Below are 88,662 nucleotides of genomic sequence, written 5' to 3' on the forward strand. Positions count from 1 at the left end.
GACCGGCGGGGCGCCGCCGCGCCGCCGGCCCAGGCCATGGACCACGCCGCAATGGGGCACCGCGCCGCCGGCCACGCCGCCGTGGGCCACGGTCCGCAGCCGGCGACGCAAGGCGGCGCGCACGGGCCCGGCACGCCGGCCACCACCACCGCGGGCGGGATGGAGGCGCACGCCGCCCTCGGCCACGGGACAAAGGTGGACACCGTCGCCCACGACACCGGCGCGCCGCCCGGCGCCAAGGTGCTGTCCTACCGCGACCTGCGCCCGCTGCGCGCCGACCCGGAGTGGCGCCCCTACGACCGCATGATCGAGGTGCGCCTCACCGGCAACATGGAGCGCTACATCTGGTCGATGAACGGCAACGAGTTCTGGCGGGCGCAGCCGATCGTGGCGCGCTACGGCGAGCGGCTGCGCATCCGCTTCATCAACGAGACCATGATGAACCACCCCATGCACATGCACGGCATGTGGATGGTGCCCGACCTCGGCCACGGCGCCTTCAACCCGCGCAAGCACGTGGTGAACATCAAGCCGGCCACGGTGCAGGAGGTGGACGTCATCGTGGACGCGGAGGGCGACTGGGCCTTCCACTGCCACCTGCTCTACCACATGGAATCCGGCATGATGCGGCTCTTCCGGGTAGAGGGCGGCCCGTCGACGGCCGGGACGGCGCCGACGCGGCGCCAAGCCGCCACCGCCACCGCGACCGCCGCGCCCGTCGCGCACAATCACTGAGCCGGGCGGATCGCGGGATGACGACCGGACGATTCGGGATCGCGGCGTCGGCGTTCGCGCTCGCCGCCGCCGCGTTCTCCTCCGCGGCTTCGGCGCAGCACCCCGTCGGGCACGCCCCGGCTGCAGAGGCCACGGTCGGCGGCCCCGCGGCCCCGGGCGTGCGCGCGCCCACGACGGAGGCGGTCGGGCAGCACGCCGGCCACTCGCCGATCTACTTCGGCGCGGTGCTGTTCGACCAGAACGAGCTGCGCAGCACCGGCCGCGGACACCCGATCTACGCCTTGGAAGGCTCCGCCTTCTACGGCACGGACTACCACCGCGTCTGGTTCAACACGCGCGTCGAGACCAACCGCGACCGGGGCGGGCTGGAGCGGGCGGAACTCCAGGCGCTCTACTCCCGCCTGGTCGCCTACTACTGGGACGTCCAGGCGGGCGTGCGGCACGACTTCCGCATCGACCCGCGCGAGGGCACGCCGGCGCGCACCTACGGCATGGTGGCGCTGCAAGGCCTGGCGCCGGGGTTCTTCGAGGTGCAGCTGCAGGCCTTCTTCGGCGAGGGCGGCGTCGCCCTCGCCCGCGCCGCGGCCTCCTACGACATCCTGATCACCAACCGCTTGGTGCTGCAGCCCGAGTTCGAGTTCAATTTCTCGTCCGGCTGGGACCGCGACGCGCTGATCGCGCCCGGCCTGTACCGGACGGAGATCGGGCTGCGGCTGCGCTACGAGATCACCCGCGAGTTCGCGCCCTACATCGGCTACTCCTTCGAGAGCCTCACCGGCGGCGCCACCGGCCTCACCCGCCGTCTCGGCGAGAAGCCGTCGCAGTCCACCGTCGTCGCCGGCATCCGGATCTTCTTCTGAGGGGAGCGCCATGCCGCGGCGCTCCCGGCGCGGTGTGGCCGCCTGGTCCCGCTGGAGCGGTGGGCCGCGCGCGACGCGCGCGAGCAGCGAACGCGCTTCGGCACCGTCGTGTCCGACGCGACGGACGGACGCATCCCCGCCGCGCGCGGGCGTGACAAAAGATTGCCGCGACCGGGACGGCCCTAGCGAATCCAATGCCTTGGAGAACCGCGCGGCGCGGTGCCCCGCGCGCGGCCGATCGTGTCGTTGTTCCGACATTGCGGCGTCCCCAAAGCTATCTCCACCACACCGCACGCTCCACGCCGTCGGCCGACGCTCTTGGCCGCCGGCGCGCACCGCGGAATGGCGACCGAGGACGAGGAGACACTCGCATGCACCCGCGTAGAAAACTGGCCGTCATCGTGGCCATTGCCGGCCTGGTCGGCACCGGCGGCGCGCTCGCGCAGCCGACATTGAGCACGCCGGGCGGCGGCACCGGCAACGCCGACATGGATCACAGCCGCATGGGCGGCGGCGCCCAAGGCCAACGCTCCACCGGTCCGGCGCCGACCTTGAACAACCCCAGCGGCGGCACCGGCAACGCCGACATGGACCACAGCCGCATGGGCGGCGGCCAAGGCGCAGGCAGCCCGGCGGGCGGGCGCATCACCGGCAACTCCGGCGAGGGCGGCCCGGAGGTCCAGCACGGCCACGCGCCGGTCCCGGAAACGCGTCCGGAAACGCGCCCGGGGCAGCGACGGTAGGCGATGCCGGCGGTAGTCGTCGGACGTGGTGCGTCGTGCCGGGGTTCGGCGACCGGCGGGGGCGGCGCGCCCACGCGCGCCGCTGTCGTCCTCTGTTCGGCGGTGTTCGTCCTGGCGGCCTGCGCGCGGGCGCCGGGCGGGCTCGAGCGGGCGACCGCGCCCGCGCACGCGACCGGCGACGTCCCGATCGCCGGTCCCGTCGTCGTCGGCGGCGCCGAAGCCCACGGGGGCCATGCCGGCCATGCGCAGGGGCGCGCCGCCGTGCGACCGCGAACCCGTTGAGCCGCGGGTGTCGTCCCGGACCGCGTCCCCGCTGCCCGTTCTGGTTCTGGCGGCGATGGCCCTCGCCGGTTGCGTCGGGGGCGGCGGCTTCGATCCGCGCGCCGGACCACCGGATGCCGTGCTCGAAGCGCCCGGCGACGCGCCGCGTCTCGCGGCCTGCCTGCTGGCCGCCTACGCGGGCGATCCCTTCCGCTTCCGGGTCGCGGAAGACGACGCGGGCGTCCGCATCACCGCGTTCGGCGCGCCGTCCGGCCGCGACCCCCGCCGGTCGAGGCCGAGGTTCTCGATCGAGGTCGGCCAGGCACGACAAGACCTGGTCCGCGTGACGCTGCGCAACGCCTGGACGCTGCTGGGCCCAGGGGCGGAGGTCGAGCGGCTGCGGACGCGCGTCGCCGGGTGCGGGCCGCGCGGAGCCGCGGCGAACATGTCGAAGTGTTGCCAGCGCCGCTCCGGAGCGCCCGGCCGCTTGCCGCGGGTCGAGCGCGTGGCCCATTCCTGATTCGATTCGCAACTGAGGTGACCATGTCCGATCTTTCCCGCCGCGGGTTCGGCCTCGCCGGCGCCGTCCTCGCCCTCGGCATCGCCGCGGCGGCCCCGGCGGCGGCGCACTCCGGCCTGCACGCCTCCGAACCCGCAGACGGCGCCGTGCTCCGCGCCCCGCCGCCGGCCGTCGCGCTCGCCTTCATGGAGCCGGTGCGGGTGACGAGCCTGCGGCTGCTGGACGAGGCGGGGCGCGAGCGGCCGCTGCGCCGAGAGGGCGAGCGCACCGCCGCGACCCGCGAAGTCCGCGCCGCGGTGCAGGGCGCGCTGCCGCCGGGCGCCTACAGGGTCGAGTGGCGCGGCGCCTCGGCCGACGGCCACGTGGGCGGTGGCGCCGTGGGCTTCCGGATCGTCGAACCGGCGCCGCGGTGATCCTCGCCGCCTTGCAGACGGGCGAGGCGGGGTACGCCGGCGCCGCGGTGGCGCTGCGCGCCGCCTACTACGCCGGCAGCCTGGGCGGGGCGGGCCTCGCCTTCTTCGCGCTGCTGTTCGGCGCCCGGCAGGAGGCGGTGGACGCGGCGCGGGTCCGGCGCTGGGCGGCGGGCGCCGCGCTGCTCGGCATCGGCGCCGGCGTCGGTGCGCTGGCGGCGCAGGTAGGGGTGCTGACGGGCGGCGAGACGCTCCTGGACGCCGACATCTGGGGCGTGGCGGTCGCGTCCCGGGCGGGCATTTCCTACGCCCTCGGCGGGGCCGGGCTGCTCCTGGTGGCCCTGCTCGCTTTCGGGCGGCGCTGGGCGGTCCCGGCCGCGCTGGGCGGCCTGCTGGCCTGCGCCAGCTACGCGGCCGTCGGCCACACCACCATGCTCGCGCCGCGGCCGGCGCTCGCGGCCCTGCTGACGGTCCACCTCGCGGTCGTCGCCTTCTGGATCGGCGGCCTGCCGCCGCTCGCCTGGGCTTCGCGCCGGGAGGGGCCCGCCGCGGCGCGGCTGGTGGAGGGTTGGGCCCGCGTCGCCGCCCTGGCCGTGCCGGTGCTGGTCGCGGCCGGGCTGCTCCTCGCTTGGCGCATCCTGGGCGGCGCGCGGCAGCTCTTCGCCTCCTGGTACGGCTGGGCGTTGCTGGCGAAGGTGATGCTCGTCGGCGCCCTGCTCGGCTTCGCCGCCTGGCACCGCTACCGCCTGACGCCGGCGCTGGCCGCCGGGGCGCCTGGGGCGGGGAGTCGGCTTTCCCGCTCCGTCACGGCCGAGGCGGTCGTGGCCTTGCTGGTGCTCTACGCGGTCGCCGAGATGGTCTCGACCTCGCCCGAGGATCTCGCCCACCGTCGTACGGGCTGATCCGGACTTCACGTCTCCAAAGCCCTGATTTCTGCCAGATGTCGCCCTCGCCCGTAGCGGGCGCGCCGCGCCCGTCCTGACCATGCCGGAGGGTGCGTGCGCCCCGCTTAGAGCGGCGTAGGACAAGGACAGAGCAGCGACGGCAACGGCAACGGCAACGGCAACGGCAACGGCAACGGCCAAGAAGCGCGGGTATCCGCTCATAGGCCACCCACCATTTCGCGGGACTTACAAGGCCTCAGTCCGCCATTAGGCAGAAAAATTCGAACGATCGCGCTGAGGAATTCAGCGCAGGGCGTCGTCGCGGTTCTGTGATGTTAAACCACGACGAAATGCCGAATTTGCGCGTTTTCGTCCTTTCGTCAGAAGTTAGCCTTTTCTAGCATCCCACCCGCCCCCCGAACCCCGGAGGGTCCGCCGGCAACCGCAAGTTGTCAGGGACCGCAACGATGACCGGGACTTTTACATGCCTGGGACCACAGTCTCGTTTGTGTCCGGCCTTTGTGCGTTTCCAGACGAGGCGCCTTCCGGCTACGTTCTGGCTGAGTCGGCTTGGGGCGAGGCGGTGCGGGCGCGGGAAGGCATCAGCGAGAGCGACCTCGGCAAGGCCGTCGCCGCCGGCGTCCAGGTGCGGCGCGTCGTGGTCGTCGAGGTGGCCGCCACTGCTGAACTCGCCCCGTTCCTGCTCCTCTCGGACAGGCCGGGCTGGCACCACATCGCGCTCCGCCGGTACGAAGGCCCAAAATCCTGGGGCGACTACCGCATCCTCCGGCGCGTCCTCGCGGGCTTCGGCTACCGCGGCATGCTGCGCGTCGTCCCGCAGGGCCACCCCTTCTTGTCGCGCATCGGCATCGAGTAGTCGCCCCCGCCTGACCGGGGCCGCCCGATGATCCCGGGCGGCGGCCCCATCGTGATGGTCGTCCATGGTGCCGTCGGGCCGGTGCTGGCGGTGACGCCGTGATGGTGGCCGCTCACTCCGCCTCGCCGCAGCCGCGCGACATCGCCGCCGCCCGCCGGGCCGCGATGCTGAAGCGCCTCTTGGGCGAACTCATCGGGGGCCTGGTGGCGCGGGACGGCCTCACGGACGTGGAGGCCAACAGCGACGGATCCGTGTGGGCCGCCCTCCTCGGCAGGCCGAAGGAGCGCGTCGGCTCCATCGCCCCGCAGGACGCGGAGAAGCTCATCTACGCGGTGGCCAAGGCCGCGAAGGAGGAGGTGGGCCGCCACAAGCCCGCCCTCGCCGCGGAGCTGGAGAGCGAGGCCGGCGACGGCACGGTGGTGCTGCGCTTCCAGGGCTTCCTCCCGCCCGTCTCCCGCGGGCCGTGCTTCATCGTCCGCAAGCCGCCCTCCGCCGTCTACGCGCTCGAAGACTACGTGGCGCAGGGGGTGATGCGGCCGGCGCAGCGCGAGCGGCTCGAGCTCGCGGTGGAGCGGCGCGAAAACGTCCTCATCTGCGGCGGCACCGGCGGCGGCAAGACCACCTTGATGAACGCCCTGCTGCGAAGCGTGGCGGCGCTCACCCCCGGGGACCGCGTGCTGTGCAGCGAGCGCACCCGCGAACTCCAGTGCCCGGTGCCGAACGCGGAGTACCTCCGCACCGGCGAGGGCTACACCACGCAGCAAAGCCTGCAGGACATCCTCCGCGCGAACCCCGACCGGATCATGGTCGGAGAGGTGCGCGGCGCGGAGGCGATGGACATGCTCATGGCCTGGAACACGGGCCACGACGGCGGCTTCTGCACGATCCACGCCAAGACATCCGCCCCCACCCCGCGCGCGGCCCTCATCAGGCTTGAGCAAGCCGCGTCGCTGGCCACCTCCATGCCGCTCCACCGGATCATCGGCGAGACGGTGGACCTCGTGGTGTGCATCCAGAAGAGCGCAGCCAATAAGGCGGGGCGGATGGTCTCCCACATCGCCGCCGTGAAGGGGTGGAGCGGCGCCGACTACGACATCCAACTGGAGGCACCGCCTTGACCGAGAGAACCTTTCGCCGCGCTGCGGCCGCGGCGGCGGCCGTGGCGGCGCTCGCGCTGCTGCTGGCGCCGGACGCGGCGCACGCCACCACCAGCGCCGGCCTCCCCTGGAGCTCCGGCATGAACACCCTCAGCACGGAGGCGCGCGGCGGCCTCGCCTTCATCTTCGTGGTGATGGGCTGCGTCGGCGGGCTGACCGAGTACCTCAACAACGGCCAGCTCTCCATGCTGCTGATGATCCTCGGGCGCGCCGGCATGGTGATCGGCGCGCTGGGGGGCATCGTCACCTTCGCCAGCCTCTTCGGCATGACGGCGGCGATCGTCTGACCGTGCGCGACGATGCGGCACAGGGGCGGATCGTCCGCTCCATCAACCAAGCCCTCACCCGGCCGGAGACGGTGGCCGGGGCGGAGAAGAAGCCGCTCGGCTTCGTGGTGGCGGGCGGCGTAATGTTCGCGTTCTTCACCTGGCTCTACCACAGCCCGCCCTCGCTCTTCGCCAGCGCGTTCCTGCTCTTCGTGGGCGTCCCGCAACTGCGCCGCATCGCCAAAGCCGACCCGCAGATGTTCGCGGTGTTCGCCGCCAACTGGTTTCTCCGGGCCTACTACGCGGCCCGCGCCGCGGCCCAAGACGCAGCGAAGGCGTGAGGCGCCGGTGAAGCTCGCATCCTTCATCCCCAAGGGGGCCGGCACCGCCTCGCTCTGCCCCTGGCAGCACGCCATGGGAGGCGAACCCGGCTCGCCCTCCTTCGTCACCGCCGGCGACGGGCGGATCATCGCGGGCTACTACGCGAGCCCGCCCGACGCCGCGTCGTCCTCGCCGGCGGAGCGGGAGGACACGGCCGCGGTGACGAACGCGGCCACCATGAATTTCGGCACCGGCACCGCGTGGTGGAACGACGTGGCGGTGGTGCCGGCCGCCGCCTACCCGGGGCCAGAGCTTTCGCACTTCCCCGACCCGATCTCCCGCATGGTGGACGAGGAGCGCCGCCGACAGTTCATGCTGGAGGGGGCGCATTTCGAGAATGAGCGCGCCTTCGTCGTGTGCTTCACCCCGTCCGCCGCCGCCGCCAGCCGCTTCGGGCAGATGATGTACCGCCGGCGCGGGCGCGATGACGACAACAGCCCGCAGGCTCTCGCGCTGCGCGCCTTCGAGCTCATGCTGCACCGCTTCGAGACCCGCGCCGGCGCCGCGCTCGGCCTGCGCCGGATGGCCTCCTACCGCCACACGGACATCATGGGGCGGGAGCACCGGCGTGACGAGCTGGTGAACTACCTGCACTATTGCCTGACCGGGAAGGCGCTGGAGCTCAACATCCCCGACGCCGCCATGCCGCTTTCCGGCGTGATCGGCGGCGCGGACTTCGAGCCCGGCCACACCCCGATCGTGGGCGACAGCTACGTGGCCTGCGTCGCCATCAACGGCTTCCCCGCGGAGGCGTGGCCCGGGATCCTCGACAGCGTCTCCACCTTGCAACTGCCGGGCGGCTACCGCTTCACGCAGCGCGCCATCCCCCGCGACGAGGTGGAGGCGGTGAAGGACATCGACGCGAAGCGGAAGTTCTGGCGACAGCGGCAGACCCCGTTCTTCGGCACGATCCTCGGACTGGGCGGCGGCTCCACAAACGCCGACGCGGTGAGGATGCACGCGCAGTGCGAAACCTCGCTCGCCCTGTCCAAGAGCAACCACGTCAAGCACCTCTGGTACTCCGCCACGGTGGTGCTGCGCTCGCGCGACCACCGCGAGCTGCACGGCATGGCCAAGGCGGTGGAGCAGGCCGTCGGCCGCTGCGGCTTCGGATCCCAGGTGGAGACGGAGAACGCGCCGGATTGCTTCCTCGGGACGCTCCCCGGGAACGTGGTCAACAACGTGCGCAAGCCGATGATCCACACCTTCAACGCCGCGGACCTCGCCCCGTCCTCCGGCGTCTGGACCGGCTCGCCCGTCAACCCGAACCCGCTCTACCCGCCCGGCTCGCCCGCGCTCATGCACGCGAGCACGGAGGGAGGGATCCCCTTCCGGTGGAACAACTGCGTCGGGGACAACGGCAACTTCGGGTTCTTCGGCCCTCCGGGCAGCGGCAAGACGACGCTCCTCAACGTCGCCTGCAAGCAGTTCCTCCGCTACCGCGGGGCCCGGGTGCGCTCCATCGACTTCAAGAGGGGCATGAAGGCGTCGTGCCTCGCCACCGGCGGGGCCTACCACGAGCTCGGCGCCGACCACAGCCCGGCGTTCTGCCCGTTCGAGCACCTGAAGACGGGCGCCGACCGGGCGCGGGCCCAGGAGTGGGCGGAAACCGTCTTCCACCTCCAGCACGGCAAGTCGCCTTCCCCCGACCAGCGCGCGGCCATCCACGGGATGGTCGAGATGCTGAAAACGGAGCCCGTCCGCTCCATCACCAACGCGCTCATGTTTTGCCACGACGCGGAGGTGGCGGCGGCCCTCGAGTTCTACGCCCTGGAGACGGGCCCCGGCGGGCGCCTGTTCGACGCGGAGAGCAGCGACGCGGCGGACACCCACTGGGACGCCTACGACATCACCGACATCCTCGGCTCCGGCGACAAGATCCTGCTCCCGGCCCTCATGTGCCTGGAGGACAGGTTCGACCGGATCGAGGACGGCCGCCCCATCCTCGAGACGATAGACGAGGCTTGGGCAGCCGTGGCGCACCCGCGCTGGCGCCCCCGGATCCGCCAGCGGTGGAAGACGAAGCGCAGCAAGGTGGTGTCCATCGGGATCGCCACGCAGAACCTCGCGGACATCGTCAACCGCGAGGCCGGCGACGGCGGGCTCCTCTCCATCCTGCTCGAGAGCGTGCCGACGCGCATCTACGGCGCGAACCCGGAAGCCCAGCTGGGCGGCACCGACGACGAGAAGGGCCCGGCCGATTTCTACAAGGCGTTCGGCGTCCGCCGGCAGGGCCGCGAGGTGATCCGCACGCTCGAGAAGGCCCGGGAATACTTCATCACCAGCCCGGAGGGGCGCCGCGCCGTCAACTTCGGCTTCGGGCCAGCCGCGCTCGCCTTCGCCGCCGCCACCGGCGAGGAGGAGGTGCGCCGCGTCGATGAGTACGTGGCCCGCTACGGCGACGACTGGAAGTGGCGTTGGCTCGAGAGGAAGGGGGTTGACCATGCGGCGCTTCTTCGCGGTTAGCCTCACCGCGGCGCTGGCGTGCACGCCGGTTTCGCCGCCGCGCCCGGCCCGTGCGCAGCTCGCCACCGTCTGCGTCAACTGCGCGGACAGGATCCAACAGCTCATCGGCCACGCGAAGGATCTGGAGCACCTCGCGGAGACGATCACCATGCGCGTGAACCAAGCGCAGATGCTCCAGAACCAGATCACCAACATGATCTCGCTCCCGGGCGCGATCTGGCACCAGATCGAAGGCAACTTCACCGCGACGCAAAACCTGTTCAGCCAGGGCATGCACCTGCGGAACAGCATCGGCTTCGCCAGCTCTCAGCTCAACAGCTACCGGGGTCTGCTCGGTCAGGTCATCAACATGAAGGACCAGTACGGCCGCTGGAGCGAGCAGGCCAACGACAACGTGGCCGCGTCCCTCCGCGGCTTCGGCCTCATGCGCGACCAGATGGCCGGCGACCGCGCCGTGGTGGACGTGATCCGCGCCCGCTCCTCCGGGGCGGAGGGCATGAAGCAGGCCCTGCAGGCGAACGTCGAAATGGGCGGCGCGATGGTGAACGAGCTGCACCGGCTCCGCGAGATCGCGCTGGAGGACGCCCGCCAGCACGCCAACGCCTTGGCCATTGAGGCGGAGCGCCGCGCCACCGAGGAGGCGTCGGACACGCAGTTCTACGGCACCCCGCCCCAGCCCGAAGCCGGCAACAAGAGGTATTGAGAATGCTCGCCAAGGTCATCGTGGTGGTGCTCGCGCTCGCCGGCGTCGGCGGGATCGGCGGCGGATCGGCCTACGTCGCCTACCGCCAGGGCGTGGAGGACGCGCGCGGGCTCTGTGTCCTCACCGCGTCCGAGATGGCGGCGCAGGTGGCTGCCGCCATGCCGAAGCCCGAGGGCAACGGCGATTTCTTCCGCGGCCCGCAGCAGCCCACCCGCGGCAACCGGCGCTATTGACGTGGAGCGGATCCGCCCGGCGCCGCTCTGGACCGTCCTCGCCCTCTACGCGGCCTCCGTGGCGCTCGCCGCGGCCCCGGCGCACGCGCAGGTGGTGGCGGGGATGGTCAACAGCATCCCCGACGCCTTCCAGAACGCCAGCGCCATGGAGCCGGCGCTCCGGACGGTGGCGCTCCAGCTCTTCGGCTTCCTGGTGGTGATGGAGCTCGCCTTCGCGCTCGGCATGCTCTGGATGGACGGGCAGGCCAGCACGCCCAACATCCTCGCGCTCTTCGTCAAGCAGGGCGTGCTCATCGGCCTGTTCGCCCTGTTCATCGAAGCGGGCCCTACGATCTGCCGCGAGATCTTCTTGTGGATGGTCCGCAATGCCAACGCGGCCGTCGCCGCCATGGGCGGCAGCGTGAACATGAGCCCCGGCGACATCATCGGCATCGGGGCGAACATGGTGCAGGTGATCTGGGACTCCATGAGCTGGAGCCCGAAGTCGCTGGTGCTCCTGCTCTGCGGCGCCATCGTCATCTGGACCTTCGCGGAGATCGTGGGGGAGATCATCCTCGTGACGATCCGCGGCTACCTGTTCGCCGCGTGGTCCGCCTTGATGATGGGCTTCGGCGGCAGCGCCTTCACCCGCGAAATCGCCATCGGCCAGCTCCGCCTCGCCTTCGCCATCGGCACGCAGCGGTTCATCCTCCAGTGCATCGTCGGCGTCGGAGAGATGCTGATGAACGGGTGGGCCGCGCAGATGCGCGCCGGCGCCATCGACTACCCGAAGTGCATCGGCATGGTGGCGGTGTCGCTGGTGCTCTGGCGGCTCGCCAAGACGCTGCCCAGCGAGGCCCACAGCCTCATCACCGGCGCCGCCACCGGCATGACGCGCGCCAGCCTCGCCGGCGCCGTGCGCGACGGGATTATGTCCGCCGCCAAGGCCGGAGTGGGCACCGCCGCGATGGGCGGCGGGATCGGCGCGGCCTTCGACCAGGCCAAGGCGCAGCTCGAGGCCACCTCCGGCAAGGGCGGCTCCGGCGGCGGCTCCAGCTACCCGGGCAGCAGCTTGGGCGGGCAGATCGCCAACGGCGCGAAGCTCGCCGCCATGACGGCGCGGAACATGGGCGAAGCCTACGCCTCCGACGTGGGCCGCCGCCTGTCCGGCGCCCCGGGCGCCTCCGCCGGCTTCCTCGGCGCCCGCATAGCCCGCCATTCCGGCGGTGCCGCCGCCTCCACCCGCGGCGACACCGCGGCGAGGAACGCCGCGCGCGCCGCCGAACCCGCCTACGACCCGTGAGGACGCGATGAAGCGCGACAGCACCATTCCCGCGGACGGCAGCGGCGACCCGAAGCCCCCCGGCGGCACCGGCGCGTGGGACTCCATCGTGGAGATGTCCCAGGCCAACAACCGCCGCGGCTTCATCGCCCTCATGGGCGGGATGGCCTTCGGCGCGGTGGGGGCCGGGGCGACGCTCTACCGCGTGGTGGTGCCGGGCCCGGCGCCGTTGCTGGCGGAGATGTGCCGCGGGGACGTGCTCGCGGTGCGCTCCCTCGACATGCCGGCCGGGCGCCCGGCACTCGAGGACATCGCGGAGGACTTGAAAGCGTGGGTCCGCGGCGCCCGTGAAGTCTCCTTCGATCGGGACTTCACCATCCGGCAGGCCCAGCGGACCTACAACATGACCCGCGGCGGCTCCCAGGCGGAGGTGGACCTCCAGGACCACCACCGCCGGCTCGATCCCGTGGGCACGGCCAAGACCAAGAGTGTCAGGGTGGAGCGGCAGACCGCCATGGCGGAGGGCGGCCGGGCGGACTCCAACGCTTGGCTGCTCGAGTGGCGCGAGCTGCACAAGGGCCGCGACGGGGTGCTCGTCTCGAGCACCGACTGGCGGTGCCGCACCACCTTCGTGCTCAACCCGCCGACTACCCGCGACGCGCTCGAGAAGAGCCCGCACGGCGTCTATGTGGAATCCTACCATTGGGAAGCCGTGCCCAGCCGCAACGCGCCCGCGCGCCCTGGCACGCAGGCCAACCGCGGGGGGAACGGTTGATGCGCCGCCCCGGGCTCTGCGCCGGCGCGTCCGCGCTGGCCCTCGCCCTCGTCTTTCCGGCCGGCGCGCAGGACGTGCCCGCCCTGCCCGGGGGCGCGACCACGACCACGACGGCCGCCGCCGGCGCGCAGGGCAACGGCGCCCCGCCGCAGGCCGCGATCCCCGGCACCATGCCCCCCGCTCTGCCCGCCATGTCGCCCGGCGCCCGGCTGGCGGCCCGCGCGGCGCGCGCGCTCGGCATGTCGTCGCGCTGGCGCTCGCGGAGCTGCGGCACCGCCATGGGCGCCGACGGCGTGCTGGAGGTGCAGCACGGCGCGTGCGAGCCCGTGCTGGTGTGCTCGCCCTTCCGGTGGTGCGTGGTGGCGCTCGAGCCCGGCGAGGGCCCGACCGACCTTCCCGACATCGGTGATCCGCGCTGGCAGTACCAGCTCCGGTGGGCCGTGGAGGGCATGCGCCGCGTCATGCACATCCGCTTCCGCCCGACCGACGCGGGGCTGGATTCCAACTTCGTCCTCAACACCAACCAGCGGTCCATCACGCTGCGGCTGCAATCGACGCAGCGCAGCTACATGCCGTTCCTGAAGCTGGGAAACCCCAACTTCGTGGCCCGGCAGCAATGGGCCCGCGCCGCGGCGCTGGAGTCCGTCGCCGGGGTGCGCGCGGGCGGGGGCGCGGCGTGCGACGGCATGCCCACCGTGCCCCCATCCGCCTACGCGATCGACGCGCCGCGCCGCTCCAGGCCGTGGGCCCCGGTGCAGGTTTACGGCGTCACGACCGCCAACGGCGCGCGCACCTGCATCGAGTTCCCGGCTGACATCGGGAGCGTCGATTTCCCCACGCTGGTGGTGCGCGACGCCGGAGGTGTCCACCAGCTCGTCACCTCCCGGCTCATCGGCCGGCGCATGGAGGTGGATGCGCTGGTCAACAGCATGGAGCTCGTGACCGGCGTGGGCCGGTCGCAGGTGTCCGTGTCCATCGCCCGGAAGGAATACCGTTGATGCGGCGCCAGCTGCTCGCCCTCGCCCTGCTCGCGCCCGCCGCGGCGGGGTGCGCCTCCCTCGGCGGCGGGCCGGAGATGCCCGGGAGCTTCGTGGCGGAGGGGATCGCGCCGGCCGACGCGCCGGCCATTTCCTCCACCGTCGCCTCTTTCGTCACCATGCGGGCCCCGCCGGGCCCGATCGCCCTGGACGCGCCGGAAGGCGACCCGGCGGACCTCGCGGAGAAGGTGGCCGCGGACCTCCGCGCTGCCGGGCACGCCGTCTCGCCCTCCGGCCGCAACCGCCTCTCCTACCGGGTGGAGGAGCACGCGCGCGGCGCCTACCTGGTGCGGATCGCGCTGGACGGCGAACGCGCCGCACGCATCCTCGCGCGCGGCCACGGCGGCAGGCTGGAGCCGGCCACCCCCTACACCGTCACGCTCGCGGAGGCGAAGTGATGGCGCCCGATCCGCAGCGCCTCGCCGCCGTCCCGGGCCGCCCCTCCCCCAAGCGGCTCGGGAAGCTGCCCATCTACATCGGCATCGGCGTCGTCACCGTCGTGGGCCTCGTCCCGCTCGGCTTCGTCATGCGCGAGATCATCCGCGACGCCCAGGTGAGCAGCGCCACCCGCCTGGACGCCGGCCCGGCCAGCCCAGGCGACGCCATCGCGGCGGAAGCCACCGGCTTCACCGCGGCGGAGGGCCCGCCTTTCATCGAGGCCGCGGCGAGCACGCCGGGGCCCGACACCAACCAGCGCAACACCGCCGCCGCCGGCGCCGGCTCCTCGCCGCAGCAGCCGCCGGACGTGCATGCTCAGGCCCGCCTGCGTGCATGGGAGAACTATTACCAGCAGCTCGCCCAGCTCCAGGACGATAGGCGCCGCGGCGCCGTGGAGGCGATGCGCGCCGATACCGCAGCCCTCGCCGCGCAGCGCCAGGGGCAGACCGGCGGCGGCGGGCAGCAGCAGGGCCAGCAACGGCCGGGCCAGCCCGGGCAGGCCGGGCAAGCCGGCCCGGGGCAGGAGACGCGGCCGGGCGATCTCTACCAGGGCCCGGTGAACGCCGCGGGCCTCTACCTTTCCACCTCGCCCATCCCGGCGCAGTCGCCATACGAGCTGAAGGGCGGCATCTCCCGCATCCCCTTCCGGCTCGATCAGGACATCTCCAGCGACGCGCAGGGGCAGTTCACCGCGACCGTGACCAAGCACGTCATGGATGAGATCAGCCCGGGGCGCGACCTCATCCTGATACCGCAAGGCGCCACGCTGCGCGGCGTCTACGAGGACCAGTTGGGCTACGGCAGCGAGCGCCTGCCCATCGCCATCACGTCGATCACCTACCCGGCCACCGGCAACCCGGCCTGCCCCGGCCGCGAGGAAATGCCGATCGGCTCCATGCCCGGCGCGGACGGTTCCGGGCGTTACGGCCTCCGCGACAAGGTGGACCGCCACTATGGGCGGCTCATCCTCAACGCAGCGATCATCGCGGCCGGGGGCGCGGCCACGCAGCTCGCGCAGCCCCGGGGCGGCAGCCGCGGCGGCTTCGACGTGGGCTCCATCCTCGCCGGGCAGGCCGCGCTCACTACGCAGCAGATCCTCGGGCAGACGGTGCAACGCGACCTCAACGTGAAGCCCACCTTCGAGGCGCGCGCGGGCCTGCCGGGCACGCTCCAGCTCACCAAGACGATCGGCTTCGACGCGCCGTGGATCCCGGGCCGCGGGTTCTGCGGCGCCGAACCCGGGGCGGTGATCCGGTGAACGGCGCGGCCCTTCCCGGCGCCGACGCCGCCGGCCCTCCCCCGCGCTCCGCCGGCCGCAAGCTGGCGGGGCTGCTCGCCACCACCGCGCTCACGGTGCTGGCCGTGAGCGTGCCGATCACCCAATGGATGGCGGGCCGGCTCGGGCACCACTCGAAGCTGGGGGAGCCGTGGTTCGACGGGTGGTACGCGCCCTGGAGCTGGATCCAGTGGCGCATGGCGGGCTGGCCCACGCCTGGCGCCGCCCGCACCTACGAGCTCCTGGACGGCGGCTTGATGATGGCCGTGTGCGCCCTCCCCATGCTCGCGGGGTGGGCGCTCTCGCAGAAGAAGAACAAGCCGCGGAAGCACGAGGGCGTGCATGGCACCGCCCGCCTCGCGCAGCGCGCCGACCTTGAGGCCGCGCGCCTGCTCCCGGCGCGGGCCGGGATCCTCTCCCGCCGGCAGCCGGAGGTGGCGGGCTGGTATCTGGCCGCCCACGAGGAGAAGGACGGCAGCTTGACCTACATCCGGCACGATGGGCCGGACCACTTGGGGGTGTTCGGCCCCCCTCGCTGCGGCAAGACCGCGGGCCCCGTGGTGATGAATTGCCTGTCCGGCGAGGCGGAATCGCTGGTGGTGTTCGACACCAAGGGCAGCATCTACCGCGACACCGCCGGCTGGCGGAAGAGCGCGGGCCAGAAGGTGCTCCGCTGGGATCTCATGGCGACCGAGAATCGCGTGCGGTGGAACCCGCTGCGCGAGGTGCGCCTTGGCACGATCCACGAGTATTCGGACGCCGCCACCATCATTGAGCACGTCGCGGACCCGTCCGGCGAGGGCCTGGACGGCGGGCGCGATCACTTCCCGCCGGTGGCGGCGGAGTTCCTCTCCGGCCTCACCCTCTTCGTGCTCTACGAACGCCGCGCCCGCGGCGAGTGGGCCTGCTTGGCGGACGTGCTCCGCGCGCTGGCGGACCCCGACCGCGAGCCGGTGAAGCTCTATAAGGCGATGGCGGAGAACCGCTGCGGGCCCGGCGGCGCGCGCCACGAGGAGATCGCCTCCGCCGGCGCCGCGCAGTTGAAGCGGCCGGACAAGGAGCGCGGCTCCGTCCACTCCACCGCCGGCCGGATGCTGCGGCTCTTCCGCGATCCGATCGTGGCGCGGAACACGGCCGCTTCGGACTTCTCCATCGCGGACATCATGGACGCGGAGGATCCCGTGTCCCTCTACGTGATCCCGCGCGAGGAGCACCGGCTGCGGCTGCGCCCGCTCACCCGCCTGTTCGTCAGCTTGATGGGCGGGCGGCTGGCCAGCGTGGAAACCGTGAAGGGCAGCAACCGCCCCCACCGCCACAGCCTGCGGTTCATCTACGACGAGTTCCCGGCCGATGGCGCGCAGGAATACTTCGTCTCCTTCATGGCCCGGTGCCCGGAGTACGGCATTCGCGTGATGGTGCTGGCGCAGGATTACCAGCAGATCACCAAGGAATACGGGCCGAACGAAACCGTCACCGGCGTCTGCACCATCAAGCTCGGTTACACGCCCGCCAACGGGAAGACGGCGGAGTGGATGTCGGAGTGGAGCGGCCGGGAGACGCGCATCACGGAGGACGTGTCGGAGAGCGGCAGCACCGGCGACGCGAAGCGCGGCTTCAACCGCGCATACCACACCGTCTCGCGCCAGCTCCTCACGCCCGACGAAGTGGAGCGCATCCCCACCCCGCAGAAGGACGGCGCGGGCCGGATTGTCTCGCCCGGCAAGGTGCTCATCAAGGTGGCGGGCATGCAGACCGCGCTCGAGACGCAGGCTTGCTACTTCTTCGATCCGGCCTTCAGCGCGCGCGCCGCGATCCCGGCGCCGCCGACAGACACCATGCGGAGGGCAGCATGAGCATGAAGAGCTGGTGGTTGCGCGGCACCGTCGCGCTGGCGGCTGCGGCCGGCGTGGCGGCGGCGGCGGGGGTGCGCGTCAACTGGACGCCAAGCCTGCCGGTGGGCCTCTACGCCAAGCGTGAGGCGCCGGAGGGCGCGACGCCGCGCCGTGGCGTCATCGTGGAGGCGTGCCTGCCCCCCGGCGCCGCGGCCTTCGCCCTGAAGCGCGGCTACGTGGGCCCCGGCCCCTGCCCCAGCGGCACCATGCCCTTGCTGAAGCCGGCCGCGGCCGTGCACGGCGACACCGTGGACATCGCGGAGGACGGCGTGCGGGTGAACGGCACGATGGTGGCGGGGCCGGGGCTCGAGCAGGACAGCCAGGGCCGCCCGCTGCCGCCGCTGGTGCCCGGAACCTACGCGGTGGTGCCGGGCACCGTCTGGATCCTGTCCGACCACGACCCGCGCAGTTTCGACAGCCGCTATTTCGGGCCGGTGCCGGTGGAGTCCGTCCGCGCCTCCGCGCGCCCGCTCCTGACCTTCGGCGGAGGTTGAACCATGGGGATGTTCGGCAGGCTGGTGGGGTGGTTCCAGGACCGCGGCGGGGTGCCGCCGATGGCGCCGGCGCAAGGGGCGTCGGACCCGGTGCGCGCCATGGGCGCTGCGGCGCCCATGGCGTGCGGCAACCACGCGGAGGCGGAGCGGTTCGATCCGCGCGACGACGACAAGTGGCCCCTCCCCTCGCGCCAGAATCTCCAGCGCGCGGAGATCGATTTCAAGGGGAAGCTCCTGGACGCGCGAATGGAGCATCGCCACGCCGGCATGCTCATGTCCGAGGAGCAGCGGGGCGCCATGCGCGAGATGGTGGAGCGCGACCCCGACATCGCGCCGGAGGACAAGAAGGATCTCGTCGCCCAGCTCTACCGCCATGCGCCGCCCCAGCAACCGGCACTTGAGCGGGAGCGGGTGGAACTGGAAGGGGTTTCCGCCCGCGTCGCCGCGCTGCACGCCGCCCTATCCGAAGGCGACCGCTTGTATGGGGATGCCGACAAGGCGGAGGCCGCGTTGATGGCCCTCCACGAAGATCGGGAGCTGCGCGAGGCGCTCGAGGCCCGGGGCATGACGCTTGGCGACGGGGGCGACTTCACGGGCGGTTCCTACGCCGACATGGCGGATCGGATGACGCTCAACTTCATGGAGCGCGCCGCTTCGGACGCGGCGCGCGGCGTGATCCGCGAAGAGGCGGAGGCGGAGGCGGAATACCTGGAGGCGGTGGACGATCGGGACGGCTGGCGCCACCCGGTAAGCGAGGCGACCAGGGATGCGCCCACCCCCATCATCGACGCTATCGTTCAGCGGGGCCTGGAGCGCCGGATCGCCGCGGTGCCGGAGCTCCCCACGGCGGAGCTCCTGTCCCAAGCGAACGCCTTCAGGGCGGAGGCCGCAGTGGAGGGCGGATGGGACAACTACTCCACGGCGGAGAGCCTGCGCAGCGCCGCCGACCGCTACCAGCTCGCCGCCGCGGTGCGCGATCCGGAGGCGCCGCAAGCCCCCGTCGCCCAGGCGCGCGAGGCCATCACCCTCCGGCTGCACGACAGGGCGGCGGACGTGCGGGACGATCAGGACGTGGGGGAGGCCACCCGCTTCGCGCGCATGGCCGCCGACCACGCCCTTGGCGAGATCGGCCGCGAGGAGATGGCCGCGGTGGTCGATGAGCTGGAGGCGACGGGGCGGCTCCACCAGGAAACCGCCACGGAGTTGAAGACGTGGCACCTCGAGCGTCAGGCGGAGCGCGACGAAGACGAGCACGAGCTGTGATCGATCTCCCGGCCATCTACCACGAGCTCCGCGAGGCGGTGCATCCGGAAACCATGGGCCGAGTGGTGCGCGTGGAGAGCGGCGGGCACGTCTTCGCGGTGAACGTGAACCGCCGGCCGGGGCAGTCCGCCCCGCCGGCGATCCGGCAGCCGCGGACCCTGGACGAAGCGGTCGCGCTCGCGCTGCACTGGATCGGGCAGGGCCATACCGTGGACATCGGCTTGGGGCAGGTGAACAGCATCCACTTCGCCACCATGGGCCTCACGGTGCGCCAGCTCTTCGATCCCCGCACCAACCTCCGCGCCTCCGCCTCCGTGCTGCAAGCCTGCTACGCCCGCGCCCGGCGAGCCGGCCTGGAGCACGGCGGCCGCGAGGCGATGACGGCCATGTTGTCGTGTTATAACACCGGCGACATGCAACGCGGAATCCAGAACGGCTATGTATCCAGATACGGGATGGTGCCCGCGCTCGCGCAGCCGATCCCGGCGCAGGCCCGGGTGTCCCGTCCGCGGGTGGTGGACCCGCGGGAGGCCGTCGCGGTGGCGCCGCCGGAGTGGCACGCCGCAGTGGCCATGACTACAGGAGGGTTGCCATGAAGCGCCTGTTGCTCCGCCTGCCTGCTCCCGTCGCGGCCCCGTTCATCGCGCTGGCCGTGCTCATCGGCGGGCTGCTCACCGCGCTGGCGGTGCTGGTGACGGTCGCCGCCGGCGCGGTGGCGTTTTTCGCGTTCTTCGCCACCGGCTTCAACCTCATCGGCTACTTCCTGCTTGGCGACGCGAACGCGCTGCGGGCCGCCGCCATCACCGGCGCCGCTTTCGTGGCCGCCTTCAGCCTGCCGGTGATGCTGGGTTCGCGCGTGTCCCGGGCCTTCCGCCTCGCCCGCAACGCCACGCACCCCAACACGCGCTCCGCCATCCGCCTCGAGTTCACCCGGTGAGCGCCGTGCGGCGTCGCCCGAGACGGCGCACCCAAGATCGCTGCTGTGCGGCCGATGGACAAGCGTGGAAGGGCACGCGCCAGGGCTGGCGGAAGGTGAAGCCCCGGCCCGCCCCGAAATCCTCGTAGCGTTAGAGCTCGAGGCCCTGCCCGGGGCGCTCCCGGCCTGGCGGCCGCCTCGGGAGCTCGCGAGCTTCCAGCAGTTCCTCCACCGCCTCGCGCACGGCCTCGAGGCCGCGGGCGACGCGCCAATCGTTCCAATCGGTGCCCTTGTCCGCCGCGGTGCGCTCCTCGATCTCCGGCGGCAGCAGCACCGTGGCGCCGACCTCATCGGCCACAGCCACCGCTTTCGTCAGCCCCTCGTTGGCCTGCTTGCGGTGCCCTTCGCGGAGCGGCAGGTGCGCGTCGTTGTCCGCCGCCACCATGAACTCCGCATCGGGGTGAAGCTCGCGATAAGCCTTTGCCACCGGCAGCAGGTTGCCGCTGTCCAGGCACATCACGGTGGCGATCCCGGTGGCCTTGTGGAAGCTTTTGGCGGCGGCGAGGCCCTCCGCGAACGCGACGGGCTTCCCATCTTCGATCTCCCCTAAGACGCAGTGCGCGCCGATTTTCACCGCGCCGAACACAGGGCGCTTGGACCCGTCCGCGCCGATCGTCTGCGCGTTCACCACCGGCCCGCCGGGCCGCAGGCGGAGCGGCACCACCAGCGCGCCTTCCGGCACCGGCTGGATGCCCCGTGGGCCCAACGCCATCCCGGCCGGCGCCACGCGCAGCCCCGCGGCGTCGATCCCCTTCGCCACCACGTAGGGGTGGAACAGGCCCGCCGGCTTGCTGGCCGCCCACAGCCTCCGCGCGTCGCGCGCGCCCACCTCCCGCCGACGCTCGTCCTCGCGCTCCCGCTCCGCAGCCTTCGTTGCCTGCTTTGCGGCGATGCGCGCCGCTTCCTCCGGCGAGAGGGGCGCATACTCGCCGCCAGCCTTCCACGTCCGCGTGGCGCCCGTGGAGTGGTCCCACATGGCGCCGGCCGGCACGACGCCGGCAAAGTGCGCCCGGTAGGCCCCGCGCTTCTCGTGCCCCTTGTCTTTCTTCATGTGGACATAGTGCCGCTGCCCGTCGAGCCGGATCCCGCCCTTGATGCGCGCCACGTCGATGCCGAAGCGGTCAAGCTCAACGCGGAGTTGCTCCGTCGCTTCCTGCTCCGTGATCTTCAGCCGCTTGGCCGGAAGCGAGGGGTTCGGAGCAACCATCCGCACCACCGACGGAACCGGGGCGGATGCCGGCTGCCGTTGGACAGGCAGCAGATCATTGAAGGCGGGCGCCACCGAAACTGGGACAGGAGGCGGACAGATGGCGGCGAGCTTGGCCATGATCGGGGCCCGCGCCTTCATGGCCGTCTCGAGGCGCGCGCCGAGTTGGCCCAGCAGTTCCGCCGCCTTCCCCTCCTCGATCGACCGCCGGAGGGTGGAGATCGCCTGCCCGGCCGCTTCCCGGGCCTCTTGCAGCCGCAGCACCCGCTGGAGCGTTTTCGCGCTCCGCTCCGTCTCCACCGCCACCGCGGCGAGCATGTCCGACGCCAGCTCCTTCAGAGGCGCTTTCGACAGATTGCGGGCCACGTTCGCCCAGCACGCCTCTTCGGTGATCTCCCCCGCCACGCCTTGCGGCCTGCGAGACGAAACCTCGAGCATCTCCGCGCCGCGGGAGCCGATCAGGAAGTGCTCCACGCGGTGGCGCGACGCCTGGACGTAGGCCTTGAACGCCTGCACCGCGGCGGACCCCGCGGGCATGGCGCTTATGTGCTCGTCGCTGGTGACGCCCTGCGCGGAATCGATGGTAAGGCAGTAGCCCAGCCCCAGCAGCATCCGACCGGTGCCGCGGTCGCGCAGCGCGTCCCACGACACGAAGGCCGCCTTCCCCGCCTCCGTCTCGAGGCGCAGCCCGCCGGAGCGTGGATCCTTCAGCACCTCGAGCACCCGCAGCACGGTGCCGTTGTCGCCCACGTGCGCGCTCTTCGGTTTGCCGTTCACCGCGAAGACGCCGCGCGTCTGCCTGTAGAGCCGCACCTTGTCGCCGGCCGCCACCGGGAAGGCCGACAGATTGCCGGCGCCATCCGACGCCAGGACGCCCAGCTCCTCCTGCGACACCGAGCCGCGGTCCTGCAGCCGCGCCCGGATCTCCCGCCCGATGTTCAGCGCGTCCGCGTTGGTGGGGGCTGTGACGGTGACGGTGTAGGAAAGATCATCCTTATTCACCTCCACCCTCTCGAGGTAGAGCGCCGCCACCCGCTCCACACACGCGCCGTAGCCGCCCGGCACCAGCTCCGCGCTCCGGTCCTCCCGCAGCGCGTTGACGGCGCAGGCGGTGTCCTCTTCTGTCCCCTTGCGGAAGAGCCCGGCGATCTCCTGCCCGCGCTCCGTGCGCTGCCGCACGGTGGAGAGGATCTCCGGAATGGCCTTGTCGCCCATCGCCCGGCGGAGGAGTTCGATCACCGGGCCGGCTTCGATGCTCTGGCACTGGCGATCGTCGCCGGTCATGTAGAGCTGGAAACCGATCCTCTCGCGCAGCCGCAGCAGGTGGAGGAGCTGGCGCGTGCCGATCTGCGAGAGCTCGTCGAGCACCACCACGCTGTCCGCGGTAAGCTTCGTGCGCCCGGCCTGCACGCCCTCGAGGAAGGGCTGGAAGGCCCGGCAGCGGAAGTGGTCGATCCCCGCCTCGTGCAGCGCGCGGGCCTGCCGCCACGCCTGCGCCGTGCCCCACACCTCCCGGCCCTGCGCCTTCGCCGCGGCCACCAGGGGCGGCAGGATGCGCGATGTCTTGCCCACGCCGGCGACGCCGATGAAGACACCGAGCGCGCCCCCTCGCCCCACCTCATCGATCAGCGCGCGCTGGCGCTCGCCGTGTTCGCTGTCGTAGGCGAGCCCGGTGGACTCCACCGCCGCCTGGATCCGCTCCGGCGTGAGCGCCCGCGAGGTGTCGCGCGCCGCCGCGGCGGCCAGCCGGACCACCTCTTCCTCTTGGTCCCGGTGAAGCTCCGTGGTGATCTTCACCCGGCCCTCGCCGGCGTCGCGGCACAGGAGCTTGGTTTCCTTCCCGTCCTGCTCCACCCCGCGTTTCACCATCGCCCGGGTGATGTCGGGGATATCGCCGGCGTCCGTCATGCCGCCGGCCGCGATCATCCCGCGCGCCGCGCACAGCCGCGCGTCGGAGCCCATCACCACCGCCCGCTTGCCGATCTCGCCGGAGAACTCCCGCCGGGTGACGCCGAAGCCGTGTTCCATGCGCGCGTCGCGTGTCCAGAGGGGGTTCGCCGGGCCGTAGGAGATCGCGGAGCGGTGCCGCCAGCGCAGCCGCTCCATCTGGACCTTCCACGCCTCCGCGTCCGCGAGATCGTCCCCCTTACCCTGCCGACCGGCCTGCGCGCGGCCCTTCAGCATCGCCACTTTGCGATCCGCGTCGAGCTTGTCCCAATCCAGGCCGTGCTCGCGCGCCATCTCCCTGGCCGAGGCCTCCGCGCCCTTCGTGCGCTTGGAGAACTCCTCGCAGACGTGCTCCGGGATGCAAGGCAAGGTGAGCAGCTTCGTGCGCCCGTCCAGCGCCGTGGCGACGCCGATGGCCTCGAGCTCCGCCGCCAGGAAGGATTGCCCCACCGCGCCGAACTCGTGGATCCGCCCGGCGAGCCGGTCGCGATTGACCGACACGAGCCGGCCGCTTTCCGTCCACATCAGGTTCAGCACGATGTTGTGGAAGTGGATTTGCGGATCGCCGCGCATCAGCCCGTCGCGCAGCACCTCCACGAGCTCCGTGTCCACCACGCCGGTGGCGGGATCCGGCCGGGTGATCGCCAGCGTGGGCCGCGAGGTGAAGTGCGGGACGGTGATGGTGGCGAGGTGCCCCCGCTCCTCCCCGCTCTTGTGCCCCTTACCGAACCCGGCCTTGGCGATCTCCTTTTCGATGTAGGCCAGGAACTTTAGGTTCGCGGTGACGCACGCCTGGAGGATCGAGTTGCGCTCCGCGTCCGTTTCCGCCGCCATCCAGGCGACGGAAACCGCCTTAGGCACGCTGAAGCAGAAATCCATGTAGGAGATGCGCTGCCGGGCCTCGCCGCCCTCCGCGGCCGCGTAGCTCCGGATCGCCCGCTGGTGGGCCTCGATCTCCTCGCCCTGCGCGGTGCGCCCGCCCAGGACGTTGGCCAGCTCCTCCGGCTTCACCAGGGCGCCGGCCTCGAGCCCCAGCGCCGCGGCGAGTTCCGGCCGCAGGTCCGCCCGCACGGTGGGCACGCTGCCCATGCCCAACGCGACGGCCTGCGCCGTCTGGAGGCCGGTGCCGCCCAGGTAGTAGGCCGCCAGGGAGAGTTGCTCGTTGGACAGTGTGCGCTGGAGCAGGTGCGAGGCCATGGCCGCCGCCGCGGCCTGCCCGCCCATCACGCCCGTGCGGTAGGTCATCATGGCCGGGGGGGCGTCTCCATCTCCGGCACCTCGATCTCCGGCCGCGGCCCGGCGCCCCCGCCGGAGGCGAGCTGCGCGGCCTGGATGGCGATGTCCTCCGCCAGCGCCGGCCAGCGTTCCACGCCCTCCGCCAATACCGCGAGGTGCCCGGTGTGCTTGCCGAGCTCATCCAGCATGCCCTGGAGGGTGCGGGACAGCTTGCCGCCGTCCTCCTTGTTCGCGGCGGTGGCCAGCCGGTTCACGGCTTCGCTGAGGGAGGCCACGGGGGCAGTGAGGCCGTTCACGGCCTGGACCACGTGGGCCGCCACCACCTCGAGGCTGGTGATGCGCTCGCCCTGACGTTTGAGCTCCGCCAACACCAGGTCGGCCTTGCGGTTGAGTTCCTCCAGCCGATCGTCGTCCGGCATCCGACCGTTCTGCCCTTCGCCCGATGACCCCGTGAGGGGTCACTTGGTCTGTAGCACTTCCTTCCGCTCCGCAGCCACGCAAAGGACCGGACAAACACGGGACTGTTAAAGGATAAAGAGCGGATGGAAGAAGGACAGAGGCGGGACAGTTGCGGTAGGATGCAGCTCTGAGGCCGTCCCGTTTCCGTTTGCCGGAGCTGGCTTCGCGCATCACAGAATGCGGGCACCGCCGGACAGAGGCGGGACGGACACGGGGCAGAGGCAGGATGGCGACGCTGGATGAGATCCTCGAGGCGATACCAAGACCGACCGAGGAGCCGCGTCCCGGGGCACATTCCCAGGTCTACGAGGCGCTGTGGGGGGCTTACGACACGCTCGTTCCCCACCTCGATCCTCCCAGGCGTCCTAACTGGCAGCACGTCGCTTCCAAGCTCGCGGCCCGGGGCATCCGCGACGGCGACCGCGAGAACCCGAAGCCACCCACGGGTGAGCGCACCCGGAAGGCGTGGTGGAAGGTGGGCCGCGACAAGGATGCCGTGGCGGCGGGAACGGCCACGCGCCGCCGCCGGCGCCGGGGCGCGGGCGCGGCGCGGGACACGATACCGGCCGCCGCCGCGGACGTGGTGCCGCCATCGCCTCCGCAGCAGCAGCGGCCGCCGAAGGATCCACCGAAGCCTTCCGAGGGGGAGGAGGGTGACGGCCTGACGTGGGCCGGGCCCGAGTAGGAGCGAGGAAAGGGGGATGCCGATGACTGAAAGGAAGGCGGGGAACCCGCCGGCGGCGGGACCGACCACCGAGACGCCTCCGCCGTTGTCGCTGGCGGAGCTGTTCACGCAGGAGATGGAGCGCGAGGAGGCGCCGGCGCGGGTGAGCCTGCCGCCGGCCACGAGCGCGGTGAAGCGCCGGGAGCGCACGAAGGAGATCCCCGACCTCACGGGGCTGGCGCCGTTCTGGATGCTCTTCGGGGGCGGCAACACCGGCAAGACCTTCCTCGGGCGGATCTTCGCCGGCGAGCTGCTCGAGCGGAAGACCGGGCGGTTCATCCTGGCGCCGATGGACCCGGGATTCCGGCTGCTCGCGGAGTTCGGGGTGCGGACGATGCAGCCGCCCTCGAGCGACCCGCGCGAGACGGCGGAGTGGCTCCGCGCGCTCTTCACGCAGGTGATGAAGCACCGGGCGCCGGGGGTGGGGGACACGGGCGGCGGCGAGACGGCGGCCACCGCCGTGATACGCGCGGCGCCCACCGTCTGGAAGGAGATGAAGGAGGCGGGCGTGGCCTTGGTCCCGGCCTACTTCTTCGCGCGGCCGGACGATCCGGTCATCCTCGAGGCGCACGCGGCGATGGGCTTCGCCCCCGAGGCCACCGCGCTGGTGCTCAACATGAACAGCGTGGACGGCGCCGGCGCGTTCGACGCGGTCCGGGCGCACCCGGCCTACAAGGCGGCGCTCGAGCGGGGCGCGGTGGAGATCGTCATCCCCCGCCTGGAACCGCTGAAGCTGTCGCAGAAGATCGAGGCCCGGCGCTTCCACTTCTTCGAGGCGCGCGACGGCATCGTGCGTGAGGGCCTGGAGGCGGAGCCGCTGACCGGCATGGAGCGAGCGATCGTGCGCGGCTTCATCGGGGACTACCGGAAGGAGCTCGAGCCCATCGCCCAGCGCGCTTGGCTCCCCTGGAGCTGAGGCCATGGGCGAACCGGGCGAGGCTGCGGCTCCGCCGCCGGACGGCGAAGGTTATGGGGCGCGGCAGCGGCCCCCGGTCCGCGCCGCGCGTGCAGGCCCCGCGCGCGAGGCGACCGTAGAGGGGCTCCGCCAATACGCCGAGGGCGTGGAGGCCGGGCGGATCAAACGCAAGCCGCCGGCGAACGCCGACGAGATCGAGCAGGCGGTGCTCGAGGCGCAGGAGGAGTTGAAGAGGGCGGGGGAGCGTCCCCCGTTCTCGCGCGACCCTTACGGGCTGGTGCTCGCCGCCCTCTCCGTCACCTTGGGCGTCTTCCCGAAGGTGGTGCGCCGCACCGAAGGCGCGGTGTCCACCACCGCGGCGGAGCTCGCCAGGCTGGTGGAGGCGGTGCGCCACCCGTTCACGGAGGAGGAACGGGCGGCCGTCAAGCGCGACATGGTGCAGGCCACGCGCGACGGGGCCAGGGCCGGTGCGGAGGACATCGCACGGTGCGCGCGGGCCCAGGACCGGCGCAGTCTCGCCGCCGCCTTCGCGGGCGGGATGCTCGCGCTGGCCGCCATGGGCATGGGCGGGTTCGCCGTGGGGCGGGGCTCCGGCCGGGCGGAGGCGTCCGCCGCCGCAGCCGCGCTGAAGACGGAGCTCGAGATCGGGCAGCAGCGGGTGAGCATGACGCCGGCGCAGGCAGCGGTGTGGGTCCGGCTCTGGCAGGCCAACCCCGACATCGCGGAGGCGGTGCGCCGGGCGCAGAACGTCACCGCGGACGCAGGCGGGCGGCGCGGCGGGGCGGTGCCCCTCTGGCTCGATCCCGCGGGCCCGCCGCAACAGGCGAGGAAGTGACGCGCAAGGCGATCAACTGGGCGGGGAAGGAGGGGGCAGGGAGATGAAGAAGGCGGTTGTCGCGTTCGCGCTGGTGCTCGCGTCGGGGCCGGCGTCGGCGCAGTTGAGTCCGCGGGACGAGGCGGACCTTCGCCGGGCGGAGGATCTCCGGCGCCAAGCCCTCGAGGTGGAGCAGCGCGCGCTGCGCCTTCAGGAACAGGAAGCCCGGGAGGGCTGGCAGCGCCGGCAGGCCGACGAGGCGCGGCACGCGGAAGGCATCCGCCGGGCAGACGAGATGGACCGGCGGATGCGGGATCTGGAGCGCCGGCACGAAGAGGCGATCCGGGCGGAAGAGATGCGCCAGCTTCGGCTTCGCCGCTCTCCGGACTGACCGCGCGCTGCCGGCGCGGAGGAACGGCCGTCCTGTCCCGATCGAACAGAGAACACGGTCGGGTGCGTCGACGTCCGAAACGCCCGTCTCACGGTCGGGACCCGACGCCTCCGGAGTTTGACCTGGGCCTCGCGCCGCGCGGGCCAGGCGGGTCGGGCGGTTCCTCCCGCGCCCGGTAGCTGGGGCCACGCGGGCCACGGCGCGCGCTCGCGGGCGGTTAGCGCGCGGCGGCCTCGGGCTCGACCCGCCAGACCCGGTTGCCGGCGACGTCGGCCGAGCAAGGCCCCGTCCGTCGCGACTCCAGCAGTACCTCGCCCTGCCCTGCCCTACGCCGCGCACGGCGGCGCTCCCGGCCGCGCCGACCCACACGGTGTCGAGGCCGACACGCGCCCTCGCCGGCGGCCGGTTCGGAATACTCCCCCTCACGCGTGCCGCGGGTGCATGTGGCTCCGCGGCGCCGCGCGGCCTTTTCCCCACGAACGCCCGGCTATGGCGCCTCGGCGGTCGTGCCGGTGGTCCAGCCCTGCCCGTCCCAGGCGCGGACCTCGACGCTGGCGCGGCCGCCTTCCACCGAGATCAGGTTGTACGCGTTCGGCTCCCCGCGGAGCCGCGTGGAGGTGGCCGTGGCGGCCTGCACCACCAGCAGCCCGCTGCCCCCGCCCGGCCCCGCAGCGCCGCCCGCGGCCTCCGCCCCCGCCGCCGCCCCGCGCGCGCGCATGTAGCCGAGGTGCAGGTGGCCCGAGAGCACCATGCGCACGCCCTGCCCGGCGAAGGCGGCGAGCGCGGCCTCCGCCCGGCCCACCAGGCGCGTGTCCGGCGCGCTCTCCGGCGGCAGGAAGGGGTGGTGGGCGACCACGATCCGGAACAGGCCGTCCGGCAGCGCCCGCAACCGCTCCACCGCGCGCCGGAGACGGCCCTCCCCCACCCTGCCCTGCGACCAATCCAGGAAGGCGCCGGCGCGGGACGCGGTGTTGACGCCCACCACCGCGATCTCGCCGTCGCTCCAGACCGGCTCGGGCTCCTGGGCGATGAAGCGGCGCCACCGCCCGAGCGGGTCGAGGAGGCGCTCGTGCAGCCAATAGGAGGTGATGTCGTGGTTGCCCGGCACCGCGAGGACCGGCGCGCGCAGGCCGTCCAGGAAGGCGCGGGCGGCGCGGAACTCGCGCGAGCGGGCGCGCATGGTGAGGTCGCCGCTGACCGCGACGAGGTCGGGCGGGTCGGCGTTCAGATCGGCCGCCAGCGCCTCCACCACCGCCGGGTCGGTGAGGTGGAAGTGCAGGTCGGAGATGTGGGCGATGCGGCGCACCGGAAGCGGGCGATCAACAGCCGTCGCCGATGCGCCGGAGCGGCCGGCCACGGCGCTCCCGGGTGGCCGGGAGGGCGGTCAGGAGCCCGTCTCCAGCAGCGCCGGGCCCCCTGCCCGAACACCCACACCCACCGCCGCCCCCGGCCGCCCTTGCGCGTCGACCTCGCACAGCCGGTCCAGCAACCCGATCGCTTGGTCCCAGCACCACTCCGCCTCGCGCTCGTCCCAGGCGTCGCGCCCGCAGAGCGCGAGCAGGTCCCCCGCGGCGCCCGCCAGCTCGACCTCCTGGCCGCGTCCGCGGCCGCTTTCGGCCTCCTCCAGGAGCCCGTCGATGCGGCGCAGGAGGGCGCCCCGGAGCAGCCGGGTCCGCAGGCGCCGGACGAGACCCGCGCGCCGCCACGCCGGCCCGCCGTCGGGCGGGGACGCTCGGCGCTCGCCGGAGGCCGCGGGGAGGATCGCCTCCACCAGCGCCCGGCGCAGCACCTCGGCGCGGGCCCGGTCGAGCCCGTCGTTGGTGCCGATGAGGCGCGGCGCGAAAGGCTTCAAGCGTTGGCGCGCCCCGCGGGGCATGTGGTCGTTGACCGGGATGGCGAAGGCGCGGACCAGCGGGGAGGCGCAGGCCGGGCGGTCCGTGTGGCCCTCGCCCGCCAAGTGGGCCGCGAGGGACACGACGCACGCGGTGCCCTCGCGCGGCTCGCCGATGCCGCTCACCAGTTCGAAGCGGTCGAGGACGCGCTGCAGCCGCAGGTCCGGGCTCATGGCGGGATCCCCCTCCCCTCCCCGGCCCGAGCCTGCATCGGCGCTCCGGGACGGCAACTCCCCCAGCCGCGCGCCGATCCGCGGGTCGGCTCCCATAGCGCGCGACGATCGAGACGATCCAGAGCCCTTCCTGTAACTCGAAGGTCAGCACCTCCAAAGGTCAGAACGCCAGAAGGTGTTGATCAAGCGCGCGGACGCCGGGAGGCCGAGCGTCCGCTCGGGACATTGGCGCTGACCGGCTTCAACGGCGGCAGGCCGCGCTTCTGCAGGAGCAGGTTCCAGGCCTCGTGGCCGAGCTTCTGGAGGCTCAGGTCGGCGTCGAGGCTGAGCTGCCGCAGCCGCCGGCGGTCCTCCGGCGCGACCAGGATGTTCACCGGCACCACGGCCTGCCCGCCGGCGGCCTCCAGAGGCTGCGCTTCCGGTTCCGCGCGCCCCGCCGTTGGCGGGTCGGGTGCCTCCCCCGGGACCGGCGCCGCCGGGTTCGGCGGCGCCTCCGGCCCGGCGGGGTCGTCCTCGATCGGCGCCATGACCTCCGCGAGGGAGCGCCCGCGCCTACTGCCGCTCACGGGCGACCTCCTGGATCCAGGCCCATGCGGTGCGGAGCTCGGCGTGGGCGTCGCGGGCGGCGCTGCCCCGCATCTCACCGACGCCGCGCCCCTCGAGCGACGCGTCGAGGTAGACCGCCCGGTCCGCGATGTGGGTGGGGCAGACCGGGACCGGGTAGCGCGACAGCGCCGCCCTGGCGTCGCGGGCGCGCATCTCGTTCTTGGCGGCGTTGACGACCACGACCGCGCGCCGCTCCAGCCGCCGGAGGATCTTCAGCGTCTCGCCCACGGCCTCCAGGTCGTCCGGCGAAGGGCGAACCGGCACGATGACCAGGTCCGCGACCCGGGCCGCCTCCGCCTCCGGTTCGGCGACGGCCGGCCGCGTGTCCACGAACACGGCCCCCGGCCGCTTGCGGAGGGACGCCGCGGCCGCGGTGAGGCTGGCGCCGTCCAGGTCGAGGAGGTCGGGCCGCTCCGGCGTCGGCTGGAGGCCCTGGCGCCGCTGCCACCACTTGGTGGAGGTTTCCTGGGGGTCGCGGTCGATGAGGACGCTGGCGCCCGCCTCCCCCGCGAGCACGGCGAGCTGGCGTGCGAGGGTGCTTTTGCCGGCGCCGCCCTTCTGGCTGACGAGTGAGAAGATGTGCACCTCTTGCCCTCTGGGTGTTTCGAGGTCATGCACTATGAAGGTGCGGAGCTAGCAAGGCCACTACCTTTTGTTCCCTCGAAGGTTCGCGCCTCTGAAGGCCCGAACGTATCCAACTGCGGAGGGCACAAGGCACAACACTACGACGGTTTGAACCCCTTTAGGCGAGGAGTACCTGACCTCAGAAGGTGCGAAGCTTCACTGCGACCGGCGCGACGCCGGAGGTCCGCGTCAGCGGGCGCCACCCGAAGGGCCGAGACGCCGACGGCGGCTCGGGGAGCGAAGCGAGTAGCACGCGGCCCCCGCGCGAGCGGGGGAGACGCAAAAACCGTGCGGCATTGCGCCCACCTGCGAATGCAAGAACACAATAACCTCAGCGCCTTCTCAGGTGCAAAGTGCGAGCATTGGGTACGGCACCCGATCCCAAGGCGCAATGCGACGAGGCACATGGATCTCAGATTGAACGTTACCACCTTTATACCTTCATAGGTTTAGAGTAACGCCACTGCGAACCTTCGTGTCGAAGTGAGCGCCCGCGCCTGGGCGGTCCCAGTGCCGTCGCGCACCGCCGACCAACTGGCCGAGCCGCTCACCGGACTGTCGGGCCACCCGTGAGGGTTAGGGCAGGTTGGAGTTGACTGTCCCTAAGCGTCCGCCCAGCGAGGGGGCATACGGGCCGGCAGCGGCGTCACAATGACCCATGGAGAACCAGAGGTCCTCACCTCTGCACCTTAAGAGGTTTGGAGTAGGAAGGTGGTCAGCCCCTCCTCATAGGGTGGAAGTCGGCTTCGCAACCGGTGCGGCGTCGTTGGTTCCCGACGGTGAACGCCCGCGCTCCCCAACACACACTGAGCCGAACCGCACAGGGCAGCAGGGGAGGGCAGGGCCGAGTTTTGGTTCTTCTCAGACCTGCCCCGATAGGGGTCGCGGCCGGCGGCCGCCCCACCAAGCAAGGATCACAGGTGAAAACGTACACACCTTCTGAGGTTGCGAGTGGCATCGAAGGTGGCGTGGCCCCCGGCCTTTGGCGGCCGGCACTGGTCGGGTGCCTCACGCAGGTGCTTGTGGCCGGAGGGCGGAGCAGGCCCGGGCGTGGCAGAGCGTTCCTGCGACGCGGCAAATAGCGACGCAGCAAATGGCGCCGCTGCGGGCCACGTGGATAGGGAAGGCCGAGCGCCGCCCCGGCTGCGTCCACCCACGAACCCCCGAAAGTCGCTTCCCGCCGCCCCCCGAACACGCCAGCGCCCGACAGGGCGCCTCCTATCGCAACCGTCGCGCCAGCATCGTCGCCTCGCGGCCGTGTCGCCAAGGCCGGCGGGGAGCTAAGCGGGTTCGCCGGGCTCGACGGTCATGAGCGCCGGGACGGGCCGCCCTTCGCGCCGCAGGAAGTCCCGCGCCTTGCGTTCGGCCTCGGCCGCGTCCGCCGCGAAGACCCAGCACAGCAGTTCGCCGGCGCTCGTGACCTTGAAGCAGGGGCGCTTGGCGTAGGGACGGCGCATGGATCGCTCCCGAAGGTCTCGCGTGAAAGAAGGCCGCGACCGAAGAACAGGGAAGGGCCGGGGTGGCCCTGGCTCGAGCGCCCCACCGGGCGGAGCCCGGCGACGGACCGCGGAGCGGGCCGGGAGCGCCGCCAGGCGCGGGGGGGGGCCGCGCCCCGCGCGCGCCGCGGCGTGCCACCGTTTCCGCCCGCGCCCTCGGCAGGCGCGGGAGGGGAGGCGCGGCCTCGGCGTCCGACCGGGGGAGGGGAGGGGACCCGGAGGCCCCCGCCCGGTGTGCCGGACCTAGCCGAACGCCCCCATCTGCGCCTTCGCGGCCTCGCGCGACACGGCCGGCGCCGCGCCGCCCTGGTTCGCCGTGGGCGGCGTGAAGGGCTTCCACTCCTCGCCGGTCAGGTGCGCGTAGGCCGACACCGCGCCCTCGGCGGCGACCAGCAGGGCGCGGGCCTGCAAGCCGACCTCGGCGGCGAATTCGCGCTTGCGCTGGGCGGCCGTCTCGAAGCCGCTGCCCTCCTCGCGGTCCTCGTCCGCGCCGTCGTTCAGGAGGCGGTTGGTCGCGGCCTGCGCCTCCGACACCTTGTTGCTGTAGAACTGGCCGGCCCCGAAGGCGGAGCCGACGTAGGCGCCGACCATGCGCTGGAGGGCGATGGCGAGGGCGCGGTCGTTCAGGTGCGGGCGGAGCGCCGCGCCCAGCCTGCCCAGCCCCTCTTCGGCGGACTCGCGGATGCCGGCCTCGTCCACGTCGTCGAGGCCGAACATCCTGGCGATGGTGGCCGCCTGCCCCACGTCGGGGCAGAGGGCTTCGGCGGTCCCGTAGGTGATGATTTGGCGCGCGCCTTGGTGGCCGCCGGCGCGGTTGGCGGCGGGCGCCGTGGCCTGGGCCTTGCGGGCCGTGGCGGGCCGGGCGATCTTCGCGGAGGCTTGGGACATGATGACTAGACCTCATCGTGTTTCGGGTCAGCCCCCGTTTGGTGTTGGTAGCACCGGGCGGGGGCGTTCTTGTTCGCGGCCTTCGTTGACCGCGTTTGTATTATGCACGGCCCCACGAATACCGCAAGCATTGAATTAAGAAAATGCCAGTAAGCCGCTGGTTTATTTGCACCGGGACAAAACAAAGCCTCTTTACACTTTGCCCAAAATAAACGTTTTTCTTGAGCGCCCTGCGGGTGCGGGCCGGCGAGGCCCGCCGCGCCGACGAGAGCGGGGGAGGGGCGACGTTTTTCTCGTCCCGCCCTGCGTTCCGCACGACGGCCCGCCCGGCCCGGGGTCAAGGCCGCGGATCACCGGGCTCGGGGCGGATCGCATGTGCGTGGCCTCCGGCCACGCAGCCCGGAGGGCCGGCCCCTGGGCCGCATGTGATCGGGGCATGACGGTGGAGGCGGCCTTGAGGCCGGGCCGGGCGGGCCGTCACACTGGTCGCATGGCTGCGAGGTCGTCCATCCGCCGCGTGCCCTCCCCGGAGGGGAGGGTCGAGGAGGCGCTCGCCTTTGCCGCGTCGCCGTGCCGCCGGGTGTGGTGGCGGCGCTCGGCCGGTCATGGAGGCCGGGCCGGGAGCATCGCGGCGCCTAGCAGAGCCGCCTCATGCCAACGACAGCGCTCCGCAGTATTCAGGTGGTCGGCACAAGTAGAGTCCGGCCTTGCGGTTTCTTCTGTTGACGGATGCACGGGGCGGCGCGCCCCGGCGAGCGGCCGTCCGCTTCAGCCGGCTTCGGGCACGACCCTGACCGGCGGCGGAGGCACCGCGATGTCCCGCGGTCAGGTCTCCCAGCCGGAGATCCAGTAGGCCCAAGCCCCGATGCCGAGCGCGAACAGCGGCGACACGACGAAGGCGAGGATTTCGGGGTCGGTCACTGCCTGATCCTCCTGAGGACCCGCCTGGCGAGCCAGTGTAGGCCCGCGCTGATCGGGCCCAAAGCGCAAACGAGGACCGTGCCGCCCAGCACCGTCACTCGGGCGCTCGCCAATCCGAGGAGCAGGGTCGCCATCGGGGTGATGATCCCGGCGACCACGCAACCCGCCGCGGTGGTGTTCAGGAACGTGGCGCTGGGCTTGATCCGCTCCTTGCAGATCTCATCGATGGTCATCCCCGCCCAAAGAGACAGGCCGCCTCCGCGCTCGGCCAAGCGCGCCGCGGTCGTCGTGTCCTCGGCCCCGAGTGCAGAACCTTTCCACCTTCTGAGGTCAGCAGGTTCTTGGGCCAGGGCCGTCGCGCACGGTGGGCGGAGGGGTCGAGCCCCGGCGCGCCCGCCGCCAACCGCTGGCCGCGTGGAAAGCGCATCCCGCGCCGGGTCACGGGCACAAGGGTGGATCAGGCGATGGCGGGCACGGCGTGCCCTTTCGGACAGCCCTCGGCCGGGCACGCCATGGGCGCGTGCCGGACGGCCGATGCGGGCGAGGATCCTCGCCCGGCCCGGTGCCGGGCGGCGCGGCCGTCAAGCGGTGGGTCGGAGAGGCGTCACGCCATCGGAGGCGGGCGGCGGCACCCGGTCGTCGGCGCCATCGGGCTCGCCAGTTCCCTCCAGCCCGCCGGCGTCGTCCGGCTCGGGTTCGCGACCCGTCGGTTCGGCGTCGCCGGCCGCGTCCGGGCAGGGCAGGGGACCGCCGCTGGCCGGCGCCTCCGCGGTCGGTGCGAAGCGGGCACCGGGGTAGGTGTAGGTGCCGTCCCTGAACCGCTCGACGAGGGCCGCGCGCGTGTCCTTGCCCCTGGGGTGGACGCGCACGCCCTCCGCCCGGGCCGCCGCTTCCACCGCGGGTTTGCTCAGGCAGGAGAGGAAGGCCTCGGTCGCCATGTTCGGCAGGTAGGCCTCGGCGTGCACGGCCCGGCCCGCGAGCAGCGCCGCGTCGCCGCTGCAGGACATGCCGACGCGGCAGGACAGGACCTCCACCAGCATCTCGCGCGCGGCCCGGCGCAGCGCGGCCGGATGGGTCGTGAGGACGCCGCCCTCGGAGATGCCCGACGCGACGCGGCCGCGCCGGCCCCAGCGCGTGTCGTCGCCCCTGGCGCCGCTGTGGACCTGCACGTTGCCGCCCGAGAAGGCCAGCACCAGCAACCCGAGCAGGGTGTCGTCGGCGATCTCCGCCTCCCGCAGCGCCCGGTGCAAGGCATCGGTGCGGAGGTCGCCGATCAGCCCCACGCCCTTCTTGGTCACCGCCGGGCGGGACGGCGCAGCCGCGGACGCGTCCTCCCCGCCGTCCGCGCCCTCGCTGCGCGCTGCCCGCGCGGGCTTGGGCTCGGGCGGATGATAAATCCTGGTCCGGACCTCGCCCGTGCGCGGGTCGAGGAAGTGGCCGACCAGGTCGCCGGGGCCGGGCGTCGCGCGCCAGCTCTCCTGCGCGCCGCGGGGCAGGATGCCGCGGCCGTACTCGTCCACCTCCAGCACGGCGCCGTTCCCGGGCAGGTTGCCCTCCAGCCACGCTTGCTGGGCGGCGAAGAACGCCTCCACGCACGTGGTGGTGCGCCCGTCCTCGCCCGCCGGAGCGAAGAGATCGTCCTCCCACACCACGCCGTGCGCCTCGGCCAGGTCGTCGCCGAAGCGGGCGTCCCGGGCCAGCAGGCGGCGCTTGGCGAGCGCGCGGGCCAGCTCGTACCAGGCGACCCGTTCGCCGCGCTTGGCCCGCAGCCGCTTCCACGCCGCGGCCTGCTCCTCGAGCGTCGCCGCAGCGATCGCGCGCAGCTCCTCCTCGCGCGGCATGTCGCCGGCGGCGACGCGGTCGAGGACGGGCTTGTGCACGCGCGCCAGCAGGCGGAGCTTGCGGATGGTGCGGACGTGGAAGTCGAAGGCGGTGGCGATGGCCTCCTCCGACCACCCCTCGCCGGCCAGGGCCTCAACGCCCCGCCACTGGTCCACGATCCCGAGGTTGGCGCGCACGATGTTCTCGGCGAAGGCCCGCGCGGCGTCCGAGCCGTCGTCGGCGCCGCGCACCAGGACGTGGATGGCGTCCAGCCCGGCCGCGATCGCCGCCGCGGTCCGGCGGTGGCCGGCGAGGATCACCAGCCTGCCGCCGCCCTCCTCGCGCACCACGGGCGGCTGGGTGACGCCGACCGCGCGGACGCTGGCCGCGAGCTGGGCGTCCTCCTCCGGCCGCGCCTTGGTGCGGCGGGGGTTGTCGGGGTTGGGCTTGAGGGCGCGCGGGTCGACTTGCCGCAGTTCCATCGGGGGCTCCTGCCTCGGGGGTTGCCGCCCGCCGTTCCATGCCCGGCGGACGCCCCCTTCCGCCCCGCGGTCCCGGCGCCCGGGGCAAGGGCGCGGCGCAGCCGCGAGGCCGCCAGGCCGGTCCCTTGCGGCGGGCGGCCGGCGCCGCGGTACGCCCTTCGCCGTTTCGTTCTTCGTGTTCTCTTTCCAACATCCAGAGCGTCACCCTGCCGTCGGCGTCTCCGGCAAACCGCGAGCGAACCGCCGGTCCGAGGCCATGCGGGGTGACGCGTCGCCGAGCCTTGCGAGACGAAGCACAGCTTTGTTGTTGCAACGCCTGCGACGCGGGGGCGCACGGCGCTATGACGACGCCACGGACTCGTGCGAGACGACGTGCAGCAGCGAAGGCCAGGACCGCATGGAAGTCGGTGTCCTCAATCCAGACGTAGATCTCGACATCGAGATGACCAACAGCCAGCCCGAGGAGCCGCTGAGCATCGGCGAGGGCGTCACGGCCACTTGGCATTTGCCCATGATGAAGGCGGAGGGCATCCCCAAGACGATCGAGCTCGCCTTCCAGATCGGCGGCGCGGTGGCCGGTGGCGTCGCTTTGAACGTGGTGGCCAACATCATCACGAGTTGGCTGATGGACCGCTTCAAGGGCCGGGCGGATAGACTTCGCATCGAACGGCAGGAGATCGAGTTCGAGGCCGGTGCCGTGAAGCGGATCGTGCTGGAGACGATCACGCGGGAGACGGACCGCTGAAGCTGCGACGCCCGCCCCACCCGGACCCCGTCGGCGCGGCGACCTACTTTTGCGTGCACGCCGGACACCGGGAAGCGGCCATCGCCACCGCCATCGACGCGATCCGGCATGGCGCGCGCCGAGAGGTCGCCGCGGTGGCTGGGGCCGACCTCGACGAGGGACTGGCCAGGACCGTGCGCGAGTGGGTCTTGGAGTCCCTTCTCCAGGGCGCCTGGATGCGCGAGTACCACGAGTGGGAGAAGGCCACGAAGGCGTTCTTCGACGGCAACCACGCCCGCAACGGCGGCGGCAAGGTCGATTGGCGAGGCAAGGTCCCGGGCGTGCCGCGCGCGTCGCACGTGGACAGGGTGCGCGCCCAGCTCGCGCTGTTCGGCGCCGCCGTGCCGGAGGACGCGCTCGCCGCGATAGACCGCGCCCGGGAAGGCGTGAACCTCGCCAAGCACGAGGCCGAGCACTTCATCGGCGAGGCGGACTACCGGGCGTTCGTAAGGGCCATCGAGAGGTTCTGGGAGGCTCTGGCCGAACAGGAGGAGTTCACCCCGCCTGCGCGGTGAACTCCGGCGCCGTACCGCATGACGGCGATGCCGCTCCGCCGTTAGCGCGCCGCTCTCGCGCTTGCGGCGGCGTCACTCAGCGGCCTGGGCCGGAACGGGCGCGGGTGTCGCCTCCGTTTCGTCCTCCCCGGCGCCCGCGGCCAGCCCGGCCTCGACCGCCTCCAGCGCCGCGCGCTTCTCGTCCAGCTCGGCCTGCAGGGGGAACGCCTCGCCCAGGCGCGGCCCGTAGCCGGCCAGCCGCGCCTCCGCCTCCGCCAGCGCGCGCCGCTCCTCCGCCAGCTCCGCCTCGAACCGGTCGAGCATGTATTCGAGCCGCGACACCAGCCCGAGCGCCGTCAGCTCCGGCGGCACCGCCACCTCCTGCTCCCGGCCCGTGCGTTCCAGCACCACGTCCAACCGGTAGCCCTGGCCCGCGAGGCCCCGTAGTCCGGTCGCGGAAACGGCGAAGCCGCCGAGGGCCGCCAGGGTCCAGGTGCCCTCCTCCTGGCCGCGGTCGAGCAGGCGGACGCGGGCGAGCAAGGCGGCGCCGGCCTGGCGCCGGTCATCGAGCAAGCGCCCGCCCACCTCCATGCGGAACCGCTCGCCGCGGGTCGGCACGCGCCGGGCCAGGTCCCGCTCGACCTCGGCGATGCGCCGCGTCGCGTGCGCGATGGCCGCGCGCGCCGAGACGACGTTGCCGCGCACCGCGTGCTGGTCGTCGAAATGCGCCGCCCGCAGCCGCTCCAGCCGCGCGACCTCGGCGTCCAGCCCGGCTTTTTGCATCAGCCTGGGGTCGCCCGAGGCGATGGCCTTGGCCAGCGCGAACTGGTTGGCCTGGGATCCCGCGTCCTCCAGCCGGCGCACGCCGCGGTCGCCCCCGAGCGCCATGGCGATGAAGCGCGCCTTGCGCTCCAGGTTCTGCCACATGGCGGCGTCCATGCTGCCTGGCGTGGCGTAGGCCAGGACCTCGACCTCTTCGTGCCGGTTGCCCTGGCGCTCGATCCGCCCCTCGCGCTGCTCGATCTCCGCCGGCAGCCAGGGGACGTCGAGGTGGTGCAGCGCCTTGAGCCGGCGCTGCACGTTCACGCCTGTGCCCATGGTGGCCGACGAGCCGATCAGCACGCGGATCCGGCCGGCGTCGAACTCCTGGAACAGGCGCTGCTTGGCGGCCGACGCCTTGTGGTCCTGCATGAAGGCGACCTGGCCGGCGGGCACGCCGAGGCGGACCAGCTCCCGCTTGATCCAGCGGTAGGCCGAGAAGCCGCGCGCGGCCTCCACGCCGTTGGTGCCGAGGTCGGAGAACACGAGCTGCCCGGCGCCGGGCAGGGCGTAGGGCACGCCGTCGGGGCGCGCGTAGCGCTCGCCCGCCGTCTCCAGCCAGATGCGGTGCACGTTCCGGATGAGCAGGTTGAGCTTGTTGCCGGGCTCGTCCTCGTGGTCGGCGTAGACGAGCCGCAGGTCGATGGCAGCGTGGCGGCCGTCGGTGATGACCGAGAGCAGGATGTCCTGCCCCTTCCGCGGCGGGCCCTTGCGCGCCTCGATGGCCCGGATGCGCTGATCCAGCGCCCGCTGGTAGGCGCGGAAGCCGGGCGAGGCCTCGGCGGTCACGATCCGGCGCCCGCCGCCCTTGACCGCGGGCAGGCGGAGGTGGGCGCGCAGCTCGTCCTTGCCCACCACGTCCGCGGAGGCGCGGAACATGGAGACCAGCTCGGGGACGTTGACGAACTCGGCGAAGCGGGTGACCGGCTTGTAGCGGCCGGAGGGCTGCAGCTCGAGCTCGGTCCGGGTGTCGCCGAAGCTCGCCGCCCAGGCGTCGAACTGGTGCACGCCGCGTTCGCGCAGCGCGCCCTCGGCCATGAAGCGCTGCACGGTGAACATCTCGCCCAGCGTGTTGGTGATCGGCGTCCCCGACGCCAGCACCAGCGCGCGGCCCGGGTTGCGCTGCGCCACGAAGCGGCTCTTGGCGTAGAGGTCCCACGCCGCCTGCGACCCGTCCGGGTCCACGCCCTTGAGGCCGCCCATGTTGGTGGCGAAGGCGAGCTTCCGCATCGCCTGCGCCTCGTCCACCACGATCTGGTCCACGCCGATCTCGCCCAGGTGCAGCAGGTCGTCCTTGCGGGCGCCTAGCCCCTCCAGCTTGGCCTGCAGGCCCTCCTTGGCGCGCTCGATCCGCTTGCGCGTGACCCGGTCGCCGCCGTCCACGCGCGCCAGCAGCTCCTCCAGGTCGCGCAGCTGGCCGGCGACGAGCCCGCGCTCGAAGGCGGCGGGCACGGGGATGAACTTGAACGCCGAGTGCGTGATGACGATGGCGTCCCAGCCCGCGGTCGCGGCGCGCGCCAGGAAGCGGCGGCGCTTGTCCTTGGTGAAGTTGCTCTCGTCGGCGACCAGGATGCGGGCGTTCGGGTAGAGCTGGAGGAACTCGCGCGACGCCTGGGCCAGGCAGTGGCCGGGCACCACCAGCATGGCCTTGGTGATGAGGCCGAGGCGCTTCTGCTCCATCACCGCGGCGGCCATCGAGGCCGTCTTCCCGGCCCCGACCGCGTGGGCGATGTAGGTGCTGCCCGCGCTGATCACGCGCCAGATGACCCGCTTCTGGTGCGGGTAGAACCGGAACGCGCTCGACGCTCCCGGCAGGGTCAGGTGCGCGCCGTCGAAGCGGCGCGGGACCAGGTCGTTGAAGCGGTCGTTGTAGATGCGCGCGAGCCGGTCCGTGCGCGCGGGGCAGGTCCAGACCCAGCGCTCGAAGGCCGCCTTGATCTTGGCGAGCTTCTCCTTCGCCGCCTCCGTCTCGGCCGGGTTGATCTCCCGGACCTCGCGGCCGTCCTCCACCCGGGTGTCCCAGACCTGCGGGGTGGCGCCGTTGAGCGCGTCGTCCAGGAGCTGGCCCGCGTGCCGGCGGTGGGTGCCCCACTCGGACGTCGCTTCCGGGCGGTGCGCGAAGGCGCCGGCGTCCAGCGACCAGGACGCCACCTCGACGGTGTGGCGCACCCTCGTGGCGACGCCAACCACCTCGGCGCAGAACGCCTCCACGGCGTCGGCCGGGATCCAGGGCGCGCCCAGGCGGGCGGTGATGTCGGACGGGCGCAGGTCGTCGGGCTGCACCCGGCGCAGCGCTTCGAGATTGCGGGCGTAGCGCGGGTCGCGCGCCGCCGCGGCCTCGGCGGCGGCGAGCTTGGCCCTGACCGGCCCCGAGAGGTAGGCGTCCGCCGTTTCCCAGACCTCGCTTTCCTCCGTGGTCCGCGCCGGGTCGAGGAACACCGCTTCGCCCAGCTCCGCCAGCACTTCGGCGCGCGGTCGGCCGAGGCGCTCGGCGGCACGGTCGAGGTCCACGCGCCCGCACTCGGCCAGCGTCACCGCGACGGCGTCGGCCGCCGTGACCACCACCGGCTCCGCCGGCGGATGGATGACCCGCTGCGTGAAGACCGGCCCCATGCGGGCGGTGCCGCTCTCCTCGTCGTACTCCTCGACGGAGGACACGAGCCAGCAGTCCGGGTCGTCGAGGAAGGGCTGCAGGTTGGGCCGGCGCCGGACCTCCGTGGCCTCGCCGGTCGCGGCGTCGGTGCTCGCGTGGGCGACGGTGAGGTTGATGGGGCCGAAGCGGCGCGTGAAGGCCTGGTAGGCGGCGCGGAGCCGGGCCTGCGCCGCGGCCCAGGGCTCGTTGGCTTCCTGCGCCCGCAACACCCGGCGCACCGCGTCGCGCACGGGTATGAGCGCGCGGATGACGCCCGCGTGCTTGGCCGGGATGCCCCCGGTGCCCTTGCCCGAGCGCACCGCCACCGGCCGGGGGACGCCGTCCACCACTTGCGACAGCGCACCGCCGCCGCCCAGCAGGTAGCTGCCTTCCTTGACCTCGGCGCCTTCGGCCGCGGTGCCCACCGGCACGCGGCAGGCCGGGGCGGGGGAGGGGACGGCGCCGCGGCCGTTGCCGTCTTCTGTCCTCGTGTGGATGCCGCGCGGCAGGGTTTCGAGAGCGCCGGCGAGCGCTTGCTCCAGCCCCGACAGGTCATCGGCCACGCAGGTGTAGGTCGGGCCGAAGGGGCCGCTGGTGCGGGCGTGCCGGCCCAGCACGGCGGCGGGGCGGTCCGTGAACCAGCGGTTCACCGCGACCGCGGCCTCGCCTTCCTCGGCGTGCAACGCTTCGGCCAAGTCCGCCCACTCCGCGCCGTTGCCGTCCGAGCCCGCTTCCCGCCGCTGGAAGAACAGCACATCCGCCACGACGTCGGTGCCGGCCGCGGCGCGCATGGCGCCCTCGGGCAGGCGGAACGCGCCCACCAAGTCGGCCAGGCCGGCGACGTGCCCGCGCGCCCGCGCGTCGGCCTTGTCGAGGGTGAAGCGGCTGGTGACGAAGGCGGCGAGCCCGCCCGGGCGCAGGCGCTCGACGGAGCGGGCGATGAAGTAGTCGTGCAGGCTGAGGCCGAGCCGGCCGGCGGGGTCGTCGGCGCGCACCGTGCGGTTGGAGAAGGGCGGGTTGCCCACCGCGAGGTCGTAGGTCTCGCGCAGGGCGGCGCGGGTGAAGTCCTCGGCCCTGATCCAGGCCTCCGGGTGCAGCAGCCCGGCGACGCGCGCCGTGACCGGGTCGTTCTCCACGCCGGTGAAGGCCGTGCGCGGCGCCAGTTCGCCGGGCAGGAGCGACAGGAACAGGCCGGTGCCGCAGCCCGGCTCCAGGACCGTGCCGCCGTCGAAGCCGAGGCGCCCCAGCGCCCGCCAGACCGCGCGCACGAGGAACTCCGGGGTGTAGTGGGCGTACTGCGTGGCCCGCATCAGCCCGGCCAGCTCCTCGCGCGAGAGCAGCTCTTCGAGCGCGCCGCCGATCTCCTCCCAGCCCGGGCGCCACGCCTCGCCGGGGCGGCGGAAGCAGGCGTTGGCCAGTTCCGTCGCGCCGAAGCCGGTGAAGCGGGCCAGCACCGATTGCTCGTCGGCGGTAGCCGGGCGGTCCTCGGCCTCGATCCGTTGCAGGAGGCGGATGGCGTCCAGGTTGCCGGCCGCGCGCGCCTTCCAGCCCGCGGCCAGGCCGCGGTCGCCTTCCAGGCGGAAGTTGCGGGCGGGGGTGGCGGCGGCTTGCGCGACGGGCTGCGGCGCGTCGTCCTCATCCGGGACGGCCACGATCGGGACCGGGACCGTGGCCCGCCGCGGCGGGCCGGCGCCGTCGAGGGACAGGCCCGCGAGCGCGGTGGTGTCGAACAGGGAAAGCGTGAGCTGGCTGGCGCTGCGCGCGGAGGCGGCATTGCGCATGGTGCGTCGTTCCTTGCCGGAAGCGCCGAGGGCCCGCCGGCCGGGGACGGCGGGCAGGCGGGCGGAGGGCGCGGATGGGGTGGCTGGTCGGCTGCCCGCGACGGGGCAGGAGGGGAGGAGGGCGGACCGGCGGCCGCGCGACGCGCGCCGCCGGCCGGTCAGGTCACGAAGAGGGCCGGTTCAGCACTTCGGCTCCCGCGGCCAGGTATCGTTCGGCGACCAGGGCCAACGGCACGTAGGACAAGGCGTGGTGGGGGCCGGGGCAGGGCGGGTGCCCGACCGCCACCATCGGGCCCTTGATGGCGAGCTCCACGACGCGGTCGAGCGGCGCGCGGCGGCTGTCGATCACCGGCAAGCCGGCATCCGCGCACGCGCGCTTGGCGACATCGGAATCATGGCCGCTCATCCAAGCGCCGGGGCCGAAGTGGAGCGTGAAGCCCCCCCGCCCGATTGCCAGGTGGCCGCCTTCGGTGGAAAGGGCGCGCGCGATCAGGTCGCCGTAGCCACCTTTCGCCCCGCCCGGGTGCCAGCCCGTCGCGGGCGTGGCTGCTTCGTGTCCGTGCGTGTCCATCGGGGGTCTCCTGTTCCGGTCTTCTGCTCCGAAGACCCCCACCCCCGGCCGACCGGCGCCGCGCCGGGCAAGGGCGCCGCAGGCGCCCGGCCCGACCCTTGCGCGGGGCGGCGCCGGTCGGCACGCCTGCCGTCCCTGCCACGGTCCCGCTCTGCCCTTGTCGCCTCCACCGCTCCGGGAATGACCCTTCCTACCTTCGTAGGTGTTGAGGTCATCGGGGTGGAGGCAGCGTAGCGGGAGGGTTGGACGCCGCCCGCGCGGACGGCCTTTCCCGCCGCGGGCCTGATCCGCGGTTGCGGCGACGTCGGAGACGCATCGCCGCCCATGGTGGAGAGGGGGCGTGGGTGGCCGGCGGCAGGCGAGGGGAGGCGGGGCGGGTGCGAGCGGTCGAGGCGGAGCGGGAGCGCCGTGGGCGTTGCCAGGACGCGGGTTGCGGGCGTGGCGCGGGCGGGCGGGCGTCAGGCGTGCCGGCGTGTCCGCAGCAGCAGCAGCGCGAAGAGCGCCGACAGGCTGAGGCCCGTCGTGACCGCGAGCGCGTCGGCGCCGAGGCGTTCGAGGGCGACGCCGAACAAGAAGGGCGAGGCCGCCTGGAGGACGCGGGCGGGCGCGGAGATCCAGCCCTGGCGCGCGCCGTAGCCCGCAGGGCCGAAGACGGCGAGCGGCAGCGCGCCCTTGGCGATGGTGAGGATGCCGTTGCCGCCGCCGTGCAGCAGGGCGAGGGCGTAGGCGCCGGCCGGGCCGCCCAGGAAGAGCAGGACCGCCGCGCCGAGGGGGTGGCCGAGGGTGGCGAGGCGGGCGGCGACGAGCGGGTGGAAGCGCCGGCGGACCGTCCACTCGCCGACGCGGGCGACGACCTGCGCGGGGCCGATGAGGGCGCCCGCGGTGACGGCGACGGCGACCGGCAGGCCCGCCGCGGCGATGAGGCCCGGGAGGTGGGCGGCCATGGCAGCGGAGACGAACACCGTCGTGCCGAAGGCGAAGGACAGCAGCGGCATGGCGTAGCGCGGGGGCGGCGCGTCCAACGCCGCTGCCGCCCCCGCCGTGGTCGCAGTTTCGTCGGGCGCCGGGCCGCGCCGTGGCAGGAGGAGGTTGAGCGGCAGGCCGAGGAGGAGGTGCAGCGCCGCCCAGGCGACGCAGGCGCCGCGCCAGCCGATGGCGTCCAACAGGAGCGCCGAGGCGGGCCAGCCGACGGTGCTGGCGAAGCCCGCGATCAGCGTGATGCCGGTGATTGAGGCCCGCGCCTCCCGGCCGTAGAGGTGGGCGAGGGTGGAGAAGGCCGCTTCGTAGAGGCCGACCGCCATGCCGATCCCGAGGAGGAGCCAGCCGAGGGCGAGCACGGGGAAGGAGGGGGCCGCGGCCAGGAGCGCCAGCGCCACCGCGAAAACGAGGCTCGACGCGGCGAGCACCGGCCGGCCGCCGCGGCGGTCGATGGCGCGGCCCGCCCAAGGGCCGAGGAAGGCGGAGACGACGAGGGCCGCGGAGAAGGCGCCGAACACCCAGGACGCCGGCACGCCGAACTCCGCCGCCATCGGCGCCGCGAGGATAGCCGGGAGGTAGTAGGACGAGGCCCAGGCGAGGGTCTGCGCCGTGCCGAGGACCGCGACGACGCCCGCGCGGCTCGCCGGCCCTGCCGTCACGCGCGGCGCGCGGGGACGCGCTCGCCGTCCTCCTTGGTGAAATCCGCCGGCAAAGGGCTGTCGAGGAGGTCCAGCACGGCCTCCGAGGGCCGGCACAGGCGCACGCCCTTCGGCGTCGCGACCATCGGACGGTTGATCAGGACCGGGTGCGCCTCGACGGCGTCCAGCAGCGCGTCGTCGGGGAGCGACGGGTCCCCGAGGCCGAGCGCGTCGTAAGGCGTGCCCTTGCGCCGCAGCACGTCGCGGAGCGGCACGCCCATGCGGCGCACCAGGTCCAGCAGCTCCGCGCGCGTCGGCGGCGTCTTCAGGTACTCGACGACGACCGGCTCTGCGCCGGTGGCGCGGATCATCGCCAGCGCGTTGCGCGACGTGCCGCAGGCGGGGTTGTGGTAGATCGTGACGGTCACGGCTCGGCTTCCTCCCTCATGGGGACAGGACGGAACGCGGGTTCGCGCAGCAGCCAGCCGACGAGCGCCGCGGCGGCGAGCGCGCCCGCGAGCTGCGCCGCGACGAAGCCCGGCAGGTCGGCCGGGCGGATGCCCGAGAAGGTGTCGGTGAGCGAACGGGCCGCGGCGACCGCGGGGTTGGCGAAGGAGGTGGAGGCGGTGAACCAGTAGGCGGCCGTGATCCAGAGGCCGACCAGCCAGGGGACCGCCCGCCGCTCGAAGCGGATGCCGGCGAGGACCACCATCACGAGGCCGAAGGTGGCGACGCCTTCCGAGAACCACTGCGCGCCGCCGGTGCGGACCTTCGCCGACGCCGCGACGAGGGGTAGGCCGAACATCAGGTGCGCCGAGACGGTGCCGGCGACCCCGCCGGCGAGCTGGGCGAGCGCGTAGGGCGCCGCCTCGGGCCGGGGCAGCTCGCCGCGCACGGCGAAGACGAGCGAGACGGCGGGGTTGAGGTGGGCGCCGGAGACGGGGCCGAGCGTCGTGACCAGCACGACGAGGACCGCGCCCGTCGCCAGCGTGTTGGCGAGCAGCGCGAGCGCCGCGTCCGCCGTCAGGCGCTCCGCCATGGTGCCGGAGCCGACGACGGCGGCGACGAGCAGCGCCGTCCCCAGCGCCTCCGCGGCGAGGCGCCGGGGGAGGTCGAAGGCGGCCGTCACGCGCAGCAGGGCGCGTCGGCGTCGGCGGGCAGTTCCACCTTCGGGGCACAGCACGTCCCCTGCGGCGTCGCGGGCACCGCGGCCGTCGCGGCGGAGGCCGGAGTGCAGCAGGACGATCCGGCGACGACCGCCGCGACCGCGGCTGGCTCGACGGCGGGGCCGCGGCAGGCCCCGCCCGCCGCGGCCTCCACCGCCGCCTTCGGCTTGGAGCCGGAGCACACCCCCGTCTCGGGCAGGACCAGCTCGACGCGCCGCGCCGCGTCCGCGTCGCCCGCGAGGTGGGCGGCGATGCTGCGGACCTGTTCGTGCCCGGTCGCCATGAGGAAGGTCGGCGCGCGACCGTAGGCCTTCATCCCGGCGATGTAGAAGCCCGGCTCCGCGGGATGCCGCAGCTCCGCTTCGCCGTGCGGGCGCACGGTCCCGCAGGAGTGCAGGTTCGGGTCGATCAGCGGCGCGAGCGCGGGCGTCGCCTGCACGGCGGGGTCGAGGGAAAGGCGGAGTTCCGCGAGCGGCGCCAGGTCGGGCCGGAAGCCCGTCGCGCCCACCACCCTGTCCACCTCAGCGGCGTGCGGCCGTCCGTCCAGCAGCCCCTCCACGCGCACCGCGCCGTCCGGCGCGTCGGAGAGGCGGCGGACGAGGAAGGGCGCGAACGCACGGACGCGCCCCTCTTCCACGAGCGCGCGGGCGCGCGCCCCGAGTGCGCCGCGGGCGGCGAGGCCGTCGTCGCGCCCGCCGCCGAAGTTCGCCGCCGCCAAAGGCCGGCGGAAGGCCCAGGCCACGGCGGTGCCGGGGGCCTCTTCCGCCAGCGCCGCGAGCGCCTCGACGACGTTCATCGCGGAGTGCCCCGCGCCGATGACGAGGACCCGGCGCCCGGCGTAGTCCGCGCGGTCGCGCCCGAGTGGGTCGGGGATGCGGTAGGCGACGCGCCCCCCGCGCTCGCCGGGGGCGGGCAGGCCGTGCGCGCCGACGGGGTTGGGTGTGCCCCAGGTGCCGGAGCAGTCGAGGACGGCGCGGGCCTCGACCTCCTCCACGCCGCCGGCGGAGGCGGCGACCTGGAGGACGAAGGGCGCGTCCTCCCGCGTGCCGTCGCGCTGCAAGTCGTGGTGGCGGCGCGAGACGCCGACGACGCGCGCGCCGAGGCGGAGGCGCGGGGCGACGGTGGGGTGCGCGGCGAGGGGCGCGAGGTAGTCGCGCACCAACTCGTCGCCGGTCGGGTGGTGCCCCGGGTCCGGCGCCGACCAGCCGGCGCTGTGGAGGAGGCGCACCGCCGCGGCGTCCGTGTTGAAGCGCCAGGGCGAGAACATCCGCACGTGCCCCCAGGCGCGCACCGCCGCGGCGGGCGCGTCACCGGCTTCCAGCACCACGGGTTCGAGGCCGCGTTCGAGGAGGTGCGCCGCGGCGGCGAGGCCGACAGGCCCGCCGCCGATCACGGCGACGGGGAGAGAGGTGGGCGTCATCGTGCGGCGGCCTTCCGGCGCGGGGTGGAGGGGGACTCGTCGGCCGCGGCCGGGGCGCGTCCTGGCACGCAGGCGGCGACGCCGCGGCCGCAGCAGTTCTCGGTGAGGAAGCCGACGAGGGCGTTCATGGCCGCGAAGTCGGCGGCGTAGATGAGTTGGCGCCCCACCCGGCGTTGGGTGGCGAGGCCGGCGCGCAGCAGGTGCTGGAGGTGGAAGGTGAGGGAGGAGGCGGGCACGCCGAGGCGCTCCGCGATGGCGCCGGCGGCCAGGCCGTCCGGCCCCCGCTCGACGAGCATCCGGTACACCGCGAGCCGGTGTTCGTGGGCCAGCGCGCCCAGGGCACCCACGGCGAGCTTGCCGTCCACCGTTTTCTCCGACACTTCGAGTAATATCGAAGATACCGGGGCGGCCGGGGGTGTCAACGACTTTTCGAGTAGAGTCGTAGAGAAGGGTCGGGAGGCCCGCATGGATGTGGAGATCGCCATCCGCTACTCGGACGATCGGCCCTGCTTGGTCACCGTCAGCAGGCCGGACGGCGGGGTGATCTGGCGCGTCCTCACGCCGCTCGCCGGCATCCCGGGGAGCGTGGCGGAAGGGCTACGGGAGGCCCGGCGGCTGTTCGAGGCGGCGCCTTGGCCCGGCTGTCGCCCCAACTGACGCGGGCCCGGCGCCTGACACCCTGTCGAAGATCGGGTGGCCGCGTTGCGATTCGCGCTTCGCCCGGCAACTCCCGGGCTTGCGGAGCACTGAAACCGGGGCGTCTGGTCTAGCCACCTTGGTCGCAGGCAAGGACCGGTTTGGGTCGAGGCTGTGTGAAAACGCGGTTGCTGACGCTCGCCGAGAACCGTCCGGTCGTCGCGTTGCGGCGCTTAGCAACAACGCTTCAAACAGGCGCCTCGAACGGCAGCGGAATTGCTAATTGCCGTTACGGCACATCGTTTTCACACAGCCTCGGTCGGGAACAGCGTTCCAAGCGGAGGCGCTTGTGCGCGATGTCCAAGACCGCGGGTCGTCTGCGAAAGACGCTCTAGGCGGGTGGCGCCTGCGGACCTTAAAAGCTGCGGAGGTCCGCAGGGTGGAGCAGTCGGGCCAAGTGGACGGTCAATCGTCGAGCGCGGCGCGCACGGACTCGGCGGCCTTGGCCACCACGTCGTGCGCCTCGGCCGAGCCCAGCGCGATCCGGTCCCAGGCCGCGGCGTTGGCCTCGAAGAGCGCCCGCAGCTCGTCCGTCTTGCCTCCGGCCGCGGCCTTGCCGGCGATGGACGTCCACCACTTCAGCCACGCCGCCCCGTCCGGCGCCGTGATGGCCGCCTTGCCCGGGCGCAGGATGCGCCAGACCGACGGCGGCGAGGGCTCGTCCTTGCGCCGCGGCGCGTCCGCGGGTCCCCGCGGCGGAGCCGCCGGTGGCTTGTGCCGCTCGGCGTCGGGCTGGCCGGGAGGCGCCGCCTGCTGTCGTTGATCGCGGTGGGAGGCCGGGCCGGGCCGGGGCTCCTGCGCCCCGGCCGGCGCGCGCGCCGCGGGCGGACCCGCTTGGGACCGTTTCGCCGGCCCGGCATCGCCGCCGTTCGCGCCGGTCGCGCCGGTCGCGGCTTGGGCGGCGTTGCCGTCGTCGTCGCCCTCGGCGGGCGCGATGTTGAGCAGCGCGCACACGGCGTAGCGGCGCATGTAGGTCAGCTCCGAGCCGAACGCCTGGCTGCCCTTGCCGGCCGCGAAGAGCGGCACCTCGCTGGCGATCCACTGCCCGGAGCTGTGCAGCAGCCGCGTGCGCAGGATTGGCGACCTCTCGCCGCCCGCGCCGGCGCCGACGGTCTGCGTGAGGCTGAGGCCGTTGTCGGCCAGCGGCCCGCGCGTGGCCTCGATCACCGCGCCCAGCGTGGTGTAGCGGCTGCCGAAGTAGGGGTTGTCGCGGTCCTTGGCGGGGTTGCTGAACGCGCCCTGGGCGCGGGCGAGCGCGGCCGCAAGCTCGTTGACGGCCGGGCTTTCGGAGGCGTCCGCGCCGGCGGCGGCTCCGGTGTCGGCGGGAGCGGCGGGGTTCGCGTGCGTGTCCATGGTCACTTCACCTTCACCGTGAGGGTTTCGTCGCCCCGGGCCAGCACCGCGCCCGGGATGGCATCGCCGGCCTTCAGGGCCGCGAGCAGCGCCGCCTTGTCCGGCTCCCGCTTGGTGCGGACGAAGGCCGGGGGCAGCAGGTCGGGGTCGGCGACCTCGACGCGCTCGCCGCCCTCACGGCGGGACGCCGTGAACTCGGGGTCGCGCAGGCGGGGGATGCCGAGGTCGCGCATCGCCTGGTGGACGGCCGCGGCGAGCGCCCCGGCTCGGTTCTCGTGCCGGCGCTGGCGCTCGGCGAGCTGCGCCGCGCGGAACTTGCAGGCGTGGGCCTGGGCGTCCGCCTCCAGGCTGGCGCGGAGCGCGGCGCGCAGCAGGTCGAGCGCGTCGCCGCCCTCGCCGTCCAGCATGTCGAAGAAGAGGGCGTCGTCGTCGCGCAGCTGCGGGTCCTGGTCGAGCAGCCCGGCCGCGACCTGTTCGAGCAGGAAGCGGGCGCGGGAGACGTCGTGCGTGGTCACCGCCTCGGAAGGCATGGCGTTCTCCTCTGTCGGGTGGTGGGTGGTGGCGTGGGCCGCAGGGCGGAGCGGGGCGGGGAGGCCTTTCCGGTGAAGCTCCGCCCCCGCGCTCACCGCTTGGCTTCGCGCGATCGCTCGGGCACGAGGCTGTCGCGGTCGGACACCAGCCCCGGCGCCGCCGCGAGCGCGTAGAGCACCGCCGCCAGCGCCGTCGCGCCGGCCACGATCCGCAAGGTGTTCCTGGTTCTCATGCTCGCCGTCCTCTGCCGTGATCTCCGGTCCGGAGACCCGGCCTGGCGGCCGCTCCGGGGCGGGCGCGGCAAGGGCGCGCGGCACGCGCGGGAGCGGAGCGACGCACCCTTGCGGCGGCCGGCGCGCGAGCGGCACGGCGGCTTCGCCGCTCCTCCCTCCTCCCGTCCCGGCCGCCCTTCAGCGTCCTCCGGCCGTTCGGGCCCGCACGAGGTCGTTCCAGTCCTTGCGCCCGTTCCACGGCCGCAGCCGCTCGCACGAGACGCCCGCCTCAGCGGCCAATCCGGCGAGACGCGCGGCTAGGCGTTCCCCCGCCGCGTCGGCGTCCGTGGCCGCGGTCAGCACGGCGCCGGACCGGCCCGCGAATGCGCGCAGCTCTTGGTCCAGGCAGAGAAGGGTCAGCGGGCCCATGCCCCCCGCGACCGCCGCGTAGAGCGTGTCGGGCCGCAGGCGCTCCACGGCGGCGAGGCTCAGGGCGTCGATCGCCGCTTCCGCCACCGCGAGGCGCGTTGCGGTCCCGCTCGCGCCCCCAGGCAAACGGAACAGCGCCTTGGAGCCGTCGGCCGAGAAGCCGCGCCACGCGGGGCCGCGCATCTCGACGCCGGTCAGGTTCCCCGCCCCGTCGCGGTGCGCGAACCAAGCGCTGGCGCGCGGCCCTTCGCGCACCAGGTCGAGGCGGGCGGCGCGCACCACCACGGCAGCCGGCAGGCCACGCTCGCCGGTGAGGTAGCGCCATGCGGGTGAGCCCGCGGCCACGGGCCGGCGCGCGATCCAACGCTCGGCGGGCGAGCGCGCCGGCTCCTGCGCACGGCGCTTCCGGCCGGCGACAGGGGAGCCGGACGATCCCAGCCCCACGAAGGCCCGTAGCAGGTCGCAGGCCTGGCCGAAGCCGAGGCCGGGGTCGAGGTGGCGCACGAGGTCGAACACGTCGCCCTTGGCCGCGGACAGCGGGTCCCACCAGCCCCGGCCCCCGTGGTTGACGATCAGGATCTCGCCCCGGCCGCGGCGGTACTTGCGGCAGCGCCGGGTGCTTTCACGCCTGTCCAGCGCCCAGCCCGGCTGCAGCTGCTCCAGCAGCACCGCGCAGTTCACCCCCGCCCTGATCAGCTCCCGTTCCTCGTCGATGCCGCGCATGGTCCAACTCCTGTCGATGGGAAGCGGGCGGGACCGTTCGTGCAGCAGCCCCGTCTTCCCCGCCCCGGTCCCGCTCCGGCGGCCTCCGTTTCCGGCCGACACAGGACGGAGGGGTGCCGCAGGGCGCTCGCCCCGGCGCGCCACCCGCGCGCTCACGCGCCGGCTTCCAGGCACAGCGGCGTGGTGGAAAAGGGCGACGGCCGCCGGCGAGGGGGCGGGCGGCGGGGCTTCAGCGCCCGGCTCCAGCGGTCCTTGTCGATCGGCGGCTCCCGTTCCGCGCGCATGCGCGTGCGGGTGTTCCACGAGCGGCCGCGCACCCGGGCTTCTTTGGTCCAGCCGGCAGCGCGCAAGCTGGCGCCGTCTTCGCCGGCGCGGGTGTAGGTGACGATGCGGGCGAAGCCACGCCGCTCGGCTTCCTTGCACGCCCACGCGTACAGTTGCGAACAGGCGTTCCACCGCAGGGCCGCCGGCGCGTCGCGGCGGACGCACAGGCGGTTGACCTCGACGATGCCGCGCCCGTTGAAGGCGCGGGCGACCGGGTTCCCCACCATCACCACGCTCAGCAACGTGGAGCCGTTGGTGATGCAAGCGCCGAAGCGCCACGCGGTCGGGGCGCCGCAGTGGGCGTGGTGGCGCCGCACGAAGCCGGCCGCCACCGCGAAGCGCACCGGCCGGACCACCAGGTTCCAGTCGAGCAGCAGTTGGCCGCAGCCGTCGTCGGCCACCCGCCGCAGCCGGCCGCCGAGCAGCTCCTCGGCGCCGAGCCGGCGGAGCAGGCCGCGCGCCCACTCCGGGTCGTCGGCCATGCCGTGGCAGGCCGCCTCGTGGGAGGCCAAGCAGCACGTCTCCAGCATGAAGGCGTGGTCGGGCCACGCCTCCGCCAGCTCCAGCACGGCCTCCTCGCCGCAGAACGGGCAGGGTGCCGGACGCGAACGGTGTGCGACGGGGGTCGGGATAGGTGTGCACCGGCCGTCGGCACCGAGGTCCTCCTCGACGGCTCGGCGGCGCGCGGCGCGGCTTGCGTGACGCATCGGCCTCATCCTCCTGCTGGGTCTTCCGCTCGAAGACCCGGCCCGCGGGCCGCGCCGCGGTGGGGAGGCAAGGGCGCCGCGCGGCGGCGGGAGCGGAGCGACACCCCCTTGCCGCGCCTCCGCGGGGTGGCAGGGCGTCCGCCCTCGACCGTCCTCCGCTCCTGCTTCTGCTCCCGCTGCCTTTCTCGAGCGGCTCAGAGCGCGGCGGTGGTCTCCTGCCCGTCCGCCGCCACGACGCGGATGGTGCCGCCGCTTCCGCCCTCGGCGATCCGCACCTCGACGGTCCCCGCGCCCAAGGTCCGCAGGCTCCAGCGGATGCCGCGCAGCCCCTCGACGATCCGGGCGACCGCAGCCTCCGCGCCGTCGAGCAGCAAGGTCCGGGCGAGGTCCCGCGCGTCGGCCGCGTAGGCCTCGAGCTGGCTGTCGTAGCTGTCGGCGTCCGCGTCGTCGTTGTGCGCGAAGAAGCACTCGACCAGGGCGTCGGCCAGCGCGCCCGGGTCCGTGCCCTTGGCCACCGCCACGCCCGGGAACCCTGTGTCCCAGCCTTCGGAGGTGAAGAAGAACGGCGCATCCGCCTCGTGCACCACCACGGCCTCGCTGCGGGGCCCGCGGCCGTCGCGCGCCAGCAGCCGGACGCGCACGGCTTCCACGACGCGCTGCTCGTCCGTGGCCGGCGCGGCGGCCTCGCCGGGCCCTGCGGTCCCGGGAAGCTCTTCGGTGCCGCCGTCCTGCCCGGTCACGGTCGCGGCCACGCCGGCGACGATCCGGAGGGCGTCGTACGCCGGGTAGCCGGCGAAGGCGGCGTTCTCCGCCAGCACCGGCGGCCCGCCCTCCCACCCCAGCAGCAGCGGGTGCAGGTTGGCTTGCGCGGCCGTGTCCCCCGCGAGGCCGCCGTCCACCAGCAGCGGCGGCACGCGGGATGCACCCACCACCACGGGCTCGGGCTCGCGGCGGTGGCGAAGCTCGTCGCTGGGCATGGTCCACGGCGCGAGCGCGATTTCGACCGGCGGCAGCGCGATGCCGAGGCGCCCCGCCCGCTCCGCGTCCTTGAACGGCAGCGAGTGATTCGGCTGCAAGGCGACGCACTCCAGGATCGCCCGCTCGCCGCGCGCGCGCATGGCGCGGAAGAAGCCGTTGTCGATCGGCTCGTTGCGCGCCGGCAGCACCAGCCGCAGGTCCGGGGCCTCGGCGACGTCGACGAACACGCTCCAGGTCCGGCCGCTTTCCTCGGCCAGCGAGACCGCGCCCGGGCATTCCACGACGTGGCCATGGAAGTTCAGGTACAGCCGCCTGTCCCAGCGGTGCCGGTCGAACAGGTCGAGCACCTTCGGCCCGCCGTCGCGGAACACGCCGAGGCGCAGCCCTTGCCAGTCCACGACGTGGGCGGCGCCGTCGAGGAAGCCGCGCTGCCCGACGGGCCGGCCGTTCAGCGTAACGGGCAGCGGGTAGAAGCGGCAGGCGCGCTCCAGCGCCGCTCCGGGGCAGGGCTCGGCCACGGGGAACAGCAGCTCGGTGCCGACCTGCGCGTCCGCGTCGGGCAGCACCGCGGCCTCGGCCTCGCCGCAGAACACCTCGCGCGTGAGCGTCACCCTGCGGCCGCGCGAGCGCACGGTGACGCCGCGCGAGGCCAGCGAGAACACGCCCATGCCGGCGGCGTTCTCGGCCAGGTCGGTGCGCTCGTCCCAATCGGACGCGCCGAAGGTGACCAGCTTGGCCATGTCGACTATGCCGCGGCCGTCGTCTCGCACGACCATTGTGGCTCGGCCCTCCTCGCCCAGCAGTTCGACCTCGACGCAGGCGGCGCCGGCGCGACGGCAGTTCTGCAGCGCCTCGGCCAGCACGGTGGGCAGGCCCTGGTTGAACAGCTCGGGGCTCTTGCGCAGCACCTTCTCACCCAGCGCGCCGCGTATGCGGATCACGGTGTCGTCGGAGGTGCGGTCGGCGTTGGTGTCGGTTGCAATCATGGGCGGCTCGCTCCTGCTCGGTCTTCGTGCTCGAAGACCTCGCGGTGCGGCCGGCCCGCGCGGGGGCGGGGCAAGGGCGCGCGCACGGCGCGCGGGAGCGCAGCGACGCACCCTTGCGGCGCCTCCCGCAGGGGGTTGGCATCGGCTTCTTCCAGCTCGCCTCCCTCTGGTCGTGCCTCCCGCTCTGCCGATCCACCCGCAGGTCGCGGAGCGCGCCTCCGGCAAGGGCCGAGACCACCCGCGGGCCGCGCTTGCCCGATCGGAGGGATCTGGCGCCGGCGTTCCGCGAGCACGTCAGCGCGCGTCACCCGCCATGGCCGAGACGCCGCCGGCGGCTCGGGAAGCGCAGCGAGTGGCACGCGGCCCCCGGCGGGAGGGGGCGCCTGTGGACGTGATGGACGATCCGCTGCGCGGAACGCTTGCGCTTCCCCCGCTGCCCCGCGGACAGCGGGGAAATGCTCGGCTTCGACCACGACGCCCACAGGCGCAGCAACATCAAGCGGATGCTTTCGTAGATCCGTTGGAAGCGGGCCTCGGCTTCCCCGGGCTCGGTTCAGACCGGGCCGGACCGCCCCATCCTTTGGACCTCTAAACCTTCGAAGGTGCTTAAAGGGCTACCCAGGCTTGGCCATCACCGCGTTCCGTCCCTGCGCGTCCTGGCGCGCTGTACGGCTTCCTGAATCTTCTCCGCGGGCACGCGGGCCTTGGCGGTGCCGAGCCAAGCCGCGAGCTCCGCGCGGAACCGCTCGGTCATCGTCGTCGCTTTCGGGGCAACGGTGAACCACCCGCGCTTGGACTCGACCCACACGACGCCGGCGCGCCGGGCGATCCTGCCGATGCTAGCCCGGGAGCAGCCGGCGGCCCGCGCCAGCGCGTCAGCATCGGTCTCCGCCCCGACGGGCGGCAGCGAGTCCGCGTCGAAGGGCAACGCGCCGAAGGCGGCGACGGCGTCGCGCAGCCTCGCCTCGCGCGCCCGCAGCCAGCGGGCCTCGAAGGCGCGGGCGGCGCCGCGGGACCGCCTGGCCGCCGCCTCGGCCTGCCAGGCGAGCGCGTGCTCCGCATCGGCGGCCGCGGCGTCCCGGAGCCGGAGCACGCGGTCGACGTGCCTGGCGTGCAGGCCGCGGACGCCCTCGCCCACCAGGAGCGCGTGCAGCGACCAGACCTCGCCGTTGCCGGAGGCGCGCACGTAGGCCCGGATCGGCGCGCCCCCGTCCATGTCCGGCGCCAACTCGTGCGCGACGCCGCGCGGCAGGTGCCCGATCCGCACGGTGTTCCGCCACCAGACCTCGACCGCGTCCGCGTCGTGCGGGTTGTCGGGCCGCCGCACGAGCGACAGGCGGTCCTCAGCCGGCGGGATGCGGAGGCGGCCGTCCCCGCCCAGCTCGTCGGGGGTGGCGTAGTCGTAGAACTGCAAGCCGGCCACGGCGGTCGTGAACCAAGGCTCGCCCGCCGCCAAGCGGCCGCCTTCCGCGCCGGCGTCGGCGGAGGGGTGCGCGGCGAACCAGGCGAGGTCGATCAGGCCTTCGGGATCGAGCATGGATCACCGCCCCGGGGCAGAGGCCGCGACCGGTCCGAGGGGTTCATCTCACCAGCCCCGGTACGCGGCGATCAGCCGGAGCAGGTGCGCGTGCGCCGCCTCGCCCGCCTCCCGCCGCAGCGCCGCGAAGCCTTCGACCGCCGGCGGGTTCGCCGCGGCGTGCCGCTTACCCTTGAACACGGCTTCCGCGTCGGTGTCGTTGTAGAGCGCGAGCACCGCCACCGCCGCGAGGCGTTGGGCGGCCGGGAGCGTTTTCAGGACGCCGGGCATGTCGCGCGTCGGCCGGACCGGGCGGACCCCGTACTGGTCGCCGCGGTCCAAGCGTCCGCGGTCCACCTCCAGCGCCGCGCCGTCCAGGCCGAAGCGGTCGATCCAGGCCGCCAGCTCCGCCGCGAAGTCGACGGCGCCGTCCCGGCCGGCCAGGGCCAGCAGCATGCCCTTCTCGACGGTGTCGAGCCGGTGCGCCGTGCCGACGCTATGGGCGAAGCCGACGCCCTGCCAGCGCGCCCGCGCGGCGCCCTCGTCGATCGCGGCGGTGAGCAGCACCAGCGGCAGGAGCAGGGCGGGGTGGTGGCGGGCGCCGGGGTCCCACTCGACCTCGCACGCCGCGGCGCCGACCCGGATGATGGACTGGCCCGCGGTGGACTCCGCCAGGAGGCGCAACGCGTCCACCACGCCGGAACGCAGATCGGTGAAGTGGGCGACGCTGCCCATCCGCATGCCCCTGCCGCGACGTTGGGGTCTGGATGTTGCGCTCTGGTTGCCGCGTCGCCAAGGGACGGATCACGGCTCGGCCGCTCCGTGCTGCAGGCGGAGCTATGCCGCGTTCGGGCCGCCCCCTCCGGCCGGCGCTTGCGGACGCTCGCCCAGCAGCTCCGGCCCGTTGTTGCGCGGCGAGTTCACCGCCTTGGACACAGGCCAGAACCGCAGCAGATCGTCGGGCGCGGGCCGAAGCAGCCGGGCCGGATCGTCGCACTCCAGCCACGCGGCCCAGTCATCCTCGGCCAAGATCACCGGCATGCGGCCATGGACCGCCCGCATCGGCGCGTTGGCGTCCGTGGTGACGATGGCGAAAGTGCGGACCACCTCGTCACCCTCGCCGCGCCAGTGCTCCCACAGGCCGGCGAAGGCCATCCCGTCGCCCGAGGCGGGGGCTATGGCCATGGGCTGCTTGCCGCCTGGCTCCGCCTTCCATTCGAAGAAGGCGTCGGCCGGAACCAGGCAGCGCCGCTTGGCGTAGGCCTGGCGGAACATGGGGGAGGTGGCGACGGTCTCCGCGCGGGCGTTGATCGGCTCCCGCGCCCCCTTCGCGTCCTTCACCCAGCGCGGCCGCAGCCCCCAGCGGAGGAGGTCCAGGTGGCGCTCGCCGGTGTCGGGGTGGCGCCGCACCACCGGCGCCGACTGCGTCGGGGCGACGTTCCACGACGGCGCCAGGTTGGGGAGCGCGCCGCCGGTGCGGAACAACTGCCGCACCGCCTCGGCCGGCATGGTCTGGACGTAGCGGCCGCACATGCGGGAGGGAGGATACCGCAGCGCCGGCCGCGTGGTCATCAACGGCGAACAGCCGCCGAACACCGGGTCGCAGGGCGAGGTCGCGCGGGGCCGCGCAACGGACGCGCCAGGTACTTCCCGAAAGGCTTGGTTGGCTTGGCTCGGGCCGGAAACCGGCCACCGTGCTCGCTCCGGTCGAGGTCCAGTGCTCGCCATCCTCCCCATGCTCGCGCCGGCAGGACCGGCGCTGCGCGTGGGTCCGGGTGGCTGCGCGCTTCCCTCGACCTGCGCTGCGCGCGTCGGCGTCCGGGAGGGGTCGGGACGGAGGGCGTCCCGGCGTTTCGACGCCGCCTGCGGCGCGCGTCGAACAAAGGGCAGGTATTGGGGCGCTTTTCCCTGGCCCAAGCCGCTTGCTCGTTAAGCTACTCAGGGCAGAATTGCCGTTGATGATGTTGAGCCGAACCTCCGTTGGCCTGTTCCTGGCCGTCCTGGCGGTGCCCGTCGCAGCTTTCCCGGCCCCGGACTGCGGATGGGTCGAGCCGCCGCGGACCTACCCCGACGGCGTCCGCTGGACCTGCGACGCCGTGGACTGGTCGGACGGCGACACCCTCATGGCCAAGTGCGAGGGGCTGGCCGGGGCGGTGTCGATCCGGGTGCGGCGCGTCGACACGGACGAGCGCGGCGAAAGCCGGTGGTGGCAGGCGCGCGAGGAGTTGCGGCGCCGGACTGCCGGCCACCCGTTGACGGTGCTGCCGCGCCACCGCAGCCACCGGCGCGTGGTCGCCGACGTGCTGGCGGGCGGCGTGAACGTCGGCGCGGCGATGGACGCGGCCGGGTGGTCCAAGGCGGAGTGCCCGAAGCGGTAGCCCGCCGGCCGGACGCGAAGGCCGAGCCACGCCGCGCAGGCCGCCCGCCAGGCCAACCCCGTCAATCCGAGCGGCGCGAGGTCCAGTGCTGCGCCAGCCGTCCCCTCCGCACGGCCCCCGCCGTCTGCCAGCGCTCGCCTCGCGGCACGTCGCGGGACGGCGCGCGGCGCGGCTCCGCGGTCCTCGCCACCCTCGGCTCGGGCACGACCGCTGATGCTCGCGCGGGCCGCTGCACGGTGATCGGAGGCGGCGGCGGCGGGGCAGGGGCCTCGACCCGGAGCGCCGGTCGTGTGGCCCGCCAAGCCTCCAGGTCGCGGCGTTGCCGCCCGCCTTCGGCGATCAGCCGCTCCAGCGTGCCGGCGGTCTCGAACAGCGCGCCGTCGCGCGTCGCCAGCACGGCCTCGCCACAGACGCGGAAGACCTTTCGCTGCATCGAGAAGCGCTGGACCTGGGCTGGCGTCGCCGTCCGGAACGAAACGCCGCACGCCTCGGCGTCGGCGACCTGGGCGGGTTCAAGATCCACGCGAAGTCTCGGAGGGGGTGATGATCGGCGCGGCGGCTCAGAGCGCCTCCGCCACGAACTTCCTTTCCCAGTAATGGAACACCGAGGCGAGCACCACCTCGAGCTTCATCTCCCCGCCATCTTTCATGATGATGCCGACCCTGACCGTCTTCACGTAGTCGGACGCCGGCACCTCGGCGAAAGAGACATGGAAGCCGTACGTTTCCTCCAGGCCGGTCCACTGCACCTGGACGCTGGGCCGATCCAGGTGTGAGCCGTGCTTGCCGTAGTCGCACAGGTCGCGGATGACCGAGATGTCGGGGCACTCACCCACGACGTGGTCACGGTACACGTTCAATGCCGCCTTGAACGTGAGACCCGGCTGGATGTGCAGCTTCGCGGGATCGGTCTGGAAATAGTGCGACGTGAGGTGGTCCACGATGTGGTTCGTCAGCGTGCAGCACGAAATCGTCCGGCGGATCGAGGCCCGGTCGGCCTTGAAGTCTTGGTGCTCCGCGCGGACGATCTCGAAATACTGGGCAGGCGTGAGATTGAAGCTCATCGGTCGTCCTGAAAAGACGGTTTTTCACCGGCCTCAAGGACCGGATCAGTCGGTCCCGTAGCGCACCCGCACATCGAAGCTCAGCGTCGGCCAGCTCAACCGGCAGGTAGCGATGGCCGGCCACGGAGTCCAGTCGGCCGAGAAGAAGCCGACCCGCCACGCCCCGTCGGGGCAAGAGAAGCGCTCCACCTTCCGCAGCGGCCACGTCGTGCCCCAGTTCTGCCAGAGCCAGCGCAGCGCCCCGGGCGCATCCGGCCCGAGCTTCAGGACTTCCCACGGCACGGGCACGAGTTGGTGGAGGTCGAGCGGCACCGCCTTGGAGCGGCCGACCCAGGCGCAGGCCTCCTCGTGCTCGTCGCGGAACGCCTCCTTGACCTCCCGCGCCACGATCTTCACGCCTTGGAGGCTGATCGTCCGGCCCGGCTGGGTCAGCATCAGCGACAGCCAGCGCTCTTCCAGCGCGTCGTAGTCGTGGACCCAGGGCACGTGCCCGGCGCCGGCGGCGGCCTGGCGGAAGGACCACAGCGCATCGCCGTCGCCCTTCACGGTCAGCTCCTGGTACAGCCAATCGGGTTGCGGCAGCGCCAGCACGTCCGGCGGCGCGTGCGGCGGCAGGACCGGTTGCGCGATCGTCGGGGCGGGCGAGGGGCGGCGGGGGCGCCGGCCGCGCTTGAGGACCGCCCCGCCGTCCACCGTCTCAAAGGCCGACGAGCTTGGCCGGGCTCTCGCCGAGCAGCTTGGCCCGCCGGACGTAGCCGCGCATCGTCTTCACGTCCTTGTGGCGCGTGTGGCCCATGATCGCCTCGTCGCGCGCCCCCGCCTGGTAGGCCTCGGTGATGAAGCCGGCGCGCAGGCCGTGCGGCGAGAGCCGCTCCAGCGCCGCCGCGGTGAGGCCGGCCAGCGCGACGCGGCGCCGGAAGATCTTGGGCAGCGAGTCCGGGTGCAGCGCCTCCGCTTCGACCTTGCCCCAGCGGTCCACCTTGCGGAACACCGGGCCGTAGCGGCACTCCGAGTCCCGCAGCCACGTTTCCATCGCGCGCACCGGGCAGGTCTCGGGCTTGGCGCCGCGCGGCACGCCGACCTCGGCGCCTTCGCCTTCCTGGTCGGTCTTGGCGCGCGGGATCAGCAAACGCATCCCGTCGGCGGCGAAGGCCAGGTGCTCGCGCTCGACCGCCGCCAGTTCGGAGCGGCGAAGCGCCGCGGCGAAACCGAGCAGCAGCAGCGCCCGGTCGCGCTTGCCGGTCAGGCCGGTGTCGCAGGTGGCGACGAGCCGCCGCAGCTCGGCGGTGCCGACCGCCGCCGCGCGCCGCTGGGGCGTGCCGTGCCGGCGGAGGATGCCGGCCAGCGTGTCGCGGATCGCCGGGTGGTCCGGCATCCAGGCGATTCCCCTCATGCGATGGGCGCGGCCGATCGCGGCCAGCCGGCGGCCCAGCGTGGCCCTGGCGTGGCTGACGGCCATCGACGCCAGGTAGGCGGCGACGGTGGCCGGCTCGGCCGGCAGCGCGCGGACGCCGCGCCCGTGGCACCACGCCGAGAAGTCTTCCCAGTCCGCCCGGTAGGCGCGCAGCGTCGCCGGCGACAGCGCCTGCCGGGCGTAGTCGGCGGCGAGCGCCAAGTCGGAGGCGGGCAGGGTGGCGACGTCGGACATGACGCGAATCCAACAGGTTAGGGCCAGCAAGGCAAGGATTATGGCATAACTAGCTAAGGCCTGAGAATCGCGGTTATCGGGCCTTAGCGGCAGGGCAGGGGCTCGGCCGGTTTCCCCGCGGGCGGGTCCGCACTGGCATCGACCCGACGCAAGCGCCACCAGTCCCGAAGCGGGAACCGGGCCGACTGCTGCGCGGGACCGCACCTTTCTTGAGCCATAGCGGCTTACGCGCCTACGGCAGGTCGCCGAAGCGGCGACCTGCCGTCTCCGGATACACCGCTGTAGCTCATTTGGCGTTTTGCAGCCAAAAAGTCGTGTCTTTGCCAAACGAAGCTGAGAACCGCTTGCGGTGAACAGCATTCCGTGTACGTTGGCGTTTTAACCCCAAAAATGAGCGAGACGCCAAATGCACCGGGCCAAAACCAAGGCGAAAGCGACAGTATTTCGGGTTCGTTTGACGGTCTGTGCCCTGGACCCCTGGCTCCGCCTGCCCGCGGAGCGCCTCCGGAAGCGGCTGGTCGGCACCGGCAGCATGGTGCGCGCGGCCGTGCACGACGCCTTCGGACGGCCGTTCACGAAGGGTCTCGACAGGGAGTGGAGCGCATCCGAACAGGCGATCGTCATCGCTGTCACGTCGCTCGCTCCCCGCGCGGCACTGCTGGAATTCGACGACCTCCTGGGCCCCCTCGTGGCGTCCGGCAGGGTGGTAGCGGAGGTCGTGGTTGGAGGCCGGTGGCGCGCCCTCAATGATGCCTTGTACCCGTCCGGCCAGCCGGCCCGTTCGTTGCGGCACGCCCTGGGCTGAACGCTTCCGCCCGGCCCTCACGAACCACGCTCCATAGAGGACGGTCATGCCACGCTTGAAGTCGGCCGAAGTCGCCGATCAGATCACCGACGGCGGGTTCGTCACGGTCGACGCCTTCCGGCGCTCCGCAGAGACCTTGTGCCGCCGGATCTCCGATGAAGGCTGGAAGATCGCCCTCGGAACGTCATCGGACCGGCCCGTCTACCTTGTGGAAGGGTTCGATGATGCGACCCTCGACGACCGAGCCGACGCCGTGGAAGTCGATTTGGAGGACGTTCGGGTGAGCGCCACCTGGAACGCGATGTCCGTCCACATCAAGGCCAACGACACTTGCTACGTCCTGAAAGGCAGCGACGATCAGCCCATGGGTCTCATCAGGATCCACCCCGACTTCGACCGCAGCCGCATCCTCCGCTTCGCAAGGCAGCACACGCAGCGTGAGCGCGACCAGCGCCTCTCCAGGATCCAGCAAGACGTCACCGCGATACGCGAGGCCCTCGTGGCCCGAGGCATCATCGCGCCCGAGTGAAGCGTTCATCGCCGGCGCTGGCGCTCCGCTGGCTCGCGAATAGCATCGCGCGATCCTGAAGTGGGAAGGCGGCGGACCGGTGCCCGCCGCCTTTCTCATCAGCCCCCAACGCGGTCGGGTCATCGGTCGACCGGAAGCCGATCCTTCATCGCAGCCGCTGTCCGGTGTCCCAGGCGCAGAACGGGTAGGCGGCCGTCACGCGGGTCGCGTCGCTCTCGTCGAGGACGACGAGATCGCGCCGACGCAGCGCGCCCAGGATCGACGCGACCTCCCGCTCGTCCACGCCGGTACTGGCGGCCGCCCACCTCGCGGATGTCCGGAAGCGGATCGCCGACCTGCGGGCGATGGAGCGGACCCTGGCGGCTGCAGTCCGCCGATGCGACGCGGGCGGGGCGCCCGAATGCCCGCTGATTGAGGCCCTGTCGTCGGGCGCCGCGTTGCCCACCTGATCATTGTGGAGCCGACTCGGGAGTGCCACCTCGCGTTTCGCTTCCACGATCCGGAGGCGGCGGCATCCTCGTGCAGGGTCTTCCCTTCGGTCCCGCCGACGCCCGCCGTGCGACGGCCTGGGCCGCACTTCCCCGCCAGGAACCGGGCGGGCGGTGCGGCGTCCCGTGGCCAGGGAGGGCTTCTTTCTTCGGCTCCGCACCCGTCAGCGTCCTCCGCTCGGGCCGGTCCTCGGCACTCGATTGGAAACCGCAGTCCCGGCACGGCCAGCAATTCGGCCGGCCCCCGACGCGGATCACGTCCCGCCGAGAGTTGACGTATTAAGTTGACGCTGAAGGTTGACGGCCTAGATTTCGAGTGGATCGTCAACCCGAGGAGGCCGACATGGATGCCCAGGGACTGGAGTGGCGGGCCGCCGGCGACCTGCCCGCCGGGTCCGCGGGCATCGCGCGCCTCGCCGCCCGCATCGAGGCCTCCGCCGTCGTGCTGAGCGCCGAGGCGGCCGAACGCGGCATCACGATAGCCCTAGGGGGGAAGCCGGCCGGACGGCCCCGCGCGCCCCGGCGGCAGGCGGCGGACCACCTCGCCTGGTTCGAGTCGGTCGTCTGGTCGTCCAGGCTGCGGCTGGTCGAGATCAAGGCCGCTTTGGAGGCGTTCGGCCGCATGGAGCGGCCCGGCGACGCCGAGGCGCGGGTCGTCCGCTACCTGGCCGACCTCACGCCGCTGCGCGTCCAGCTGGTCAGGTTGTCGCGGAGGGACCCGCGCCGCGCCATGCAGGAGACGGCGAGGCAGCTGGACGCCCTCGACGTGCACCTCGCCTCCGCCGCCGCCCTCCTCGGCGACCCGGGCCTCGCCGACGCCCCGGACGAGGAAGCCGACGGCGGGACGGCGATCGAGGCCCCGGACGACGGCGCGGCGGCGTTCGAGCGCGTCAGCGCCGAACTCCTCGACCGCGGCGGCGGGGGCATGTCGCTCCGCGAGGCGGCGGACGCGCTCGGCACGTCCAAGCAGGCCCTGCACAAGCGCATACACGCCGGGACGGCGCTCGGCATGATGCGCGGGCGGGAGATCGTCGTGCCGCGGGCCCAATTCGCCGACGGGGACGCCAAGGCCGGTTTCCTGCCGGGCATCCCGGAGGTGCTCGCCGCGTTCCGGGAGGCCGGGGAGCGGGGGTGGGGCGCCCTCCAATTCCTCGTGGAGCGGGACCCGAACCTCGGGCGGCCGCCGATCGACGCGCTGCGCGAGGGCCGGGTCGAGGCGGTCGTGCAGGCCGCGAGGGCCCACCTCGGCCTGGACGAAGGCTGACGCCGCCCCGATGCCGGCGGCCGCGGCGACCGGACCGGACCTGCCGGCCGGCGGGGGCTTCCTGCCCCACCGGCTGCCGGCCGGGACGGAACTCCACCGCATACACTGGGCGGAGCGGGATCCCGTGTTCTTCGGGCCCAAGCCCGGCCTCCCGCCGGCGAACAGGTTCGACGCGCCGGCCGGCGAGTACCGGACCTTCTACGCCGCCGAGCGCTTCGAGGGCGCCTTCGTCGAGACGGTGCTGCGCGACCCGCGCCGGCGGCTCGTCGCCCCGGCGAACGTCGCGGCGCGCGCCTGGACGGCGGTGGCGCTGCGCCGCGACGCGGTCCTGGCGAAGCTGTTCGACGAGGGGCTGCGCTGGCACGGCGTGGACGGGTCGATCAGCGCCATGGGCGACTACGGGCCGCCGCGCGCGGTCGCCCTCGCGCTGTTTTCGCGCTTCCCCGGGCTCGACGGCATCGCCTACCGGTCGCGGCACAACAACGGCCTCCTCTGCTACGCGGTGTTCGACCGCGTCGCCGCGGACGACCTGGTCCCCGGCCCCACCGTGGCCCTTTCCGGCCGCATGGACATGGCCGAGCGCGTGGTGCGCGAGCACGGCGGCGCGTTCGACCGCAGCGCCGCGGTCCCCCCGCCGGCCGCCGACTGACCGTGGCCGCCGCGCCGGGAGCCGTTTCCTGCTCCACGGCGGCGCCCGCCGGGGTGGAGTGCGGGTCGCCGGAGTCGACTCCGCCGCTCTCGCCGCAAGAGGCATGCCGGCCCGGTGCGGCATGGTCGCGCCGACCCCGCCGCCCTCCAGCGGCCCCCACGGCGCGTCGAGGGCGCGGCGGCCCGTCGTCCAGCGGTGACTGCATCGGCTGCCCTTCGCCCGCCCTCGGCGCTCCGCGAAGGCCTCCGCAACCGCGGCATCGCCGGCCGGGCCACGACGGCGCTTCCATTTGTTCGGCTTTTGTTCTTATGGTGCGCGGCGACCGTTCAGGACCCGTGATGCTCCACCCCGCCGCGCTCGATCCCGCTTCCCTGCCCACGCCCCTGCTCGGCCGCCTGCTGCCGGCCGGCTTCCCCTCCCCCGCCGACGACTACCTGGACGGCGAGATCGACCTGAACCCCTACCTGATCGAGCGGCCGGCCAGCACCTTCCTGATGCGCGTCGCCGGCGAGAGCATGAAGGGCGCGGGCATCCTGGACGGGGACATGGTGGTCGTGGACCGCAGCGTCGCGCCGCAGTCCGGGCACGTCGTGGTGGGCGTGGTGCACGGCGAGATGACGCTGAAGCGCTTCCACCGCCTCAAGAACGGCCGCGCCGCGTTGCAGGCCGAGAACCCCGACTTCCCGGAATTCGTCATCGGCGAGGAGCTGCCGGCCGAGATCTGGGGCGTCGTGGTCGGCGTGGTCCGCAAGCTGCGCTGACGTGCCGTGGCCGCGGCCCCGCCCTTCGCGCTGATCGACGGCAACAACTTCTACGTGTCGTGCGAGCGCGTCTTCGACCGCCGTCTCGAAGGAGCGCCGGTTTTGGTGCTTAGCAATAACGATGGATGTGCTATTGCCCGAAGCCAGGAGGTCAAGGCGCTCGGCATCAAAATGGGCACGCCAGCGTTCAAGATACGCGATCTGATCGCCAAGCATTCGATCCGCGTGTTCTCCTCGAATTACACGCTCTACGGCGACATGAGCCGCCGCGTCAACGCCGTCATCGCGGACTTCTCACCCGACGTCGAGGTCTACTCGATCGACGAGACCTTCCTCGGCCTCGCCGGCTTCGCCCGCCGCGACCTGCCGGCCATGTGCCAGGACCTGCGCGCCACGGTCGCGCGCTGCACCGGCATCCCGACCTGCGTCGGCATCGGCCCGACCAAGACGCTGGCCAAGCTCGGCAACGCCGCGGCGAAGAAGCGGCCGGAGTTCGGAGGCGTCTGCGATCTGAGCGGAGAGGGCCCGCGCGCGGCGGTGCTGCGCGCCTTCCCCGTCGAGGACGTGTGGGGCATCGGCCCGGCCACCGCCGCCAAGCTGGCCGCGCTCGGCATCGCCACCGCCGCCGGCCTGCGGGACATGTCGCCCAAGCAGGCGCGCGCCCTCGGCACCGTCACCCTGGAGCGCACGGTGCTGGAGCTGGGCGGGCTGTCCTGCCTGGCGCTGGAGGAGGTGGCCCCGCAGCGCAAGGGCATGGCGGTGACGCGCTCCTTCGGCCGGCCGGTCACGTCGCTGGACGAACTGCGCGAGGCCGTGGCCGCCTACGCGACGCGCGCCGGCGAGAAGCTGCGCGCGCACGGCGTGGTCGCCGGCCAGCTCGCCGCCTTCTTCCACACTTCGCCGCACCGGGACGGGCCGCACCACCACGGGCAGCGCTCGACGCGCTTGGTGCCGATGACGGCGGACACGCGCGGGCTGATCGGCGCCGCGCTGCGCTGCGTGGAGGCGGCGTGGCGTGGCGGGCGGGGCTGCCGCTACGTGAAGGCCGGCGTGCTGCTGGACGACCTGTGCCGGCCGGAGGACGCGCCTCCGACCCTCTTCGCGGCCCCCTCGCCCAAAAGCGGCGCGCTCATGGCGGCCGTGGACCGGGTCAACGCCAAGCATGGCCGCAACACCCTGTTCCCAGCGGCCATGGGCATCGAGCGCGGCTGGAAGCTGCGCGCGGCGCACCACTCGCCACGCTACACCACTAGGCTCGACGAGCTGCCGCGCGTGCGCGCTTAGCAGAATCCCTCGAACCGCCTCCCTCCGCTTGCCCGGCATGGGCTGACGTGATCCGAACGGCCTGCGCTACGCCGACTTGGCCCGACCATGCCGCGGCGTCGCGGCTGGCCATGAAGGGGTGCCGTCGAGCGGACGGTGAAGGAGCGATGGCCGGCGGGCATCCACGGCCGCGGCCACCCGGCTCGCGGCCTCCGCCACGGCCTCGTGCTCCCAAACGCGGACCACCGTCCAGCCGGCCGCCGCGAGACGGGCGTCAGTATCAGCGTCGCGGCGGCGATTCGCTTCGATCTTCTCGCGCCACCACCCCGCGTTCGCCTTGGGCCACGTCATGTGGATCGGGCAGCCGTGCCAGAAACAGCCGTCCACGAACACCGCCACGCGCGCCGCGGGGAAGGCCACGTCCACGCTCCGCGTCATCCCGGGCAGCAGGCGGCGGTGCAGGCGGAAGCGGAAGCCGGCCCGGTGCAGGGCCGACCTGAGGCCGCGCTCAAGCGCGTTGTCGCGGCCCTTGGTCGCCCGCATCCGGCGGCGGGCCTGCGGCGACGAGGCTGGAGGGGGAGCGCCCATGGCTGTTAGTTGATGCCGCATCCCCGCGAACACCCCCAAGGCCAAATTGAGTGCACTTACAAAACGTATGGGCTCCGGTTATGCTCCCGCCCCCTCTTCTTCGGATGCCACTCGAGCCCATGGACGGCGGGAGCACAGTTTCTGCCACGGACTTCGACCGCGCCCTGGCCTCGCTCCTGGCGGACCACGAGCGGCAGGGCGGCCGCCTCTCCCAGGCCCAGGTCGACAGGGCCGCGGAGAGGCGCGGCCTCGACGGGGTCTCCCTGCTGGCGCTCTGCGCGGCGCTGCGGGCGCGTGGCGTCGCGGTCGCGGAAGCGCCGGAGGTCCGCGAAGCGCAAGGCCTGGGCAACCAGCGCAAGCTGCGCGCCGCCCTGGTCGCCTTGCCCGGGCTCCGGGCCGCGCTCGCCCACCGCCTCCTGCCGCAAGCGGAGGAGGAGGGCCTCGGCCGGCGGATCGCGCTCGGGCGCCGCGTGGCGGTCGACGTGGCCGCGGGCAGCATCCGCTCGGATTGCCCGGACGCCGCGCGCGCGCTGCGCCTCGCCCACGAGGCGCGCGAGAGCCTCGTGGTGCACAACATGCGCTTGGTGGTCAGCGTCGCCCGCCGCTACGCGCACAGGGGCGGGCTCGACCTCGCCGACCTGGTGCAGGAAGGCGTGTTCGGCTTGGCGCGGGCGGCCGAGCAGTACGACCACACGCTCGGCTTCAAGTTCTCCACCTACGCCGTTTGGTGGATCAGGCAGGCGGTGGGGCGCGCGGCGGACAACCAGGGCCCGATGATCCGCCTCCCCATTCATCGTGCCGAGCAGGTCCGGAAGCTGCAGTCGACCGAAGCCAAGTTCATGCTGACCACCGGCCGGCGGCCATCCATCCCGGAGCTCGCGGCGGAGCTCGATTGGCCGCAGGACGCGGTGCTTCGTGTCAGGCACGCCGCGGGCCTGAAGGTCTTGTCGCTCGACGCCCCGAAATCGGCCGACGAGCCGGCGGCGCCCGGCGCGCGTTCGCTGGCGAGCGCAATCCCGGCGGAAGCGCCGAGTCCTGAGGAGATACTGGTGGAACGACAGCTAGGCCGCGAGTTGCGCGCCGCGATGGCGTCCGTGCCCGCGCGCACGCGCACGGTCCTCGAGATGCGCAGCGGCTTCTGGCCCCCTGGGCCGATGACGCTTGAGGAGGTGGGCCAGCGCTACGGCGTGTCCCGCGAGAGGATCAGGCAGATCGAGGCCAAAGGACTGAAGGCCCTCGGGCACCCGGCGCGCGGCCGTCGCCTCCGCACGTTCCTCGGACCATGAGCGCGGTGGCGCCGCTTATGCGGGACGAAGAAGCCGCGGAGCGGTTCGTGGGCTGGCTCGAAGCCGAGGTCCTCGCCGCGGCGCGGGGCGACCGCGACTCCACGTCCGAGAACGACCCCTCGGGCAAATACTTCCTCGGCCGCCTCGCCTCGGAGGACGCCGTCGCCAACGGCGGCTTGGGCGATCGCGGCGAGCGGCTTGAGCCCTGCGCGATCGGGCTGCGGCTCCGCCCGGCCCTGTCCGGGGCGGGCCCGTGGCACCTGCGTGCCCGCGTCCGGTGCCTCGCTTGGTTGCGGGTGGACGAAAGGGCTTGGCGCAAGTCGCTGCCGGTGGACATGGCCGTCGATTGCCTCGTGGGCCCCGGCCGCGGGACCTGGCGCTTCGGGGAGGCGGAGCTGCGCGACGCGCTCAGGCACGCGACGGGCACGGAGGCATTCACCGCGGAGCTGCGCGTCGAGGTCGCGCCGGGGCGGGACGGGCGCCCTGAACTGATCGCCCAGCTGGTGAACACCTCGCCGGACAAGCACCCGGATCCGAGGGTGGACAAGGGCACGCAGCTCTACGAATGCTGCCTTGAGGTGGACGGGTTGGCGACCTCCCCGTTCAAACTCGAAGCCCTCCCGGATTCGTTCCGCTACGACCGCGACGTCCCGGCGTACGGGCTCAACGTCGGCATCGCCGCCGGCGCGGGACGCTTCGCGAGCGTGGACGCCCCGGCGTGCTCGAGGCGCCGCCCGGAATTCTGGCCCCCCGATCGGCCCGAGCCGCCCGATCTGCGCTTCGCGACGCTGGCGCGCGACCCGATCCCGTCGCTGGCGGGGCTCGTGCGCGAACTCGCCGCGTGGGGGGACGAGGTCTGGTCCGGCGCGACGCTCGGCCGGCGCGCGGCCGAAGGGGGATGGTCGCCCACGATGGCCGCGGAGGCCCGCCAAGCCGCGTCCGATTTCGCGGCGGAGGTGGGGCGGATGGAGGCAGGGCTCAGGCTCCTACGGTCCGACGAGAGACTCGCGCGCGCGTTCCGGCTCATGAACGACGCCATGGGGCGCTCCGCGCACGGCCGGTACGAGGGCTGGCGGCCGTTCCAGACCGGCTTCCTGCTCGCCAACCTCAGCTCGGTCGCCTCGCCGTCCGCCGAGGCCGGCATCGCCGACATCGTCTGGTTCGCCACGGGCGGCGGGAAGACGGAGACCTACCTGGGCCTCCTCGTCACCGCCGCCTTCCACGACCGGCTGCGGGGCAAGTCCGACGGGATCACGGCCTGGAGCCGCTTCCCGCTCCGCATGCTGTCGCTCCAGCAGACGCAGCGCTTCGCCAACGCGCTGGCCGGGGCGGAGATGGTCCGCCGGGCCGAGCGGATAGGCGGCGCGCCCTTCTCCCTGGGATTCTTCGTCGGGCAGTCGTCCACCCCGAATTCGCTCAAGCACGAGGCCAGGAGCGATGACCCCTGGGACCCGGAGGACGACGCGAAGCTCGCCAGGGCGCAGGTTCTGGACGCCTGCCCTTTCTGCCGCGGCAAGTCGGTGAGCGTGGCGTTCGACCGCGTCCTCTGGCGCCTCGAACACCGCTGCGGGAACACCGCCTGCGAGTGGCCCGAGCGTGCCTTGCCGGTGTTCGTGGTGGACGACGAGATCTACCGCTTCCTGCCCACCGTGGTGGTGGGCACACTGGACAAGGCGGCCAGCATCGCGATGCAGGCGTCCATGCGGGGCTTCGTCGGGGCGCCGCTCGGCCGCTGCCCGCAGCCCGGGCACGGTTGGACCTACGCCGCACGCTCGTCCCGGCCCGCCGGATGCCTGGTGCCCGGATGCCCCGCCAAGCGTCCATCCGCGCTGGGCTGCGACCCCGCCCTCTTCGGCCCCTCCTTCCGCCTCCAGGATGAGCTGCACCTCCTGCGCGACAGCTTGGGGGCGGTCGATTCCCACTACGAGGCTCTGTACGACGACCTGCAGCGTGAGCTCTGCGGATCGCCGCCGAAGATCCTCGCGTCGTCCGCGACGCTCTCCGGCTACTCGAAGCAGGTGGACGTGCTGTACCGCCGCGAAGCGCGCGTGTTCCCGCAGCCAGGCCCGTCCCCGCGCGACAACTTCTGGGCCACCCCCTCGGACCGCTTGATGCGCCGCTACGTCGCGGTCGCGCCGCGCGGGGTGACGATCGAGTATGCCGTCGACCGCCTCCTGAGCGTGCTGCAGGGCGCCGTCAGGCGGTTGGTGGCCGATCCTGCCGGCGTCTGCGCCGCCGCCGGCGTGGATCCGTCCTTCGGACCCATGCTCGTCAGCCTCTACGGCACGGACGTCGTGTACGGGAACACGTTGCGGGACCTGGACGCGGTCGAGCGCTCGGCGGAGACGCAGATCCGCGTCGACGGCCCGGTCAACACCGCCTCGCTCACTGGCCGGACCGGCTTCGACGAGGTGCGCCAGGTTCTGGCGCGGCTCGACGAGCCGGAGCCCGACTTCCGCGACCGGCTGCACGTCGTCGCGGCGTCCTCCATGATGTCGCACGGCGTGGACGTGGACCGCCTGAACGTGATGGTGATGCTCGGGCTGCCGCTCGGCTCGGCCGAGTTCATCCAAGCCACGGCCCGCGTGGGGCGCCGCTGGCCCGGCCTCGTGCTGGTCGTGCACAAGATCGGCCGCGAGCGGGATGCCGCGGTGTTCAGGGACTTCGAGCGGTTCGTCGAGCACGGCGACCGCTTCGTGGAGCCGGTGCCCGTCACGCGGCGCAGCCGGAGGGTGCTCGAACGCACCGCGGCCGGCCTTGAGCTGGCGCGCTTGCTCATGCTCCACGAGCCCGCCGCGGGGCAGCCGCTCACGCTCATCTCCCACCTGCGCCGGTACTTGGCGGCGACGCCCGGCGTCCTCGCCAGGGATCGCGACTCCCTGCTCGAAGCGCTGGCCACCGACGCGGCCCTGGACGAGGGATTCCGTGCCGACCTTGCCCATTGGTTCGAACTCTTCGGCCGCAACATCGCGTCGCCTCCTCCCGACGCCCGCTTCCCGTCCGACGCTTGGCCCAAGGGCAGGCCCATGCTGTCGTTGAGGGATGTCGAGGAGCAGGTGCCGGTGGTCGGGGGGCGTACGAAGTGAGGGATACTCGCAGCGCGTCGCAGGTGATGTTCGGCTTCCTGCCGGAGCAGACCGTGGACGTCCGGGGCGGCGTGTGGAAGGTGAAGCGCTGGCGCGACCCGGAGATCGAGCGGAGCGTGCACGCCGAGGGGCTGCGGACCGAGCTGAGGCGGCTCGCGTCGCCCTGGCAGCGCGCCGGACTGGACGACGGCATGGCCGCCGACATGGACCGCGGTGCCGATGTCGGCGTCGTGAGCGTGAGCCGCGACAACGGGGTCCAGCTTGAGCCGTACCCGCGGGCATGGGTCTGCAAGGGCTGCGACTGTGTGCAGGACACCCCGGACGCGCCGTGCCCGTGCGGCGACAGGCGCGCGCGGGGCCAGATGCCCTTCGTCGGGTTCCACGAGGCCTGCGGGTCCATCACGGAGCCCCCAATCCCCCGCTGCCCCGCGCACAACCGGGTTCGCGTGCGCTGGCCGGGCACGGCGTCCGCCAGGGAGATCCGCTTCGAGTGCCCGGTGTGCGACAGGTCTCTCCGGCGCGGCTTGGGCAGCCGCGCCTGCGACTGCGGCGGCGGCAACTTCACGTTCACCGTGCACCGCGCGGCGTCGGTGTACACGCCGCGGTCCTGCGTGATCGTCAACCCGCCGACGCGGGAGAAGGTGCGGGCGCTCACCGAAGCCGGCGGGCCGGCCCGCGCGCTGGATTGGGTGCTGTCCGGGATGGACGAGGCCGGACCGGCCGGTGGACGCCAGACCCGCGAAGCGGTCGAACGGGAGCTGCGCGCCAGAGGCCTCCCGAGCACGGCGATCGCCGCGGCGCTTGAGGCGATGGCGCGCGAGGGTCACTTCGCCGCGGACGCGGGGTCCGTCGACCTGCCTGCGCCCCGCCGCTCGGCCGCCGAGGAGGCGGCGGTGACGATGGCCCTCTCCGTCGCGGAGGCCCGAGAGACCGTCCCCCGGATGCTGGCGCGCGCCGCGGGCAAGCCCGCGCTCGTCGAGGCGTACGGACGCCGGTACCCGGCGGCGCTCTCGGCCGCCGGTGTCGAAGCGGTGGATTTGATCGACCGCTTCCCTGTCCTGACCGCGCATTACGGCTACACCCGCGGCAGGCCGGAGCCCGGGGCGGGGAAGTTGCGGACCTTCCGGGACCGGGGAGGACGCTACACGTTGCATGGCGAGCTCGCCGAGACCGAGGCACTCCTGGTGCGCCTCTCTCCACGGCGGGTGGTGGATTGGCTGCGCCGACGCGGCCACGCCGCGCTGCCGGCCTGCGCCGACGACCGTGCCGCTCGAATCGCGGTGCTCCGCGAGGCCGTCGTGCCAGCACCGGGGGGCGACGGTGGGCTCGAACCCGTCGGGGCCGACCTCCTGACCTTGGTGCACTCCTACGCCCACCGGTTCGTGCGGCAAGCCGCGGTCTTCGCCGGCATAGACCGCAACGCGTTGTCGGAGCTCCTGGTCCCGCTCCACCTCGGATTCTACGTCTATGCCGCCGCCAAGGGCGACTTCGTCCTGGGCGGTCTGCAGGCTGTGTTCGAGGGCGAGCTGGACCGCCTGTTCGACGCAGTGGCGGGAGACGAGCACCGCTGCGCCCTGGACCCCGGCTGCGCGACGGCCGGCGGCGCCTGCCCGGCCTGCCTCCACTTGGGAGAGCCGTCGTGCCGGTACTTCAACTGCTTCCTGAACCGCGGCGTCCTCTTCGGGCCGTGCGGGTTCATCGACGGCGTCCGGGCGTGACGCGCCACGGCCCTTGAGCTCGGGTGCATGATCGAGTCTATTTCGCAACCTGGGGATCGGACGGCGAATCGGCCAGTGCTAGCGGCGGGCGAAATCGAGGGGCACACGGAGTCCGGCGTCGTGGCCGTCGACCTCTTCTGCGGGGCCGGCGGCCTGACCCACGGCCTGCGCTCGGAAGGTGTCAGGGTCGCGGCCGGCTACGACCTGGACCCCGCCTGCGCCTACCCCTTCTCGGCGAACAACGGCGGCAGCGAGTTCGTCGAAGCCGACGTCGGCGACCTCGACGCCGCCGAAATCCGGCGCCGTCTCGCCGAAAGCCGCTACACCGTGCTTGCCGGCTGCGCGCCATGCCAAGCGTTCTCCCGCTACACGCAGAGGCGGAGCCGCGGTCGCCGCGGCCGGTGGCACCTCCTGGACCGCTTCGGCGAACTCGCCAGGAATGTCGGCCCGGACGTCGTCACGATGGAGAACGTGCCGGACCTCGCTCGCCAACGGCGCTTCGACGACTTCGTCGCCGCGCTCAAGAAGGCGGACTACGAGGTGCATTGGGAAATCGCAGAGTGCGCGGCCTACGGCGCGCCGCAAAACCGCAAGCGCCTCGTTCTGCTGGCTTCCTTGCACGGGCGGCTGCCGCTCCTGACCCCGCTGGAGTTCGGCGCGGCCAAGACGACGGTCCGCGACGCCATCGGCCACCTGCGCTCCGTCGCGGCCGGAGAGACCGACCCGCACGACTTGGTGCACAGGGCCGCCTCCCTTCAACCCATGAACTTGGAGCGCGTGCGCGCTTCCCGCCCCGGGGGAACCTGGCGCGACTGGCCGGAGCAGCTCAGGCTCGAGTGCCACCGAAAGCCAAGCGGGACCTCGTACCCGAGCGTCTACGGTCGCATGAGGTGGGAGGCGCCGGCGCCCACGATCACCACGCTGTCGCACAACCTGGGCAGTGGCCGGTTCGGCCACCCCGACCAAGACCGCGCCTTGACCCCGCGCGAAGCCGCCCTGCTGCAAACGTTTCCGCCAAGGTACCGCTTCGAAGAACCCGGGCGTTGCACGCCGATGCGGACGCTCAGCCGCCTGATCGGCAATGCCGTGCCGGTCGTCTTGGGGCGCGTCATCGGCCGTTCGATCAGGCGCCACCTCGACGCCGTCACGTCGGGAAGGGCGGGAGCGGGGGCGGCGCGCCAGGTGCCGAGAAGCGGAAGCCGCTCGTCGTCAGGTAGTGGTCGATCGACGTGAGCACCGCCTCGACATAATCGAGGCTGCGGGTCGCTATCTCCTTCAGCTGCTTGGCGGTGTAGTCGCGCCCGACCTCGGAGAACGACGCGTTCCCGTGGGCCAGGTCGTTCCTCTTCTGCTTGATGGTGACGAGGTCTTCGCCCATCCGGGTGCGGCGCCCGTCGGCCGTGATCGTGAAGCCGTAGTCGCCGGACTGATTCCGCAGCTCGCGCGCGTCCACGTTGCCGCTGAACAGCTTGGAAGCGTCGAAGCTGGTGACGACCAGCTCCAGGGCGACCTTGCGCATCGCGGCGGCCTTGTCCACGCCCACGTTGGCCCGGAAGTCCTTCATCACCCGCCTCCGCAGCGGCTCGCACAGCTCGTCGAACGACGTGCCGGTCACGTCTATCTCGTCGTAGATCGCCTGGATGCCCGCCCGGGCCGAGGCCTCCACCGCGTTGTACAGCACCAGCACGGTCGCCGCGCGCAGGATGTTGAGCTCGCGGTCGTGGCGTCCGACGCCGCGCGACAGGATCTCGCGCTCGGCCCGGATCAGGACCGCGAGGTAGCGCCTCACCTCGCGTCGACGCTGCCGGAAATCGGCGATGAACGGCCTCATGGCGAAGCGAGGAGGTGGTCTCGGACGTACTCGATGCGGCGGGCCAGCCGGGGACGGGAGTTGGCGCCGTCGGCCGTGACGAGGCGTTCGAACTCGTCCCCGTTGGCCCAGGGCGAGATCCGCGCCCTCTCGGGCCGCAGGTCGGGGCGCGCCTCCAGGGCGAGCGCCACGCCGACCGATATGGCCTCGAAGCGCACCCTCGGCGTCCGTCCGCCTCTCGGGCTCCGGAAGCCGTGCTCGAAGCCCTGCTCGACGAACATCAACATGCGGGACCACTTCTCCTGCATCCGCGCGCCGTCGGTGGCCGGGTCGAAGCCTTCCTGCTTGTCCCGGATGTAGTCGCCGATGAAGCTCTCCACCCGCTTGACGAACCTCTCGTACCGCTCGGAGTACGCGAAGAAGCGCGCCACCAACTCCTCGTAGTCGCGCCGCTTGACGGACGCTTTCGAAAGCGGCGCCAGCGCATGGAGCAACGGCTCTTCGCTCAAGCGCTTGATCAGGTCCATGAGCGGGCCCGGGTCGGTGCCCCGCCTCTGCTCCATGGGATTCAGGGGCATACCGCCGGAGTTGATGCGCTCGAACATGTCGCGCCGCGTCTCCTCGTCGGCGTGCTCCGTGAGTTCGATCAGGCGGATGGTGGTCCTCAAGAAGCGGCGGCGGCGCGAGGGCAGCAGATCCTCGAAACGGCTGTCGTTGAGGTGGGACAGCTTTTCAAGCCCCACCAGCTTCAGCACCCCGGAAGTGAAGGCCGCCAAGGTCCGGATGCGCTGGGTGCCGTCCACGATCTCCAGCCTGCCCGAGAGCTCCTCGTCCTCGGCCCTGACATCGGCCACGAAGAGGTACGGGATGGGGAGGCCGATCAGGACGGACTCCACGAAGCGCGACTGCAGTTCGTCGGGCCAGACGAAGTTGCGTTGGTAGTCCGGGACGAAGATCTCGTTGCGCCCTTCCTCCGCACCGTCGACGTACTTCGCCACGAGCACTTCGATGGGGTACTCGCGCACGGCGTAGTCCACCTCGCGGGCGTGCAGGCGTATCTGCTCCTCGGCGAGCTGCCGCTGCCCTGCCGAAGCGTGGTCCTCGTCCGGCGGCATGTTCCTCCTCCACATCGGGCGGTTCAGGTTCCCATGATAACGTCCGAGGGTGAAGGACTTGGAGGGATCATTGAGCGCCGCCTGCCCCAACCACGGCAAGGTCGGCGTCGCAGGCGCGCAGCACCACGTCGCCCGCCAGGTTGATAGAGGCGGCCCGGTCACAGCGCGGCCTGCTTGGGGGCGTCGGCGGCCGCTAGCCTGCGGAGATCAGCTCGGCCTTGATGTCCTGCCGCCCGCGGCGAACACGCGCCGGATCAGCCGGCCGTGGCGGTCCGATTGCGTGCCCCCGCCCGGCGCTACCGCGTCCGGAAGCCGATCCGGTGGAACACCTCGCCTGAGGCGGGGCTGTAGAACGTGAAAGAGCCGGTGGTCATCGTCAGCACCTGTAGATCAATGACGACGTCCCTGGGGTTTTGGATGGTCGGTTTGTTGTAGACGACGCCCTTGCGCAGCGCGGGCGGCACGAGGCTGCCTTGGACGACCACATCCATGCGGTCGAACTCGGCTTGTGCGACGGGGCGCGGCATCCTGAAGGCTTCGGCGCCCATCGCGGAGATCATGCAGTCCGAGCAGACGGTGAGGGCCACGCCGGTGCCCCGGATCAGCAGCACCTCGACGCTGGTGCCGAAGGCGTTCTCCCGCCGCTCGCTGCCGGTGATCTTGGCGTGGACCATCTCGGTGATGAACTGCCCACTCAGGTTGCGGGGCGGCGGCGGCCCGCCCGGGTCGAAGAACATCGTCGTCCCGGGGTGCTCGGGTCGCCTGGTCATGCTGGTGGCGAAGCTGCGCAAGCCGGGGATGCGGGCACCGATGACGACCTGCTCGGCGTTGGCGTCGTACCAGCTCTCCAAGCGTTTGGCGCTCAAGCGTACCTTGCACGCGTTCCCGGACTGGAACTGGACGCCGAGTTTGGCTGCCTCGGCCGTGACCCGCGCCTCGTACTGCCGATCGCCCTCGAAGCGGTCCTTCGCCGGCAGCGCCATCAGGGGGCTCAAGCGTTCGCACATCTCTCGCAGAGGCACGCCGCGCTCCTCGACGGCGAGGCGTTGGCGGTTCTGGGCCAAGGCGCCGCTGGTGCCGAGGCCGGTGAGAACACCGACGACTGAGCGGCGTGAAAGGACTGACAAACCCGGAAATTCCCGAGATCAACAACCCCCGCAGATTGCCAGAACCGACCTTTAAAACTCAACTCAAAGTCGAATTTGCTTGGAGTGTCCGCTTGATGAAACGGCAGCCTTGATCCGGCTCAAGGCCGACTCGGCCGATCCGGCGATCAGGGTCGTTTCCTGCCCCGCGCGGCGGTTTCCCCGTCGATGCTCGCGGGACCGGCCCGCAGCCTGAGGGCGGCGCCCTTCCTCCGGGCGCCCGCAGGCCGTTCCTGAAAGCCCCTACCCGAGCCACCGGAACCGCGAACGGCCTGTTGTCAATCGCCTCCACAAACCCGGCCGTTGACGCCAGCGAGAAGTCCTCCACCCCCGTCAGTCCTCGACCGCGGCGGGTGGCCTGTGCACCCCGAAATTTCGGCGCCGTGGCTTGTGTGAGTGTCGCCCCGATGGAGTGACACCATGGCCGAGATCATCCGACATGTTGTCATGACCGTTGCAGGCGCCCTCGCCAGGAAGGGCGTGAAACGCCTGCATCGACTGGATGCGGAGCGGCGACCAGCGGCCCGCGAAGAGCAGCTCCCACCGCCTCTGTCCGAGCATGCCACCGTGCTCCCGGCCGGCAAGGTGCGCGCCTCGCCGTCCTCGCCATGCTCGCGCCCATCGGCGCTGCGCGTGGCTCCGGGCGGCTCCGGTGCTCCCGTGCCGGCCGCTGCACGCGGCGGCCTGCCGGGGGTGTCGGCTCCGGGGAAAGGTCGCCTGTCCCGTCCCACCAGGGAAAGGCTCGTCCAGCTTCGCCTCAGAGGAGAACCTCCGCCCCTCCGATCACCAGGTGGAGCCGCGCATCAACGGCAGCTGTAGCGCCGGCGCGTCGTTGCGGCGGTCGCGGGCCGGGCGTTCCCCTTGCGGTGGAGGGGCGTCGCCGAGCGGCACGGGCCAGAAGCACTCAACCCGGCCCTCCTCGCCCCGGAGCGCGAGGAAGACGACGCGCGACACGGCGCCCCGCTCGTCCGTCTCCACGGCGAGGCGGAACATCAGCCCCTCGGCGCCGTCCTCCCGGCCGAAGGCGAGGGCGAGCTGCTCGGCCTCGACCTCCTGCTGGCGGAGCGTGCGCTTGGTGGGGTCCTCGGCGTCGCCGCGGAAGAAGCGCACCGGCACGCCCTCGACCAGGAACACGAAGTGCTGGGTGCCGTCGAGCACGCCGAGCCAGTCGTAGCGGCCGCTTTCGGCCGCGCGGCGGAGCTGGTGGCGGCTGAAGGAGTAGGCGCGGCAGCCCACCGACCAAGGGTCGTCGCCGGCCCATGGGTCGGCCATGGCGAGGGCGTCGGCGCGGCCGCGGGCGAGCAGGCGGGCGCAGGCCGCGAGGCGCTCCTCGGCCAGCGCGGGGTGGAGGTGCCAGGGGTGGCGGCGCGCGGGCGGCGCCGGTGCTGCGGTGTCGTCGGTCACGACGGGATTGTAACGCAACGGCGCAAAGCGTGCCCGGTGAAGGTGCGCGCCGTCGCCGACTCGCGGTTCGGAGCGTGGAAGTGGGCGAGGCCGGATCGCCGGACGCCGGCAGCCCGGGTGTGGAAACGGGCGAGGCGTCCGTGGAAAGCAGCGGGCGATCCAATAGTGCCCCGACGCCGCGCGGGTCTGCTTTGCACGCTGCGGGCGTGAGGTCCGCGGCGGCGGCGGTCCGACAGGGTCGGTGCGGGTGCTTGTGCCCCTTCCGCTTTGCGAGCGCCGCGCGGGTGTCGCGTCGAAACCCGGTGGCGATGGGCCGGGTGGCGCTCCAAACGGCTCCGGGACCACGTCGGATTCGGCTGTGGACTGTTGAAGGGACGAGCAACGTCGGGAGGCATTGGATGGCGGGTTCCGCATCGGCCGTGGACTTTAGGAGGGGCCGCCGGCTGTGGAGCCTCGCCACCGAATCCGGCGCTGGGAACCGTGGACTCTTGAAGGGTCTGGCCGCGGTGTCTGGCCGGGCCGAAACGCCCGTCGTGGAAACGGGGAAGGTGGCGCCCGACTCGCGGTCGCTGTGAGGAGGGTCGGTTCAGCGCAGAGCGGGGCGTGCCTTCGGGGACACCGGGGGGCGCGACGGGTGCAGGATCAACCCCGACTCGTCCACCTCGACTCGCGCGGCGGGGTACACGGCCAGCGCCAGCTTGAGGTTGTCGAGGAAGCGGGCGCGGAAGTTGTCCATGCGCCCGAAGCCCATCCCGAACTGCGGCTTCAGCGCCCGCCACGACACCGGCGTCGGCCCTTTGAGGGCGTGCAGCCGGTAGGCCAGCCAGGCGTACAGGTCGAGGGCCATGCTGTTGTTGTTGACGGCCCTGATCGCGGGCTCTTCGAGCGGGACGGGGTGGCGTTTCAACTGTTCGAAGAAGCCCTCGCTGAGTCGCGCCTTTTCCACGAACAGGGAGCCCTGCGTCTTGTCGTCGAGGTCCAGGAAGATCGCGGTGTCGACGATCGTCTGGTTCACCAAGCCTTTCGAAACCCCCGCCTTCACCTCGAAGCTGAGTTTGCACCTCGAGATCCGTTCGGCCTGTTCCCGGACGGCTTCGACGGACTTGCCGCCGACCGGGATGCCGAGGCGCGTGAGCCAGTCCCGGAGGCTCTTCCCGAGTTCGACCTCCCGGTGGCCGGTGCGCAGGGCCTCCGATTGGAGGTAGAGCATGATCAGCCTCGCGCGGCTGCCGTAGGGCACGCCGACGTGGACCGGCTTCCCGGCGGGGCCGGGCCGCATCCCCGGCTCGACGATCAGGACCACGCGCTCGCCGGAAACCTGCCAGCCTTGGCTGTCCTTGAGCCGCCGGTGCGGCAAGGCGGCCTGGCACCAACCGGAGTAGAGGAAGCCGATGCCGGAGTCCTCGTCGGCCATGTAGGCCGCCGCGGCCTCGATCTCGCGCCGGTCGAGGCCGCTGAGCAGCGCTTGCTGCTTCCCTTTGGCTTCCAGGATGTCGTGCACCGTTCCCATGGTTACGCACTCTGCCCCGGGTGGACCGCGGCGGTCACTGTGGCCTTTTGCAGGGGCGAGCTACTAGGAAAGATTATTTGTTCTTCTATTTGTAAGTGGCCTGCAAGAGTCCACAGGATAACTCTCCAACCCTTTGATCTTCTTAGTGCAGCTGAAACGGGTTTTCCTACAAAAGGCCACGAATTCCCTGCAACAGTCCACGCCGGCGTTGTGGGCAGGAAGCCGGCGCTTCCTCCAAAAGACCACACCGACTGTCCGCGACTCGGCGCGACGGCGACCCTGCGATGCTCGGTGACCGTCCGGTGCCCAGCCCGATGGGGGCAGTGTCCATGGCGTGGCGATAGCGCGTCGCTGGAAGAGCGCAGGCGGCGCGGCACCGAGGCGCATCGCCGCCCCTTCTAAATTCCACATATGCGCGCGCGCGCTGTTTCCACTATTGGGTGCGGGGTCGCCGTCGCTGGTCGCGCTTCTCCTCGTCGTCGTCCGCGCGGACGGTGCGCCTCGTCCCACCGCCGTGCAGCGGGCCGAAGCGCCGTAGGTCTTCGCGCACCGGCGCCTCGGCCGCCCGGACGGTGGCGCCGACGCCGGTGGCGATCCGGTAGGGGGAGGCCCGCTCCATCCCACGGCGGCAGGAACGCCGCCCCGGGCACCCGCCCCCTCGCTGGATCCCATACACATCCAACCAAGCCGAAGGCCCGCACCGTCGCCGGGCCCGCGCACGAAGTGGTCGCCATCATGAGGATATTCGTCAGTTCGTTGATCACCGGGATGGAGGCCCTCCGGGGCGCCGCCCGCGCCGGCGTCGAGGCGCTGGGCCACCAGCCCGTGATGGCCGAGGACTTCGCCGCCCGGCCGGCCTCCCCGCAGGTCGCCTGTCTCGAGGGCGTGCGGGGGGCCGACGCCGTGGTGTTGATCCTCGGCGCCCGGTACGGGGCCAAGCAAGCGTCCGGCCTTTCCGCGACCCACGAAGAATACCGCGCCGCCAAGGGCGCCCGTCCGGTCATCGCCTTCGTCGAAGAACAGGGCGCCGCCCCTGAGCCCGACCAAGCCGACTTCCTGCGCGAGGTGCAGGGCTGGGAAGGCGGCCTCTTCCGGGGCGGGTTCGCGGGCCCGCAGGACCTCCAATCGAAGATCACCCGGGCGCTGCACGAGTGGCAGCTCGCCAACGCGAGCGGCCCGCTCGATCCGGGCGAGCTGCTCGGCCGCGCCCTGGCGCTGCTGCCGGCGAGGGACAGGAACCACCACTACAACGAGGCCGTGGTCGCGCTCTCGCTCGCGGGCGGGCCGGCCCAGCCGGTGCTGCGGCCGAGCGAGATGGAAGCGCCGGCGCTGGCCGAAGACGCGATGCAGGCCGCCCTGTTCGGACCCGCGAAGATCTTCGACCGCACGGAAGGCTCGGAGGCCGGCATCCGGAACGGGATGCTGTTCCTGGAACAGGGCGACCGGCACAGGAGGTCGGTCGCGCTCGACGCGCAAGGCGGCATCGTCGTGTCGCTGGCCCTGCCGCGGGGGGAGCGGCGCGACCACTGGATGCCGGTGCTGCTCGAGGAGAAGGCGCGGGACGCGGCGGCCGGGGCACTCCGCTACGGCGGTTGGCTCCTGGACCGCGTCGATCCGACGCGGCGCTTGTCGCACGTCGCCATCGCCGCCCAGATCGCCGGCGGCGAAGGGCTGGCGTGGCGGACGGAGCGCGAGCACGCCGCGAACCCGGGCAGCGTCGAGCTCCCCAGCGCCGGCCGGAGCGACCACCCGCCCGTGCACCTGGCGCCGGCCCACCGGCCGCGGGCGGCGCTGTCGTTCGGCGCGGAGCAGCTCGTCGAGGATCTCGTCGTGCTGCTCAGGCGCCAGTGGCGCGCGTGACGGGGAGGCGGCGGGCCGGCATCCCATGGCTTCGGCGCGGGCCGAGCTTCGGCCCGACAGCATCGCGGGCCTGCTCCGCCGCCGTGGCGAACAGGCACGCGTGTCAGCGTCGCTCCCGCGTCGAGCGTGCGTGGCAGCCGTTCCACTCGCTACTTGGCCGGCATCGGCTCGGGCACCCGGACGCGACCGCCGCCCGACGGCGGCTGCTCCGGCACGGACTCCGGCTCCGCGTCCCGGGGCGGCGCCGGATCGGCGCTGCCGAACCTCGCGTACAGGGCGGGCAACACCATCAGCGTGAGCAGCGTCGCGGTGACCAGGCCGCCGATGACCACGGTGGCGATCGGCTTCTGCACCTCCGCGCCCGCCCCGGTGGCGATGGCCATGGGCACGAAGCCCAGCGAGGCGACCAGCGCCGTCATCGCCACCGGCCGCAGCCGGTCCATCGCCCCTTGCCGCACCGCCTCCTCGCGGCCGAGCCCCTCGGCGCGGAGTTGCTTGATGTGGGTCAGCATGACCAGCCCGTTCAGCACCGCGACGCCCGAGAGCGCGATGAAGCCGACCGCGGCGGAAACCGAGAGCGGCATGCCGCGCAGCCACAGCGTGGCGATGCCGCCCGTCAGCGCCAGCGGCACCGCGCTGAACACCAGCAGCGCGTCGCGCGGCGAGCCGAGCGCGGTGTAGAGCAGCAGGAAGATCAGGAAGAAGCAGCCGGGCACCACCACCAGCAGGCGCTTGCGCGCCGCCTCCAGGTTCTCGAATTGCCCGCCCCAGGTGATGAAGTAGCCGGCCGGCAGCCGCACCTCCCGCTCCACCGCCGCCTGGACGTCCGCGACCACGGAGGCGATGTCGCGGCCGCGGACGTTGGCCGTCACCACCACCCGCCGCTTGCCGTTCTCGCGGCTGACTTGGTTCGGGCCCTCGGTGAGGCGGAAGGAGGCGAGGCTCCGCAGCGGCACGGTCGCCGCGCCGCCGGCCCGGCCTTCCCCGGGCAAGGCCACGGGCAGGTTGCGCAGCGCCTCGATGTCGGAGCGCACCGCCTCCGGCACCCGCACCACGATCGGGAAGCGGCGGTCGCCCTCGAACACGAAGCCGGCCTCCCGCCCACCGATGGCGGTGCCGACCACCTCCTGCACCGCGCTCAGGCTGAGGCCGCGCCGCGCGATCTCCGCCTTGTCCACCGCGATCTCCAGGAAGGGCAGGCCGGTGGCCTGCTCCACCCGCACGTCCTCCGCCCCAGGGACGGCGCGGAGCGCGCCGGCGACCTGGTTGGCCGCGGCGAGCATCGGCCCGAATTCCTCGCCGAAGACCTTGACCGCCAGGTCGCCGCGGGTGCCGGCCAGCAGCTCGTTGAAGCGCATCTGGATCGGCTGGGTGAACTCGTAGGTGTTGCCGGGCAGGCGCCGCACCGCCTCTTCGATGCGGCGCACCAGCTCCGCCTTCGGCAGCGCCGGGTCCGGCCACTGCCCGCGCGGCTTGAGGATGATGAAGTTGTCGGACACGTTGACCGGCATCGGGTCGGCGGCGACCTCGGCGGTGCCGGTCTTGGAGAACACGACCGCCACCTCCGGGGAGCGGGAGACCGCCCGCTCGATGTCGAGCTGCATCGCCTGCGACTGCGAGAGCGAGGTCGAGGGGATGCGGATCGCGTGCATGGCGATGTTGCCTTCGTCGAGCTGCGGGATGAACTCCGAGCCGAGGCGGGTGCCGAGGAAGATCGAGCCGGCGAAAAGCAAGGCCGCGGTGCCGACCACCGGGAGCGGGCGGCGGAGCGAGAGGCGCAGGGCCGGCGCGTAGGCGCGCTTGAGGCCGCGGATGATCCAGTTGTCCTTTTCTTGGACTTTCCCGGTCACCACCAGGGCGATCATCGCCGGCACGAAGGTGAGCGACAGCACGAAGGCGGCCGCCAGCGCGATGATGACGGTCAGCGCCATGGGGGCGAACATCTTGCCCTCGACGCCCTCGAAGGTGAGCAGCGGCACGTAGACCAGGATGATGATGGCCTGCCCGAAGACGGAGGGCCGGATCATCTCGCGGGCCGAGGCGGCGACCGTCTCCAGCCGCTCCGGCAGGCTCAGCATCCGGCGGAGCGCGCGCTGCCGTTCGGCCAAGTGCCGCAGGCTGTTCTCGGCGATGATGACCGCCCCGTCCACGATGAGGCCGAAGTCGAGCGCGCCGAGGCTCATCAGGTTGGCGCTGATCCCGCCCTCCAGCATGCCCGTCGCCGTCAGCAGCATGGTGATCGGGATCACCAGCGCCGTGACCACGGCCGCGCGCAGGTTGCCCAGCAGCAGGAACAGCACCACGACCACCAGCAGCGCGCCCTCGGCGAGGTTCTTCGCCACCGTCCGCACGGTGGCGTCCACCAGCTCGGTGCGGTCGAGCACGGTGCGGAGCTGGACGCCCGCGGGCAGCGAGCGGGCGATCTCCCGCACCTTGGCGTCCACCGCCGCGGCGACGGTGCGGCTGTTCTCGCCGATGAGCATCAGGGCGGTGCCGACCACCACCTGCCGCCCGTCGGCGCTGGCGCTGCCGGTGCGGAGCTCCGGGCCGATGAGCACCTGGGCGACGTCGCGCACCCGCACCGGCACCCCCTCGCGCGTCGCCACCACGACGTTCCGGATGTCGTCCATGGTCTCCAGCCGCCCGCCGGAGCGGACGACGAAGGCTTCCCCGCCGCGCTCGATGTAGCCCGCGCCGCGGCTGGCGTTGTTGCGCTCCAGCGCCTCGGCCACGTCGGCGAAGGAGAGGCCGAGGCCGACCAGCCGCGCCGGGTCGGGCTGGACGTGGTACTGCTTTGCGAAGCCGCCGATGGAGTCCACGCCGGCGACGCCGGGCACGTTGCGGAGCTGCGGGCGGACCACCCAGTCCTGCAAGGTGCGGAGGTAGGCGGTGCGCTCCAGCTCCGTCCCCAGGCGCTGCCCTTCCGGGGTGACGTAGCTCCCGTCGGCTTGCCAACCGGGCCGCCCGTCGCGGACGGTGTCGCCGTCCCGCCGCGGCGCCCAATCCACCGTCCACATGGTGACCTCGCCGAGGCCGGTGGAGATCGGCCCCATGCGCGGCTCGGCGCCTTCGGGCAGCGCCTCGCGCGCGTCGGACACGCGCTCCAGCACCTGCTGGCGGGCGTGGTAGATGTCCACGTCGTCGCGGAAGATGGCGACAACCTGGCTGAAGCCGTTGCGCGACAGCGAGCGCGTGGAGCGCAGGCCCTTGATCCCGGCGAGCGCCGTCTCCACCGGGAAGGTGACCTGCTTCTCGACCTCCAGGGGCGAGAGCGCCGGCGCCACCGTGTTGATCTGCACCTGGTTGTTGGTGATGTCCGGCACCGCGTCGATCGGCAGGCTCTGCAAGGAGCGGAGGCCGAAGCCGGCCGCGGCGGCCACCAGCAGCACCACCAGCCAGCGCCGGGCGACGGAGAAGTCGAGGATGCGCGCGATCACGGCCTGGGCCCCTAGTGCGAGTGCTCGGCTTCGGACTTCCCGAGCTCGGCCTTCAGGACGAAGGTGTTCGCGGCGGCGTAGCGCTCGCCGGGGTCGAGGCCGAAGACCACCTCGACGCCTTCCTGGTCGCCGCGGCCGAGCACCACCTCCCGCTTCCCGAAGCCCTCCGGCGTGCGCACGAAGACGACGCTCTCGCCCCCGATCTCCTGCACCGCCGCCCGCGGCACCAGCACGTCCACCCGCCGCTCCTCGGTGGCGACCGACGCGGTGGCGAAGCCGCCCGGGCTCCACTTGCCATCCGGGTTCGGCAGCTCGACCACGGCGCGGGCCGAACGGGTCTCCGGGTCCAGCACCGGGCTGAGGAAGACGACGCGGCCTTCGCCCTCCGCCTCGCCCTCGCCGCGCACCCGCACCGTCGAGCCCTCCTTGACGAAGGCGAGGTCGCCGGGCGGCACCGCCAGCTCCACCCAGACCGTGGACAGGTCGGCCAGCGTGTAGACCTCCGCCTCGGCCGACACCGCGTCGCCGAGCGACTTGGGGCGGGCGGTGATCCTCCCGGCGATCGGCGCCCGCACCTCCTGGCGCCGCAGCGCCTCGATGGGCTGGCGCGGCAGGGCCTCGATCTCCGCCCGGCCGAGGCCGATGGCGGCCAGCTTCTGGCGGGAAAGGTCGAGGCGGATCTGCGCCTCCTGCCAGTCGGTCCGCGCCTTGAGGAAGTCCTGCTCGGCGGAGACCTTGCGCTGCCACAGCCGCTGCTCGCGCTCGAAGGTGACGCGGGCGAGCTCGGTGGTCCTCAGGGCGGCCAGGTACTCGCCCTTCGCCGCGGCGATCTCCGCGCTCTCCACCACCGCCAGCACCTCGCCGGCCGCCGCCGCCTCGCCGAGGCGCTTGTTCAGGGCCGTGACGATGCCCGCCACGCGGGCCGGGACATGGGCCAGCCGGTCGGCGTTCGCGGCCACGGTCCCGGGCAGGGCAACGCGGCGCGCCACCGCGCCGGGGCCGGCCTCCGCGACCTCGATTCGGGCGGCGGCGACCTGCTCCTCCGTCATGCGGACCGTGCCCTCGGGCGCCTCGTCGCCGTGGGCCTCGCCGGAGCCGTGGGCGTGCCCCCCGCCCGTCCCGTGCCCGCCGCCGCCGGCTTTCGGCGGCGCGGCCTGGGCCGGGGCGAAGGGCTGGACCGCCGGGGCCAAGCCGAGCGCGGAGCGCAGGGCGGCGGGCAGGGTCGGTGCGAGCACGGTGGCGCCGAGGGCGATCGCGGCGCCGGCGACGAGCACGAGCAAGTTCTTCATGGCGACGGCCTCCCTGCGGCAGCGCCTACCGGGGCGGCGCCCACGGGTACGACGGACAGCGCCGGATCGGCCGCGCGGCCGCGCAATCGCGCGATGTCGGCCCGGACCTGCTGCACTTCGAGGAGCGCGGCGTTGAGCTGCTCGCGCACGTCCGACAGGGCGCCCTGGGCGTCGAGCACCTCGAGCAGGGAGAACTTGCCGGCGGCGTATCCCTCCCGCGCGAAACCCGCCGCCTCCTGGGCGGCCGGCAAGACGGTGCGGCGGAGCGAATCCGCCGCGCGCCAGGCCTGGTCAAGGCGCCGCTCCGCGTCGGCCAGCGCCGCGTCCAGGTAGAGCCGCCCGCGCTCCGCGTCGGCCTCGGCCCGGTTCACCTCGGCGCCGGCGCGGAGGATGTTGCCCTGGTTGCGGTCAAAAACGGGCAGCGGCACGGAGAGGCCCAGGACGAAGGCGGTGCCGGTGGCGGTCTGGGAGGCCTCGCGGAACCGGCTGAGGGTCCCGTTGACGGTGACGTCCGGGACCGCGTTCCGCCGCTGCAGGTCCAGCTCGGCCCGGCGCTGGTCGATCAGGGCGTCCAGCCGGGCCCGGTCGAGCTGGCCCGGCGGCAGCGCCGGCGCGCGGGCGGGGTCCGGTTTCGGCCCGATGTCGTCGAACCACGCGGCGCGGTCGGCGGCGACCTCCACCCGCGGCGCCGCCAGCAGCACCGACAGGGCCCGCTGCAGCACGGCGGCCTCCCGCTGCGAGCGCTCGAACCCGACCGCGGCCGTCTCCCGCGCCACCTCGGCGCGGCGTTGCTGCACGAAGGGCTCGCGCCCGGCCTCGACGCGGGCGCGCGTGGCGCGCAGCACCTCGTCGGCCAGGCGCACCCGCTCGCGGGCGATCCCCGCCGCGCGGGCGCCCGCCACGGCGCCGGCCAGGGCGCGCACCACCTCGCGGACCAGGTCCAGGCGCAGCGCCTCCGCTTCGAGGCCGGTCAGCGCCAGCGCGTGCCCCGCCGCCTCGACGCGCGCCCGCCGCTTGCCGGCGGTCTCGACGCGCTGCGACAGGCCCACGCCCGTCTCGAGGGGGGTCCTGCCCCGGTAGGGACCCGACGCGGCGAAGCTCTGATTGTCGAGCCGGGCCTCCGGGTTCGGGCGGAGCCCGGCCTGGAGCAGGTCGCCCTGCGCGGCCCGGCGGCCCGCCTCGGCGCCGCGCAGCGCCGGCGCGCGGGCGAGGGCCAGGTCCACGGCCTGCCCGGGGGAGGCCACCACGACCGCGGGCACGCCCGCCCCGGGCGTCTCCGGCACGGCCGGGGCGGGAGCGGCCACCGCCCGCGCCGCGCGGCG

At 73.1% G+C, this 88,662-nt stretch carries 83 protein-coding genes; 42 read left to right on the forward strand and 41 right to left on the reverse strand.

Features of this window, described 5'->3' with window-relative positions; genetic code table 11:
- From ABD067_RS16895 to ABD067_RS17005, 23 genes are all read left to right on the forward strand, one after another.
- On the forward strand, positions 1–735 hold a 735-nt coding region (locus tag ABD067_RS16895; RefSeq protein WP_343896527.1), incomplete at its 5' end, for a multicopper oxidase domain-containing protein.
- Between the two features lie 17 nt (positions 736–752).
- Positions 753–1,595 carry a copper resistance protein B gene (locus tag ABD067_RS16900; RefSeq protein WP_343896528.1) on the forward strand — a complete coding sequence of 281 codons (843 nt, stop codon included), beginning with the start codon at positions 753–755 and terminating at the stop codon, positions 1,593–1,595.
- A gap of 371 nt (positions 1,596–1,966) precedes the next feature.
- On the forward strand, positions 1,967–2,338 hold the full coding sequence (locus ABD067_RS16905) for a hypothetical protein (RefSeq protein WP_343896529.1): 372 nt from the start codon (positions 1,967–1,969) through the stop codon (positions 2,336–2,338).
- A 289-nt stretch (positions 2,339–2,627) separates the two neighbouring features.
- Positions 2,628–3,119, forward strand: a complete 492-nt coding sequence (locus ABD067_RS16910; protein WP_343896530.1) for a hypothetical protein — start codon at positions 2,628–2,630, stop codon at positions 3,117–3,119.
- 23 nt (positions 3,120–3,142) lie between these two features.
- A complete protein-coding gene (locus ABD067_RS16915) occupies positions 3,143–3,532 on the forward strand; it encodes a copper resistance CopC family protein (RefSeq protein ID WP_343896531.1) in 390 nt (129 codons plus the stop codon).
- Complete coding sequence (locus ABD067_RS16920; RefSeq protein WP_343896532.1) at positions 3,529–4,431, forward strand: copper resistance D family protein; 903 nt, start codon at positions 3,529–3,531, stop codon at positions 4,429–4,431. The genes ABD067_RS16915 and ABD067_RS16920 overlap by 4 nt, the downstream gene beginning before the upstream one ends.
- Before the next feature lie 466 nt (positions 4,432–4,897).
- Positions 4,898–5,290 (forward strand): hypothetical protein, encoded by a 393-nt coding sequence (locus ABD067_RS16925; RefSeq protein WP_343896533.1) that lies wholly within the window; start codon positions 4,898–4,900, stop codon positions 5,288–5,290.
- Between the two features lie 101 nt (positions 5,291–5,391).
- Positions 5,392–6,408, forward strand: coding sequence for an ATPase, T2SS/T4P/T4SS family (locus tag ABD067_RS16930; RefSeq protein WP_343896534.1), 1,017 nt, complete (start codon positions 5,392–5,394; stop codon positions 6,406–6,408).
- The gene (locus tag ABD067_RS16935) at positions 6,405–6,734 is read left to right on the forward strand and encodes a hypothetical protein (RefSeq protein WP_343896535.1); all 330 of its coding nucleotides are present in this window, start codon (positions 6,405–6,407) and stop codon (positions 6,732–6,734) included. The genes ABD067_RS16930 and ABD067_RS16935 overlap by 4 nt, the downstream gene beginning before the upstream one ends.
- Positions 6,735–6,736: 2 nt before the next feature.
- On the forward strand, positions 6,737–7,054 hold the full coding sequence (locus ABD067_RS16940) for a VirB3 family type IV secretion system protein (RefSeq protein ID WP_343896536.1): 318 nt from the start codon (positions 6,737–6,739) through the stop codon (positions 7,052–7,054).
- Between the two features lie 7 nt (positions 7,055–7,061).
- Entirely contained in the window at positions 7,062–9,560 is a 2,499-nt protein-coding gene (locus ABD067_RS16945) for a hypothetical protein (protein WP_343896537.1), read from the forward strand.
- Complete coding sequence (gene trbJ, locus ABD067_RS16950; protein WP_343896538.1) at positions 9,538–10,263, forward strand: P-type conjugative transfer protein TrbJ; 726 nt, start codon at positions 9,538–9,540, stop codon at positions 10,261–10,263. Before ABD067_RS16945 ends, trbJ begins: the two co-directional genes overlap by 23 nt.
- Before the next feature lie 2 nt (positions 10,264–10,265).
- A complete protein-coding gene (locus tag ABD067_RS16955; protein WP_343896539.1) occupies positions 10,266–10,496 on the forward strand; it encodes a hypothetical protein in 231 nt (76 codons plus the stop codon).
- Position 10,497: 1 nt separating this feature from the next.
- Entirely contained in the window at positions 10,498–11,778 is a 1,281-nt protein-coding gene (locus tag ABD067_RS16960) for a type IV secretion system protein (protein WP_343896540.1), read from the forward strand.
- A gap of 7 nt (positions 11,779–11,785) precedes the next feature.
- Complete coding sequence (locus tag ABD067_RS16965) at positions 11,786–12,532, forward strand: type IV secretion system protein (protein WP_343896541.1); 747 nt, start codon at positions 11,786–11,788, stop codon at positions 12,530–12,532.
- Positions 12,532–13,530 carry a TrbG/VirB9 family P-type conjugative transfer protein gene (locus tag ABD067_RS16970; RefSeq protein ID WP_343896542.1) on the forward strand — a complete coding sequence of 333 codons (999 nt, stop codon included), beginning with the start codon at positions 12,532–12,534 and terminating at the stop codon, positions 13,528–13,530. The genes ABD067_RS16965 and ABD067_RS16970 overlap by 1 nt, the downstream gene beginning before the upstream one ends.
- On the forward strand, positions 13,530–13,967 hold the full coding sequence (locus ABD067_RS16975; protein ID WP_343896543.1) for a hypothetical protein: 438 nt from the start codon (positions 13,530–13,532) through the stop codon (positions 13,965–13,967). Before ABD067_RS16970 ends, ABD067_RS16975 begins: the two co-directional genes overlap by 1 nt.
- The gene (locus ABD067_RS16980; RefSeq protein ID WP_343896544.1) at positions 13,967–15,265 is read left to right on the forward strand and encodes a TrbI/VirB10 family protein; all 1,299 of its coding nucleotides are present in this window, start codon (positions 13,967–13,969) and stop codon (positions 15,263–15,265) included. The genes ABD067_RS16975 and ABD067_RS16980 overlap by 1 nt, the downstream gene beginning before the upstream one ends.
- Entirely contained in the window at positions 15,262–17,136 is a 1,875-nt protein-coding gene (locus tag ABD067_RS16985; protein WP_343896545.1) for a type IV secretory system conjugative DNA transfer family protein, read from the forward strand. Before ABD067_RS16980 ends, ABD067_RS16985 begins: the two co-directional genes overlap by 4 nt.
- The gene (traF, locus tag ABD067_RS16990; RefSeq protein WP_343896546.1) at positions 17,133–17,669 is read left to right on the forward strand and encodes a conjugative transfer signal peptidase TraF; all 537 of its coding nucleotides are present in this window, start codon (positions 17,133–17,135) and stop codon (positions 17,667–17,669) included. The genes ABD067_RS16985 and traF overlap by 4 nt, the downstream gene beginning before the upstream one ends.
- A 3-nt stretch (positions 17,670–17,672) precedes the next feature.
- On the forward strand, positions 17,673–18,932 hold the full coding sequence (locus ABD067_RS16995) for a hypothetical protein (protein ID WP_343896547.1): 1,260 nt from the start codon (positions 17,673–17,675) through the stop codon (positions 18,930–18,932).
- A complete protein-coding gene (locus tag ABD067_RS17000) occupies positions 18,929–19,528 on the forward strand; it encodes a lytic transglycosylase domain-containing protein (RefSeq protein WP_343896548.1) in 600 nt (199 codons plus the stop codon). Before ABD067_RS16995 ends, ABD067_RS17000 begins: the two co-directional genes overlap by 4 nt.
- Positions 19,525–19,869, forward strand: coding sequence for a hypothetical protein (locus tag ABD067_RS17005; protein ID WP_343896549.1), 345 nt, complete (start codon positions 19,525–19,527; stop codon positions 19,867–19,869). Before ABD067_RS17000 ends, ABD067_RS17005 begins: the two co-directional genes overlap by 4 nt.
- 130 nt (positions 19,870–19,999) lie before the next feature.
- On the opposite strand, the gene mobF is transcribed toward ABD067_RS17005, so the two are convergent.
- The gene (gene mobF / locus ABD067_RS17010; protein WP_343896550.1) at positions 20,000–24,310 is read right to left on the reverse strand and encodes a MobF family relaxase; all 4,311 of its coding nucleotides are present in this window, start codon (positions 24,308–24,310) and stop codon (positions 20,000–20,002) included.
- Entirely contained in the window at positions 24,307–24,717 is a 411-nt protein-coding gene (locus ABD067_RS17015; RefSeq protein WP_343896551.1) for a hypothetical protein, read from the reverse strand. Before ABD067_RS17015 ends, mobF begins: the two co-directional genes overlap by 4 nt.
- Before the next feature lie 266 nt (positions 24,718–24,983).
- On the opposite strand from ABD067_RS17015, the gene ABD067_RS17020 reads away from it, so the two are divergent.
- Genes ABD067_RS17020 through ABD067_RS17035 form a run of 4 tightly spaced genes read left to right on the forward strand, consistent with a single transcriptional unit; the run spans position 24,984 to position 27,602 of the window.
- A complete protein-coding gene (locus tag ABD067_RS17020; protein ID WP_343896552.1) occupies positions 24,984–25,442 on the forward strand; it encodes a hypothetical protein in 459 nt (152 codons plus the stop codon).
- A gap of 22 nt (positions 25,443–25,464) precedes the next feature.
- Entirely contained in the window at positions 25,465–26,397 is a 933-nt protein-coding gene (locus tag ABD067_RS17025; protein WP_343896553.1) for a hypothetical protein, read from the forward strand.
- A gap of 4 nt (positions 26,398–26,401) precedes the next feature.
- Positions 26,402–27,232: a hypothetical protein gene (locus ABD067_RS17030; protein ID WP_343896554.1), complete on the forward strand. Its 831-nt coding sequence runs from the start codon at positions 26,402–26,404 to the stop codon at positions 27,230–27,232.
- Between the two features lie 43 nt (positions 27,233–27,275).
- Positions 27,276–27,602, forward strand: coding sequence for a hypothetical protein (locus ABD067_RS17035; protein ID WP_343896555.1), 327 nt, complete (start codon positions 27,276–27,278; stop codon positions 27,600–27,602).
- Between the two features lie 487 nt (positions 27,603–28,089).
- Here the strand turns inward: ABD067_RS17035 and ABD067_RS17040 are convergent, their stop codons facing one another.
- The 8 genes from ABD067_RS17040 to ABD067_RS17075 form a co-directional block, all read right to left on the reverse strand.
- Complete coding sequence (locus ABD067_RS17040) at positions 28,090–28,908, reverse strand: metallophosphoesterase family protein (RefSeq protein WP_343896556.1); 819 nt, start codon at positions 28,906–28,908, stop codon at positions 28,090–28,092.
- 78 nt (positions 28,909–28,986) lie between these two features.
- On the reverse strand, positions 28,987–29,667 hold the full coding sequence (locus ABD067_RS17045; protein WP_343896557.1) for a hypothetical protein: 681 nt from the start codon (positions 29,665–29,667) through the stop codon (positions 28,987–28,989).
- Positions 29,668–29,849: 182 nt separating this feature from the next.
- On the reverse strand, positions 29,850–30,233 hold the full coding sequence (locus ABD067_RS17050; protein ID WP_343896558.1) for a ribbon-helix-helix domain-containing protein: 384 nt from the start codon (positions 30,231–30,233) through the stop codon (positions 29,850–29,852).
- The gene (locus ABD067_RS17055) at positions 30,220–30,858 is read right to left on the reverse strand and encodes a ParA family protein (protein ID WP_343896559.1); all 639 of its coding nucleotides are present in this window, start codon (positions 30,856–30,858) and stop codon (positions 30,220–30,222) included. Before ABD067_RS17055 ends, ABD067_RS17050 begins: the two co-directional genes overlap by 14 nt.
- A gap of 1,319 nt (positions 30,859–32,177) precedes the next feature.
- The gene (locus ABD067_RS17060) at positions 32,178–32,354 is read right to left on the reverse strand and encodes a hypothetical protein (RefSeq protein WP_343896560.1); all 177 of its coding nucleotides are present in this window, start codon (positions 32,352–32,354) and stop codon (positions 32,178–32,180) included.
- Between the two features lie 282 nt (positions 32,355–32,636).
- Positions 32,637–33,281: a hypothetical protein gene (locus tag ABD067_RS17065; protein ID WP_343896561.1), complete on the reverse strand. Its 645-nt coding sequence runs from the start codon at positions 33,279–33,281 to the stop codon at positions 32,637–32,639.
- A gap of 917 nt (positions 33,282–34,198) precedes the next feature.
- The gene (locus tag ABD067_RS17070; RefSeq protein WP_343896562.1) at positions 34,199–34,435 is read right to left on the reverse strand and encodes a hypothetical protein; all 237 of its coding nucleotides are present in this window, start codon (positions 34,433–34,435) and stop codon (positions 34,199–34,201) included.
- A gap of 348 nt (positions 34,436–34,783) precedes the next feature.
- Positions 34,784–36,505 carry a ParB/RepB/Spo0J family partition protein gene (locus ABD067_RS17075; RefSeq protein ID WP_343896563.1) on the reverse strand — a complete coding sequence of 574 codons (1,722 nt, stop codon included), beginning with the start codon at positions 36,503–36,505 and terminating at the stop codon, positions 34,784–34,786.
- Positions 36,506–36,902: 397 nt separating this feature from the next.
- Between ABD067_RS17075 and ABD067_RS17080 the strand changes: the two genes are divergently transcribed.
- The gene (locus ABD067_RS17080; protein ID WP_343896564.1) at positions 36,903–37,250 is read left to right on the forward strand and encodes a hypothetical protein; all 348 of its coding nucleotides are present in this window, start codon (positions 36,903–36,905) and stop codon (positions 37,248–37,250) included.
- A gap of 53 nt (positions 37,251–37,303) precedes the next feature.
- Entirely contained in the window at positions 37,304–37,804 is a 501-nt protein-coding gene (locus ABD067_RS17085; RefSeq protein WP_343896565.1) for a hypothetical protein, read from the forward strand.
- A gap of 72 nt (positions 37,805–37,876) precedes the next feature.
- Here ABD067_RS17085 and ABD067_RS17090 read toward each other — a convergent pair whose 3' ends face one another.
- The 7 genes from ABD067_RS17090 to ABD067_RS17120 all read right to left on the reverse strand — a co-directional run bounded on the left by ABD067_RS17090 (position 37,877) and on the right by ABD067_RS17120 (position 48,153).
- Entirely contained in the window at positions 37,877–43,015 is a 5,139-nt protein-coding gene (locus ABD067_RS17090) for a helicase-related protein (protein WP_343896566.1), read from the reverse strand.
- Positions 43,016–43,178: 163 nt separating this feature from the next.
- Positions 43,179–43,586: a hypothetical protein gene (locus ABD067_RS17095; protein ID WP_343896567.1), complete on the reverse strand. Its 408-nt coding sequence runs from the start codon at positions 43,584–43,586 to the stop codon at positions 43,179–43,181.
- 458 nt (positions 43,587–44,044) lie between these two features.
- Complete coding sequence (locus ABD067_RS17100; RefSeq protein WP_343896568.1) at positions 44,045–45,223, reverse strand: MFS transporter; 1,179 nt, start codon at positions 45,221–45,223, stop codon at positions 44,045–44,047.
- On the reverse strand, positions 45,220–45,630 hold the full coding sequence (arsC, locus tag ABD067_RS17105; RefSeq protein WP_343896569.1) for an arsenate reductase (glutaredoxin): 411 nt from the start codon (positions 45,628–45,630) through the stop codon (positions 45,220–45,222). The genes ABD067_RS17100 and arsC overlap by 4 nt, the downstream gene beginning before the upstream one ends.
- Positions 45,627–46,331: an MIP/aquaporin family protein gene (locus tag ABD067_RS17110; RefSeq protein ID WP_343896570.1), complete on the reverse strand. Its 705-nt coding sequence runs from the start codon at positions 46,329–46,331 to the stop codon at positions 45,627–45,629. Before ABD067_RS17110 ends, arsC begins: the two co-directional genes overlap by 4 nt.
- Positions 46,328–47,788: an FAD-dependent oxidoreductase gene (locus tag ABD067_RS17115; protein WP_343896571.1), complete on the reverse strand. Its 1,461-nt coding sequence runs from the start codon at positions 47,786–47,788 to the stop codon at positions 46,328–46,330. Before ABD067_RS17115 ends, ABD067_RS17110 begins: the two co-directional genes overlap by 4 nt.
- The gene (locus ABD067_RS17120) at positions 47,785–48,153 is read right to left on the reverse strand and encodes an ArsR/SmtB family transcription factor (protein ID WP_343896572.1); all 369 of its coding nucleotides are present in this window, start codon (positions 48,151–48,153) and stop codon (positions 47,785–47,787) included. The genes ABD067_RS17115 and ABD067_RS17120 overlap by 4 nt, the downstream gene beginning before the upstream one ends.
- A 100-nt stretch (positions 48,154–48,253) precedes the next feature.
- On the opposite strand from ABD067_RS17120, the gene ABD067_RS17125 reads away from it, so the two are divergent.
- Complete coding sequence (locus ABD067_RS17125) at positions 48,254–48,445, forward strand: hypothetical protein (RefSeq protein WP_343896573.1); 192 nt, start codon at positions 48,254–48,256, stop codon at positions 48,443–48,445.
- A 444-nt stretch (positions 48,446–48,889) separates the two neighbouring features.
- Here the strand turns inward: ABD067_RS17125 and ABD067_RS17130 are convergent, their stop codons facing one another.
- The 9 genes from ABD067_RS17130 to ABD067_RS17170 form a co-directional block, all read right to left on the reverse strand.
- Positions 48,890–49,837 carry an ERF family protein gene (locus ABD067_RS17130; RefSeq protein WP_343896574.1) on the reverse strand — a complete coding sequence of 316 codons (948 nt, stop codon included), beginning with the start codon at positions 49,835–49,837 and terminating at the stop codon, positions 48,890–48,892.
- 2 nt (positions 49,838–49,839) lie between these two features.
- Positions 49,840–50,367, reverse strand: coding sequence for a siphovirus Gp157 family protein (locus tag ABD067_RS17135; RefSeq protein ID WP_343896575.1), 528 nt, complete (start codon positions 50,365–50,367; stop codon positions 49,840–49,842).
- Positions 50,368–50,459: 92 nt separating this feature from the next.
- Positions 50,460–50,600 carry a hypothetical protein gene (locus ABD067_RS17140; protein ID WP_343896576.1) on the reverse strand — a complete coding sequence of 47 codons (141 nt, stop codon included), beginning with the start codon at positions 50,598–50,600 and terminating at the stop codon, positions 50,460–50,462.
- Between the two features lie 178 nt (positions 50,601–50,778).
- Positions 50,779–51,732 carry a DUF3991 domain-containing protein gene (locus ABD067_RS17145; protein ID WP_343896577.1) on the reverse strand — a complete coding sequence of 318 codons (954 nt, stop codon included), beginning with the start codon at positions 51,730–51,732 and terminating at the stop codon, positions 50,779–50,781.
- A 152-nt stretch (positions 51,733–51,884) separates the two neighbouring features.
- Positions 51,885–52,625: an XF1762 family protein gene (locus ABD067_RS17150; protein WP_343896578.1), complete on the reverse strand. Its 741-nt coding sequence runs from the start codon at positions 52,623–52,625 to the stop codon at positions 51,885–51,887.
- A 332-nt stretch (positions 52,626–52,957) separates the two neighbouring features.
- Entirely contained in the window at positions 52,958–54,727 is a 1,770-nt protein-coding gene (locus ABD067_RS17155) for a hypothetical protein (protein ID WP_343896579.1), read from the reverse strand.
- Positions 54,728–55,358: 631 nt separating this feature from the next.
- Entirely contained in the window at positions 55,359–56,264 is a 906-nt protein-coding gene (locus tag ABD067_RS17160) for an HIRAN domain-containing protein (RefSeq protein ID WP_343896580.1), read from the reverse strand.
- 48 nt (positions 56,265–56,312) lie between these two features.
- Entirely contained in the window at positions 56,313–56,978 is a 666-nt protein-coding gene (locus ABD067_RS17165) for a hypothetical protein (protein WP_343896581.1), read from the reverse strand.
- Between the two features lie 102 nt (positions 56,979–57,080).
- Positions 57,081–57,815 carry an SOS response-associated peptidase gene (locus ABD067_RS17170; protein ID WP_343896582.1) on the reverse strand — a complete coding sequence of 245 codons (735 nt, stop codon included), beginning with the start codon at positions 57,813–57,815 and terminating at the stop codon, positions 57,081–57,083.
- Between the two features lie 386 nt (positions 57,816–58,201).
- Between ABD067_RS17170 and ABD067_RS17175 the strand changes: the two genes are divergently transcribed.
- Positions 58,202–58,621 carry a hypothetical protein gene (locus ABD067_RS17175; RefSeq protein WP_343896583.1) on the forward strand — a complete coding sequence of 140 codons (420 nt, stop codon included), beginning with the start codon at positions 58,202–58,204 and terminating at the stop codon, positions 58,619–58,621.
- A 61-nt stretch (positions 58,622–58,682) separates the two neighbouring features.
- Here ABD067_RS17175 and ABD067_RS17180 read toward each other — a convergent pair whose 3' ends face one another.
- The 4 genes from ABD067_RS17180 to ABD067_RS17195 are packed head-to-tail and all read right to left on the reverse strand — an operon-like array spanning position 58,683 to position 61,333.
- On the reverse strand, positions 58,683–59,144 hold the full coding sequence (locus ABD067_RS17180) for a hypothetical protein (protein WP_343896584.1): 462 nt from the start codon (positions 59,142–59,144) through the stop codon (positions 58,683–58,685).
- Positions 59,145–59,181: 37 nt separating this feature from the next.
- Positions 59,182–59,685 carry a hypothetical protein gene (locus tag ABD067_RS17185; protein WP_343896585.1) on the reverse strand — a complete coding sequence of 168 codons (504 nt, stop codon included), beginning with the start codon at positions 59,683–59,685 and terminating at the stop codon, positions 59,182–59,184.
- 45 nt (positions 59,686–59,730) lie between these two features.
- Positions 59,731–60,378 (reverse strand): hypothetical protein, encoded by a 648-nt coding sequence (locus tag ABD067_RS17190; RefSeq protein WP_343896586.1) that lies wholly within the window; start codon positions 60,376–60,378, stop codon positions 59,731–59,733.
- A gap of 4 nt (positions 60,379–60,382) precedes the next feature.
- The gene (locus tag ABD067_RS17195; RefSeq protein ID WP_343896587.1) at positions 60,383–61,333 is read right to left on the reverse strand and encodes a tyrosine-type recombinase/integrase; all 951 of its coding nucleotides are present in this window, start codon (positions 61,331–61,333) and stop codon (positions 60,383–60,385) included.
- A 454-nt stretch (positions 61,334–61,787) separates the two neighbouring features.
- Here ABD067_RS17195 and ABD067_RS17200 point away from each other — a divergent pair, with 454 nt between their 5' ends.
- Positions 61,788–62,138: a hypothetical protein gene (locus ABD067_RS17200; RefSeq protein ID WP_343896588.1), complete on the forward strand. Its 351-nt coding sequence runs from the start codon at positions 61,788–61,790 to the stop codon at positions 62,136–62,138.
- Between the two features lie 46 nt (positions 62,139–62,184).
- Positions 62,185–62,667, forward strand: coding sequence for a hypothetical protein (locus ABD067_RS17205; RefSeq protein ID WP_343896589.1), 483 nt, complete (start codon positions 62,185–62,187; stop codon positions 62,665–62,667).
- A 145-nt stretch (positions 62,668–62,812) separates the two neighbouring features.
- On the opposite strand, the gene ABD067_RS17210 is transcribed toward ABD067_RS17205, so the two are convergent.
- A complete protein-coding gene (locus ABD067_RS17210) occupies positions 62,813–62,950 on the reverse strand; it encodes a hypothetical protein (protein WP_343896590.1) in 138 nt (45 codons plus the stop codon).
- Positions 62,951–63,498: 548 nt separating this feature from the next.
- On the opposite strand from ABD067_RS17210, the gene ABD067_RS17215 reads away from it, so the two are divergent.
- The 4 genes from ABD067_RS17215 (at position 63,499) to ABD067_RS17230 (ending at position 67,113) form a co-directional block, all read left to right on the forward strand.
- Entirely contained in the window at positions 63,499–64,419 is a 921-nt protein-coding gene (locus ABD067_RS17215; RefSeq protein WP_343896591.1) for a hypothetical protein, read from the forward strand.
- 10 nt (positions 64,420–64,429) lie between these two features.
- The gene (locus ABD067_RS17220; RefSeq protein WP_343896592.1) at positions 64,430–65,068 is read left to right on the forward strand and encodes an RES family NAD+ phosphorylase; all 639 of its coding nucleotides are present in this window, start codon (positions 64,430–64,432) and stop codon (positions 65,066–65,068) included.
- Positions 65,069–65,406: 338 nt separating this feature from the next.
- Positions 65,407–65,829: a LexA family protein gene (locus ABD067_RS17225; RefSeq protein ID WP_343896593.1), complete on the forward strand. Its 423-nt coding sequence runs from the start codon at positions 65,407–65,409 to the stop codon at positions 65,827–65,829.
- Between the two features lie 6 nt (positions 65,830–65,835).
- Positions 65,836–67,113, forward strand: a complete 1,278-nt coding sequence (locus ABD067_RS17230; RefSeq protein WP_343896594.1) for a Y-family DNA polymerase — start codon at positions 65,836–65,838, stop codon at positions 67,111–67,113.
- Positions 67,114–67,179: 66 nt separating this feature from the next.
- On the opposite strand, the gene ABD067_RS17235 is transcribed toward ABD067_RS17230, so the two are convergent.
- On the reverse strand, positions 67,180–67,701 hold the full coding sequence (locus ABD067_RS17235) for a very short patch repair endonuclease (RefSeq protein ID WP_343896595.1): 522 nt from the start codon (positions 67,699–67,701) through the stop codon (positions 67,180–67,182).
- Between the two features lie 98 nt (positions 67,702–67,799).
- Here ABD067_RS17235 and ABD067_RS17240 point away from each other — a divergent pair, with 98 nt between their 5' ends.
- From ABD067_RS17240 to ABD067_RS17255, 4 genes are all read left to right on the forward strand, one after another.
- A complete protein-coding gene (locus ABD067_RS17240) occupies positions 67,800–68,966 on the forward strand; it encodes a sigma-70 family RNA polymerase sigma factor (protein WP_343896596.1) in 1,167 nt (388 codons plus the stop codon).
- A 17-nt stretch (positions 68,967–68,983) separates the two neighbouring features.
- Positions 68,984–72,052, forward strand: coding sequence for a helicase-related protein (locus ABD067_RS17245; RefSeq protein ID WP_343896598.1), 3,069 nt, complete (start codon positions 68,984–68,986; stop codon positions 72,050–72,052).
- Positions 72,049–73,770: a hypothetical protein gene (locus ABD067_RS17250; protein ID WP_343896600.1), complete on the forward strand. Its 1,722-nt coding sequence runs from the start codon at positions 72,049–72,051 to the stop codon at positions 73,768–73,770. The genes ABD067_RS17245 and ABD067_RS17250 overlap by 4 nt, the downstream gene beginning before the upstream one ends.
- A 120-nt stretch (positions 73,771–73,890) precedes the next feature.
- On the forward strand, positions 73,891–75,003 hold the full coding sequence (locus ABD067_RS17255; protein WP_343896601.1) for a DNA cytosine methyltransferase: 1,113 nt from the start codon (positions 73,891–73,893) through the stop codon (positions 75,001–75,003).
- Here the strand turns inward: ABD067_RS17255 and ABD067_RS17260 are convergent.
- The 6 genes from ABD067_RS17260 to ABD067_RS17285 form a co-directional block, all read right to left on the reverse strand.
- The gene (locus ABD067_RS17260) at positions 74,915–75,601 is read right to left on the reverse strand and encodes an MAE_28990/MAE_18760 family HEPN-like nuclease (RefSeq protein ID WP_343896602.1); all 687 of its coding nucleotides are present in this window, start codon (positions 75,599–75,601) and stop codon (positions 74,915–74,917) included. The genes ABD067_RS17255 and ABD067_RS17260 overlap by 89 nt on opposite strands.
- The gene (locus ABD067_RS17265; RefSeq protein ID WP_343896603.1) at positions 75,598–76,695 is read right to left on the reverse strand and encodes a DUF262 domain-containing protein; all 1,098 of its coding nucleotides are present in this window, start codon (positions 76,693–76,695) and stop codon (positions 75,598–75,600) included. Before ABD067_RS17265 ends, ABD067_RS17260 begins: the two co-directional genes overlap by 4 nt.
- A 296-nt stretch (positions 76,696–76,991) precedes the next feature.
- Complete coding sequence (locus ABD067_RS17270) at positions 76,992–77,822, reverse strand: hypothetical protein (RefSeq protein WP_343896604.1); 831 nt, start codon at positions 77,820–77,822, stop codon at positions 76,992–76,994.
- A gap of 801 nt (positions 77,823–78,623) precedes the next feature.
- Positions 78,624–79,244 (reverse strand): hypothetical protein, encoded by a 621-nt coding sequence (locus ABD067_RS17275; protein WP_343896605.1) that lies wholly within the window; start codon positions 79,242–79,244, stop codon positions 78,624–78,626.
- A 586-nt stretch (positions 79,245–79,830) separates the two neighbouring features.
- A complete protein-coding gene (locus ABD067_RS17280) occupies positions 79,831–80,754 on the reverse strand; it encodes a replication protein RepA (protein WP_343896606.1) in 924 nt (307 codons plus the stop codon).
- 433 nt (positions 80,755–81,187) lie between these two features.
- On the reverse strand, positions 81,188–81,373 hold the full coding sequence (locus ABD067_RS17285) for a hypothetical protein (protein ID WP_343896607.1): 186 nt from the start codon (positions 81,371–81,373) through the stop codon (positions 81,188–81,190).
- 116 nt (positions 81,374–81,489) lie between these two features.
- On the opposite strand from ABD067_RS17285, the gene ABD067_RS17290 reads away from it, so the two are divergent.
- Positions 81,490–82,614, forward strand: coding sequence for a DUF4062 domain-containing protein (locus ABD067_RS17290; protein WP_343896608.1), 1,125 nt, complete (start codon positions 81,490–81,492; stop codon positions 82,612–82,614).
- Positions 82,615–82,763: 149 nt separating this feature from the next.
- On the opposite strand, the gene ABD067_RS17295 is transcribed toward ABD067_RS17290, so the two are convergent.
- The 3 genes from ABD067_RS17295 to ABD067_RS17305 form a co-directional block, all read right to left on the reverse strand.
- Positions 82,764–86,051 (reverse strand): efflux RND transporter permease subunit, encoded by a 3,288-nt coding sequence (locus ABD067_RS17295; RefSeq protein WP_343896609.1) that lies wholly within the window; start codon positions 86,049–86,051, stop codon positions 82,764–82,766.
- Between the two features lie 11 nt (positions 86,052–86,062).
- The gene (locus ABD067_RS17300; protein ID WP_343896610.1) at positions 86,063–87,340 is read right to left on the reverse strand and encodes an efflux RND transporter periplasmic adaptor subunit; all 1,278 of its coding nucleotides are present in this window, start codon (positions 87,338–87,340) and stop codon (positions 86,063–86,065) included.
- The coding region (locus ABD067_RS17305) for a TolC family protein (RefSeq protein ID WP_343896611.1) at positions 87,337–88,662 on the reverse strand (1,326 nt) is incomplete at its 5' end. The genes ABD067_RS17300 and ABD067_RS17305, both read right to left, overlap by 4 nt.

This window comes from Craurococcus roseus, from assembly GCF_039523795.1.
Taxonomy (GTDB): Bacteria; Pseudomonadota; Alphaproteobacteria; order Acetobacterales; family Acetobacteraceae; genus Craurococcus; species Craurococcus roseus.

Coding starts and splice junctions, on each gene's coding strand:
- ABD067_RS17265 (WP_343896603.1), bottom strand. CDS start 76,695: ATGCCGCCGGACGAGGACCACGCTTCGGCAGGGCAGCGGCAGCTCGCC.
- mobF (WP_343896550.1), bottom strand. CDS start 24,310: ATGATGACCTACCGCACGGGCGTGATGGGCGGGCAGGCCGCGGCGGCG.
- ABD067_RS16980 (WP_343896544.1), top strand. CDS start 13,967: ATGGCGCCCGATCCGCAGCGCCTCGCCGCCGTCCCGGGCCGCCCCTCC.
- ABD067_RS17015 (WP_343896551.1), bottom strand. CDS start 24,717: ATGCCGGACGACGATCGGCTGGAGGAACTCAACCGCAAGGCCGACCTG.
- ABD067_RS17290 (WP_343896608.1), top strand. CDS start 81,490: ATGAGGATATTCGTCAGTTCGTTGATCACCGGGATGGAGGCCCTCCGG.
- ABD067_RS17160 (WP_343896580.1), bottom strand. CDS start 56,264: ATGCTCGATCCCGAAGGCCTGATCGACCTCGCCTGGTTCGCCGCGCAC.
- ABD067_RS17240 (WP_343896596.1), top strand. CDS start 67,800: ATGGACGGCGGGAGCACAGTTTCTGCCACGGACTTCGACCGCGCCCTG.
- ABD067_RS17195 (WP_343896587.1), bottom strand. CDS start 61,333: ATGTCCGACGTCGCCACCCTGCCCGCCTCCGACTTGGCGCTCGCCGCC.
- ABD067_RS17285 (WP_343896607.1), bottom strand. CDS start 81,373: ATGGAGCGGGCCTCCCCCTACCGGATCGCCACCGGCGTCGGCGCCACC.
- ABD067_RS17205 (WP_343896589.1), top strand. CDS start 62,185: ATGCCACGCTTGAAGTCGGCCGAAGTCGCCGATCAGATCACCGACGGC.
- ABD067_RS16970 (WP_343896542.1), top strand. CDS start 12,532: ATGCGCCGCCCCGGGCTCTGCGCCGGCGCGTCCGCGCTGGCCCTCGCC.
- ABD067_RS17145 (WP_343896577.1), bottom strand. CDS start 51,732: ATGCGCGGCATCGACGAGGAACGGGAGCTGATCAGGGCGGGGGTGAAC.
- ABD067_RS17020 (WP_343896552.1), top strand. CDS start 24,984: ATGGCGACGCTGGATGAGATCCTCGAGGCGATACCAAGACCGACCGAG.
- ABD067_RS16965 (WP_343896541.1), top strand. CDS start 11,786: ATGAAGCGCGACAGCACCATTCCCGCGGACGGCAGCGGCGACCCGAAG.
- ABD067_RS17165 (WP_343896581.1), bottom strand. CDS start 56,978: ATGGGCAGCGTCGCCCACTTCACCGATCTGCGTTCCGGCGTGGTGGAC.
- ABD067_RS16930 (WP_343896534.1), top strand. CDS start 5,392: ATGGTGGCCGCTCACTCCGCCTCGCCGCAGCCGCGCGACATCGCCGCC.
- ABD067_RS17175 (WP_343896583.1), top strand. CDS start 58,202: ATGATGTTGAGCCGAACCTCCGTTGGCCTGTTCCTGGCCGTCCTGGCG.
- ABD067_RS16925 (WP_343896533.1), top strand. CDS start 4,898: ATGCCTGGGACCACAGTCTCGTTTGTGTCCGGCCTTTGTGCGTTTCCA.
- ABD067_RS16995 (WP_343896547.1), top strand. CDS start 17,673: ATGGGGATGTTCGGCAGGCTGGTGGGGTGGTTCCAGGACCGCGGCGGG.
- ABD067_RS17090 (WP_343896566.1), bottom strand. CDS start 43,015: ATGCGCAATGCCGCCTCCGCGCGCAGCGCCAGCCAGCTCACGCTTTCC.
- ABD067_RS16915 (WP_343896531.1), top strand. CDS start 3,143: ATGTCCGATCTTTCCCGCCGCGGGTTCGGCCTCGCCGGCGCCGTCCTC.
- ABD067_RS17225 (WP_343896593.1), top strand. CDS start 65,407: ATGCTCCACCCCGCCGCGCTCGATCCCGCTTCCCTGCCCACGCCCCTG.
- ABD067_RS17045 (WP_343896557.1), bottom strand. CDS start 29,667: ATGAGCCCGGACCTGCGGCTGCAGCGCGTCCTCGACCGCTTCGAACTG.
- ABD067_RS17115 (WP_343896571.1), bottom strand. CDS start 47,788: ATGACGCCCACCTCTCTCCCCGTCGCCGTGATCGGCGGCGGGCCTGTC.
- ABD067_RS16905 (WP_343896529.1), top strand. CDS start 1,967: ATGCACCCGCGTAGAAAACTGGCCGTCATCGTGGCCATTGCCGGCCTG.
- ABD067_RS17075 (WP_343896563.1), bottom strand. CDS start 36,505: ATGGAACTGCGGCAAGTCGACCCGCGCGCCCTCAAGCCCAACCCCGAC.
- ABD067_RS17060 (WP_343896560.1), bottom strand. CDS start 32,354: ATGCGCCGTCCCTACGCCAAGCGCCCCTGCTTCAAGGTCACGAGCGCC.
- ABD067_RS17280 (WP_343896606.1), bottom strand. CDS start 80,754: ATGGGAACGGTGCACGACATCCTGGAAGCCAAAGGGAAGCAGCAAGCG.
- ABD067_RS17125 (WP_343896573.1), top strand. CDS start 48,254: ATGGATGTGGAGATCGCCATCCGCTACTCGGACGATCGGCCCTGCTTG.
- ABD067_RS16975 (WP_343896543.1), top strand. CDS start 13,530: ATGCGGCGCCAGCTGCTCGCCCTCGCCCTGCTCGCGCCCGCCGCGGCG.
- ABD067_RS17135 (WP_343896575.1), bottom strand. CDS start 50,367: ATGCCTTCCGAGGCGGTGACCACGCACGACGTCTCCCGCGCCCGCTTC.
- ABD067_RS17070 (WP_343896562.1), bottom strand. CDS start 34,435: ATGACCATCGATGAGATCTGCAAGGAGCGGATCAAGCCCAGCGCCACG.
- ABD067_RS16900 (WP_343896528.1), top strand. CDS start 753: ATGACGACCGGACGATTCGGGATCGCGGCGTCGGCGTTCGCGCTCGCC.
- ABD067_RS17095 (WP_343896567.1), bottom strand. CDS start 43,586: ATGGACACGCACGGACACGAAGCAGCCACGCCCGCGACGGGCTGGCAC.
- ABD067_RS16955 (WP_343896539.1), top strand. CDS start 10,266: ATGCTCGCCAAGGTCATCGTGGTGGTGCTCGCGCTCGCCGGCGTCGGC.
- ABD067_RS17170 (WP_343896582.1), bottom strand. CDS start 57,815: ATGACCACGCGGCCGGCGCTGCGGTATCCTCCCTCCCGCATGTGCGGC.
- ABD067_RS17025 (WP_343896553.1), top strand. CDS start 25,465: ATGACTGAAAGGAAGGCGGGGAACCCGCCGGCGGCGGGACCGACCACC.
- ABD067_RS17030 (WP_343896554.1), top strand. CDS start 26,402: ATGGGCGAACCGGGCGAGGCTGCGGCTCCGCCGCCGGACGGCGAAGGT.
- ABD067_RS17140 (WP_343896576.1), bottom strand. CDS start 50,600: ATGAGAACCAGGAACACCTTGCGGATCGTGGCCGGCGCGACGGCGCTG.
- ABD067_RS17155 (WP_343896579.1), bottom strand. CDS start 54,727: ATGATTGCAACCGACACCAACGCCGACCGCACCTCCGACGACACCGTG.
- ABD067_RS17185 (WP_343896585.1), bottom strand. CDS start 59,685: ATGAGCTTCAATCTCACGCCTGCCCAGTATTTCGAGATCGTCCGCGCG.
- ABD067_RS17245 (WP_343896598.1), top strand. CDS start 68,984: ATGCGGGACGAAGAAGCCGCGGAGCGGTTCGTGGGCTGGCTCGAAGCC.
- traF (WP_343896546.1), top strand. CDS start 17,133: ATGAGCATGAAGAGCTGGTGGTTGCGCGGCACCGTCGCGCTGGCGGCT.
- ABD067_RS17235 (WP_343896595.1), bottom strand. CDS start 67,701: ATGCGGCATCAACTAACAGCCATGGGCGCTCCCCCTCCAGCCTCGTCG.
- trbJ (WP_343896538.1), top strand. CDS start 9,538: ATGCGGCGCTTCTTCGCGGTTAGCCTCACCGCGGCGCTGGCGTGCACG.
- ABD067_RS17130 (WP_343896574.1), bottom strand. CDS start 49,837: ATGGACACGCACGCGAACCCCGCCGCTCCCGCCGACACCGGAGCCGCC.
- ABD067_RS17065 (WP_343896561.1), bottom strand. CDS start 33,281: ATGTCCCAAGCCTCCGCGAAGATCGCCCGGCCCGCCACGGCCCGCAAG.
- ABD067_RS17300 (WP_343896610.1), bottom strand. CDS start 87,340: ATGAAGAACTTGCTCGTGCTCGTCGCCGGCGCCGCGATCGCCCTCGGC.
- ABD067_RS17035 (WP_343896555.1), top strand. CDS start 27,276: ATGAAGAAGGCGGTTGTCGCGTTCGCGCTGGTGCTCGCGTCGGGGCCG.
- ABD067_RS17005 (WP_343896549.1), top strand. CDS start 19,525: ATGAAGCGCCTGTTGCTCCGCCTGCCTGCTCCCGTCGCGGCCCCGTTC.
- ABD067_RS17260 (WP_343896602.1), bottom strand. CDS start 75,601: ATGAGGCCGTTCATCGCCGATTTCCGGCAGCGTCGACGCGAGGTGAGG.
- ABD067_RS17215 (WP_343896591.1), top strand. CDS start 63,499: ATGGATGCCCAGGGACTGGAGTGGCGGGCCGCCGGCGACCTGCCCGCC.
- ABD067_RS17220 (WP_343896592.1), top strand. CDS start 64,430: ATGCCGGCGGCCGCGGCGACCGGACCGGACCTGCCGGCCGGCGGGGGC.
- ABD067_RS17080 (WP_343896564.1), top strand. CDS start 36,903: ATGGAAGTCGGTGTCCTCAATCCAGACGTAGATCTCGACATCGAGATG.